At 62.4% G+C, this 114,345-nt stretch carries 107 protein-coding genes and 1 tRNA gene (1 of these 108 only partly in view); 34 read left to right on the top strand and 74 right to left on the bottom strand.

The window, feature by feature from the left end:
* From BUA36_RS19970 to BUA36_RS19985, 4 genes are all read left to right on the top strand, one after another.
* Window positions 1-606, top strand: a 606-nt coding sequence (locus BUA36_RS19970) for a sugar nucleotidyltransferase (RefSeq protein WP_072787085.1), incomplete at its 5' end; no start/stop codon positions are given.
* On the top strand, window positions 603-1,151 hold the full coding sequence (gene rfbC / locus BUA36_RS19975) for a dTDP-4-dehydrorhamnose 3,5-epimerase (RefSeq protein WP_072787086.1): 549 nt from the start codon (window positions 603-605) through the stop codon (window positions 1,149-1,151). The genes BUA36_RS19970 and rfbC, both read left to right, overlap by 4 nt.
* A gap of 138 nt (window positions 1,152-1,289) precedes the next feature.
* Complete coding sequence (locus BUA36_RS19980; RefSeq protein ID WP_072787087.1) at window positions 1,290-1,697, top strand: glutaredoxin family protein; 408 nt, start codon at window positions 1,290-1,292, stop codon at window positions 1,695-1,697.
* An 81-nt stretch (window positions 1,698-1,778) separates the two neighbouring features.
* Complete coding sequence (locus tag BUA36_RS19985; RefSeq protein ID WP_072787088.1) at window positions 1,779-1,970, top strand: hypothetical protein; 192 nt, start codon at window positions 1,779-1,781, stop codon at window positions 1,968-1,970.
* Window positions 1,971-2,009: 39 nt separating this feature from the next.
* Here the strand turns inward: BUA36_RS19985 and icd are convergent, their stop codons facing one another.
* A complete protein-coding gene (icd, locus tag BUA36_RS19990; RefSeq protein ID WP_072787089.1) occupies window positions 2,010-3,263 on the bottom strand; it encodes an NADP-dependent isocitrate dehydrogenase in 1,254 nt (417 codons plus the stop codon).
* A gap of 124 nt (window positions 3,264-3,387) precedes the next feature.
* On the opposite strand from icd, the gene BUA36_RS19995 reads away from it, so the two are divergent.
* Complete coding sequence (locus BUA36_RS19995) at window positions 3,388-3,942, top strand: pseudouridine synthase (RefSeq protein WP_072787090.1); 555 nt, start codon at window positions 3,388-3,390, stop codon at window positions 3,940-3,942.
* 66 nt (window positions 3,943-4,008) lie between these two features.
* Window positions 4,009-5,286 carry an HD-GYP domain-containing protein gene (locus tag BUA36_RS20000; protein ID WP_072787091.1) on the top strand — a complete coding sequence of 426 codons (1,278 nt, stop codon included), beginning with the start codon at window positions 4,009-4,011 and terminating at the stop codon, window positions 5,284-5,286.
* A 71-nt stretch (window positions 5,287-5,357) separates the two neighbouring features.
* On the opposite strand, the gene rpsT is transcribed toward BUA36_RS20000, so the two are convergent.
* Entirely contained in the window at window positions 5,358-5,624 is a 267-nt protein-coding gene (gene rpsT / locus BUA36_RS20005) for a 30S ribosomal protein S20 (protein ID WP_072787092.1), read from the bottom strand.
* A gap of 195 nt (window positions 5,625-5,819) precedes the next feature.
* Between rpsT and murJ the strand changes: the two genes are divergently transcribed.
* Window positions 5,820-7,358 (top strand): murein biosynthesis integral membrane protein MurJ, encoded by a 1,539-nt coding sequence (murJ, locus tag BUA36_RS20010; RefSeq protein WP_072787093.1) that lies wholly within the window; start codon window positions 5,820-5,822, stop codon window positions 7,356-7,358.
* A 59-nt stretch (window positions 7,359-7,417) separates the two neighbouring features.
* Here the strand turns inward: murJ and BUA36_RS20015 are convergent, their stop codons facing one another.
* From BUA36_RS20015 to BUA36_RS20090, 16 genes are all read right to left on the bottom strand, one after another.
* A complete protein-coding gene (locus BUA36_RS20015; protein ID WP_072787094.1) occupies window positions 7,418-7,933 on the bottom strand; it encodes an FxDxF family PEP-CTERM protein in 516 nt (171 codons plus the stop codon).
* A gap of 228 nt (window positions 7,934-8,161) precedes the next feature.
* The gene (locus BUA36_RS20020) at window positions 8,162-8,872 is read right to left on the bottom strand and encodes a type II secretion system protein (protein WP_072787095.1); all 711 of its coding nucleotides are present in this window, start codon (window positions 8,870-8,872) and stop codon (window positions 8,162-8,164) included.
* Complete coding sequence (locus BUA36_RS20025; protein WP_072787096.1) at window positions 8,872-9,252, bottom strand: type II secretion system protein; 381 nt, start codon at window positions 9,250-9,252, stop codon at window positions 8,872-8,874. Before BUA36_RS20025 ends, BUA36_RS20020 begins: the two co-directional genes overlap by 1 nt.
* Window positions 9,246-9,716 (bottom strand): type II secretion system protein, encoded by a 471-nt coding sequence (locus tag BUA36_RS20030; RefSeq protein ID WP_072787097.1) that lies wholly within the window; start codon window positions 9,714-9,716, stop codon window positions 9,246-9,248. The genes BUA36_RS20025 and BUA36_RS20030 overlap by 7 nt, the downstream gene beginning before the upstream one ends.
* A 2-nt stretch (window positions 9,717-9,718) precedes the next feature.
* Complete coding sequence (locus BUA36_RS20035) at window positions 9,719-11,704, bottom strand: secretin GspD/PilQ domain-containing protein (RefSeq protein ID WP_072787098.1); 1,986 nt, start codon at window positions 11,702-11,704, stop codon at window positions 9,719-9,721.
* Complete coding sequence (locus tag BUA36_RS20040; RefSeq protein WP_072787099.1) at window positions 11,704-12,249, bottom strand: hypothetical protein; 546 nt, start codon at window positions 12,247-12,249, stop codon at window positions 11,704-11,706. Before BUA36_RS20040 ends, BUA36_RS20035 begins: the two co-directional genes overlap by 1 nt.
* Window positions 12,246-12,809 (bottom strand): hypothetical protein, encoded by a 564-nt coding sequence (locus BUA36_RS20045; protein ID WP_229255766.1) that lies wholly within the window; start codon window positions 12,807-12,809, stop codon window positions 12,246-12,248. The genes BUA36_RS20040 and BUA36_RS20045 overlap by 4 nt, the downstream gene beginning before the upstream one ends.
* Window positions 12,794-13,339, bottom strand: coding sequence for a hypothetical protein (locus BUA36_RS20050; protein WP_072787100.1), 546 nt, complete (start codon window positions 13,337-13,339; stop codon window positions 12,794-12,796). The genes BUA36_RS20045 and BUA36_RS20050 overlap by 16 nt, the downstream gene beginning before the upstream one ends.
* A complete protein-coding gene (locus tag BUA36_RS20055; RefSeq protein WP_072787101.1) occupies window positions 13,336-14,103 on the bottom strand; it encodes a hypothetical protein in 768 nt (255 codons plus the stop codon). The genes BUA36_RS20050 and BUA36_RS20055 overlap by 4 nt, the downstream gene beginning before the upstream one ends.
* A 4-nt stretch (window positions 14,104-14,107) precedes the next feature.
* Window positions 14,108-15,796, bottom strand: coding sequence for a GspE/PulE family protein (locus BUA36_RS20060; RefSeq protein WP_072787102.1), 1,689 nt, complete (start codon window positions 15,794-15,796; stop codon window positions 14,108-14,110).
* On the bottom strand, window positions 15,793-16,983 hold the full coding sequence (locus tag BUA36_RS20065; RefSeq protein WP_072787103.1) for a type II secretion system F family protein: 1,191 nt from the start codon (window positions 16,981-16,983) through the stop codon (window positions 15,793-15,795). The genes BUA36_RS20060 and BUA36_RS20065 overlap by 4 nt, the downstream gene beginning before the upstream one ends.
* A 25-nt stretch (window positions 16,984-17,008) precedes the next feature.
* A complete protein-coding gene (gene gspG / locus BUA36_RS20070; protein WP_072787104.1) occupies window positions 17,009-17,452 on the bottom strand; it encodes a type II secretion system major pseudopilin GspG in 444 nt (147 codons plus the stop codon).
* 77 nt (window positions 17,453-17,529) lie between these two features.
* Window positions 17,530-18,330: an XrtB/PEP-CTERM-associated transcriptional regulator EpsA gene (gene epsA, locus BUA36_RS20075; protein ID WP_072787105.1), complete on the bottom strand. Its 801-nt coding sequence runs from the start codon at window positions 18,328-18,330 to the stop codon at window positions 17,530-17,532.
* Between the two features lie 2 nt (window positions 18,331-18,332).
* Window positions 18,333-19,031 (bottom strand): winged helix-turn-helix domain-containing protein, encoded by a 699-nt coding sequence (locus BUA36_RS20080; RefSeq protein WP_072787106.1) that lies wholly within the window; start codon window positions 19,029-19,031, stop codon window positions 18,333-18,335.
* A gap of 139 nt (window positions 19,032-19,170) precedes the next feature.
* Entirely contained in the window at window positions 19,171-19,803 is a 633-nt protein-coding gene (locus BUA36_RS20085) for an NF038129 family PEP-CTERM protein (RefSeq protein ID WP_072787107.1), read from the bottom strand.
* A 14-nt stretch (window positions 19,804-19,817) separates the two neighbouring features.
* Entirely contained in the window at window positions 19,818-22,841 is a 3,024-nt protein-coding gene (locus BUA36_RS20090) for an ExeM/NucH family extracellular endonuclease (protein WP_072787108.1), read from the bottom strand.
* Between the two features lie 209 nt (window positions 22,842-23,050).
* On the opposite strand from BUA36_RS20090, the gene BUA36_RS20095 reads away from it, so the two are divergent.
* Window positions 23,051-23,647, top strand: coding sequence for a PEP-CTERM sorting domain-containing protein (locus tag BUA36_RS20095; RefSeq protein WP_072787109.1), 597 nt, complete (start codon window positions 23,051-23,053; stop codon window positions 23,645-23,647).
* Here the strand turns inward: BUA36_RS20095 and BUA36_RS20100 are convergent.
* The 3 genes from BUA36_RS20100 to BUA36_RS20110 form a co-directional block, all read right to left on the bottom strand.
* Complete coding sequence (locus BUA36_RS20100; RefSeq protein WP_072787110.1) at window positions 23,610-24,620, bottom strand: TIGR03790 family protein; 1,011 nt, start codon at window positions 24,618-24,620, stop codon at window positions 23,610-23,612. The two genes, BUA36_RS20095 and BUA36_RS20100, sit on opposite strands and share 38 nt — an antisense overlap.
* A 90-nt stretch (window positions 24,621-24,710) precedes the next feature.
* Window positions 24,711-26,126: a mannose-1-phosphate guanylyltransferase/mannose-6-phosphate isomerase gene (locus BUA36_RS20105; RefSeq protein WP_072787111.1), complete on the bottom strand. Its 1,416-nt coding sequence runs from the start codon at window positions 26,124-26,126 to the stop codon at window positions 24,711-24,713.
* A gap of 4 nt (window positions 26,127-26,130) precedes the next feature.
* On the bottom strand, window positions 26,131-27,282 hold the full coding sequence (locus BUA36_RS20110) for a nucleotidyltransferase family protein (protein WP_072787112.1): 1,152 nt from the start codon (window positions 27,280-27,282) through the stop codon (window positions 26,131-26,133).
* 324 nt (window positions 27,283-27,606) lie between these two features.
* On the opposite strand from BUA36_RS20110, the gene BUA36_RS30025 reads away from it, so the two are divergent.
* Window positions 27,607-28,131 carry an acyltransferase family protein gene (locus BUA36_RS30025; protein ID WP_167544318.1) on the top strand — a complete coding sequence of 175 codons (525 nt, stop codon included), beginning with the start codon at window positions 27,607-27,609 and terminating at the stop codon, window positions 28,129-28,131.
* An 11-nt stretch (window positions 28,132-28,142) separates the two neighbouring features.
* Complete coding sequence (locus tag BUA36_RS30030) at window positions 28,143-28,697, top strand: acyltransferase family protein (RefSeq protein ID WP_084560256.1); 555 nt, start codon at window positions 28,143-28,145, stop codon at window positions 28,695-28,697.
* Window positions 28,698-28,700: 3 nt separating this feature from the next.
* Here the strand turns inward: BUA36_RS30030 and galE are convergent, their stop codons facing one another.
* On the bottom strand, window positions 28,701-29,711 hold the full coding sequence (gene galE, locus BUA36_RS20120) for a UDP-glucose 4-epimerase GalE (RefSeq protein ID WP_072787113.1): 1,011 nt from the start codon (window positions 29,709-29,711) through the stop codon (window positions 28,701-28,703).
* A 329-nt stretch (window positions 29,712-30,040) separates the two neighbouring features.
* Between galE and BUA36_RS20125 the strand changes: the two genes are divergently transcribed.
* Window positions 30,041-31,249, top strand: a complete 1,209-nt coding sequence (locus BUA36_RS20125; RefSeq protein WP_084560257.1) for a cellulase family glycosylhydrolase — start codon at window positions 30,041-30,043, stop codon at window positions 31,247-31,249.
* Window positions 31,250-31,312: 63 nt separating this feature from the next.
* Here the strand turns inward: BUA36_RS20125 and BUA36_RS20130 are convergent, their stop codons facing one another.
* The 19 genes from BUA36_RS20130 to BUA36_RS20220 all read right to left on the bottom strand — a co-directional run bounded on the left by BUA36_RS20130 (window position 31,313) and on the right by BUA36_RS20220 (window position 53,537).
* Window positions 31,313-32,425: a glycosyltransferase family 4 protein gene (locus BUA36_RS20130; protein WP_072787115.1), complete on the bottom strand. Its 1,113-nt coding sequence runs from the start codon at window positions 32,423-32,425 to the stop codon at window positions 31,313-31,315.
* The gene (locus BUA36_RS20135) at window positions 32,422-33,534 is read right to left on the bottom strand and encodes a glycosyltransferase family 4 protein (protein ID WP_072787116.1); all 1,113 of its coding nucleotides are present in this window, start codon (window positions 33,532-33,534) and stop codon (window positions 32,422-32,424) included. Before BUA36_RS20135 ends, BUA36_RS20130 begins: the two co-directional genes overlap by 4 nt.
* Complete coding sequence (locus tag BUA36_RS20140; RefSeq protein WP_072787117.1) at window positions 33,531-34,727, bottom strand: glycosyltransferase family 4 protein; 1,197 nt, start codon at window positions 34,725-34,727, stop codon at window positions 33,531-33,533. The genes BUA36_RS20135 and BUA36_RS20140 overlap by 4 nt, the downstream gene beginning before the upstream one ends.
* 44 nt (window positions 34,728-34,771) lie before the next feature.
* A complete protein-coding gene (locus tag BUA36_RS20145; RefSeq protein ID WP_072787118.1) occupies window positions 34,772-35,875 on the bottom strand; it encodes a glycosyltransferase family 4 protein in 1,104 nt (367 codons plus the stop codon).
* Window positions 35,876-35,903: 28 nt separating this feature from the next.
* A complete protein-coding gene (locus tag BUA36_RS20150) occupies window positions 35,904-36,947 on the bottom strand; it encodes a glycosyltransferase family 2 protein (protein WP_072787119.1) in 1,044 nt (347 codons plus the stop codon).
* Window positions 36,944-38,467 carry an O-antigen ligase family protein gene (locus tag BUA36_RS20155; RefSeq protein WP_072787120.1) on the bottom strand — a complete coding sequence of 508 codons (1,524 nt, stop codon included), beginning with the start codon at window positions 38,465-38,467 and terminating at the stop codon, window positions 36,944-36,946. Before BUA36_RS20155 ends, BUA36_RS20150 begins: the two co-directional genes overlap by 4 nt.
* The gene (locus BUA36_RS20160) at window positions 38,467-39,690 is read right to left on the bottom strand and encodes a Coenzyme F420 hydrogenase/dehydrogenase, beta subunit C-terminal domain (RefSeq protein WP_072787121.1); all 1,224 of its coding nucleotides are present in this window, start codon (window positions 39,688-39,690) and stop codon (window positions 38,467-38,469) included. The genes BUA36_RS20155 and BUA36_RS20160 overlap by 1 nt, the downstream gene beginning before the upstream one ends.
* Window positions 39,668-40,849 (bottom strand): polysaccharide pyruvyl transferase family protein, encoded by a 1,182-nt coding sequence (locus BUA36_RS20165; protein WP_072787122.1) that lies wholly within the window; start codon window positions 40,847-40,849, stop codon window positions 39,668-39,670. The genes BUA36_RS20160 and BUA36_RS20165 overlap by 23 nt, the downstream gene beginning before the upstream one ends.
* A gap of 4 nt (window positions 40,850-40,853) precedes the next feature.
* Window positions 40,854-42,140 carry a lipopolysaccharide biosynthesis protein gene (locus BUA36_RS20170; RefSeq protein ID WP_072787123.1) on the bottom strand — a complete coding sequence of 429 codons (1,287 nt, stop codon included), beginning with the start codon at window positions 42,138-42,140 and terminating at the stop codon, window positions 40,854-40,856.
* An 80-nt stretch (window positions 42,141-42,220) separates the two neighbouring features.
* Entirely contained in the window at window positions 42,221-42,904 is a 684-nt protein-coding gene (epsI, locus tag BUA36_RS20175; RefSeq protein WP_072787124.1) for an exosortase-associated protein EpsI, B-type, read from the bottom strand.
* A complete protein-coding gene (gene xrtB, locus BUA36_RS20180) occupies window positions 42,901-43,812 on the bottom strand; it encodes an exosortase B (protein ID WP_072787125.1) in 912 nt (303 codons plus the stop codon). Before xrtB ends, epsI begins: the two co-directional genes overlap by 4 nt.
* Window positions 43,812-44,684, bottom strand: a complete 873-nt coding sequence (gene epsG / locus BUA36_RS20185) for a chain length determinant protein tyrosine kinase EpsG (RefSeq protein WP_072787126.1) — start codon at window positions 44,682-44,684, stop codon at window positions 43,812-43,814. The genes xrtB and epsG overlap by 1 nt, the downstream gene beginning before the upstream one ends.
* A gap of 15 nt (window positions 44,685-44,699) precedes the next feature.
* Window positions 44,700-46,112: a chain length determinant protein EpsF gene (gene epsF, locus BUA36_RS20190; RefSeq protein ID WP_072787127.1), complete on the bottom strand. Its 1,413-nt coding sequence runs from the start codon at window positions 46,110-46,112 to the stop codon at window positions 44,700-44,702.
* A 60-nt stretch (window positions 46,113-46,172) separates the two neighbouring features.
* A complete protein-coding gene (gene epsE, locus BUA36_RS20195) occupies window positions 46,173-46,961 on the bottom strand; it encodes a polysaccharide export protein EpsE (RefSeq protein ID WP_072787317.1) in 789 nt (262 codons plus the stop codon).
* Window positions 46,962-47,014: 53 nt separating this feature from the next.
* Entirely contained in the window at window positions 47,015-47,977 is a 963-nt protein-coding gene (locus BUA36_RS20200) for an EpsD family peptidyl-prolyl cis-trans isomerase (protein ID WP_072787318.1), read from the bottom strand.
* A 159-nt stretch (window positions 47,978-48,136) separates the two neighbouring features.
* On the bottom strand, window positions 48,137-49,510 hold the full coding sequence (locus BUA36_RS20205) for an undecaprenyl-phosphate glucose phosphotransferase (protein ID WP_072787128.1): 1,374 nt from the start codon (window positions 49,508-49,510) through the stop codon (window positions 48,137-48,139).
* A 14-nt stretch (window positions 49,511-49,524) separates the two neighbouring features.
* The gene (gene epsL / locus BUA36_RS20210; RefSeq protein ID WP_139260643.1) at window positions 49,525-50,754 is read right to left on the bottom strand and encodes an XrtB/PEP-CTERM-associated polysaccharide biosynthesis outer membrane protein EpsL; all 1,230 of its coding nucleotides are present in this window, start codon (window positions 50,752-50,754) and stop codon (window positions 49,525-49,527) included.
* A 50-nt stretch (window positions 50,755-50,804) separates the two neighbouring features.
* Window positions 50,805-51,467: a CAAX prenyl protease-related protein gene (locus tag BUA36_RS20215; RefSeq protein WP_072787130.1), complete on the bottom strand. Its 663-nt coding sequence runs from the start codon at window positions 51,465-51,467 to the stop codon at window positions 50,805-50,807.
* 171 nt (window positions 51,468-51,638) lie between these two features.
* Window positions 51,639-53,537 carry an ATP-binding cassette domain-containing protein gene (locus tag BUA36_RS20220; protein WP_072787131.1) on the bottom strand — a complete coding sequence of 633 codons (1,899 nt, stop codon included), beginning with the start codon at window positions 53,535-53,537 and terminating at the stop codon, window positions 51,639-51,641.
* Between the two features lie 177 nt (window positions 53,538-53,714).
* On the opposite strand from BUA36_RS20220, the gene BUA36_RS20225 reads away from it, so the two are divergent.
* Entirely contained in the window at window positions 53,715-54,434 is a 720-nt protein-coding gene (locus tag BUA36_RS20225; protein ID WP_072787132.1) for a type II secretion system protein, read from the top strand.
* A gap of 5 nt (window positions 54,435-54,439) precedes the next feature.
* On the opposite strand, the gene BUA36_RS20230 is transcribed toward BUA36_RS20225, so the two are convergent.
* Complete coding sequence (locus BUA36_RS20230) at window positions 54,440-54,982, bottom strand: hypothetical protein (RefSeq protein WP_167544319.1); 543 nt, start codon at window positions 54,980-54,982, stop codon at window positions 54,440-54,442.
* Between the two features lie 181 nt (window positions 54,983-55,163).
* Here BUA36_RS20230 and BUA36_RS20235 point away from each other — a divergent pair.
* Window positions 55,164-55,238, top strand: a tRNA-Arg gene (locus BUA36_RS20235).
* On the opposite strand, the gene BUA36_RS20240 is transcribed toward BUA36_RS20235, so the two are convergent.
* The 11 genes from BUA36_RS20240 to BUA36_RS20290 form a co-directional block, all read right to left on the bottom strand.
* On the bottom strand, window positions 55,198-55,617 hold the full coding sequence (locus tag BUA36_RS20240) for a RidA family protein (RefSeq protein WP_072787319.1): 420 nt from the start codon (window positions 55,615-55,617) through the stop codon (window positions 55,198-55,200). The genes BUA36_RS20235 and BUA36_RS20240 overlap by 41 nt on opposite strands.
* Entirely contained in the window at window positions 55,617-56,753 is a 1,137-nt protein-coding gene (locus tag BUA36_RS20245; RefSeq protein WP_072787134.1) for an acyl-CoA dehydrogenase family protein, read from the bottom strand. Before BUA36_RS20245 ends, BUA36_RS20240 begins: the two co-directional genes overlap by 1 nt.
* Window positions 56,753-57,607: an enoyl-CoA hydratase family protein gene (locus tag BUA36_RS20250; protein ID WP_072787135.1), complete on the bottom strand. Its 855-nt coding sequence runs from the start codon at window positions 57,605-57,607 to the stop codon at window positions 56,753-56,755. Before BUA36_RS20250 ends, BUA36_RS20245 begins: the two co-directional genes overlap by 1 nt.
* Window positions 57,604-58,086, bottom strand: a complete 483-nt coding sequence (locus BUA36_RS20255; RefSeq protein WP_072787136.1) for a MarR family winged helix-turn-helix transcriptional regulator — start codon at window positions 58,084-58,086, stop codon at window positions 57,604-57,606. Before BUA36_RS20255 ends, BUA36_RS20250 begins: the two co-directional genes overlap by 4 nt.
* Window positions 58,086-60,392, bottom strand: a complete 2,307-nt coding sequence (locus tag BUA36_RS20260; protein WP_072787137.1) for a bifunctional salicylyl-CoA 5-hydroxylase/oxidoreductase — start codon at window positions 60,390-60,392, stop codon at window positions 58,086-58,088. The genes BUA36_RS20255 and BUA36_RS20260 overlap by 1 nt, the downstream gene beginning before the upstream one ends.
* 1 nt (window position 60,393) lies before the next feature.
* Window positions 60,394-62,010: an AMP-binding protein gene (locus tag BUA36_RS20265; protein WP_072787138.1), complete on the bottom strand. Its 1,617-nt coding sequence runs from the start codon at window positions 62,008-62,010 to the stop codon at window positions 60,394-60,396.
* A gap of 82 nt (window positions 62,011-62,092) precedes the next feature.
* A complete protein-coding gene (locus BUA36_RS20270; RefSeq protein ID WP_139260645.1) occupies window positions 62,093-67,567 on the bottom strand; it encodes a two-component regulator propeller domain-containing protein in 5,475 nt (1,824 codons plus the stop codon).
* A 3-nt stretch (window positions 67,568-67,570) separates the two neighbouring features.
* Entirely contained in the window at window positions 67,571-68,746 is a 1,176-nt protein-coding gene (locus BUA36_RS20275; protein ID WP_072787140.1) for a patatin-like phospholipase family protein, read from the bottom strand.
* A gap of 51 nt (window positions 68,747-68,797) precedes the next feature.
* On the bottom strand, window positions 68,798-70,576 hold the full coding sequence (gene ggt, locus BUA36_RS20280) for a gamma-glutamyltransferase (RefSeq protein ID WP_072787141.1): 1,779 nt from the start codon (window positions 70,574-70,576) through the stop codon (window positions 68,798-68,800).
* 92 nt (window positions 70,577-70,668) lie between these two features.
* Complete coding sequence (locus BUA36_RS20285) at window positions 70,669-71,427, bottom strand: 3-hydroxyacyl-CoA dehydrogenase (protein WP_072787142.1); 759 nt, start codon at window positions 71,425-71,427, stop codon at window positions 70,669-70,671.
* Between the two features lie 43 nt (window positions 71,428-71,470).
* Entirely contained in the window at window positions 71,471-72,157 is a 687-nt protein-coding gene (locus tag BUA36_RS20290) for a YjjG family noncanonical pyrimidine nucleotidase (protein ID WP_072787143.1), read from the bottom strand.
* Between the two features lie 135 nt (window positions 72,158-72,292).
* Between BUA36_RS20290 and BUA36_RS20295 the strand changes: the two genes are divergently transcribed.
* Entirely contained in the window at window positions 72,293-72,742 is a 450-nt protein-coding gene (locus BUA36_RS20295) for an OsmC family protein (protein ID WP_072787144.1), read from the top strand.
* Window positions 72,743-72,749: 7 nt separating this feature from the next.
* On the opposite strand, the gene BUA36_RS20300 is transcribed toward BUA36_RS20295, so the two are convergent.
* The 9 genes from BUA36_RS20300 to BUA36_RS20340 form a co-directional block, all read right to left on the bottom strand.
* Window positions 72,750-73,187, bottom strand: coding sequence for a hypothetical protein (locus BUA36_RS20300; RefSeq protein ID WP_072787145.1), 438 nt, complete (start codon window positions 73,185-73,187; stop codon window positions 72,750-72,752).
* 72 nt (window positions 73,188-73,259) lie between these two features.
* Complete coding sequence (locus BUA36_RS20305) at window positions 73,260-74,237, bottom strand: class I SAM-dependent methyltransferase (protein ID WP_208861913.1); 978 nt, start codon at window positions 74,235-74,237, stop codon at window positions 73,260-73,262.
* A 146-nt stretch (window positions 74,238-74,383) separates the two neighbouring features.
* Window positions 74,384-76,432, bottom strand: a complete 2,049-nt coding sequence (locus BUA36_RS20310) for a sodium-translocating pyrophosphatase (protein WP_084560258.1) — start codon at window positions 76,430-76,432, stop codon at window positions 74,384-74,386.
* Between the two features lie 155 nt (window positions 76,433-76,587).
* Window positions 76,588-77,244, bottom strand: coding sequence for an adenylate kinase (adk, locus tag BUA36_RS20315; RefSeq protein WP_072787146.1), 657 nt, complete (start codon window positions 77,242-77,244; stop codon window positions 76,588-76,590).
* A gap of 188 nt (window positions 77,245-77,432) precedes the next feature.
* On the bottom strand, window positions 77,433-78,179 hold the full coding sequence (gene kdsB, locus BUA36_RS20320; protein ID WP_072787147.1) for a 3-deoxy-manno-octulosonate cytidylyltransferase: 747 nt from the start codon (window positions 78,177-78,179) through the stop codon (window positions 77,433-77,435).
* Window positions 78,180-78,182: 3 nt separating this feature from the next.
* The gene (locus tag BUA36_RS20325; protein WP_008446346.1) at window positions 78,183-78,359 is read right to left on the bottom strand and encodes a Trm112 family protein; all 177 of its coding nucleotides are present in this window, start codon (window positions 78,357-78,359) and stop codon (window positions 78,183-78,185) included.
* Entirely contained in the window at window positions 78,340-79,401 is a 1,062-nt protein-coding gene (lpxK, locus tag BUA36_RS20330; protein ID WP_072787148.1) for a tetraacyldisaccharide 4'-kinase, read from the bottom strand. Before lpxK ends, BUA36_RS20325 begins: the two co-directional genes overlap by 20 nt.
* Window positions 79,388-79,822: an ExbD/TolR family protein gene (locus tag BUA36_RS20335; protein ID WP_072787149.1), complete on the bottom strand. Its 435-nt coding sequence runs from the start codon at window positions 79,820-79,822 to the stop codon at window positions 79,388-79,390. Before BUA36_RS20335 ends, lpxK begins: the two co-directional genes overlap by 14 nt.
* A 9-nt stretch (window positions 79,823-79,831) precedes the next feature.
* Complete coding sequence (locus BUA36_RS20340) at window positions 79,832-80,437, bottom strand: MotA/TolQ/ExbB proton channel family protein (protein ID WP_072787150.1); 606 nt, start codon at window positions 80,435-80,437, stop codon at window positions 79,832-79,834.
* Between the two features lie 1,098 nt (window positions 80,438-81,535).
* On the opposite strand from BUA36_RS20340, the gene xseA reads away from it, so the two are divergent.
* A complete protein-coding gene (gene xseA / locus BUA36_RS20345) occupies window positions 81,536-82,894 on the top strand; it encodes an exodeoxyribonuclease VII large subunit (RefSeq protein ID WP_072787151.1) in 1,359 nt (452 codons plus the stop codon).
* Between the two features lie 4 nt (window positions 82,895-82,898).
* Entirely contained in the window at window positions 82,899-83,798 is a 900-nt protein-coding gene (locus tag BUA36_RS20350) for a hypothetical protein (RefSeq protein WP_139260646.1), read from the top strand.
* On the opposite strand, the gene glk is transcribed toward BUA36_RS20350, so the two are convergent.
* The gene (glk, locus tag BUA36_RS20355; RefSeq protein WP_072787153.1) at window positions 83,795-84,787 is read right to left on the bottom strand and encodes a glucokinase; all 993 of its coding nucleotides are present in this window, start codon (window positions 84,785-84,787) and stop codon (window positions 83,795-83,797) included. The genes BUA36_RS20350 and glk overlap by 4 nt on opposite strands.
* Window positions 84,788-85,047: 260 nt before the next feature.
* Here glk and BUA36_RS20360 point away from each other — a divergent pair, with 260 nt between their 5' ends.
* Entirely contained in the window at window positions 85,048-86,028 is a 981-nt protein-coding gene (locus BUA36_RS20360) for a LacI family DNA-binding transcriptional regulator (protein ID WP_072787154.1), read from the top strand.
* 110 nt (window positions 86,029-86,138) lie between these two features.
* Window positions 86,139-86,717 (top strand): superoxide dismutase [Fe], encoded by a 579-nt coding sequence (sodB, locus tag BUA36_RS20365; RefSeq protein ID WP_072787155.1) that lies wholly within the window; start codon window positions 86,139-86,141, stop codon window positions 86,715-86,717.
* A 74-nt stretch (window positions 86,718-86,791) separates the two neighbouring features.
* Here sodB and BUA36_RS20370 read toward each other — a convergent pair whose 3' ends face one another.
* Entirely contained in the window at window positions 86,792-87,541 is a 750-nt protein-coding gene (locus BUA36_RS20370; RefSeq protein WP_072787156.1) for a hypothetical protein, read from the bottom strand.
* 71 nt (window positions 87,542-87,612) lie between these two features.
* Here BUA36_RS20370 and mgrA point away from each other — a divergent pair, with 71 nt between their 5' ends.
* Both mgrA and BUA36_RS20380 read left to right on the top strand, forming a co-directional pair.
* Complete coding sequence (mgrA, locus tag BUA36_RS20375) at window positions 87,613-88,653, top strand: L-glyceraldehyde 3-phosphate reductase (RefSeq protein WP_072787157.1); 1,041 nt, start codon at window positions 87,613-87,615, stop codon at window positions 88,651-88,653.
* A 31-nt stretch (window positions 88,654-88,684) separates the two neighbouring features.
* Entirely contained in the window at window positions 88,685-89,587 is a 903-nt protein-coding gene (locus BUA36_RS20380; protein WP_072787158.1) for a LysR family transcriptional regulator, read from the top strand.
* Here the strand turns inward: BUA36_RS20380 and BUA36_RS30405 are convergent.
* The gene (locus BUA36_RS30405; RefSeq protein ID WP_072787159.1) at window positions 89,584-89,940 is read right to left on the bottom strand and encodes a hypothetical protein; all 357 of its coding nucleotides are present in this window, start codon (window positions 89,938-89,940) and stop codon (window positions 89,584-89,586) included. The two genes, BUA36_RS20380 and BUA36_RS30405, sit on opposite strands and share 4 nt — an antisense overlap.
* Before the next feature lie 161 nt (window positions 89,941-90,101).
* On the opposite strand from BUA36_RS30405, the gene BUA36_RS20390 reads away from it, so the two are divergent.
* The 7 genes from BUA36_RS20390 to BUA36_RS20420 all read left to right on the top strand — a co-directional run bounded on the left by BUA36_RS20390 (window position 90,102) and on the right by BUA36_RS20420 (window position 96,534).
* Window positions 90,102-90,395, top strand: a complete 294-nt coding sequence (locus BUA36_RS20390) for a hypothetical protein (RefSeq protein WP_072787160.1) — start codon at window positions 90,102-90,104, stop codon at window positions 90,393-90,395.
* 8 nt (window positions 90,396-90,403) lie between these two features.
* Window positions 90,404-91,834 (top strand): efflux transporter outer membrane subunit, encoded by a 1,431-nt coding sequence (locus BUA36_RS20395; RefSeq protein WP_229255767.1) that lies wholly within the window; start codon window positions 90,404-90,406, stop codon window positions 91,832-91,834.
* Between the two features lie 163 nt (window positions 91,835-91,997).
* Window positions 91,998-92,381, top strand: coding sequence for a MarR family winged helix-turn-helix transcriptional regulator (locus BUA36_RS20400; RefSeq protein ID WP_371851471.1), 384 nt, complete (start codon window positions 91,998-92,000; stop codon window positions 92,379-92,381).
* 10 nt (window positions 92,382-92,391) lie between these two features.
* Window positions 92,392-94,521 carry an FUSC family protein gene (locus BUA36_RS20405; RefSeq protein ID WP_072787163.1) on the top strand — a complete coding sequence of 710 codons (2,130 nt, stop codon included), beginning with the start codon at window positions 92,392-92,394 and terminating at the stop codon, window positions 94,519-94,521.
* Window positions 94,511-94,711 carry a DUF1656 domain-containing protein gene (locus BUA36_RS20410; protein ID WP_072787164.1) on the top strand — a complete coding sequence of 67 codons (201 nt, stop codon included), beginning with the start codon at window positions 94,511-94,513 and terminating at the stop codon, window positions 94,709-94,711. Before BUA36_RS20405 ends, BUA36_RS20410 begins: the two co-directional genes overlap by 11 nt.
* Before the next feature lie 24 nt (window positions 94,712-94,735).
* Window positions 94,736-95,596, top strand: coding sequence for an efflux RND transporter periplasmic adaptor subunit (locus BUA36_RS20415; RefSeq protein WP_084560259.1), 861 nt, complete (start codon window positions 94,736-94,738; stop codon window positions 95,594-95,596).
* Between the two features lie 8 nt (window positions 95,597-95,604).
* Window positions 95,605-96,534: a LysR family transcriptional regulator gene (locus BUA36_RS20420; RefSeq protein ID WP_072787166.1), complete on the top strand. Its 930-nt coding sequence runs from the start codon at window positions 95,605-95,607 to the stop codon at window positions 96,532-96,534.
* Here the strand turns inward: BUA36_RS20420 and BUA36_RS20425 are convergent.
* From BUA36_RS20425 to BUA36_RS20450, 6 genes are all read right to left on the bottom strand, one after another.
* On the bottom strand, window positions 96,527-96,976 hold the full coding sequence (locus tag BUA36_RS20425; RefSeq protein ID WP_072787167.1) for an ester cyclase: 450 nt from the start codon (window positions 96,974-96,976) through the stop codon (window positions 96,527-96,529). The genes BUA36_RS20420 and BUA36_RS20425 overlap by 8 nt on opposite strands.
* A 100-nt stretch (window positions 96,977-97,076) precedes the next feature.
* Window positions 97,077-97,823, bottom strand: coding sequence for an SDR family oxidoreductase (locus BUA36_RS20430; RefSeq protein WP_072787168.1), 747 nt, complete (start codon window positions 97,821-97,823; stop codon window positions 97,077-97,079).
* Window positions 97,820-98,152 (bottom strand): hypothetical protein, encoded by a 333-nt coding sequence (locus BUA36_RS20435; RefSeq protein ID WP_072787169.1) that lies wholly within the window; start codon window positions 98,150-98,152, stop codon window positions 97,820-97,822. Before BUA36_RS20435 ends, BUA36_RS20430 begins: the two co-directional genes overlap by 4 nt.
* A 22-nt stretch (window positions 98,153-98,174) precedes the next feature.
* Window positions 98,175-98,831 carry a thiol:disulfide interchange protein DsbA/DsbL gene (locus BUA36_RS20440; RefSeq protein WP_072787170.1) on the bottom strand — a complete coding sequence of 219 codons (657 nt, stop codon included), beginning with the start codon at window positions 98,829-98,831 and terminating at the stop codon, window positions 98,175-98,177.
* A gap of 84 nt (window positions 98,832-98,915) precedes the next feature.
* Window positions 98,916-99,788 carry a cobalamin-binding protein gene (locus BUA36_RS20445; protein WP_072787171.1) on the bottom strand — a complete coding sequence of 291 codons (873 nt, stop codon included), beginning with the start codon at window positions 99,786-99,788 and terminating at the stop codon, window positions 98,916-98,918.
* Complete coding sequence (locus BUA36_RS20450) at window positions 99,788-101,776, bottom strand: TonB-dependent receptor (protein WP_072787172.1); 1,989 nt, start codon at window positions 101,774-101,776, stop codon at window positions 99,788-99,790. Before BUA36_RS20450 ends, BUA36_RS20445 begins: the two co-directional genes overlap by 1 nt.
* 286 nt (window positions 101,777-102,062) lie before the next feature.
* On the opposite strand from BUA36_RS20450, the gene BUA36_RS20455 reads away from it, so the two are divergent.
* The gene (locus BUA36_RS20455; RefSeq protein ID WP_072787173.1) at window positions 102,063-102,872 is read left to right on the top strand and encodes a DODA-type extradiol aromatic ring-opening family dioxygenase; all 810 of its coding nucleotides are present in this window, start codon (window positions 102,063-102,065) and stop codon (window positions 102,870-102,872) included.
* Here the strand turns inward: BUA36_RS20455 and ylqF are convergent, their stop codons facing one another.
* Window positions 102,873-103,796 (bottom strand): ribosome biogenesis GTPase YlqF, encoded by a 924-nt coding sequence (ylqF, locus tag BUA36_RS20460; protein WP_229255770.1) that lies wholly within the window; start codon window positions 103,794-103,796, stop codon window positions 102,873-102,875.
* 157 nt (window positions 103,797-103,953) lie between these two features.
* Here ylqF and BUA36_RS20465 point away from each other — a divergent pair, with 157 nt between their 5' ends.
* The 3 genes from BUA36_RS20465 (at window position 103,954) to BUA36_RS20475 (ending at window position 109,247) form a co-directional block, all read left to right on the top strand.
* Window positions 103,954-105,939, top strand: a complete 1,986-nt coding sequence (locus BUA36_RS20465; protein ID WP_072787175.1) for an OPT family oligopeptide transporter — start codon at window positions 103,954-103,956, stop codon at window positions 105,937-105,939.
* 62 nt (window positions 105,940-106,001) lie between these two features.
* A complete protein-coding gene (locus BUA36_RS20470; protein ID WP_072787176.1) occupies window positions 106,002-107,990 on the top strand; it encodes an alpha/beta hydrolase family protein in 1,989 nt (662 codons plus the stop codon).
* Window positions 107,991-108,080: 90 nt separating this feature from the next.
* Window positions 108,081-109,247 carry a zinc-dependent alcohol dehydrogenase gene (locus tag BUA36_RS20475; RefSeq protein WP_072787321.1) on the top strand — a complete coding sequence of 389 codons (1,167 nt, stop codon included), beginning with the start codon at window positions 108,081-108,083 and terminating at the stop codon, window positions 109,245-109,247.
* Here the strand turns inward: BUA36_RS20475 and BUA36_RS20480 are convergent.
* On the bottom strand, window positions 109,244-109,942 hold the full coding sequence (locus BUA36_RS20480; RefSeq protein ID WP_084560260.1) for an O-methyltransferase: 699 nt from the start codon (window positions 109,940-109,942) through the stop codon (window positions 109,244-109,246). The two genes, BUA36_RS20475 and BUA36_RS20480, sit on opposite strands and share 4 nt — an antisense overlap.
* Before the next feature lie 34 nt (window positions 109,943-109,976).
* The gene (locus BUA36_RS20485; protein ID WP_072787178.1) at window positions 109,977-110,903 is read right to left on the bottom strand and encodes a histone deacetylase family protein; all 927 of its coding nucleotides are present in this window, start codon (window positions 110,901-110,903) and stop codon (window positions 109,977-109,979) included.
* Between the two features lie 68 nt (window positions 110,904-110,971).
* Here BUA36_RS20485 and BUA36_RS20490 point away from each other — a divergent pair, with 68 nt between their 5' ends.
* The 3 genes in view from BUA36_RS20490 to BUA36_RS20500 are tightly spaced (at most 6 nt apart) and all read left to right on the top strand, a layout consistent with a single transcriptional unit that may run on beyond the window.
* Window positions 110,972-111,892, top strand: coding sequence for an AAA family ATPase (locus BUA36_RS20490; RefSeq protein WP_072787179.1), 921 nt, complete (start codon window positions 110,972-110,974; stop codon window positions 111,890-111,892).
* 6 nt (window positions 111,893-111,898) lie between these two features.
* Complete coding sequence (locus BUA36_RS20495) at window positions 111,899-112,894, top strand: DUF58 domain-containing protein (RefSeq protein WP_072787180.1); 996 nt, start codon at window positions 111,899-111,901, stop codon at window positions 112,892-112,894.
* Window positions 112,891-114,345, top strand: partial view of a transglutaminase TgpA family protein gene (locus BUA36_RS20500; RefSeq protein ID WP_072787181.1) — the 5' portion only. 564 nt of this gene lie beyond the right edge of the window; 1,455 of the gene's 2,019 nt are visible here — the first part of the coding sequence; it begins with the start codon at window positions 112,891-112,893; its stop codon lies off the right edge, out of view. Before BUA36_RS20495 ends, BUA36_RS20500 begins: the two co-directional genes overlap by 4 nt.

A 114,345-nucleotide genomic window follows, 5' to 3' on the forward strand; every position in this document is an offset into this window, starting at 1 on the left:
GGCAAGGAGTTTGTAGGCGACTCGCCATCGGCGCTGATCCTGGGTGACAACATCTATTACGGCAACGACCTCGACGCGCTGCTGCGCCACGCCACCGAACAGGCCGATGGCGCCACCGTGTTTGCCTACCATGTGCAAGACCCCGAGCGCTATGGCGTGGTGGAATTCAACGAGCAGCGCACCGCCGTGTCGATCGAGGAAAAGCCGCAGCAGCCTAAATCGAACTACGCGGTGACCGGTTTGTACTTCTACGACAACCAGGTGTGCGACATCGCCGCCAGCATCAAGCCATCCGCGCGCGGCGAGCTGGAAATCACCGACGTCAACAAGGTCTATCTTGAAAAGGGTCAGCTGAACGTGGAAGTCATGGGCCGCGGCATGGCCTGGCTCGATACCGGCACCCACGAATCGCTGCTGGAGGCGGGCCAGTTCATCGCCACCATCGAGAAGCGCCAGGGCCTGAAAGTGGCTTGTCCGGAAGAGATCGCCTACCGCAAGGGCTATATCAACGCCGAACAGCTGCGCAAGCTGGCCGAGCCGCTCAAGAAAAACCAGTATGGCCAGTATCTGTTGCAAATCCTCGAAGACAAGGTGGTTCCGCGATGAATGTGATTAAAACGCCACTGGAAGGCTTGCTGGTGCTGGAACCACGCGTGTTCGGCGACGACCGCGGTTTTTTCTTTGAAAGCTATAACGCGCGCCGCTTTGCCGAGCTGACCGGCGTGGCAGCGGACTTCGTTCAAGACAACCATTCGCGCTCGACCAAGGGCGTGCTGCGCGGTCTGCACTATCAAATCCAGCAGGCGCAGGGCAAGCTGGTGCGCGCAACTGCAGGCGCGGTGTTTGACGTGGCGGTCGACATCCGCAAGAGCTCGCCGACGTTCGGCCAATGGTTTGGCGCCGAGCTGTCGGCCGAGAACAAGCGCCAGATGTGGATACCGGCCGGCTTTGCGCATGGCTTTGTGGTGATCTCCGATTCCGCCGAGTTCCTGTACAAAACCACCGACTACTGGGCGCCTGAACACGAACGCGCGATCCTGTGGAACGACCCGGCCATCGGCATCGACTGGCCAGCGCTGGATGCCGCGCCGCTGCTGTCGGGCAAAGACCAGGCGGCGGCGCTGCTGGCCGACGCGGAGGTGTTCGCGTAAGCCGGCCAGCGGGCTTGTTGACCTTGTGACAATTGAAGAGAATGTACAACGTAGGAAAATGCATAATCTTATGCAGAAACCTACTATGCCGACGCGGCACTGGACGGCAGCTTTTCGTGTTGATCTCACAAGGACCTTATGAACAGCAAGCATGGCAAGCGCATCAAAACCATCCTCACCTATGGCGCCATCCTGGCGCTAGGCCTGGCGATTGGCCGACTGGGCATGCAGGCGCCGCAGTGGTTCAAATCTGACTATGTCGAGGGCAACTACCAGGCCTACTATCCCGACGCCACCACCAAGGTGGTGCTTTATGGCACCAAGACGTGCCCGTTCTGCCAGAAAGCCCGCGAATACCTGGCGCAGCACAACATCGCCTACGCCGACATTGACGTCAACCAGCCCGGCCAAGGTCAGGCAGACTACCGTGGTTTAGGCGAGAAGGCGGTGCCCGTGCTGCTGATCGGCAACCGCCGTATCACCGGTTTCAAACAGCCCGTCATTGAAGCGGCGCTGGCTCAGCTCAAGCCACAGCGGGCCGAATAAATCCCCGTCTTTCCCGGAAGCCGTGTAAATGGACGGCGCGGTTTCGCCTGTCGTCAACGTCCAGCCTATGGAGGAGTCACCATGTTGAACATCAATAAAAAACTGGCAGCCTTGTTGTTTGCAGTGGGCGTCGGCGCCGCATCGGTCGCCGCGCAGGCACAGGCATCGACCTGCACCCGTGGCTGCATCAATGCCTACCACGCCTGCGTTGCCGCCGGCGTATCGGAAGACTGCAGCGTCGAGCTGGACGAGTGCATGCTGAACTGCGGCTAAGCGCAGCAGAATCGGGCCGGCATGCGGCCCGATCCGGTATTACATCTGTTCGATCATGACGTCGCCAAAGCCCGAGCACGAAACCTGGGTGGCGCTTTCCATGAGGCGTGCGAAGTCGTAGGTGACGCGCTTCGAATTGATCGCCTTTTCCATCGATTTGATGATGAGGTCGGCCGCCTCGGTCCAGCCCATGTGGCGCAACATCATTTCCGCCGACAGGATCAGCGAACCCGGATTCACATAGTCCTTGCCGGCGTACTTCGGCGCGGTGCCGTGGGTCGCTTCAAACATCGCCACCGAATCCGACAGGTTGGCGCCTGGCGCAATGCCAATCCCGCCCACCTGGGCGGCCAGCGCGTCCGACACATAGTCGCCGTTCAGGTTCAGCGTTGCGATCACGCTGTACTCGGCCGGGCGCAGCAGGATCTGCTGCAGGAAGGCGTCGGCAATCGAATCCTTGATGGTGATGTCGCGGCCGGTCTTGGGATTCTTGAACTTGCACCATGGACCGCCGTCGATGAGCTCGGCGCCGAATTCTTTTTGCGCCAGCGCGTAGGCCCAGTCGCGGAAGCCGCCTTCGGTGTACTTCATGATATTGCCCTTGTGGACAATGGTGACCGATGGCTTGTCGTTGTCGATGGCGTACTGGATCGCCTTGCGCATCAGGCGCTCGGTGCCTTCAATCGATACCGGCTTGATGCCCAGGCCGGACGTCTCCGGGAAGCGGATCTTGTTCACGCCCATTTCCTTGACCAGGAAGTCGATCAGCTTTTTGGCGCCTTCGGTGCCTTGCGCATATTCGATGCCGGCATAGATGTCTTCCGAGTTTTCACGGAAGATCACCATATTGGTTTTTTCCGGCTCCTTGAGCGGCGACGGCACGCCGGTGAAGTAGCGCACGGGACGCAGGCAGACGTACAGGTCCAGCTGCTGGCGCAACGCCACGTTCAGCGAACGGATGCCGCCGCCCACCGGCGTGGTCAGCGGGCCCTTGATCGAGACCACGTAATCCTTGACCGCGCCCAGGGTTTCTTCCGGCAGCCACACGTCAGGGCCATACACCTTGGTCGATTTTTCGCCGGCGTAAATCTCCATCCAGCGGATTTTGCGCTTGTCGCCATAGCATTTTGCCACGGCCGCGTCGACCACCTTGAGCATCACCGGCGTGACGTCGAGACCGGTGCCATCACCCTCGATGTAGGGAATGATCGGGTTATCTGGTACATTCAGGGAAAAATCAGCGTTGACGGTGATTTTCTGGCCGTCCGCAGGTACTTTGATATGTTGATACATCGTGATTCTCCGAAGGGGAATGGTCCAAGTCTTCTATAAGATATAAGACGGTTGTTTCACATTATGCACGAGTATGTAGCGAGGCGCCAAAGTTTTCAAGCCCATCCCCATTTCAGTTTTCAAGATGCCCCTGATTCTATTCAATAAGCCGTTCCAGGTCCTGTGCCAGTTCTCGCCGCAGGATGACAAGGCCACGCTGGCCGATCACCTGTCGATTCCCGATATCTACCCGGCCGGCCGCCTGGACTATGACAGCGAAGGCCTGATGCTGCTGACCGACGACGGCAAGCTCCAGCACGCCATCGCCCATCCCGACCACAAGGCCGGCAAGACCTATCTGGTGCAGGTGGACGGCATCCCCGACGACGCCGCCATGGCCAGGCTGCAGGCGCCCATCGACCTGGGCGATTTCGTGACCCAGCCGTGCCAAGCCATGCACATTGCCGAGCCCGAATGGCTGTGGCCACGCAACCCGCCGATCCGCCAGCGCGCCGGCCAGCCGACCAGCTGGCTCGCCATCACGCTGCAGGAAGGAAAAAACCGCCAGGTGCGGCGCATGACGGCCGCAGTGGGCTTGCCGACGCTGCGGCTGGTGCGCAGCGCCATCGGCAATATTGCGCTGGCCACGCATCCGCTGATGCCGGGCGAGTGGATGGAAGTGTCGCCAAAAGAGCTGTAGATCTGGCAGTTTGGCAACACCTGGCCTATGCTGATGCGGTAGGCGCCGCCGCGCCTGGAGGATGCCATGCCTGCCGAATCGAGCGTCAGCTACACCGAAAGCCCCTACTACCTGCAAGCCGTGGCCGCACTGGCGCAACGCCAGACCGTCACCGCGCACGAGGACATCTATTGCGACAGCGGCATGAAGCTGGTGGCCAAGGGCACCGCGCTGGACGAAGCGCAGTTTCAGCGGCTGGCACGCCACAAGCTCAACGAACCGCTGGACAATATGCTGACCAGCGAGCGCGCGCTGGATGCCGCCAGCCTATCGATCGAAGCGGACAAGGTGCTCGAGCACGATCCCATCTACACCCGCATGGGCAACCGCAGCGGCGACGCGCTGGCTGTCAAGCACGGCCTGGCCGCGCTCAAATTGCCGCCGCCGCTGCTGATGCGCCTGACGGTGATGCGCGACCAGCGCCCTGCCATGTTCCAGCATTCGCTGCGCACCGCCATGATTGCCGACGCGCTGGCACAGCGGCTCAAGCTGGCGCCGGCAGAGCGCGCACTGCTGTTGCTGGCCGCGCTATGCCACGACCTGGGCGAACTGCACACCGACCCGCAACTGCTGGCAAGCGGCCACGCCATCACACCCGACGAGCGCCGCTACGTGCATGTGCATCCGCTGACCAGCCATGTGGTGCTCAACGCCATCGCTGGCTTCCCGGCGCCGGCCCGGCTGGCCGTGCTGCAGCACCACGAACGGCTCGTTGGCAGCGGCTATCCGCACGGGCTGCGCGCCGATAAGATCAGCCCGCTGGCCAAGCTGCTGGCGGTGGCAGACGTCGCGGAAACCGTGATCCGCCGCTTCGACCTGCCGCGCCTGGACATGCTAGCCCGCCTGCACCAGAACCGCTTCGACCGCGCTGCCGCCGACGCCCTGCGCGACCTGATCCACGCCACGCCGGAAGATGCCCACCACCTGCCCCAGGAGCAGCTGGACGCCGCCACCAAGCTGGCGCGGCTGGCCGATGTGCTGCGCGCCTGGTTCGCGCTGCGCAGCGTGTTTGCGCATCTGGTGGCGCCAGCCGAGCCGGAACGCTCGCCGCTGGCCTTCCTGTTCGAGCGCATGGGCACCATCCGCCAGCTGGTGCTGCAGGCCGGCTTTGATCCCGACCGCAGCGAAAGCATGTTGTACATCGCCCAGGACGACCCCGCCGTGCTGGTGGAACTGCGCACCATGCTGGACGAGATCGAATGGCTGCAGCTGGACCTTGCCAACGAGATCAACCGCCGCTCGGCGGAGCTGCTGGGCCTGTCACCCCAGCCGCTGCACGATTTGCTGCGGCATTTGCGGCCATAAACCGGCCGTACCAACGAAAAAAGCCGCACTGGCATGCCAGCGCGGCTTTTTGCTTTACTCCCCGAAAGGAATTAAGCGGACAGTGCTTTCAGGGCAGCTGCCAGACGGCTCTTATGACGAGCTGCCTTGTTTTTGTGGATGATCTTCTTGTCAGCGATGCTGTCGATGGTCGACACCGAGGACTGGAAGATGGTCGTCGCAGCAGCTTTGTCACCAGCTTGGATCGCCTTACGCACAGCCTTGATAGCGGTGCGCAGGGTCGAACGCTGAGCCGAGTTGTGAGCGTTTTGCTTAACTGCTTGACGAGCGCGTTTACGCGCTTGTGCGGTATTTGCCATGAAATTTCCTAAATCAGGTAAATGATGCGTTTGCAAACATTATTGTTTGCCAACACAGGTACGTTCAGGTTGCGAAAGAGCGAACCGTGTGAGTCAAACTACTGCTTGCCAAACAATAATGTCTGCGCAACAGAATTTTGTACAGCCTATGATTATAGCGATATTTTTCAGCAGGAGCAACTATAATCACGTCCCATGAACTTGCTTAAGACACTCTCCGCCATCTCCAGCATGACGATGCTGTCCCGGATAACCGGCCTCCTGCGTGAAACCCTGATCGCCCGCGCCTTTGGCGCCGGCGGCATGACTGACGCCTACATCGTCGCCTTCCGCATTCCCAACCTGCTACGCCGGCTGTTTGCCGAAGGCGCGTTCTCGCAAGCCTTTGTGCCGATCCTGGCCGAGTATAAGAACAAGCAAGGCCATGAGGCCAGCAAAAAGCTCACTGACCATGTCGCCAATACGCTGGTATGGGCCACGCTGCTCGTCACCATTATCGGTATTATAGCGTCACCCCTGTTCATCTACCTGATTGCCACCGGACTGGAAGAGTTTGACGCGGCCGTCTGGATGACGCGCGTGATGTTCCCTTACATTACCTTCATGGCCTTCGTGGCCATGGCCGGTGGCGTACTCAACACCTGGCGCGAGTTCAAGATTCCCGCCTTCACGCCGGTGCTGCTGAATATTTCCTCGATCCTGGCTTCGCTGTTCCTGCAACAGCATCTGGAACGGCCGATTTATGCCATGGCGATTGCCGTGTTCGTTGGCGGCGTGCTCCAGGTAGCGATCCAGATTCCCGCACTGATCAAGATAGGCATGCTGCCCAGGCTGTCGTGGAACCCGGCTGCGGGTCTTGGCGACCCTGGCGTACGGCGCGTGCTGAAAAAAATGGGACCGGCCATCTTTGCGGTTTCTGCCGCGCAGATCAGCTTGATGATCAATACCAGCATCGCTTCTCGCCTGCAAGAAGGCAGCATCTCCTGGCTGTCGTATGCGGACCGCCTGATGGAATTCCCGACCGCCCTGCTGGGGGTGGCACTGGGCACCATCTTGCTGCCCAGCCTGTCCAAGGCACAGGCGGATGGCGACCAGACCGAATATTCCGATTTGCTGGACTGGGGCCTGCGCCTGACCTTCCTGCTGGCCTTGCCAGCTGCGGTCGGCATGGCGGTCCTGGCCGAGCCCATGATTACCACCTTATTCCACTATGGCGCCTTTAGCGATGAAGCTGCGACCCAATCGGCCAAGCCGCTGATCGCTTATTGCGCCGGCCTGCTGGGGATTATTCTCGTCAAGACACTGGCGCCAGCCTTTTATGCGCAGCAGAACATCCGCACGCCAGTCCGTATTGCCGTTGGCGTGCTGATTGCTACGCAGCTCATGAATGCGCTGTTTGTGCCATATATCGCGGTGTCTGGCCTGGCGCTGTCGATTGGTTTGGGGGCATGCCTGAACGCCGCCCTGCTGTACACCGGCTTGCGCAAACGCGATATCTATCGTCCCCTGCCCGGCTGGCCGATGTTCTGCGCCAAGCTGGTGATCGCCTGCGGCCTCATGGCCATCATTGCATGGTTCGGCGCCCAGCAAATCGACTGGATCGCCCTGCAGCGTCATGCGTTCCTGCGCGCCGGCGCGCTGCTGCTGTTGATCGGCGTATGTGCGGTAGTATATTTTGCCGCGCTGCTGGCAATGGGCTTCCGCCTGCGCGACTTCAGGCGCATCGCGCGCTGACAGCCAACCGTTGGACGAAAAAAAACCCGCCGAGGCGGGTTTTTCATTGCAAGCAGAAATTAAGCTGCTTTTTTAGCTTTGCGACGAGCAACCACGCCCATCAGAGCCAGGCCACCCAGCAGCATGCCATAGGTTTCTGGTTCTGGTACGGCGGTCACGGTGTAGGTGCCGGTGTAGCTGGCGCCACTGAAAGCGGTGCCTTTCAGGTTCAGTACGAATGGCGCGGTGCCGCTGTACTCAACGCCGAAGAACTTCAGGCTGCCTACCGAGAAAGCAGCGCCTGGGGTGCCGTTCAGGGTCGATACCAGTGGGGTGGTCAGGCTGCCGACAACTTTGGAGTTGAAGCTCAGGTTTTGGCCGGATACCGTTACACCGATGTTGTACACGCCTGGGGTCAGGCCGGTGAAGGTGATCACGTCTTCGTAGCCGGACAGAATGCCATCACCTGGCAGCGACGCGCCGCTCCAGTTGTGGCTGACTCCATCAGCGGTGACGTTGATGATCTGATCAGCGGCAAAAGCACTTACCGATGCAGCAGCCAGAATTACGCCAGCAGCAATGTTTTTCAATTTCATTATGATTTCCTTAATCAAACGAATTGTGGCTGCGCTTGCGCCAACCACGGTGTGGGTTAATAGGAGTACTGCTGAGACAAATAGTAACATAAAAACATTTTTAGTATTACATTTTTTTTATCATTGTTGCTCTGTGGTAAATTTTTTCGCATTGCAAAAAGACGTTGCACTGCACTGCATCATTTTGATAAGTCACCCTTTCGTTTTAGGATGCAAATTCAAGTTTTGTTAATCGGTGACGGGCTCATCCGGGCGTCTTTCCGCCCCCTGATTTGGTACGTTTTCAGAGGGAGGAGCGGGTTCTTCCGGCGGAATCGGCTGTTCTTCCGGTGGTTTTTGCACGGGTGGCTGCGGCGGCGCCGGATTTTGTTGTGGTTCTACAACGGGGGCCGCACTGGAGGCTTGATTTGTCGATGCTGGCGGGGTTTGCGGCGTATTACGGCTATCGCTGGCGGCGACGAATTTCCATTCAGAAATCCGGCTTTTGCCTTCAAAACCAGCAAAACGCTGAGGGAAGTTTCCTATTTTCACCGGCCGGGCATCCGACAGGCTGTAGACAGCCAGTACGCCCGCCTTGTCCGCCAGATACACCACGCCCCACTCCGCCTTGCCCGTCATGGGATCGACAAAGATCTTGCGCAAATGACGGCGCGTCCCCGGAAAACGCGGGTCCTTGAGCAGTTCTTTCAAGGAAGGGGGTTGTGCCAGCTGACCTTGCGGCGTGGCATCAGCATAGCTTTTCAATGCATCGCTGAACGCGGCGCCGATGTCCAGCAACTCCTGCTCGGCTCTGCTGCGCTGCAAAACAGAACCCAGTTTCAGCGACGCTGCGGTGGTCAAAGCAATCACCGAAATGAAGATAATCAGGCTCAGATAGGTGAAGCCGCCGCTGGTTGCGCGCGCCCGCGGATGCCGCCGCCATGTCGGTGTAGCAGCCATTACCAGTCAGCGTAAGGCTTGCCGCTGCGGTCGTTGCCGGGCGCGCCGCTACGGATGTTGTAGACGCCACCCTTGGCGCTGTCTTCGGGCGGCACAATGGTCCAGGTCGTATCGCTTTCTGTCAGTGGATCAACAGGTAATGCACGCAGATATTTTTTCTCGACCAGCTGTTCCAGCGAATCGGGATAGCGTCCCGTGTCGCCATAGTATTGGTCCAGCACCTGCCTGACATTCCGCAAGTTATCCGCCAGCACCACCTCCTTGGACTTGTCGATGCTGGGGAAATAGCGCGGCACGGCCAGCGTCAGCAATAACGCGACGATGCCCAGCACCACCAGCAGTTCAATCAGCGTGAAGCCTTTGTGTTTCATGGTCACCATTTCTTGTACGGCACGCCGTTCAGGCCGGTCTTTTCACTGAGGCTGTAGACATCGTAGACATCCTCCCCGTCGCGCGGCTGGTCGGCCTCGCTGGCATAGCTGCGTTTGCCCCAGGTCTGCGCATCGCTGAGCGTGGCGTCGCTGTTGAACGGGTCGCGCGGCACGCGGCGCAGGAAGTAGATCTTGGCATGCTTGGGATTTTGCAGGTCGGGCACGCCTTCCACCAGCACCTCCAGCGTCTTCGGATAGCCGGTCGAGACCAGCGACTTGGTGATGTGGCCCTGGTCATACGCCAGCTTGTACGCATCCAGCGCATGGCGGATGTCGCGCAGCGATTCGCGCAGGTCCTGCTCCTGGCGCCGCTGCACCACCACCTGCGCGGTCGGGATCACCAGAGCGCTGAGCAGGCCAAGTATCGCCAGCGTCACCAGCAGCTCGATCAGGGTGAATCCACGCACGCGCATGATTACCGCTGCACCGGTGCGGCTTCGGTGGCCGGCGCCGGCGATGGTTCGGCGGCTGGCGGTTGCACGGCTTGCGGCTGGGCGCCCTGCGTCGGCGGCAGCGGCGCAGGCTGGGTGGCCGAAATCGTCGCAGCTTGCACCGGCGACGGCGCCTGCGGTGGCGGCACGGCAGGTACCGCCGGTGCGGCCACCGCGCCCGGTGGCGCCGGCATGGTGACGGCAGCGCGCGGCGTGGTGTCCGGACGGCGGCGGAAGCTCGCCTCGGTACCGGCCGAAAACTCGGACGCCGACGCTTCCGGACGCTGCACGTTGCGGATCAGGTGCGGCGTAATCGACAGCACGATTTCGGTCTTCTGATTGTCGTCGCGCTGGCTGCCGAACAGGCGGCTGACGATCGGCAGCTCGCTGAAGCCCGGCACCTTGTTGGACGAGTTGCGCTCTTCATTGTTAATCAGGCCGGCCAGCACCTGGTTCTCGCCATCCTTCAGCTGCAGCATGGTCGAGGCCTGGCGCGTGCCGAGCTGGTAGGCCGTGGTGCCGTTCTTGGTGGTGATGGTGTTGACCAGATTGCTCACCTCGAGCTGCATGCGGATCGCCACCTCGTTATTCAGGTAGATGGTCGGTTCTGCGTTCAGCGTCAGGCCCACGTCCACATAGGTCACCGAATCGCTGGCGAAGCCGCCCACGCCGGACGACACGGTCGAGGTAATCACCGGCAGCTTGTCGCCAATGACGATCTTGGCTTTTTCCTTGTTGCGCACGCGGATGCGCGGATTGGCCAGCAGGTTGGAGTCCGCCGCATTCCTGTTGGCGTTGATGGACAGGTCGGTGCCGGTAACACCGATGGTGCGCTGGTTCAGATTATTCAGGTCGCGGATGGTAATGCCGGTACCGCCCGACGTCGACAGCACCGAGAAGCCCAACTTGGTCGGCCACACCACGCCCAGGTCCATCAGCGTGGAGCGCTTCACTTCCAGGATCTCCACCTCCAGCATGACTTCAGCTTCCGGCGCATCCTGCAGGTTAATCAGGCGCTCGGCGAGGCGGATCGCTTCCGGCGTATCGCGCACGATGATGAGGTTGAGCTTTTCATCCACCACCACATCGCGCGACTTGAGAATGGTCTTGAGCGTATTGGCCACCAGCTTGGCCTCCGCATTCGCCAGGAAGAAGGTCTTGACCGTCATCTCCTGGTATTCCTTGAGTTTGGCCGCGACGTTGGGATAGATCAGGATGGTGTTGGCATCCATGACCTGCTGCTCCAGCTGATTGGTCAGCAGCAGGAAATAGATCGCCGATTCCACCGTGCTGTTCTTCAGCAGGACCGTGGTGCGCTGGTCCGTCTTCACATCCTTGTCGAACACGAAGTTCAGGCCGGAGCGGCGCGAAATCACTTCAAACACCTGCTTGAGTGGGGCATCGCGGAATTCAATCGAGATCGGCTGCTTGTAGCTCTTGGCCAGGCCGGATTCCGCCGGCGGCGGCGCGGTCTTTTCCGCCACCTCGCGCAGCATCGCGCGCGCCTTCTCGTTGCCTGGCGATTCAGTCAGCACGGCGTTGAGTTTTTGCTTCGCCAGCTCAAGTTCGCTCCGGTTCAGATGCTGGGCCGCCGCCTCCAGCAGCCTGGCCTGGCGGCTGTCGCGCTCCAGCGCGCGCAAGCCCGTCACGGCGCGTTCGTTTTGCGCATCCATGCCCAGCACGCGGCGGAAGCCCTGCTCCGCCTGCGCGGCGCGGCCATCCGCCTGGTCGCGTTCCGCAGTGTCCAGAATCCGCTGCACGGCGCGATCGCGGGCCGTCAGATACGCGGAGCGGTACTGCGCATTGCCCGGTTCGGCCTTCACCGCTTCCTGATATTTGGCGAGGCCTGCCTCGATCTGATTCTTCGCGATCAGGTCATTGCCGTCGCGGTAGGCCAGCTGCGCAGCGCAGCCGCTGAGCAGGATGGCCAGCGCAGCGCAGCGGGCGATATTCTTCAAAGGGCTAGCCATCACTCAAGGACTCCAATATTCATCTGTTGTTGCTGATTCAAAGGCAGATAGGTCACGGACATCAGCGGCGGTGCGATCCGCTCGACGCGGTAAGTGCCATCGATGACGGTCTGCACACGTACCGAGTAAGTCTTGTCGCCGCGCGCCAGATACACTTCCCACGCGCCATCCGCCACGGCTTTGCCGAGATAGGTGAACGGCATGGGCGGCGCCACCGGTGCTGGCGGCGGCGCATTCGATGGCGGTGGCGGCGGTGGCGGCGGCGGATTCCAGTTCTGCCCCATGAACACGCCCTCGCCCGAGGCAAACGTCGCCTCGCCGGACTCGCCTACCAGCTGCGCGCGCGGAATCAATGGCAGGATCGCGGCTTCCACCTGCGGCTTGCCATCCTTGCTGGTGCTGCGCGGCACGGCTGCCGGCGCCGCTGCGCCAGGCGCGCGCGCCACCGGTTCGGCGATATCGCCGGAGGACGAGTTATCGCCAAACAGCGCCAGCCCCGCTGCCCCCGCCAGCGCCACGGCCATCAGGATCTGATACGGCTTCATGGTTCGGCATCCTTCAGGTACAGGGTAAAGCGCAGACGCGCTTCGACGGTGGTATCGGCGATATTGTCGCGGCGGAAGGCCACTTCATCCAGCGAAGCAAACGGCATTTCGCGCAGGCCCTGCATGGCGAACTGCCAGATGGACTGATATGGCCCCTTCACCGGCAGGTTGATCTGGTAGGTGCTGACGCGACTGGCCTTGTCGTAGCTGGCCTTGTACTCGCCCTGGTACAGCGTGATATTGGCCTTGGCCGCCAGGTCGAACAGCACTTTGACCTGCTGCTCCGCATAGCGCTTCTCACCCAGCATCTCGTAGAACGCCGCCAGATTCTGGTTGGCCGATGGCGGTGGCGGCGCTGTCACCAGCGTCGATGGTGCGGGCAATGGCTTTGCCATCAGCTGCGCTTGCGCGGCACGCTGCGGCAGCAGCCAGGCCCAGGCTGCGATACCGGCGACGCACAGCACAATCGCCACGCAAGCCGGCACACCCAGGCGCAGCAAGGCGATACGGGCACGCAGCAACAGCGCGGAAAGGTTCACCTGGTTCATCGCGCCTGCCATGTCGCCTCCAGCTGGAATCGCAATGGCCGGTTCGGGTCTTGCTCGTTGATTTCGTGGCGGGTCAGTATCACGCCGCTAAAGCTGTCCTGCTCCTTGAGCGCGGCCACATAGTCCACCATATCGTCACTGCTTTTGGTTTCGGCGGTGATTTTCAGCACCCGCTTGCGTGGGTCGGGCTCCATGGCCACCAGCGCCACCTTGCGCGGCGTCGCGGCCAGCACGGCGTCCTGCAGCTCGCGCCATGGCAGGTTCAGTTGCAGGACGGCGCCGTTGACGAAGGCCGCCTGCGCTTCCGGAATCGCCACCTTGGCCACTTCCACCGGGCGCGCCGACAGCGCCGCCACACGCGTCTGTAAATGCTGGAGCTGATGCTGGCGTTCGCGCTTCTGCTCCACCAGCGCATACGTGCCAACCGCCGCGCCGGCGCACAGCAGCGCACCGGCGCCGGCCAGCACCAGCACTGCCGGATGGAGATGGAACAGCACGCGGCGCAGCGTACGCGGGGCAAAATCGATCTTCATCGCTTTCATGCGGCGCTCCCTTGCAGTGCCGTGCAGGGAATGTGCGACGCATTGGTGACGGCTTTGGTCCACGCCGCCGGCGCGCTGCCGCTCACCTGCAGCAGCGACGGCGCCTCCAGCTCCAGCAGCAGCGCTTCACGTTGCAGCGTCTGCGTCAGCCAGTAATGATCGGCGCCATGCGGGATCGGCAGCGGGCGGATGGCGCGCAAGCCCTTGCCATCTGCTTCGGTTGCGGCCAGCGTCAGCAGGTTGTCGTGCACCAGGCCAAACCACGCGCCCTTTTTGACGCCACCGCGACAGCGGTTCCAGGCGCTGACAAAGCGCGGCTCGACAGCGACGATGGACAGCTTGCAGTCCTGCGCCACCGCGCTCAACGCGGCCAGCAGCACGCGCGGCATGGCGGCCGCAAAGAAAGGCCGGGTTGCATCCCAGTCGGCGCAGATCTGCCATGCCGCCGCCGGCTCGCCATACAGCGACTGGAAGCGGAAGCCGGCCGCCGCCTCGATATCCGCCATGCGGGCCGCGCCCGGTGGCGGCGTCACGCGCCACATGCGGGTCAATTCATCGGCCAGCACAAAGCTGACAGGCCAGCCATCCGCCTGCACCTCGCCTAGCAGCGCGCGCAAGGCATTGGCGATGGCGTCGAATGGATGCTCGCCGGATGGCGTGATCGCTTGCTCGGCCAGCGTCTGCGGCGCGGCGTTGCGCCAGCGGTTCACGCGCTGCACGCTGACTGCGTGCGGCGCCACGTCGATGCGTAAAAACTGTCCCATCGCTCTACGCATGCAGGGTCACCCGTTTAATTTCAGTCAGCGTGGTACCGCCACGCTTGACCAGTTCCAGTGCGGCCTGGCGCAAGCTGCGCGTGCCGTTCTCATAGGCGGCCTGCTTGATCTGGCGGATCGGCTTCTTGTCCACAATCAGTTCGCGGATTTCATCGTTCAGTGTCAGGATCTCGGCGATCGAGCGGCGGCCCTTGTAGCCGGTGCCGCGGCAATCGCCGCAGCCCTTGCCCTGCATGAAGCGGAAGTCGTAGGCGTCGGCGCGCGTCATGCCGACGCTGGCCAGCTCGTGATCGTCGGGCGTGTATTCGGTGGCGCAGTGCGGGCAATTGGTGCGGATCAGGCGCTGCGCCCAGATGCCGTTGAGCGCCGACACAAACGCATACGGATCGATGCCCATGTGGGTAAAGCGGCCAAACACGTCAAACACGTTATTCGCGTGCACGGTGGTCAGCACCAGGTGGCCCGTCAGCGCCGACTGCACGGCGATTTCCGCTGTCTCGCGGTCGCGGATTTCGCCGACCATGATCTTGTCCGGGTCATGGCGCAGGATGGAGCGCAGGCCCTTGGCGAAGGTCAGGCCCTTCTTTTCGTTGACCGGGATTTGCAGGATGCCCGGCAGCTGATACTCGACCGGGTCTTCAATCGTGATGATCTTCTCGCGGCCGTTGTGGATTTCGGTCAGGGCCGCGTACAGCGTGGTGGTCTTGCCGGAACCGGTCGGTCCCGTCACCAGCAGCATGCCGTAGGCTTCCTGCGCCAGCGTGCGCAGCGACACCAGCGATGGCGCATCAAAGCCCAGCGCCTCCAGCGTCAGCGAGCCGTAGGCCTCGATCATGGCGCGCTTGTCGAGAATACGGATCACCGCATCTTCGCCATGGATGCTGGGCATGATGGAGACGCGCAGGTCGATCTCGCGTGCATTGGCTTCCACGCGGAAGCTGCCGTCCTGCGGCACGCGGCGTTCGGCGATGTCCAGCTCCGCCAGCACTTTCAGGCGCGAGATGATCTGCTCGGCCACATCGACACCGTTGACGGCGGTGGCGTGATCCAGCACGCCGTCCACGCGGTACTTGACCGCCAGGCCGCCGGCCGTGCTTTCCAGGTGAATGTCCGAGGCGCCAGCTTTGAGCGCATCGTACAGGGTCGAGTTGACCAGCCGGACCGCCGGGCTGGCGCCTTCCGAGACCGAGGCAAACGACAGCACGGCCGCCGTCTTGCCATCGCGCCGGCCTTCGCTGGCGCCGGGCAGCAGCGAGTCGGTGGCGCGCGCGGACTCCTCCTGCTTGGACAGGTAAGCCTGAATGTCGGCCTGCAGCGCCAGCCGCGTTGGCAGCGGCGCAGCGGGCGTGGCGCGCGCCTGCGTGCCCAGCCAGGTCTGCAAATCCAGGTCGAACGGATCGGCGATGACACCGATTACGGACTGGTCGTGCGCGCGCAGCAGCACGCAGTGGCGTGCCATGGCCTGCGACAGCGGCAGCAAATCCCAGGCTGGCGTGTAGGCCAGCATATCGACCGTCTCCAGCACCGCCATCCCGAAGGGCTGCGCCAGCGCCTGCACCAGCAGGCGCGGCTCGGTGCCGGTGAGCGCTTCCAGCTCTTCCACCAGCGTGCGTTTCGATTGCTGGCGCAGATGGCGCGCACGCGCCACCAGCGCCATATCGATGGCCTGTACAGCCGTCATGACATATCTCCAGCCAGATCAAAGATCGGCATATACAGCAGTACCACGATGGCGCCGACCACCAGGCCGATGGCCGCCATCAGCAGCGGTTCAAAAGTACGGGTAAAGCGTTCGATCCAGCGGCTGATTTCACCGTCGTAAAACGCTGCGGACTGGGTCAGCATCGGTCCCATGTCGCCGGTGCGCTCGCCCACGCGCAGCATGCGCAGCGAGATCGGTGTGGTCAGTTGTGCGGCGTCAAATGCGGTCGACAGCGGCAAGCCGGATTCCACGGCGGCGCGCGCCGTTTGCAGGTTGCCGCGCATCGCCGCCGACACCATGCCTTGCACCGTTTCAATCGCGTGCACGATGGTGATGCCGCCCTCGCTGAGCATGCCCAGTGTCAGGTATAGCCGCGACAGTTCGTAGATGCGGACACGCTCGCCGATGCCAGGCAGGCGGCTCAGCAGACGCACCATGCCGCCATTGGCCATGAGCTGGCGCACGCCCAGCACCAGCGTGCCCAGCACCGCGCCGATGATCGCCAGCAGCAGCGTGGTATGGGCGCCCGCGAACTGGCCCCAGTTCAGCATCTGCTGCGACAGCCACGGCAGGTTGCGGCCCGCGCCCTGGTACACCTCGGCAAAGCGCGGCACCACATAACCGATCAGGAACAGGCTGACGCCGCCGCCGACCAGCAGCAGGATGCACGGATAGATGGCGGCCGACACCAGCTTGCCGCGCACCAGGTCGATGCGCTGCTGGTAATCGATGAAACGCGACAGTGAACGCGGCAGGTCGGAGGTGCCCTCGGCCGCCTTGACGATGCCGACATACAGCGGCGGGAACAGGTCCGGCTGTTCGGCCAGCACGGCGGAAAAGCGCTGGCCTTCGCGCAGGCCGGCCAGCAGCCGTTCCAGCACGCCGCGCGTGGCCGGATTGGTTTCCTTCTCCAGCAGCGCCTCCAACCCTTCGACAATGCCCAGGCCCGCCGTCAGCAGCGCCAGCAGCTCCTGGCTGAACAGCACCAGCGACAGTGCGCGGCGCTTGCCGCCACGGCCTGGCAGGCCGCTGCGCACCGGAGCGATCGAACTCACGAACAAACCGCGCGCTTCCACCTGGCGGCGCGCGTCCGCCTCATCGCGGCCATCGATCACCAGATGGGAGATGACCATATCGGCCGACAAAGTACGGACATCAAACTGCATGGGTGCGGCTTTCTAGGGGTGTGGCTTATTGCGAGCTGATGTCGGCGTCTTCACCCGTGCCACCTGACTGGCCATCGCGGCCCAGCGAGGTAATCTCAAATTCGCTCTTGGTGCCTGGCGCCTTGTACTGGTAAGGGTGGCCCCATGGATCCGGCGGAATGCCTTTTTTCAGGTAGGGACCGTTCCATTTGGCGCCGGCCGTGGCGGGCGCGGTAATCAGCGCACCCAGGCCCTCTTCCGTGGTCGGATAGCGGCCGACGTCGAGGCGGTAGGTATCCAGCGATTTCTCAAACGCCTCGATCTGCGCCTTGGCGATGGTGACTTCCGATTTACCCAGCTGGGCAAAGTATTTCGGTCCAACATACGCTGCCAGCAAACCGATGATGACGATAACCACCAGCAGTTCCAGCAAGGTGAAGCCAGCTGCCTTGTGCGCGCTGGTCTTGCGGCCATTCTTTACAACTTCCATCCCAGGTACTCCTCAGCGTTAAGCCCGCCGGCTCAAAGCCAGAGGCTACCATGCGCTTTGCACTTCCGACAATCTTTTTATGCCGCGCGCGCCAGTGGTAGCGGTGCCCGGTCGAATAAATGCAACGCCATGCCACGCGCGATGGCCTGTGCGCGGTTGGACACGCCCAGCAAGCGGTACAAACGCTGCAGATGGTTTTTGACCGTCAGGCCGCTGATGCCGAGGATCAGGCCGATTTCTTCGTTGCTTTTGCCTTCGCGCACCCAGTGCAGGATTTCCGCCTCGCGCGCGCTGACCGGCCGCGCCAGCGTGCCGACCCGCGCCTGCGCCTGCTGGCGGTTGATGCGTTGCAAACTCATGTGCAGATACGGCAGCAGCAGTTCCAGGAAGTAGGCCTGGCGCGGCTGCGGCCGGTGCGGCAGGCCAAACAGCACAAAGAAGGTGGAACCGCCCGGCAGGCGTTCCGAGCCATGCAGCAGCAGGTTCTCCATGCCCAGCTCGCGCAGCTCGCCCTGGAACGGCGCCAGGCCCTGGCCGGCTTTGGGCGCATCGGCGCCGGGTCCCGCATCCAGCATGGCCGGCAGGCGCCCGCTGTGGCGACAGTGGCGCGCCAGACGCAGCGCCAGGCCATCGTCACGGTTGCTGAGGCGGCTGCGCAGTTCGGCATCCAGCACCGTGCTGTGCAGGCACTCGACGTGCTGCAGCTCGTCCTGCGCGCCCAGTTGCAGGCAGACCATAACCTGGTGCGGCAGCAGGCTCTGCAACTGCCCCTGGGTCCACAGGAAGAACTGGCGCGCATCCTGCACCGGCAATGCGGCCTCGATCGCGTGCAGCAGGTATTCCTGTTCCAGCTTGCTCAGTATGACCAGCTGTTCCATGCTCACGCCTGGGCCGCGACGAAGCGGTAGCCGCTGCCGCGCACGGTTTCGATGCGCTGCTGGTAGCCGCTTGGCTGCAGCGCGCTGCGCAGGCGGCCGACATGGGTATCGACGGTGCGCTCATCCAGGTAGGAACCACTGCCCCACACCTGGTCCAGCAGCTGGGCACGCGTGTGCACGCGCTCCGGATGGCTCATCAGGAAGTTCAGCAGCTTGAATTCGACGCGGCCCAGCGCCAGCTCGCGCGCGCCGGCCGTTACGCGCTGGGTACACGGATCGAGCCGCAGGCCGGCCAGCTGTACCGGCGCGTCGGCCGGCGATTGCGGCTGCCAGCGGCGCAGCAGGCAATGCACGCGCGCCACCATCTCGCGCGGGCTGAAGGGCTTGGTCATGTAGTCATCGGCGCCGCTTTCCAGCGCCATGATCTTGTCGTGCTCGCCGCAGCGCGCGGTCACCATCATCATCGGCAGGCCGCGCGTGCGCGACTGCGCGCGCAAGCGGCGCACCAGCGACAGGCCGGACTGGCCCGGCAGATTCCAGTCCAGCAGCACCATGTCGGGCAGCTGGTCTTCCAGCATCAGCAAGGCGCTTTCGGCGTCCGCCGCGCGGCTGATCTGGTGGCCCGCCATGCCGAGATTCAGGGCGATCAGCTCCTGGATTGCTGGCGTGCTTTCAACGATGAGAATGTGAGCGGCTGGCATAGCGGTTCCCTGTAAAGGAAATACTATGCAATAAGCAATGTGGCTTTACTAATATGATTTCTTTGATAGATTTAGAGTTTTTACGTATAAATACGTAAAAAAGCGCACCCGAAGGTGCGCTTTGGGGAAGAGCAATAAATTAAGCCTGTTGGCGGCGGCGCGCAAAGCCCAGCAGCGCAAGGCCGCCAGCCAGCATGGCCCACGTGGTCGGCTCTGGCACTGGCGTGGTCACCACGCCCGAACCGAATACTTCGCTGGCCACACTGCCCTGGCCGCCTGGCGTGAGCGACGGCGTCCAGTTCAGGCTCAGCAGGCTGCCATTGACGTTGCTGCTATTGCCCAGCAGCGTCTGTTTGTCGCTGCCAAACAACGATACCGACAGCGTCGAGCCAAACTGGGCGGACGGATCGGCGTCGCCGCTGAAGGCGACGTCGAAGCTGACCTTGCCTTTGCTGAAGTCCACCGCGTGGAACAGGTCGTTGTAGCCGCCCGCCACGTTCTCGATGCGGAAGCCGGTCAGCAGCGAGCCCGTCACGTTCGACAGCTCGGCGTCAGCGCTGCTACCCCAGTTGCCGAAGTTGCTCAGGTTGGCAAAGGTGCTCACCGCGCCCAGCGGCGAGCTGTTGAGCTGGATGTCGATATAGCCGTTGCTGCCATAGCTGCCGGTATTCAGTTCGACATGCAGCGTGCCGGCAGCGGAGGCCAGGCTGGCGCAGGCGGCCAGTGCCAGCGCCATCACGGCGCGGCGGAAGTTGAGTGCTTGGTTAAACATGATCGTGTGCTTTCTTAGAAGTTACCGCTGTAAATTTTGACTGCCGAGTAAGTGACGCTGCCGGTGCCGGTCTTGGTAAACGCGGTCGGCACGGTCAGGCTCGCGCCTGGGGCCAGCGTGGCTTGGTTAATGGTCAGGTAAGGCGAACCGTCATGGCTGCCGTTGCTGCCCACCAGCGTGGCGCCGGCCACCAGACCATCGAACTGCACCTGGAACGGGCCGCTCAGCGCGGTGCTGCCAGTGTTGGTCAGGGTGACGTTGCCGGTCCACTTGGCGGTGGCGCGGTTGTACACCACGGGCGCAGCCACGGTGCGGATGCTGGCGCTGACGTCGGTGTTTGGCGCTTGCAGGTTGAGGCTGATGACCACAGGGTCATGGTCCGACGCGCGGTAAGGCGCGCTGGTGTATTTGTCCTGCGGCTTGCCGTCGGTGTTGTAGTCGATCACGGTCGGTTCATCCGCATTGTTGTGCCATTCCGCTGCATCCACCACTTGCGGGCTCAGCGCCGGGCTCGCCAGCGCGTGGTCCAGGTAACCGGTTTCGCCGTTGAACACGAACGAGTACGGCATGTTGCCGCTGCCGCGCACGAAGCGCTCCAGCTGGTTGACGTAGCCGGTGGCGGTGATGGCAGCGATCGGGTCTTCAAAGCCGTAGGAGTTGAAGTCGCCAATCAGCAGCACGCGCGCATCGTTGGCCGAGGCTACCACTTGCGGCACGAAGCTGTTCACCAGACGCTTGGCCTGCTGGATACGGGTGGCGTTCCAGCAGCTCTGGCTGTCGTTCTGGTCGGCGTCCGCGCCGCCGGTCGGGCAGCTGCCCTTGGATTTCAGGTGGTTGACTACCAGCGTGAACTTGGCGCCGTTGGCGGCACGGAAGGTCTGCGCCATCGGCGGACGGTTGTTGATGGCGTCAGCGTCCGACAGCGCGCCGCCCACCAGCGTCAGTGCCGACGGTTTGTAGATCATGGCCACGCGGATGGCGTCGGTGCCGGTCGCGGCTGGCTTCGGTACCACGGCATAGGTTTTCAGGCCGGTGCCGGGCGCGATCGCATCGTTGAGCGCATCGACCAGTTTGGTGACGGTGTACTCGCCGCTGTTCTGAATTTCCATCAGGCCGTAGACGTCGGCGTTGATGGCCTTGAGTTCGCCCACGATCTTGGCGGTCTGACGGTTGAACTCGTTCAGATTGTCGGCGCCGCGGCAGTTCGATTTCGAGATGCTGCTGCCCAGCGAGCAGCCGGCATTGGTGTTGCCGGCCACATCGGTGCCGTTGGTGAAGGTGGTGAAGTAGTTCAGCACGTTGGCGCTGGCCACTTTGATGTTGCCGGCCGCCAGCGCTGGCGGCGCCGTGCGGGGATTATCCTGCGAGAACACCGGTGCTTCGGTTGGCTGCAGCTTGAAGCCCGCACCGCCGCCGCCCTTGGCGCCAAAGTCCACCACGCCGGTCAGGCCGGACACGGTGTCGCCCGCGCGCAGCGAGCCATCGTCGCCCAGGTAGGGGATGGTGGTCGGCGTGGTGAAGATGCCGTCGTCGAGGATGATCTGGTTGCGCTGGTTGGCGGCCGCTTGCGCGATCGCTTCCGGCGTGCCCGGACGATAGCGGTTGGAGGCGATTTCCAGACGGCCCGAGGACAGCGTCACTTCGCCGCGCGTGCCCAGGAACTCCAGCTGCGATACGGTCAGCGGCTGGCTGAAGCGCACCAGCATGCCTTCCACCTGGCCCAGGTTGGCGTGCGGCAGCTGGACATTGGTTGGCGTGACGCTAATGCCGCCGGCCAGCTTGGCGATGTTGGTGATGGTGGTCAGTTCGGTGTACGAACGGCTGGCGCCGGACGGGGTGTATTCGCTGACGGTGCCGGTGATGCGGATTTTGTCGCCGACCTGCACGGTGCCGATATTGCCGGCCGTGGTGAACACAAACATGCCGTCCGAGGTCAGCGGATTGCCGTCGCCGTCCGGGTCCTGGAGGAAGAAGCCGGAGCCGACCTTGGCCGTGACCACGCCTTCGGTGGTCTGCACGGTGCCGGCGTAAGGGCTGGCATCGCCCTCGCCCTGGATCTGCGGAATGGTGTGGGTGATGCCGGCCGGTGCGCTGATCGCCACGCTGATCGCGCAGCTGGCTTCCTGCGTCTGGTCGTTGCCGAACTTGACGGTGACCGGATAGGTGCCGGCCTTGACGCTGGCTGCCACGTTCAGGCTGGCGGTGGCGACGCCACCCGCTGCCGACGCCGGCTGGAAGTTGACCAGGCTGATGCCAGGCACCGCCGCCGAGGTGATGATGGCGCTGTTGACGATGCCGTCGGCATCGGTGGCGCTGAGGTCGGCAACGCCGTTGACGCCAAACGCCAGCGACAGGTTGCCCGGGCAGGTGGCCACGATCGGTGGCGCGGTCGGCGCGCCGCACACATTGAGGGCGCTGGCGCGGTTGCGCGGCGCCGGCGCGCCGCTGCTGAAGTCGGCGCCGTTGTTGTCGGTGTCGGTGCAACCGCCGGCAGCGCGCAGGGCCGCCGTGGTGTTGCTCAGGGTCGGCGCCACCGTGCCTTCAAAATAGCTGGCCGTGCCAAAGCCGATCAGGTCGGCAAAGCTGCCCACCGCCGGCGAACCGCCCGCCAGCGCTGCGGTACCGGCCACCAGCGCCACCTTGCCGGTGGTGCCGCTCAGCGCCAGGGTGCCGGTCGTATCCGGGGTCGGCAGGTCGTCGGTGCCGCCGGTGCCGACGGCTTCCTGCACCAGGAAGTACTGGCCAGGCTGCAGCACGGTATTGCCGCTCAGCTTGGTCACCTGCCAGCTGGTGCCGGCCGCGCTGGCGTATTGCACGCTCCAGCCGCTGATGTCCACGGCGGTGCTGCCGCGGTTGAACAGTTCAATAAAGTCGTTCTTGTATTTGGCGCCGGAATTGCCACCACCGCCATACACCTGGCTGATCACCACCTGGGATGACACTGGAGCAACGGCAACAGCGGCGGCGTGGGCCGACAGACCGGCCAACAGGGCGGCGGCCATCACGGTGCGCGCCGGCGGAGGGAGAATTTTTTTCATGAACTGTCCTGGAATATTAACAAATTGACTTTGAAGCTTGCAATTTGCATATTAGGACTTCGTCATGACGGCATCATGACGCAGGCTTAGTCCGTTCAGACTAAAGCTGCGCGTGTGCGGCGTCCGTGATTTGCCATAGCAATTTATGGAGAACGTGCTACACTGATTACCACAGTGAAATATTAGTTTCTAATATTTAATCGAATCCCATGAAAACCTGCCTGCCTTGTCGCCTCCTGCTTTGTGCTGCCACGCTGACGTTCAGCGGTCTTGCGTCGGCAGGTGGCGCGGTATCGGCGCCGGCCTCGCCGTCCCCTTGTCTGAGCCAGCCCGGCACCGCGCTCACGCCAGCGCAGCAGCAAGAACAGCTGCGGCAAACCTGGCGCCGGCATTGCTACCTGGCCGATGCAGAAGCGGCCGACACTGAACTGCAGATGAAGGCTGCGGACCAGCCGCAGGACGAGGCGCTCAAACTGCTCGATGACCTACCGGGCACCCACCGTTCACTGGGCGGCCCGGGCACCACGCCGGTAGACAGCTGGATGACGGTCAGGCACGGTGATGGCGACAGCAATCTGTGGCGCGCGGATGGCGGCCCTGGCAGCTGGTCCGCTTACGCCAATCCGCCCTATCAGCATGGCGAGCACTACCGTCCCATGTCGACCGAGGGCGCCGCCCTTCCCGCCGTACCCGAGCCGCAACAGTACGGCATGCTGCTGAGCGGACTACTGCTGCTTGGCGCCGCGCTATGCCGGCGGCACTGGCGCCTCAACGCCGGTAAGGCGCGGCGAGCGGCTCGCCAATAAACACCCCTTGCGCGGGCCAGGCCACACTGCGCCAATACGCCTCAATCGCGCTCACGCCACGCAGATAATGCGCCAGCAGCATGCTGGGCTGCGGGAACTTCTGCCAATAATTGCAGGGCTCACTGACAGTGCCATAACTGGCGGTCGCGCCCGCATCGAGCCAGCGCAGGCTGCTCATTTGCGCGCTCCCCAGCAAATCACCGCCAAACGATGTCAGGCTATCCGCCAGCGCACCGGGCAGGAATTGCAGCGTATCGAGCTTGGCAACGCGCGCCATCCCGGTCTGATAGACCATGACGTCTTTTTCATTTTCTATCGCATCGGCATTGAGCCGCTTGATGGTCAGCTTGCGCGTTGCAATCACGCCGGCACGGGGAAAGAATGTTGCCCGGCTGTTGCGGGCATGCTCGCTGGTGGTCAGGTAATACGCGCTGGCCGCTGGCGTACTGAAGCCGCTGGCCACACCGCGCCCGATCAGCGCCTTGGCCTGTTCGATGGAGTCGGTCGGCAGCAGCATGGCCAGCCGCATGCCATGCTCGGCATACGGATGCGCCGAGGCGCTGCCAAAATACGGATTGGGTTTGGATGGGCCGCAAGGCGTGGCGCAGATCGTCGCATCCAGCCCCATGGCGTAGGCACTCGTGATGGAGTTGCACTCCACGGCATAAGGCGCGGTCCACACCATCAGCACGGCCTCGATATGCGGCCCTAGCTTGGCGTCGATCTGTTCCTTGAGCTGGCGGAATTGCGCCGCATCGAGCTTGCGTGGCCGATCCGGAATGCGCACGTGGACGACGTTCTCGGCCGGCACATTGCGCGTCTGACGGTAATACTCGCCGATCTCGACACTGTTGGGTTCGTCATCATTGATCACCAGTGCCAGCTGTGCCGGCTTCAAGCCCGCTGGTGCTGGCGCCAGCTGTGCGTGTGCCACCCCCAGCAGGCAAAACAGCGCCGCCCAAGCCACTATCATCTTTCGCAATTACAGGTTCCAATCTCAGATGCAGTTATGAAAAACGTCGGCTGGCACTGTAACATACGGCGTGGGCGGCGGCGATATGGATCAACTCCGCTGATAGACATCCTCGAAGCGCACGATGTCGTCTTCGCCCAGATAGCTGCCCGATTGCACTTCAATCAGGTGCAGCGGCAGTTTGCCCGGGTTTTCCAGACGGTGGTTCATGCCAATCGGGATATAGGTCGACTCGTTTTCCGTCAGCAGCGTCACTTGATCGCCGCAGGTCACGCGGGCGGTACCGCTGACCACGATCCAGTGTTCGGCACGGTGATGGTGCATCTGCAGCGACAACTTGCCGCCCGGGTTGACGGTGATGCGCTTGACCTGGAAACGCTCGCCCAGATCGATGCCCTCGTAGCAGCCCCATGGACGATAGACGCGGGTATGGTGCAAGTGCTCGGTACGCTGCTGGGTTTTGAGGTGCTCGACAATATTCTTGACGCGCTGTACCTGGTCCTTGTGCGCCACCAGCACCGCGTCCGCGGTTTCCACCACCACCAGATCCTTGACGCCAACCACGGCCACGATCCGGCTTTCCGCGCGCACCAGCGAACCGCTGACATCGTCCAGATAGACGTCGCCACGGCTGACGTTGCCCTGGGCATCGGCCGGCTGCACTTCCCACAGCGCCGACCAGGAGCCCACATCGCTCCAGCCGATCGAGGCGGGCACCACCACGGCATGGCGGGTGCGCTCCATGACCGCATAGTCTATCGAGTCCGCCGGGCAGGCAGCAAATGCGGCTTCATCGAGACGGCAGAAATCGAGGTCGCGATAGCTCTGGGCGACCGCAGCGGCCGTGGCGCTGGCCATGGCCGGCTGAAACGCCTCGAGCTCGGCCAGATAGGTGGCAGCGCGGAACAAGAACATGCCGCTGTTCCAGTAGTAAGTGCCAGCGGCCAGGAATTCCTGTGCCGTGGCGCGGTCCGGTTTTTCTACAAAGCGGTCGACTGCAAACGTTCCCGCCTGCGCCAGCGCCTGGCCAGCGTGAATGTAGCCATACCCCGTCTCCGGCGCGGTCGGCACAATGCCGAACGTGGCCAGCGCGCCGTTTTGCGCCGCCTGCGCCGCCTGGTCAATCGCCGCGTGGAACGCCGGCACGTCCGTGATCACATGGTCGGCCGGCAGCACCAGCATCAGCGCCTCCGGGTCCAGCGCCTGCAGGTACAAGGCCGCCGCCGCGACCGCCGGTGCCGTATTGCGCGCCAGCGGCTCAAGCATGATGCCTTGTGGCGCCAGATTGATTTCGCGCAACTGCTCGGCCACCAGGAAACGGTGCTCGTTGCCGCAAACGATCAGCGGCGCTTCCAGCGCAGCATGGTCACGCAGCCGCAGCGCGGTTTCCTGCAACATGGTGCGGTCCGATACCAGCGGCAGCAATTGCTTCGGCAGCGCCGCGCGCGACAATGGCCACAAACGGGTGCCAGCGCCGCCGGACAGAATGACAGGATAGATTTTCATGGACTTACACTCTTTGGATTGAAACGATATTCTTGTCCAGACGGCGCTTATTGCGGCGGTCGCGCGCATTGGCCCAGGCATCTGGATCATAGTCGGAGACATGCTTCATGTCACCGGACCGGTCGACACTATAATCTTTAAACACGATCATTTCGTCGAGAGAAACATTCGGTAACACTCGGGTGTACTCAAATAGGACGCTGCGTTTGAGCTGGGCGCCGCTGCAAATATGGCTGCCGCTGCCGATCCAGGTAGGTCCGACAATGCTGACGCCGCTTTCGATGCGGGTGCCGGAACCGATGTAGACCGGGCCTTCGATCGTGGTGCCTTCCCAGTCGATGCTGGTGTTCAGGCCGACCCACAGACCATCATTGATCTGGATGCCGGGCATATCGAGGTGCGCCACTTCCCCCATCAGCACGCTCTGGCACACTTCCCAGTAATCGGTGACGGTACCAATGTCGATCCAGTTGAAGCTGCGGGTCTGCGCGTAGAACGGCATGCCTTTGGCGGCCAGCAGCGGGAACAGGTCGGAACCGATGTCAAAGGTTTCCTTGCTAGGAATCAGGTCCAGCACTTCCGGTTCAAAGATATAGATACCGGTGCTGGCAAAGTTGGACAGCGCCTCTTCCTGGCTGGGTTTTTCCTGGAACGACTTGATGCGGCCATCGGACTCGGTCACCACCACGCCATAGCTCGACACTTTATCCCACGGCACTTCCTTGGTGACCACCGAGGCCATCGCGCCCTTGCGCTTGTGTTCGAACAGGGCCGACTTGATGTCCAGATCGATGAGCGCGTCGCCGCACAGCACGATGGTGGTCTCATCGAAGAAGCCGCCGAACTCCTGGATTTTTTTCATCCCGCCAGCCGAACCCAGCGGCTGTGGCACCACTTCGCCCTGGTCATTGGTATAGCCTTCAAAGGAATACCCGATCTGCACCCCGTACTGATAGCCTTCGCCGAAATAATCTTCGATCTTTTCATGCAAATAGCTGACGTTGACCATGATTTCCTTGACCCCGTACTTGGCCAGGTGTTCGATCAGATATGCCATCACCGGTTTGCCCAGAATTGGAATCATGGGCTTGGGCAGATCATACGTCAGCGGACGCACACGCGTGCCCTTACCTGCAGCAAGTATCATTGCTTTCATTCCTAGTCACTCCTTTGTCGCAATTATCATTTGGCGCAACTGGGATGGTCAGCACCACATCGACCAGCAGCATGTTCTGGCATTGCAGATGCCGCGTTTTAAGTGGGCAATATTACAACATTTCGCGCACTCCCGCCAATTGTGACATGACAACCGTGTGTTGTGACATGCAACTTTGTATCGTGCGCGCAATAAGATGCTGCGGCGCGACATTTTAGCATATCAATGTTACAATTTTTAAGATGTGCCGTCTGGCTCGCATTTATTATTAACCAGGAGAAATCTGTGCAATCAATTCCGGGGCGCCTGTCTATTGAGGCTCGCATGACTGAAACCAACAATCGGGCGAGCGGCTTCGATTATTTACGGCTGATCTTGTCACTTGCCGTTATCCTGTGGCACTCCTACGTCCTGAGCGAAGGGCGTGACGCAGCGCATGATTTATCGCAGTTTTTCCTCGTGCCGGTGCGCTCGATTCTGATATGTTTTTTTGCCTTGAGTGGATTCCTGGTTGCAGGAAGCTTGCTGCGATGCAAAACTTTATTCATGTTCCTTGGCTTACGCGTCGTCCGCATCGTGCCTGCGCTGTTCCTCGAAGTGACGATTTCCGCACTGCTGCTCGGCCCGTTGGTCACGACCGTCCCCCTGTCGACCTACTTCTCTTCACAGGAATTCCACAGCTACTTCCTCAACATCGCTGGCATCATCCACTATACGTTGCCAGGGGTATTTGAGACGAATCCATTCCCTAAAGTCATCAATGGACAACTCTGGACAATTCCTTGGGAACTGGAGTGCTATGTGGCATTGTCGCTGCTGTCACTTGTAGGTATCGTCGGACGCCGCTAAGCTTCGTGGTTATGCTGGTGGTAATCCAGGGCTACTTTGTGGCGCGCGGTCTGATGCGCCCCGATTCGACAGGCGACTTCGTACCAGGTCAGGCACTGATCATGGCTTTTCTTTATGGCGTGGCTCTGTATATCTATCGTGACGTCATCCCGTACTCGCTCACGCTGTTTGGCATCGCAGTAGCTGCAGCCATCGCCTTGCTCATCACCCAAAAAGGCGCCTATCTAGCGCCGCTGCCGTTGACCTATATCACCACCTATATGGGTCTACTCAATCCGCAAAAAGGCAGTTTCATCAAGAGCGGCGACTACTCATATGGCCTCTATCTATATGGCTTTCCGTTACAGCAACTGGTGGCGCATTTCGGGCCTAGCTTCCACCACTGGTGGATCAACTTCGGCCTGGCAATGGCGATGGGCTTATGCATCGCCTACTTCTCATGGAATTTCGTCGAATTGCCGGCCAGCCGCCTCCGCCCTTATCTACTGAGTCTGGAGCAGCGCTATATCTTGGGCCGCAACCGGCTGCTGAGAATGTTTCGCAGGCAGCAGGCCGGTCTGGAGTAACGGTTAAGCGAGGTTGGCGGCTGCGTGCGCTTGCCAGCGCCAAGTATCAGCACACATCTGCTCGATACCGCGCTCAGCGCGCCAACCTAATTCCTGCTCAGCAAGGCTTGGATCAGCATAGCACTGCGCAATATCACCGGCACGGCGCGGCGCGAACTGATAGGGAATACGGCGGCCGCTCGCTTGCTCAAAGGCTTGCACCATCTGCAGCACGCTGCTGCCGTTGCCTGTACCAAGGTTGTAGGTCAGCACGCCGCTGGCAGCCGCCAGCTTCTGCAGGGTTTTCACATGCCCCACCGCCAGGTCAACCACGTGGATGTAGTCACGCACACCCGTACCGTCCGGGGTTGCATAGTCATTGCCAAAGATCGACAACTGCTCACGCCGGCCATCCGCTACCTGGGCAATATACGGCATCAGATTGTTTGGTATGCCGTTCGGATCTTCACCGATCAGGCCACTTTCATGGGCGCCAACCGGGTTGAAGTAGCGCAGCAGCGCAATTTTCCATGTGCTATCGGAAACGGCTACATCGCGCAGGATTTCTTCAATCATCAGTTTGCTGCGGCCGTAAGGATTGGTGGCCTGCAGCGGGAAGCTTTCAAGAATCGGCACGGCGTGCGGATCACCATAGACCGTTGCCGACGAGCTGAACACGATGGTCTTGACATTGGCCTCGGCCATAACTTCCAGCAATACCTGGGTACCGTGCACATTGTAGTCGTAGTAGCGCAGCGGCTGCTGCACCGACTCGCCAACCGCTTTCAGGCCCGCAAAATGCACCACTGCATCAATCTGTTCGCGCGCGAACAGCGTGCGTAAGGCAACGCCATCACGCACATCGATTTCATGAAACTGACAGGGTTGGCCGCTAATCGCAGCAATTCGCTGCGCCACGCCGGCTTTGCTATTGACCAGGTTGTCGATGGCCACTACCTCATGTCCGGCCGCCAGCAATTCTATGCATGTATGCGAACCGATGTAGCCGAGTCCCCCAGTAACCAATATTTTCATGTACTTTCTCCGTTAATGCGCACCAACGGCCGCTTGCCGTCGCGTGGTATTTTACAATGAATTGTTGTGATAATATCTATCAAATAGCTATCAGACAAAGTTTTTGGCAAGCTTGCCGCGGTGCCAAAAAAAGATATCAATTACATTACACTTGCATCATGGAGGCAACAAATTTGCGTAAATTCGGTTGCCGTGCATTTGTTTGCGCGTAAAATAAGCGTTGCGCAAGTTGCTGTCTATTTAGCGATCTTGCTCCAAACTTTCCCGACGCGTGAACCATGCCCTGATGCCGGTTGCGTGCGTCCTCAACTTAACGCGGCGGATCTCCTATGAAAACTATTAAGAAACTTTTGCTGAGCGCCCTGCTCGGTATGGCCCTCACCGCTTCCGCAGCCGATTTCAAAGCTGGCACTGGCGTGTTCCTCCTGAATGGTAAAACCTTCTACGGCGTTGGCGTTAACTACCAGGACGCATTCCTGCGCCATGTCGAATCGGGCGGGAAAGACGTGAGCTGGAAAGCGGGCCTTGCGACCTTAAAGACCTACAATATCCCATTCATCCGCATCAATGCGATTGGTTTCTGGCCGGAGAACATTCAAAAGAATTACATGGCCAATCCGACGCAGTTCTATGCGCGCCTGGATGAATTCATGAAGGAATGTGCCGCGCAGAATATCGGCGTGATTATGGATATCTTCTGGAACTTCCCTGCATTCTCCGACATGTTGGGCGAACGCGTGCCAGCCTGGGGGGATACCAACAGCAAAACCCGCGTGCTGATGCGTAAGATCACGACTGAAATGGTTACCCGCTACAAAGACAATCCCGCGCTATGGGGCTGGGAATTTGCCAATGAAGCGACTGCGCTGATGGACCTTCCAGCCAGCCTCAACAACTATCAATGGATTCCCCGCTCGTCGACGGCGCCAGCCCGGACTGCCGCCGATAACTTCACCGTGGCCACCATCATGGATTCGCTGGCTGACTTTACCCGCACCGTGCGCGCCATCGACAAAACGCACCCTATCTTCAGCGGCAATGACCGTCCGCGTAACAATGCCTACCACCTGCCGACCAAGTGGGATCTTGACTCGCCGACGCAGTTCTCCAGCATTCTGTCACGCGACAACAATGTGGCCGACACCGTGTCGTTGCACTTGTATCCATATGGCGAGTTTGCTGGCTTCGGCGTTGACACAGTCAATCCAAGTGTTGTTCCCGGCAACTTTAATAACATCATTGTGGCCGCATTGGCGCGTAGCCGTCAGGTCGACTCGACCGGCAAGCTGATCGATCCACGTCCGCTGTTCATTGGTGAGTTTGGCACCAGCGACAAAGATCTGGGCGCTGCCGTCGCCAAGTCCAAGTTCTACGAAATGACCAGCACCATCATCGCCAGCCGTGTACCACTGTCAGCGGCATGGGTATTTGACTGGACAGCCCAGGAAGGCACTTACAATATTACCGCCACCAACAGCCGTAAATACCAGCTGGAACGCCTGAGCGAAATGAATCTGGTGATGAAGACTTGGAAGTAAGCCCGCAGGCTGCTTCGATACAAAAAAGGCCCGGTTAATAATAACCGGGCCTTTTTTCTTGGTTCACGCTGTTCCGCAAGCGCGGCGATACAGCGCATACGTCTGGCGCGCAATCTGCGGCCAGCTGTAGCGCTCGCCAACAAAGGCGCGCAGCCGGTCGCGGTAATCCGGCGCCAGCGGCTGTGCCGCCACCTGCTCCAGCGCGGCTGCCAGCGCCTCAATCTCACCCAGCGGGTAGTAGCGGATATCGGCACAGTCCACCGCCAGGTTGGCAGGGATGTCACTGGCCACCACTGGCAGTCCATAGCTCAACGCTTCCAGCAAGGCAATCGGCAACCCCTCATGCGACGACGGCAGCACAAACGCCCCGGCATTGGCATACAGCTCGGCCAGCGCCGCGCCGGTTTGGAAGCCGGTGCAGACCACGCCAGGCTGAGCGGCCGCAGCATCCAGCACCGACTGGGTGTAAGTATCTGGATGGTCCGACGCCCCTACCAGGACCAGCTTCCAGCCTGGCAGCCTGGCTTGCGCATAAGCCTGGATCAGATCCAGGTGGCGCTTTTCCGGCACAATGCGGCTCACCAGCAAGACATAACGGCCGGCGTCAAGGCCGAAGCGCGCCAGCGTGTCCCCGGCCGGCAGCAGCGCCGGCAGTTTGACGCCGTTCGGTATCAGCGCCGCATCCACCGCGTGCTTGCGCTGCACCAGCTCTTTGATCACGCTGGAAATCACGATCGCCTGCTGCGAATAACGCATCGACCAGCGTTCGCCCAGCTGCAGTACGGCGCGCGCAAAGCGCCCCCATTTCTGGCGGTCGTAATCCGGACCATGGTGGGTTGCCACCACGTTCAACCCCAGCAGACGTGCCAGCGGCGTGACGATGCCGGGGCCGATCGCCTGGATATGCAGCACGTCCGGCCGGCGCCAGCCGGCATACAGCACCGCCAGCGTGGTATGGATGATGGCTTCCAGGCCGCGCGAGCGCGGGCTCCACAGCGACTTGAAGCGTATGCCATTCCAATGGTCGCCCACGGCTGCAGGCTGGTAGGGCGAGCGCACCACGGCTTCGACCTCGCAGCCCAGCTGCACCAGTTCCGTTCCCAGCTGCTCGGCGTGGGTTTCCACGCCGCCCTGCACATTGGGAAAGCCGCGGATGCCGATGATCATCACCTTCATGGCGCAGGCGCCATGTCAAAGCGGGCGCTGACCTGGCGGGCCAGGCTGGCCCAGCTGAAATCAGTGGCCAGCCGCGCGCGTGCCGCCTGCCCCATCGCGTGCGCACGGGCCGGATCGGCGAGCGCGGCCTGAATTTGCTGCGCCATGGCGGCCAGGTCGTTCGGCGCCACCAGCCAGCCGGTCTCGCCCTGGATCACCAGTTCGCGGTAAAACAGGAAATCAAACACCACCGCCGGCAAGCCCATGGCCATCGCCTCCAGGCACGTGCCCGGCAAGCCCTCGTAGTAAGAGGTCGACACATACACCTTGCTGCGGCGGTAGTAGCCGGCCATCTCGGCAAACGCCACCTTGCCGGTCAGCGTGACGTTGGGCAGCGGGCCCAGTTCCGCCTTGACGTGCTCATCGTCATCACCGTAGCCCACGATGCAGATGCGGATCTGCGGCTGCTCGCGCACCAGTCGCTGGCACAGTTCGACCATTGGCCGGCTGCCCTTGCGGCGCTCGATACGGCCACAGAACAGCACGTCGATATCCTGGGTGACGCCCGGCGCAGGCACAAAGCGCTCCAGGTCGACGCCATTCGGGATGATGGCCATCGGCCCCTTGTAGCCGTAGCGCAGCACTTCCTGGCGGCCCTGTTCGGACAGCGTAATCACGCTACGCACGCGACGGAAAATGAAGTGCTCCATGCGCATCTTGATCCACAACGACAGCGCCCCCCACTGGCTCTGGAACAGCGGCTGCTCATAGTAGCGGCCCGACATGCCCAGATACGTGGTGTGCGCGGTCAGCAATACTGGCACCTCGCGCGGCAAGAACAGCCCGGGTATCAGCGGCGGGAAATGGAAGTTGATGCCGGTGATGGTACCGTCCGCGTACAGCTGGCGCAGCAGGCGGCGCACCTTGAGGCTCCATTCGATCAGACTGAAGCGGCTGGAAGTGATCGGAATGTGCATCATCTCAACACCCGGATAGCTCAACTCTTTGCGGTGCTCGTCGCCAGTCACCAGCAAGATCCGCTGGCCCGGCGGTAGATTAGACAAGTACGAATCCAAGTAGCGGGCAATGCCGCCCACGCCGTAAAACTGCGGATAAACAATGGCGATCATGCGCGACTCCCGAAAATGTGATGCAGGTCCGCCACCAGGCGTTCCCAGGTAAATACTTCCAGCACCCGTTCGCGGGCGCGCCGCGCGATATGATGCCGGTACTCCGGCTGGTCCAACAGCTTATCGACGGCCTCCACAATGGCAGCCGGGCTGTCCGGGGCCACCAGCACCCCCGTCTCGCCATCCAGCACCAGCTCCGGTATACCGCCCACCGCGCTGGCCACCATGCACGTGCCGGCGGCCATGGCTTCCAGCACCACCAAGCCGCTAGGCTCCTGCCACACCGAGGGCACCACGGCGATATCCGCTGCAGAGTACAAGTATTTGAGCTGGTCGTGCGGCAGATAGCCGGTAAAAATAATGGCATCCTTGACCGGCGCGGCCAATGCGATCAAGCTTTCCACGTAAGGCGTGGACGCTGCGCCGGCAAAGAACGACGACCCGGCAATCACCAGCCTGGTCTCGGGGCGGCGCGCATGCAGTTGGCGAAATGCCTCGATCAGCACGTGTACGCCCTTGATCTCAACGAGCCGTCCGACATATAGCAAATGGCACAGACCTGGATTACGTGGCAGCACAGCCGCCAAGCGTTGGCCGGCCTCATCGCCATAAGGCCTGAACACATCGGGATCGGTGGCATTGAGCACCACGGCAAATTTGCCTGCATGTTCAGGGAAGTGGCGCGCGGCCTGTCGCAGCAAATACTCGCTAATGAAAACCACGCAATCGGCCTTGCTCAATGCGCGCCGGTAGAACGGCCGGAACAGGCGGATCGACAAATGGTCGTTATGCATGTGCAGAACCAGTTTCTGACTTGGCTGCTTGCTGATGAAGAAGAGCAGATTGGGCTCATTGTGGATATTGATGATATCCACCTTCAGCGCCCGTACGGCAGCGCCCGCGCGGCGTCCATACGACCACACGTTCTGCAGCTTGGCGACATAGCGCAACGGATTTTTCCAGGTCACTCGGTCCTTCAGGCGTGCCCACCAGCGTTCAGCGGCGGTCCAGGGAATACCGATGTGATTAAGCGGACTGGCCACGCCGTCGCCGGCCGGCCGCGAAATGACCGTCACCTCGGTCTGCCCATCATGCATGCGCTCGAACGCTTCCTGCACCCAATGCTCCACAGCCCCGCCCTGCACCGCTGGCACAGGCAAAAGCTCTGGAACGACTACCGCGATAGACGCCAAGACTCACTCCCTCTTCAATTGATCAAACCAGTTGGGCCACCGACTCAGGCCAGCGACAGGTATTGTGCATGAGCCCGCGCGATGGTGGGCCACTGGTACTTGGCGCTCTTGTCGGCCAACTCGGCCGCATAGCGTGCATAGTCGGCGCGCATGCGCGCGATGGCATCGGCAAATTCCGCTGCTGGCTGCTTGCCTGCGGTAAGCAGTCCGGACCAGTCACGCAAGGTCTCGGCAAAATCGCCGATGTCAGTGGCGATGAAGGGACGGTCAAACGCCATGGCCAGCTTGATCACGCCGCTCGTGGTCCCCTCCAGATAAGGCAAGGCCACTGCATGCGCTGCCGTGAAGTAGTACTGGACGCGTTCAAACGGAATCATGTGATCGTGCAGGATGACGTTGGGTGCATCCTTGTAGCGGTCCAGCTCCGCCGCCGCAGCGGCTGGCAGGGTACTGCCCCGACCGCCTGCGACAACGAATTTGATGTGAGGCTGGTCGCGCATGAGCTCACTGGTATGCAGGAATTCCAGAATGCCCTTGCGCACATCGATATGGCCAAAGAACAGCACCACGAAGTCGTCCGGGCCAATGCCCGGCAACTCGGCCCGGGCCTGCTCGCGCGTCAGGGGCGCCAGGCGGAAAATGTCGTAGATACCATGCGGCACCAGCAGCGGTTCTGTATGCACGCCCATGGCGCGCAAGCCCTCGACGCTGCGCTCGGAATGCACAATCAGCTTATCGAAGCGGCGATAGAACCAGGCACACACCATGCGGCTCCATGGTTTGGGTTCGTGCGGCAGCAAGTCATGAATGGTGAGCGCCATGCGGATACCGAACAGACGCAGCAGCATGACGATCCAGCCTTCCAGCAACGGATATTTGAGCCAGGACTGCCACAGCACCAGTTCCGGCCGGGTTTTGAGGGTGTAGGCAATATAGCGCAAAATATCTACCGGATACTGGCGCGTGCGACGGAACAGGCTCGCATAGGGGAAGTTCACCTGGTAGCGGGCCGGGTCATAGCTGGCGGCAGTCACCAGGGTAACATCGGCCAGCTTGTCGAGCTCGCGGCACAGCGAAACTGCGTAATCGGTGAGGCCGCTGTTACCGGTAAAAGACACCACATGGATGCGGCGGGAAGAGGTCGTCATGGGAATATCCGGACTAAAAAAGACAGGCTCAGGTCTGGCGCTTGCGGGTGTTGAGGCCGCGCGGAGGCAAGCCCAGCAGTGCCACCAGCGACCATTTCATTTCAAAGAAATCGCGGCGCAAGGCTGCGCGGCCGAGTTCCAGCAGCATGCTGGCATACAGCAGCGGCAGGCGCGCCGGGAAAAAGCGGCGCGTGAACTTGACCCGGTTGTGCTGCAGATAATACAGCGCAGTGGCCGACAGCTTGCCGCGCGCACCGGTACCGATCGAGCCGCCTTCCTTGTGATACACCAGGCTATCCGGCGCGTAGACCAGCCGGTAGCGGCCCGCCGCACGGCGCGCCCAGTCAAATTCTTCGTAGTAGAGGAAGTAGTCCTCGGCCATCAGCCCCACATCGCGCAAGAAGGCATCGCTGACCATCATCGAGGCGCCAGCCACATAGGCCATGCGCTGTTCAATGGCAGCCGCATCCAGCGGTGCGGCCGCCGGCTGATTGGCAGCCAGCGGCGTGGAACGGCAGCGCCATGGATTGTAGGCGCTGCCGCCGGCCACCTGCACTACCTGCGCCGCATAATAGTGGCGCAGCGTCGAGCCGCCGATGCCGGCCTGCCGGTCCGCCGCCATGCGTGCCACCAGCTGGCCCAGCGAATCCGGTTCGACCACGGTATCGTTATTGAGCAGCCAGTAGTATGCAAACCGGCCGCTGGCCAGCGCATGGCGCAGGCCAACGTTGTTACCACCGGCAAAGCCAAAATTGCCGCCCGTGTCGATCAGCGTCAGCGGCACGTCGTGCGCCGGCGGCTGCAGCGCCTGCTCGGCATTCAGCCGGACATAGGGAACCGGCTTGGCCAGCGGTGTCGCGCGCAGGCGCTGGAAGCCTTCGGCGCCGCCCGCCTCCAGACGGCCTTCGGCCCAGGCCTGGATGTGTTCCAGCGAGCCGTCAGTAGACGCATTGTCGCAAACGATGACGCGGAAATCCGGGTAGTCGCTACGCAGCAGCGTCTCGAGGCACTCGATGGTGTCGACCCAACCGTTCCAGTTGAGCAGCACCACGGCTACCGGCTGCACACTCATCGCTGTCCCCGGTCTTCGCTGGCGCGCTGTTCCTTGAGCACCAGCAGCAAGGCGCACACCACCGCCACATAGAACAGATTGAACTCAATCGACAGCACCGCACGCGTGGCCAGCACGCCGATCAGCGACACTGCCAGCACACGGGCCATCAGGCGCGGTCCCGGATCGGTTTCAACAAAGGACAGTCGCAAGCCCATCGCGATAAAACCGATGAACACGCCAAGGAACAGCAGCAGTCCCGGTACACCGGAGTCCAGCGCCATGGTCAGATAATAGCTGTCGACCGACACGCGGCCCTTACTGGCCTTGAAACCAACCTGGTAGTTGCCCATGCCAGCGCCGTACCCCAGCACCGGTTGCTTCTCCAGCTTGGGCAACCCCATTTTGTACTGCATCACGCGGGCCGTACTGCTGCCGCGCTCATACACGTCACGTCCCTGCACCAGTCCGGCCACAACCGGTACTGCCGCCATCGCCAGCGTCACAATGCCAATCAGGCCGATCAGCGAAAGCAGGCCGCGCGCTGTAAAACCACCACGACCACGCATGTTTTCGATGAAATATAACACCAGCGTCAGTCCTAGCACCGCTGCACCAGTCAGAATCGCAGAGCGTGTCCCTGACAGCAAAACGCCGCCCATAATCAGCGCCAGTGCAGCCGAGCCAGCCACCTTGTAACGCTGCTGAGCACTGGAAAACAGCAGATACACTGCCATCGGCAATGTCATCATGAGGAACTCCGCCATGACCATCGGGTGCTCAAACGTCGATTGCACGCGATTGCCGCCGTCACGCAGCTTGTCCGCCAGCGCGGCCGCCACCACATCATTATCTGCGGGTACCAGCTTGGCAAACAGGTTGTGGCCAACCACACGTTCCAGACCACCGAGCAGCGCCACCACCATGGCGCCAGCCACCATCAGCTTCATGATCCAGGCCACATCGCGGCGGTCACGCAGGCTCGACATGGCGACAAAGAACACCACGTGGAAGTTGAACACGCTCCAGCCGAACTGGACGAATGAGTAGACCGGCAGCTCGGAGGCCAACGCACTGGCCAGGCGCCACAGCAGGAAGGCCAGCAGCAGATACAATGGCCAACCGCCGGCACGCCAGCGGCGGAAGAAGCGCTGCGACAGCACCGGCGAGGTAAACATCTTGTATACCCAGTAGCCCAGCAGTGTCAGCGTCAGCAGACGCTTGGGCTCGATGCCCGGCAAGCCGCCGGTACTGAACACCACGTACGACGGCCACAGCATCGAGGCCAGCAGCACGCCCACCACCAGCGCATTCAGGCGACTGGCCGGATCGTCGGTGCTCTTGGGCGCAGCCCACACCAGCACCAGCACCAGCGGCATCGACAGCACCGCCATCAACCGCACGGCCGTGCCCGGATCCAGGCCGATCAGCGCGCCGACCACGAACGCGGCCAGCACCACGCCCAGCACCACCATGGTGCCGACCAGCACCGAGGCCAGCTTGCCGCGCTTGCGCGAGGCGGAGAAAGTATAGGTACTCATTACATCCCCGACGGTTGACGGTTAAGGGCCAGACGTTTCACCATGCCCAGGAAGTTCTTGGCATTGGCTTTCAAGCCGCCCATCCAGGCGGTGCGCTGCAAGCGCAGGCGATGGTAGGCTGGCGCCGGCCGGCCCATCAGGCGCAGCGCCAGCACGCGCGCCAACACCATCTGCTTGCGGTTTTCCTGATACGGCTGCATCTTGCGGATTTCATCCACATCCAGCGGCGCGACCGACAGATAGCCTGCCGCCGTGGCCTCGGCCAGCAGCTGCTCGCCCTGGCCGGTGCGCGAGATCACCAGGCTGCGGCCCTCCTGTTCGGCAAAGTCGGGATAACCGTCCTTGCCATACCAGGCGTCCGCGCACACCACATCGGCGAACTCGCCGATGCCGTCCGGGCAGATCTTGCAGCGCGCCTGCAGGTGGCGGTTGAGCACCGTGCCCCAGGAGGTCGCATAATCGGTTTCGTGCACGGCGCCTGCGTGGGTTTCCACGCGCGTCATGCCGGGCCAGCCATTGCCGCGGTAGGCAAAGCTGCGCACCTCGTCCGGCTGCACGTCAAAGCGTTTCAAAATCGCTACCGTGCCCTTCATGCTGGGCACGCCCGCACACATGAACGACAGCATGTACGGCACTTTTTCATTGACCTGCGGATTGTGCTGGGCATATTTGCGCAGCGCTGCCACATCGCACGGCTTGCCGACAAACGCAAAGCGGCCCGGGCGCGCCAGCAACGCGTCGATGCCGGTCAGCGGCGCCGACGGCGCATAGCGCGAGCCGGCGTTCGCCAGCACTTCCGCGCGGTTGTGGCTGAGCTTGATTTCATTGATCAGCGGCTCGCTCAGCGAGGCGCCGATATGCAGCACGTAGTCGACCTTGCCGCTTTCCAGCAGGTAGCTCAGCAGCCCGGAAATGGCGCCGCCCGACGAGCCGCCATGGCGCAGCGCCGGGTCCAGCGCATAGCCGGTACGCACCGCCACCAGCGGCCCCCACAACGGATGGTAGCTGGCCGTCTCGCGCGCATGGGTCAGCCCCAGGCCCGGGCAGACGGCGCGCACCAGCGTGTCATCGGCCGGCGTCAGCGGCTGCAGCAGCACCGGCCGCAAAAAGCCGTGCTGGTTGAACGCCATCTTGGCCTTGCCGCCCGTGACCGACTGGCACAGGCCGCAGCCCGTGCACAGGCCGCCAGCGCTTATGGTCTCAAGCAACGGTAGTTTTGCCACGTAAATTCCTCAGCGTTTGTTCGACAAAGTCTTCGTAACGGCGCAGCTTGATATCGGCAATCGCATTGCCGCGGTCCACCGCCTGCTTGAGCTCGGCGCGCTGTTCCAGCCCCTTGAATACCAGGTCCAGAATCTGCTCGGTGGTGGCGGCTTTGCAATCGCCGTAATGGGGATATTCTAGCGCGGTAAACAAGCCGTTGAACTTGCGGCTGTAGGCCAGCGGCACTACTGGCACACCGCTCGAGAACGCCGCGATGCACGCATGCATGCGGGCGCCGGTAAAGAAGTCCATGCCGGAAATGAAGGACTTGGCTTCGCTTGGCGAACCGAAGCGCGGCGCCAGGCGCAATGCCGGATAGTCCTGCTGCAGGCGCTGCGACACCAGGTAGTCGTCTTCCACCGGCAGATCATGCGCCAGCACGTGCGGCACCAGCCAGACGTCGCAGTCGCCGCGCGCCAGCAGGCGTTCAATCATCTGGCGCGTCATGGCGGTGTAGTCGAGGCTCAGGCCCAGTTCGTTGGCGCCGGTATAGCCGCCGTTGTACAGCAGGCCGGAGACGTTGATGCCGACCTGCAGGCGCTCGCCGGCGCTGCGCTGCGGGCGCTGGAACGGCAGGCGGAACGCCACGTCCACCACCTCGTCGGCGTGCGCGGTCAGACCATGCTCGCGCAGATAGCCAAACGACAGGCCGTCACGCGCAAACACGCGGCGGCAGCGGCGTATCACCGCATGCGCCATCAGGCGGCTGACCGGACGCTCGAACGGGCCGATGGTTTGCGGGCTCAGTACCAGCGGACGGCCCTTGAGCAGCGCCACCGATTTGGCAAACACCTGCATGCGCAGGCGCGCCATGCCGTAGATATCGGTAAAGCTGTCGCCTTCGCCGATATCAAACACCACGTCGCACTGGCCGATCTGCGACGGGAACGGCGAGATGCCGGCCAGCGTGCGCTTGATCGAAATCGGCACACCGGTTTCCAGCTGCAGGTCGCCGGCAAAGTAGTTCATGCCGCCGGTGGTGCCGAACACGCGGAATTTCACCTCCACGCCGGCGCGCACGGCCGCCTGGCGAATAATCGCGATTTGCGATTCGGTCAGTGCGCCCACCCCGAGGTTGTCCGAGGAGGTCGAGTGCCATAACAGTCCGATAAGTAGCATAGTTTTATATTCGCAGTAAAAAGAGCGCGACGCCCAGCACGCCGCAAGTCATACCCAAAGTCACCGTGTTGAAACCGGAAGGAACGCGCCGGCGCCACAGCGCCGCCCCGTAAATCACCAGCAGTGCCGCCGCCGCCAGCGACAGCGACATCAGCATGCCGGCCAGCCCGTAGCGGCCGATCAGCAGCGGCGCACTGCCCGCCAGCAACGCCAGCGCGGTCATCTGCGCCCACACGCGCACCTTCTGCGCCCCGCTCGCCGTCAGCAGCACCCCTTGCGAGGCGGCCACATAGCGCAGCAGCATGAGCAGGCCGATGTAAGGCCACAGCGGGACCAGGTCAGCGTAGCGGTTGCCATAGACCAGCGACGACAACGTGCCGCCCAGCACCCCAAAGCCGATCCAGCCTGCCACGCCCATGCCCAGCATTTGCAGATTGAGCTTGGCCGACAGACGCTTGAGCTCGTCCGGCTGGTCCAGCTTGTTGGCCAGCGCCGGCAGGAACACATTCCCCAGCACCGGTGCAAACTGCATGGCGCCTTGCAAGAAACGCATGCCGGCCTGATAGATGCCGACTCCCGCCGGCCCCAGATAGTGATTGACGATCAGCGTGTCGACCTGCTGGAAGAAACTGGTAAACCCCAGATCCACCGCGTAAGCGAAGCTGTCGCGCAAGGTGGCCAGCGCGCTGCCCAATCCCAGCCCGCGCCACGCCATGGCGCCGAGGATACGGCGGTAGCTGTACCACGACCACAGCAATCCTACCAGCCGCGAGGCAACAAAGCCCACACCGATGAGCATCAGGCTGGCGCCGGCCATGGCCAGCGCACAAATCAGCACGAAGTGCACCAGCGAACTGAACAGTGCAACCTTGGTCTCTTCATGGAATTTCCCAACGCCGCGGAACGCCACCAGGAAGAAATCGGCAAACGAACCCAGCATCGAGGCCGCCAGCAGCAAGCTGAAAAACAGCGCATCGCCGCGGCGCGCCGGCAGCAGCGCAAAATACAGCAGCACCAGCACCACCACCACCACGCTCAGCAACAGCTTGGCAACAAAGATGCGCCCCATGATATGCGGCAGGTCGGACGGCGCGCGGCCGATCTCGCGCAGCATCTGCGGCCCGAAGCCGTACTCCAGTGGCAGCAGGAACACCGACGCCAAGGTGAAATTGTAAAACAGCCGGCCGAAGTCTTCGGGGCCAAACAGCCGTGCCAGTGCAATGAACAGCACCAGCGACGACAGCAGGCGCACCAACGTCGACGCGGCCATGAAACCGGTATTTTTTAACATCTACTTTCGCCTATTCCAGGATATTTCCAACGCCGGCCCCCCTCAGTCGGCGGCGGCGGGGCCAGCAGGCCCCTCTCCCCTCAAGGCGCGCCGGAGCCGATCAGGCGCTTGCGGCCATTGTCGCTGACATTGGCCAGCATGTCTGTCACGAAACGCTGCTGAAGCGCGTAGGCGTGCTGGCGGTCGGTGTCAATGCTGGACACGCGCACCAGCATGCCGTCCGGCACCTGGCCCGCCAGGCCGTAGCGCAACTGCTGCAACTTCTGGCTCAGGCCAGGATCAATCGCATGCTCGCCGATCGTGATCCAGTAGGTAATCGGCTCAATCCGGTTCCCCTGGCTGGCCACCAGGTGGCGTACCGGCAGCGTGCCGTATGCGGTCGGCAGCTGGCCCAGCTGATTGTGGTCCATATTGAAGCCCTGGGCCACGTAACATACTTCCGGCCGGTGCACCGCCATGGTGTTGCTCTGGTCGCCGCCATAGGCGATCGACAGCATCACGCGCTCGCCGCCGCGGTTGATATACGTACGCGACAGGGTCTGGTTGTAAATCAGGTTCAGCTGGGCCTGGGTTGCCGGGTCCACCTGCAACGGCACCACCGTGGTATCGACTTCCCAGTCGGCAAACTGGTTCGGCACCAGGGCGTCCAGATTGAAGCGGCCCTTCTGGTCCGCCATATTCACGGTCGGTGTCAGGGCCCGGGTGGCCACCGCAGTGGCCAGCATCGCCAGCCCCAGGATCACACTGGTAATGGTCTTGTTCATGCAGTCCCCTTGGCGCGACGCGCATCCCATGACTTGGCCAGCCACATCAGCAGCGTATCCAGGCTGACAATCAGCATCAGGGCACTGATGAACAGCACCATGCCGGCAAAGCCGTGCAGGAAGCCCTGGCCGGCGGCGTCACCGAAGTAATAGGTGATCAGCACCAGCACCATCACGCGGATCACGTTGGCGATAAATGAAATCGGAATAATCAGCAGCGCCAGCGTCACATTGCGGAAGCCCACCGTGGTGCGCGCGACGTTCAGGTACAGCAGCCCCAGCGCTTCCAGCGTGAGCAGCGTCTGCAAGCCGGCGCAGGCGTCCGCCACCAGCAGCTGGTACTGGCCAATCTGCAGGATCACGCCGGTGCGGGCAATCGGGTAGCCCACGGCATACAGCAGGGTTTCCGTGACAAACGACACCGCCAGCTTCATCGGCAGCGTCAGCATGCTGACGATCTCGCCAGGCAAGGGGATCAGGAACAGCATGAAAAAGAACGGGAACCACAGCACGCGCAACGCCGTCCAGCCACGCATCACCAGCAAAATGGCCGCGCTGATCAGGATGAAGGACGCCATGGCAAACGACATGATCTGCTGCGAGCGGCCAAAGATGTACAGCAGCGCGCCCAGCGCAAACAGCGGCCAGCCCCAGGCGGTGCCGGGCCTGCCGTCGGTCAGTTCGCGCAGCTTGGGCCAGCCGCGGTACACCAGCCACAGCGACAAGGCCAGGATGATCGGACCGTGGGCCTGTTCTTCGGTTGCCCACATGCCGTGCACCAGGTCATACAGCAGCGGCAGGAACAGCAGCAGCAGGCCGGCCAGGGCACCGCCCCACTCCAGCAGCAGCGGGCGCAGATTACGCTTGGCTGGCGCCGGTACCGGCTTCAGTTGGGCGTCTGGCATCATCAGAAATCAACCATGACAGCGCCGACCACTTTGGCGCCACTATGCGACAGCTGTTCGGTCATGGCATTGATGTCGGCCACCAGCGTATGGTTTTTACGCGCCACCAGCAGCACGCCGCCCACGCGCGCGGCAATCGCCAGCGCGTCGGCGCCGACCGAGAACGGCGGCACATCGTACAGCACGATGTCGTGCTGGGCTTCAAGCTCGGTGCTCATATTGCGGAACGAGGCGCGGCTCAGCAGCTCCTGCGGGTTCGGCGGCAAGGTGCCGGCCGACAGCAGCGACAGCGACAGGAAGGCGGGAATGCGCGAAATCGCATCCAGGCCGGCACGGCCGGCCAGTGCATCGGACAAGCCCTGGCGCGCACCGGTGTTAAACGTGGTGTGCTGCGACGGCGTGCGCAGGTTGGCATCCACCAGCAGCGTGTTTTCGCCAAGCTGGGAGAACACAATGGCCAGGTTGGCGGCAAAGGTGCTGACGCCATCGCCGCCATTGATGCCGGCAATCGCCAGCGATTTATGGCTGGCGAACCAGCGCAGCATCAGCTGGCTACGCACGGCGCGCAGGGTTTCCACCTGGGCGCTGAACGGCTCATAGGCCGCCACCAGCAGCGGCGAGAAGCTCGATTCGCCTTTTTGCAAATAGGGATAATCAAACTGGCGCGCCAGCACTTGCTGGATGTCGGCCTCGGTAATCAGTCCCAGGCGCTGGGCCGCTTCGCCGAAGCGGATCCCCAGTTCCTTTTGCATGCGCAGCACGCGTTCGGCGTTTTCGGGCGAGATCTTGCCCGATTCCAGCAGCAGGCCGCCAATGCTGGAGTCGCTGCGGCCGCCGGCTTTGGCTACAGGAGTGGAAAGAACGCTAGAGTTCATAGGAGTGTCCATCATTTAGTTCAGGCGCAAGCGGGAATTGGAAGAAAACAGTTTTTTGATACCGCCGGTACGGCGCGCGCTGGCGTTCCAGTCGATCACGCCCAGCACCGGCGCCTGCAGCGCTTCGGCCAGGTCGCCTTCGGAGCGTACGCGGCGGTCCAGCATTTCGGCCAGCAGGCCAAAGCCCAGGCCCAGGAAGCCGCCCAGGAACACCGACAGAATGGTGTTGAGCACCAGGCGCGGCGAGGCTGGCTCGATCGGCGGCGTGGCCGGATTCAGCACAGCGATGTCGGACTGGTCGGCCTGGCCTTCGATTTTGGTCTGGGCAAAGCGCTGCGAGGTGGCGTCAAACGCGTGCTGGGCACTTTCCACATCTTTCTGCAGCACATTCATTTCATCGCGGGTGCGGTTCAGTTCCAGTACCTTGGCTTTTTGCTCGGCCAGGGCACTGCGCAGCGACGCTTCGCGCTGTTGCAGAATCTGGGCATTGTTACGCACGCTGTTCGAGGTGGCTTTCATCTGCGTGGCCAGCTCGACCTTCATCTTGTCCACTTCCGCTTTGGCGCTCAGATACTGCGGGTGGTTGCGGTCCAGGCGCTCGCCCACTTCAGCCAGCTTGGCTTCCGCGGCGGCCAGCGCGGCGCGCAGGTTCTGGATCAGCGGATTGCTCAGCACGTCCGGCGATTCCAGCGCGTCGCTGCCCACGGCCATGCGCTGGCGCGAATTGGCTTCCATGAGCTGGCCCTGGGCCAGCACCAGCTGGCCGGACAGGTCGTTAAGACGGTTCGACTCCACGTCCAGACGGTTGTCCAGGCTGACGATGCCGTGTTCCTGCTGGTATTTCGACAGGCGGCTTTGCGCCACTTCCACCGCATCACGCAGCAGCTTGGTCTGTTCATCGAAGTACACCGAGGCTTTCTTCAGTGGCTCGACGCGCAGCTGGATCGATACTTTCTGGTATTGCTCGGCAAACGCATTGGCAATCGCCGCCACGAATTGCGGGTCGCTGCCCTTGAAGCTGATTTCCACCACGCTACTTTCGCGCGACGGCACGATGTCCAGTTTTTTCAGCAGCAGGTCGGCCAGCCAGTCACGCACGGTGCCCTTGCCGTCAGCCGCCTCGTTGAACTGCGCAATCACGGCCGGGCTTTGCGCCAGCTGCAGCGAATCGACCACGCGCAGCGCCACGTTCTTGCTGGTGATGATGTCAATCTGGGTCGCCATATAGCCTGGCAGCAGCTGGCCCGGCATGGTCAGGCCCGTCAGCGGGTCGACGCCCTTGTAGTTGAGCAGCACCGACGAGGTGGCCTTGTAGGTTTTCGGCAGCAGCAGGCTGACCACGACGGTGGTCAGCACGGTGATCACCAGGGTCAGCAGGATAACCCGCTTGCGCGCGCGAAGGATGAGTAAAAACTGGGCAAAGTTCATGGTGGACTTTCGGATTTCAGTGTTCAGCAACGGCCGGCGGAGCCACGCCCGCCGACGGGATTAAAACAGGCTTTCCTGCACGTATACGACGTCGTCAGGGCGCAGCAGGTCATCATGTTTGGCACTGATGACTTCGATTTTGCCCTGGGCATCGGCACGCTTGATGCGGATGCCGCGCTCGGTACCGCGCGGGGTCAGGCCGCCGCCCGCCGACAGCGCTTGCAGCACGGTCATCGCACGTTCCAGGCGTACCGGACCGGGACGCTGGACTTCACCATAAATATAGAAGCGCGGTGCGCGCTCGACATACAGCACGTCGCCCGACTGCAGGTCGACGTCCCGCGCCATATCGCCCTTGCGCGCGATGTCGACAATATCGATCTGCTCGCGCAACGACTTGCCGTCGCGCTTGCGCAGCAGCGTAACCACATCGCCGCCATCGGCGGCCACACCGCCGGCCTGGGCCAGGATATCCAGCAGGGTGCGCTTGCCATCCACCGGATAGCGGCCAGGACGGTTCACCTGGCCCAGCACCGACACTTGCTGGCTTTGCAGCGAGGTCACCACGATGTTGACTTGCGGCTGTTTGACATAGCCGCCGCTTTGCAGCAGCTGCGCCAGTTTCTTTTCTGCGGCCGCGGTCGGCAGGCCGCCAACACTGACCACGCCGATCAGCGGATAGCTGATCGTGCCCGATTCGCTGACCCGGGTCTCCAGCGACAGGTCCGGATTGTTATACACCTGGACCTTGATCACATCGCCCGGCCCCAGTTCCACATCGGCAGCCTGAGCGCCACTGACCGCCAACATCAGCCCCAGCGCTGCCAACCACATTCCCATTCGTTTCATCATATGATCCATTCTCCACAGTTGCGCTTGATTCAATATGCACCAGGCATGACTTATTTCAGGCCGGCCACGCCGCGTGCCGTGGCATCGCTGGCGGCCGAGGCATCGCTGGCCGCGCCTGCGGCGGCTGGCGCCGGCGCAGCGGCTGGCGCGGCTGCCGGGGCGCTTTCTGGCGCCCCCGTGGTCTTATTGAAATATTCAATTTTGGCCGCGCTCCGCAGACGCGCCATTTCCGCTGCGGCGGCGGCTTTGTTGCGCTGTCCCAGCAGGAACTGTTCAATCTGCGGCGCTGCTGCCGCTTCGCTCATGGGTGCATCCTTCACATCGGACACGGCAATGATCACGCTGCGCGGACCTTCGCGCACGATGAACAGCTGGCCTTTCGGCATCGCCAGCACTTTCGAGCTCATCTCGGCAGGCAAATCGGACGTGGAACGCACCAGCTGGCTGCGCGAGAACTCCACCTTGTGGGCGTCCATCCAGGCCGCCACTTCATCGAGCGACTTGCTGGCATCGAGCACGGCTTTCAGCTCGTCGCTCAAATCCTTGCTGGCCAACACCAGCTGGCGCATTTCCAGCACTTTGCGGCCGGCAAAGAACAGCGGGTTCTTGCTGTAGTACTCGTTGATTTCAGCCGGCGTCGGCTTGGTCGGCGCCGCCACATGCTTTTGCAGATAGGCCTGGGCGATGATGAGTGCCTTGGCGCGCTCGATCGACTGCACCACTTTCGGATCACGGTCGAGTTTTTCCTTGGCCGCCTCGCTTTGCAGCAACTGGCGGTCGATCAGGCTTTCCAGCAGCTGCTTGCTGGCAGCTTCCTGTTGCTGGGCCGGCACGTTGGCGCGCTGCAGTTCTTCATTGAGCTGCAACACCGTGACCTCGTCGCCATTCACGCTCGCCAGCGCCTGGCCCGGCTTGTGCGATTTCCCGCAACCAGCCAGCGCCAGCAACATCAGCAGCAGGCCAGCGGCCTGCCGCGGCGCGCGCGCGCGGTTGACGGAGAAATTTGCACCCATAAATTTGTTCAACATTTTGTCCTCAAAGTGACCTGTTGCAGCGATGTTGCACTGCACAGGAACGAGCCGATATGGCGTTTAGTATGGAGGCCGTTTAGCCGCTTGTCAATCTTGCAAACACCTTTGTCACCTTAACATGTCCTTAAAGCAGCGCCGGCTTTAATGGGCATTCTCACGCTTCAATACCACCTGCACCGTCCGCAGGATAATCCAGACGTCCAGCAGCAAGGACCAGCGCCGCAAATAGTCGAGATCGTAGTTGATGCGCGCCTCCATCTTATCCAGCGTTTCCGTTTCGCCGCGCAGACCGTTGACCTGCGCCCAGCCGGTAATCCCGGGCTTGACCTTGTGGCGCAGCATATAGCCCTTGATCAGCTTGCGGTACTGCTCGTTGTGCGCGACCGCATGGGGACGCGGACCGACGATGCTCATGCGCCCTTGCAGCACATTGATGAACTGTGGCAGCTCGTCCAGCGAGGTCTTGCGCAGGAACGCGCCGACCCGGGTGATGCGGCTGTCGTTCTTGGTGGCCTGCACCACTTTGGCGCCATCTTCCGCCACCGTCATCGAGCGGAATTTATAGACGATGATCTCTTCGCCGTACAAGCCGTAGCGGCGCTGGCGGAAAATCACGGGGCCCGGCGAGGTACTCATGATGGCGATCGCAATGACCAGCATAATCGGCAGCAGCAGCACCTGGATGATCAGCGCCAGCACGATGTCGCTGGTCCGCTTGACCATGCTGTTCAAGCCGGTGAACGGCGATTCGCAGATGGCGATGACCGGCATCCCGCCCACCGTATCAAAGCGCGCCTGCATCAAATCGAACACATAGATATCCGGCAGGAAGTACACCGACGCGGTGGTGTCCTGCAATTCATCGAGCAACTTGCGGATGCGCGGCTGCGCCGAAAGCGGCTGGCTGATCACGATCATTTTGATATTGTGCTGGCGCACATACTCGGCCACGTCCGCCATCCTGCCCAGCATCGGATGCTGCATGCCGGCCGGCCGGCGGTCTTCGGTGCGGTCATCAAAAAAGCCGGTCACGCTCATGCACAGATTGGGATTGCTATCGACCACCTTGGCAAACTTGAGCCCGACATCGTTGGCGCCGATCACCACCACCGAACGCATCTCGCTGGCACGGCTGGAGCGTCCCGACATCGGCAGGCGGCTCAGCAGCAGCACCACCGGCGTCAGCACAAACCAGCACAGGATCACGCGCTCATCAAAGCGTTTCGACAGGCCGCTGGCGGCGCCAAGCACGCACAGCAGCGCCACCGTCCCGGCCCAGCCGACGACGATGTCGCGCGCAAACGCGCCCATGCGGCCGCCGCGCCAGGCGCGGTAAGGGTCGACATGCTCATACACTGCCGAGGAGACGAAAAATGCCAGCACCATCAGCACCAGCGCATCGCCATTGAAGGTCGCGCCCAGCAACGCCGACACCAGATACAGCATGCCCATGATGATCATGGGGTCAAGCACGCGCTGAAACAGGGAAATCAGTGGAATATCATTAACGGTCATGCTATTTCCACTTGTCAGAACTGCAGATTGAGGTACACCGAAGCGCCGCGCGAGCTATACGAGGTACCAAAACGGCGGTCGATGCTGCGCGTATCGCGCGTCAGCGAGGCCCCGGCAGCGATGTTGTCGCGGAAGGTGTAGTTCACGCCCAGCGAGGCCGTATGCGAGTTGTCGCTGAATGGCGGCAAGGCGATGTTGCCCAGCTTGGGCTCGTCAAAGCCGCGGCGCAAGGTCTGCACCTGGGCGTCGAACCGCACACGGTCGAGCGGGCTCCAGCTGCCGCGCAGGCTGGCGCCGCGGTCCAGGCTATACGCCGACAAGCCGCCCTCATACGGCGAGAATTCCCGCCATCCGGCGCCGATAAAGGTCAGCGAAGCCAGCGGCGACCAGGTGGCCGTCAGCCGGCCGTTGGCGCCACTGGCATCGCGGTTGCTTGAATCGGTATGGCGGCGGGATACGTGGCCGCCCTCAAACTCCACCCGCGACTGCACCGACACCAGCCACAGCACTTTGACTTTGTAGGCGTCCTGGGTGTAGTTTTCATTGCTGAAAAAACCAGTGATTCCCTGCGGATACTCACCGCGCTGGCGCCGCGCCAGCACGCCGATGGTACTGCCGGTGGGCGACAGATAATCCACGCCCGCCTCGCCATTGCGCTCGGTGCGGTCCAGATACTTCTGCGACGACAGGTCAAACCGGTATTCATCCTGCCAGTAGCGGCTGCGCAGCTGCCAGCGCGGAAACACGCGCCAGGCCACGTCGGCGAAACCGTTGCGCTGCACGCGCAGATTGCGCTCGGCGCTGTGAAAATCATTGAACGGCGCCAGGGTCTGCGAATAGCGGCCGCCCACCGTGCCATTGAGTTCGTCGCCCAGGCGCCAGTGTAGCGTGGCGTCGGCATCCTCGCCGCTATAGTCGAGCTGATCATACTTGCTGAAGTGCACCTTGCTGAGCTTGACATTGGCCTCGATGCGCTGGCGGCCGATCGGACGGTCGAGCTGCACCCCAAACATCATCTGCCGCATGGTGTCGGAACGCCCTTCCGGGCCGGGCGATACGTCATCGGGCAGGCGGAACAAGTTATTGTCGGTGGAATAGCTGACGCCTAAAAACGGATGGAGCGTATCGCTGAGCGCGGCGCTGGCCGGCAGACTCAGGGCGCAACCACACAGCGCCATCAGGGCCGCCTGCCAGCCAAGGGAAGAATAGAGTGCCGGCTGGCGGCGTTGCTGGGTCAGTCGCAAGTTGCTTCGCATGGTTTTATGTGAGTAGTATCAATGATTTTTTGCCAATCTTACCAGAAAGCCCATTGCCCGGTAAGCAACACCCATATAGCGAGCGTCCCGTTCGTGACTGCGTGGGCAAGAATCGGCGACCACAGGCTTTTGCTCCTCATATAGAGCCCCGTGTAAGCAGCCCCAGCCACCATGCCTGCCAGCCACAATTGGTGCTCAATCCCGAATAATATCACCGTAACAATAATCGCTGTAATTTTTACATGGGCCGGATTCACCTGCAAAAAATCCTGGCGCTGCAGCCAGCGCAGCAAAAAAGAGCGCCAAAACAGCTCCTCCATGACTGGCACCACCAGCGCTGCGCCAGCGGCGCGGATCAGCGCCAACGGCCAGTCGATGGCGCCATTCACGCGCGGATCATAGCCCGTCGACGTGCCGATCGTCATCCACGAGACGGTGAGCGTAATCCACAGCACAAACACCAGCAGGCCCACCAGCACCGCCAGCGCGGCCTGCCGTGCCGGCAAATGCACGGGCAGCAGTTCCGTATAGTGGCGGCGGTAGCCGTACAAGGCGGCCAGCACCACGCCGGTCTTGATCACATATAAATAACGCAGCTGGTCCGCGCTCCAGCCGGCGCTGGCCAGGGCGTCGCCGATGGCCAAGAAGGCAAGATACAGTACAAAGGGAACGATGCGGGGCAAAGACAGCCGGTTAAACACGCCGCCTCCCGCCGGCCTTTTGGGGCGGGCCCGGCTTCCGCCGGCGACGGGTGCTTAAGCAAGCTTTCATAGGCGCATCAGGAGTGTAAGATGAAAGCGATTATAAATGACGCAACGCAGCACGTGCGTCCTGTTGCGCAATCGTGTGCAACAATTACAACAGTTGCCGTATCAACCCTTGTTGCCCGCCTCAATCTGCTCCCAGCGCTCCAGCGCTGTCAGCAATTCCGCCTCAATTTCCTCGACGCGTGCCGTAACGCGGCGCGCTTCAGCCGCGTTCTTTTTGTACAGGTCCGGATCGGACAGCTGCAGCGTCAATGCGCTCTGCTCATCTTCCAGCGCGGCGATGCGCAGCGGCAGTTCGTCCAGTTCACGCTGCTCCTTGAAGCTGAGCTTGCGCGCTTTGGGCGCCGCCGGGGCCGGGGCCGGCGCAGCCTTGGCAGCGGACTTGGCCGCCCCCTTGGCCGGCGCCACCGTGTCCCGCACGCGCTCCCAGTCGCTATAGCCACCGACGAACTCACGCCACTGCCCCTCCCCTTCGGCCACAATAACCTGCGTCACCACATTGTCCAGGAAAGTACGGTCGTGGCTGACCAGGAAGACTGTGCCCGCATAGTCTTCGAGCAATTCCTCCAGCAGTTCCAGCGTATCGATATCGAGGTCGTTGGTGGGCTCGTCGAGCACCAGGCAGTTGGCCGGCTTGGCAAACAGGCGCGCCAGCAGCAATCGGTTGCGTTCGCCACCGGACAGGGACTTGACCGGCGAACGCGCGCGTTCCGGCGAGAACAGGAAGTCATTCAAGTAGCTCATCGAATGCTTGCGTTGGCCATTCACCTCCACCCAGTCGCTGCCCGGTGAAATGGTGTCCACCAGACTGGCTTCCTCGTTGAGCTGGGTACGCATCTGGTCAAAATACGCCACCTGCAGCTTGGTGCCCAGCTTGGCCACGCCGCTGTCGGGCGCCAGTTCGCCCAAGATCATCTTGAGCATGGTGGTCTTGCCGGCGCCGTTAGGGCCGATCAGGCCCACCTTGTCACCGCGCAGAATGGTGCCGGTGAAGTCGCTGACGATGGCACGTCCGCCGTACGCTTTGCTGATACCCTCGAGTTCCGCAACGATTTTGCCGGAACGTTCGCCCGACGACACTTCCAGCTTGACCTGGCCTTGCAGGTCACGGCGCGCGGCGCGCTGCAGGCGCAAGGCCTCCAGGCGGCGCACCCGGCCCTCGTCACGCACCCGGCGCGCCTTGACGCCTTTGCGTATCCAGACTTCCTCCTGCGCCAGGAACTTGTCGAACTTGGCGTTTTCCACCTCTTCGTTTTCCAGCAGTTCCGCCTTGCGCGCCTGGTAAGTGCTGAAATTGCCCGGGAAGGACAGCAGGCGACCGCGGTCCAGCTCAATAATGCGGGTGGCGACGTTATCGAGGAAGGAGCGGTCGTGGGTGATGAACAGCACGCTGCCTTTGAAATCGCGCAGCAATCCCTCCAGCCACATAATCGACGTGAAATCCAGGTGGTTGGTTGGTTCATCCAGCAGCAGCACGTCCGGCGCCGACACCAGCGCTCGCGCCAGCGCCACGCGCTTCTGCATGCCGCCAGACAGCTCCTGCATCAGCAGCGAACCAGGCAGGTTCAGCTTATCCAGCACGGTTTCCACCTTGTGCGACAAATTCCAGGCATCGGCCGCATCGAGCAGCAGCTGGACGTCGTGCATGCGCGCCATCACGGCATCGTCGTCGCCCTGGCCGAACTGGCCGGTCAGCGCATCGTATTCCTTGAGCAAGGCAGGCAGGTCGCCCAGGCCGCTGGCCACCGCGTCATGCACCGACATCGCCGGCTCAAACACTGGCTCCTGCTCGACATACACGATCTTCAGGTTTTGCTGCATCACCAGCAGGCCGTCGTCCAGCTTGAATCGGCCCGAGATGATTTTCAGCAGTGAGGACTTGCCGGTACCGTTGCGGCCGATGAGGCCGACGCGCTCGCCAAGCTCCAGAGAAAATTCAGCGTGGTCGAGTAGCGCAACGTGGCCAAACGCGAGCTGCGCGGAAGAAAGCGAAATAACTGCCATAGTGATGAGTAGCGCCCGCCCGACTGGACCGCGCCGTAGGAAAATTAGAAGAAGGCAGTATTGTACCGATAAGCTGCGACGCCAGGTCAGTTTCCCGCACCGCGCGCCAATATTGCTGGCAATGGCTTCCACGCCAGTATTGCGCTACACTGTTTTTTTCATCTTGCTGCGATGCCAATGCCTGCCCATCCTCCTGTACGCCGCCAGCGCGGCGCCGCTCTGCTCATGCTGCTGGCAGTGGTCGGGATTGGTGCTGCCGCACTGCTGATGAGCGCATTCAAGCAAGATGGCGATGGGCGCAACCAGCAACAACAGACCCTGCGCCAGCTCGGCGAGGCCCGCGATGCCCTACTGGGCTACGCCGCCACCCATGGCCGGCTGCCGCGTCCAGCCACCTCGGCGCTGGATGGCACCGAAACCCCGCGCCCATGCGATACCACGGACAGCTGCAACGGCTTCATCCCGTGGGTAACACTGGGCATCAACGGCGCCGACAGCTGGGGCAAATTATTGCGCTATAGCGTCACGCCGGCGTTTACACGGGCGCCGGTGGGCCCGCTGACCAGCGGCGACAAAGTGGTTATCGGCCGTGCCAGCAACGGCTTGCCGATCTACCTGGCAGGACTGGCGCGCTGCGAACTGTATGCCCAATGCCCGCCGGCAGTCATCTACTCCAGCGGCAAATACAATCTGGGCACCAGCACGCTGGGAATCCATCAAGGCAGCGCCACCGACAGCAACGTCGACGAGCGCCAGAATGACACCACGGCAAGCTACTTCATCAGCCGGCCACAAAGCACCGACAAGCAAGTGCCCGGTGGCGAATTTGACGACCTGGTGACGTGGGTGCCCATCGGGCAGTTCAACGCGCGTCTGCGTGCGACCTACACGCGCTGAGCCTGTCAGCGCTGTTTGCGGCGCAGGGCAGCCAGTACCGACAGACCTGCCAGCAGCATGGCATAGGCTTCCGCCTCCGGCACCATTGACACGCTGGCCACGCGCACAAAGAACTGGCTGGCCGGAGCACTGAACTCAATCGAATGCACGCCCTGCACTTCGCTGGCGAACTCGATGAACCGGTCATCGTCAGCCAAATGCAAGGACTTGGTCGACAGCACATTGCCGCCGATCCCTTTGAAGGTCAGGGTCAGATTAGGCGTTTCGACCGGGAATGGGAACGTGTCGTTATAGCCATTCCATGGGCGGCCATTCAGACTCAGACCTTTCAGATTCATCGTTCCTGAATCATAAGTCAGCACACTGACTTGACCTTCATAAAAGCTGACAAAAGGCGAGTCAAAGATCGCCGTCCAGCTACCGCTGTAGGTAAAATCACCGTAGGTGCCACCCGTAAAGCCTGGCGGCGGGGTCAGCTGGATGGTGTCAGCATAAGCACCTGCCGACACGCCAGCAGCCAAGAGAAACATTGCGAGAATTTTTTTCATACTATATCGGCTCTCTCTGCGAAAGAGCTCCTCCCTGAAGACCTTAAAAACAAATTTTGCCAAGCCAATATACGTCGTTAGTGGTTTACTGTAAATATTTTTTTGCAATAGTAAACGACTATTAAACTATTCAACATGGTTTCCCCGTCAGCATCAGAACCTATATAATGGCGCCCGCGTCCTCCCCGTAGCACAATGGATAGTGCACATGCCTCCTAAGCGTGGGATACTGGTTCGATTCCAGTCGGGGGGACCACTGCTGTCACTTCAATCTCCACTTGGGCGCGGTCTTCCACCAGCGCCATCACCTGCACTGCCGTCATGGCCGGATAGTGCGCGCCGATGATCTCCCGGTAGGCCTTGCCGATGTCTTTGTAAGCGGCGACGTAGGCGTGTTTATCGGTCACATACCATGTCATGCGGACGATGTGCTCGGGCCTGGCCCCGGCTTCGGCCAGCACGGCGACGACATTGAGCAGCGCCTGCCGCACCTGGCCGGCAAAATCGTCGGTGTTGAACACGCCATCGCCATCCCAGCCTATCATGCCGCTGACGAACACCATGCGGCCGCTGGCGGCGATGCCGTTCGAGTAGCCGCGCGGACGCGCCCAGCCTGGCGGTTGTAACATCTCCATCATGCCTCCTTCAGCAGTTCACGCGCGATAATCAGTTGCTGCACTTCGGTCGCGCCCTCGTAAATGCGCAGCGCGCGGATTTCGCGGTACAGGCTCTCCACCGGCTGGCCGCTGACCACACCAAGGCCGCCAAACATCTGCAATGCCGCGTCGATCACCTGCTGCGCCGTTTCGGTGGCGTGCATCTTGGCCATGGCCGCTTCCTTGGTGACCTTGCGGCCCTGGTCGCGCTGCCAGGCCGCGCGGTAGGTCAGCAGCGCCGAGGTGTCGATGCCGGTCGCCATCTCGGCCAGCTTGGCCTGCGTGAGCTGGAAGTCGGCCAGCACCTGGCCAAACATCTGGCGCTGCGTGGCGCGCTGCATGGCTTCGTCCAGCGCACGGCGCGCGAACCCCAGCGCCGCTGCGGCTACCGAGGTGCGGAACACGTCCAGCGTGGCCATCGCCACCTTGAAGCCCTGCCCTGCCTCGCCCAGCCGCTTGCTGGCCGGGATGCGGCAGCTGTTGAACGTCAGCCGCGCCAGTGGATGCGGGGCGATGACGTTGATGCGTTCCGCAATCCCGAACCCCGGCGTGCCAGCGTCCACGATGAAAGCGCTGATGCCGCGCGCGCCCGGCTGCTCGCCAGTGCGCGCGAACACCACGTAGAAGTCGGCGATGCCGCCGTTGGAGATCCAGGTCTTCTCGCCGTTGAGCACATAGTCGTCGCCATCGCGCACGGCGGCGCACTGCATGGCGGCGACGTCGGAACCGGCCTGCGGCTCGGACAACGCAAACGCGGCAATCGCATCGCCACGCGCCACACGCGGCAGATACGTGTGGCGGTTTTCGGCACTGCCGAACAGGCTGATGGCGCCGGAACCCAGGCCCTGCATGGCAAACGCAAAATCCGCCAGGCCGTTGTGGCGCGCCAGCGTTTCGCGGATCAGGCAAATCGCGCGCGTGTCGATGGTATCGCCGACCGCATGCCTGAGCCAACCGCCCTCGCCCAGCTGGTGCACCAGCTGGCGGCAAGCTGCATCGACGTCATCGCCATGCGCGTGCGCGACATGCTGCGCAGCCCAGACATCGAGCTCCTTTTCCAGCGTGGCGTGACGCGCTTCAAAGAACGGCCACTCCAGATAATGTTTGTCGCTCATCAGTCGCCCTCGAATTCCGGTTTTTGTTTGGCCACGAAAGCGTGATAAGCACGGTGAAAATCATTGGTCATCATGCAGATGGCCTGTGCCTGCGCCTCCGCCTCGATGGCTTCATCCACGCCCATATTCCACTCCTGCTGCAGCATCTTCTTGGTCATGCCGTGAGCGAAGCTCGGACCGTTCGCCAGGTTTTGCGCGAAGCTGCGCGCAGCGGCCAGCAAGGCTTCCGGCTCCTGCACGCTGTTGAAGAAGCCCCAGCGCTCCGCCTCCGTGCCGGACATCGAACGCCCTGTGTACAGCAGTTCTGCAGCACGCCCCTGCCCGATCATGCGCGGCAGCAGCGAGCAAGCGCCCATGTCGGCGCCAGCCAGGCCAACCCGCGTGAACAGGAAAGCGGTCTTGCTGCGCGCCGTGCCGAGGCGGATGTCCGACGCCAGCGCCAGGATCGCGCCCGCGCCAGCGCACACCCCATCCACCGCCGCGATGATCGGCTGCGGGCATGCACGCATGGCCTTCACCAGGTCACCCGTCATGCGCGTGAAGGCCAGCAGGCCGGGCATATCCAGCTTGGTCAGCGGGCCGATGATGTCGTGCACATCGCCGCCCGAGCAGAAATTCTCGCCCGCGCCGATGATGACCACCGCCTTCACATCATCCGCATACACCAGCTCCCGGAACAGGTCGCGCAGCTCGGCATAGGATTCAAACGTCAGCGGGTTCTTGCGCTCCGGGCGGTCCAGCGTCAGCGTGGCGACACCGTCCTGCACCTCAAACAAAAAGTGATTGGCCTGATAGCCGGCCAGCGAGGTGCGGTTGCCTGGCAGTTGCTGCGCCTGGCCTGGTAGGTATTTCATGGGGTAGTCCTTAATGTCTGCTTCATGTTCGACAGCATGTCGATCAGTTGCGTCTTGTCGTTGCCGGAGACGCCTTGCAGCAGCTCCTCGATCCAGCCTTCGTGCACCGCCGCCATGCTGGCAAAGGCCTTGCGGCCGGCCGGGGTGAGTTTGACGCTGTAGGCGCGGCCGTCCTTGGGATCGGGCACGCGCACCACCAGCTTTTCCTGCTCCAGCTGATCGGTGATGCCGGTGATATTCCCGCCCGTGACCATCATGCGCTTCGACAGCTCTCCCATGCGCAGCCCTTGCGGGTGCCGCTCCAGCTGCGCCATCAGGTCAAAGCGCGGCAGCGTGATGCCAAAGGTGGTGCGCAGACGGCTGCGGATTTCGTTCTCGATCATCACCGTGCAGGACAACATGCGCAGCCACAGTTTCAGCGACTGGTGGTGATCCTGCGTCAGGCGGCTGGCCAGGTCCAGTTGTTCTTCATCTTCCATTACATTCCTCGTACCAGATTGCGTTCCATTTGCTGTTTGCCAGGCAGGTATTGTTTAGGCCACGGCATGGCCTTGTAGCCGATGCGCGCCGCCTCCGTGAGCGTCCACGCCGGATTGGCTAGGTGCGGGCGCCCCACCGCGCACAGGTCCGCGCGGCCAGCGGCAATGATGCTGTTGGCGTGGTCCGCTTCGTAAATCGAACCGACCGCGATGGCGCCGATGCCAGCCTCGTTGCGGATACGGTCCGCAAACGGCGTCTGGAACATGCGGCCATACACCGGCTTCTCAAGCTTGCTCACCTGCCCCGACGAGCAATCGATCATGTCGGCGCCCACGGCCTTGAACAGCCTGGCGATATGCACCGCATCGTCGGGCGTGATGCCGCCTTCCACCCAGTCGTGCGCGGAGATGCGGACGCTCATCGGCTTGGGCGACGGCCACGCCGCGCGCATGGCTGTGAACACGCGCAGCGGATAGCGGCAGCGGTTTTCAAGACTGCCGCCGTAGTCGTCGGTACGCTGATTGGTCAGCGGCGAGATGAACGACGACAGCAGGTAGCCGTGCGCGCAATGCAGTTCCAGCCAGTCGAATCCCGCGTCGTTTGCCGCCAGCGTGGCGCGCACAAAATCAGCTTGCACGCGGTCCATGTCCGCTGCCGTCATCTCGCGCGCGGTTTGCGATATGCCTTGCAGATACTGCTGCGGCGAGGCGGATACCAGCGGCCAGTTGTCCTTGTCCAGCGGCTTGTCGATGCCGTCCCACATGGCGCGCGTGGAGCCTTTGGCGCCAGCATGCCCCAGCTGCAGCGCAATCGCCGCATCGGTGTGCTGATGAACGAAATCGACAATGCGCTTCCATGCCTGCGTGTGTTCCGGCGTGTACATGCCAGGGCAATGCGGCGTGATGCGGGCATCGGCGGAGACGCAGGTCATTTCGGCGAACACCAGCGCGGCGCCGCCCAGCGCCCGCGCACCCAGGTGGGCCAGGTGGTAGTCGCCCGCCACGCCGTCCACCGCGCTGTACTGCGCCATCGGCGACACCAGGATGCGGTTCTTCAACGTCAGACCACGCACCTTGAATGGCGTGAACATCGGCGGCGTAAGGGCTGTCGGTGCAGGCAGGCCTGCCTGCATTGCGCCGCGCTGGGCAAACCAGCGCTCATAGCCACCCACGTAAGAAGAATCACGCAGGCGCAGGTTCTCATGCGACAGGCGCTGGCTGCGCGTCAGCATGGAGTAGGCAAACTGCGGCGCCTCCATCGCGGTATAGCGTTCGACGTTTTCGAACCATTCCATCGAATTGCGCGCTGCATTTTGCAGCTTGAGGACTTCCACCGAACGTACCGCCTCATATCTGGCCAGCGCAGCGGCGGCGGTATCGTGGGCGCCAAAGCAGCGCGCCAGCTCGATCGCATCTTCCAGCGCCAGCTTGGTGCCGGAACCGATCGAGTAATGCGCGCTGTGTGCCGCATCGCCCATCAGCACCACCGGCACGGCGCCGTTCCAGTGCACCCACTTATCACATACGATGCGCGGGAACTTGATCCACATGGCCGAGCCACGCAGATGCGACGCATTGGACATCAGCTTGTGCCCATCCAGCTGTTCCGCAAACAGGCGCTCGCAGAACGCGATCGACTGTTCCTGGCTCATGTCCTCCAGCCCGGAGTCACGCCATACCGATTCCGGCGTTTCAACGATGAAGGTCGAGGTGCCGGCATCGTACTGGTAGATGTGGGCCTGGAACCAGCCGTGTTCCGTCTGTTTAAAAGCGAACGTGAACGCATCGAATTTCTTGTGCGTCCCCAGCCAGACAAAGCGGCAATGGCGCGGCTCAATCTGCGGCTGATAGCTGTCCGCATAGCGCGTGCGGATACGGCTGTTCAGGCCATCGGACGCAATCACCAGGTCAGCGGCATAACGTGCCGCCAGTTCCTGGTCATCCGTTACGTCGGTTTCAAACACCAGCGATACGCCCAGCGCCTCGCAGCGGTGCTGCAGAATGTTCAGCAGGTGCTTGCGCCCGATGCCGCAGAAGCCATGCCCGCCCGACGTCACCTTCTCGCCCTTGAAGAACACATCGATATCGTCCCAGTGGTTGAAGGACGATTCGATCGCCTGCGCGGTCGGTGCATCCGCTTCCGCCAGATTGCCCAGCGTCTGGTCGGAGAACACCACGCCCCAGCCGAAGGTATCGTAAGGGCGATTGCGCTCTACCACCGTAATCTGGTGCGCCGGGTTCTGCTTTTTCATGAGCAGCGCGAAATACAAGCCTGCGGGGCCACCGCCTATACAGAGAATATTCATATCATTCGTCACGCAATTTGAAGCGTTGCAGCTTGCCGGTTTCGGTGCGCGGCAAGGCCTTGAGGAATTTCACCGCACGGGGATATTTGTACGGCGCGATCTGTTCTTTCACGAAGTCCTGTAACTGCACCACCAGTTCCGGCGATGCCGCAAACCCGGCGCGCAGCACCACATGCGCCTCCACGATCTGCCCGCGTTCTTCATCCGGCCGGCCAATCACACCGCACTCCGCCACTGCGGGATGACGCAGCAGCACGTCCTCCACTTCAGGCCCGGCGATGTTGTAGCCCGCCGAGATAATCATGTCGTCGGTGCGCGAGCGATAGTAGAAATAGCCATCGGCATCCATCTCGTACGCATCACCGGTCAGGTTCCAGCCGTTGAGCACATAGTCGCGCTGACGGTCGTCGGCCAGATAGCGGCAGCCGGTCGGGCCTTTCACCGCCAGCCGTCCGATAACGCCTGGCCCCACCGGGTTGCCGTCGAAATCCAGGATGCAGGCCTGGTAGCCCGGCACTGGCTTGCCCGTGGCGCCGGGCCGTATCTGCTCGCCCGAAGCCGAAATAAAGATGTGCAGCAGTTCGGTCGCGCCAATGCCGTCTATCATGCGTAGCCCGGTGGCCTGGCGCCAGCTCTCGCGCGTCGCCAGCGGCAGCGCCTCGCCTGCGGACACGCTCTTCTGCAAACTGGCAAGGTCAAACTGGGGCGCCAGCACCGCCATCTGGCGATAAAAGGTGGGCGCCGTAAAGCACACGGTCGCGCGATAGGTTTCAATCGCTTTCAGCAGCGTCTCCGGCGTCAGTTTTTCCAGCAGCACCGCAGTGCCGCCTACCCGCAGCGGAAACAGCAGCAAGCCGCCAAGGCCGAAGGTAAAGGCCAACGGCGGCGTGCCAATGAAAATATCGCCAGGCCGGGATTGCAGGATCGAACGCGGGAAGCAATCGCAAATCACCATCACATCGCGATGGAAATGCATGGTGCCCTTGGGGATGCCGGTGGTGCCGGAGGTGAAGCTGATCAGGCATACATCGTCCGCCGCCGTGTCCACCGCTTCGAATGCCGGCGGCTGCGTGGCCATCAGCGCTTCCAGCGCATCCTCGCCGTCGGTGCCGAAAAAGAGCGTTCTGGCGCGCGCCGCTTCCGGCAGCGTTGCGGCTTCCAGCTCGGCGCGCAGGCTATCGGCGCACAGTACGGCGTTGATCTGCGCCTTGTCGGCAATTTTCCCCAGCTCGCGCGCACGCAGCAGCGGCATGGTCGGCACGGCGATCAGCCCTGCTTTCATCACCGCCAGAATGCAGGCCGCCATCATGGGCGTGTTCGCGCCGCGCAGCAGTACGCGGTTGCCGGCTTCCAGCTGCAGCGGCCCGCGCAGCACATGGGCGATGCGATCGACCCGCTCTCGCAACTGCGCGTACGTCCAGTCGCCCTGCGCGCCACACAGCGCGGTGCGGCCGCCATCCGTCGCAGCAGAAGACAGCAGCTCGGTCACGCAATTCAGGCGCGGTGGATACTGTAATTCAGGCAGGTCGAAATGGAGTTCCGGCCACAATTCCGGCGGCGGCAGATGCTCGCGCGCGAAATGGTCGGTATAGGCGCTGGCTACGAGAGATGGATTCATGTTCGCCCTGAAGTTGGAAGTCAAAAGATATCCGCTGCATTGCGCAGATACTTTAAACTTAAACTATCTCGACATCAAGCGTTTAAACAGATTCCTGGCGTACCAGTCCCGATTGGTGGATCACTGCGCGCACCACGTCCGACAGCACGGCTTGCACCACGTCGTTGGACAGCTGGCCAGGGCCGATGCCTTTCAGCGCCGCCGCCGCGCCGTGCAGGCCGAGCGTGACGCAGCCCGCGTGCAGACGGTCGATACGCACTTGCGCTTCCGGCTGCTCGCCGTTGGCCAGCATGGTTTGCAGATCGCCGGCAGCGGCGGTCAGCTGATTCTGGAAACCGCTCAGGTAGACCAGCAGGCGCTCGGCATTGATGCCCAGGCGGCGCAGCGTATCGGTGGGGGTTTCAGCGTGATGGTCGTAGCCGTTCGCGGCCTGATCGAGGAAGTTCACCAGGTGCACGCGCACCTGCTCGGCCTGGAATGGTTTGACGATGTAACCGGCAGCGCCGGACTTGGTGGCTTCCAGCACCGTGTCCTTGTCATTGGCCGAGGTGACCAGCACAAATGGCATGGTGTTGATTTCCGGGTGCCCCTTTACGCGCTGCAGCAGCTCCATGCCGGACAGGCGTGGCATGCGCAGATCGCAAAAGCAAATGGCGGGACGTAGGCCGTCTAAATGCGGCATCGCCGATTCCACCTGCGGCCAGTTGCCGTGGTCCGCTTCCATCTCCAGATCACCGCACAGCGCCTGCAATTCCTGCTCTTCCAGATAACCCGCGCTGCCCTTCAGGCCATGCAGCAGACGGCCCGCCGCCTCGCGGTCGCGCTGCGCCAGCGCGTGCTCCAGGTCCGCCAGCCGCAATGGCGCATCCTGGTTGAACGCCTGCCGCAAGCGGGCTTTCAGATCGCTAGGGCCGCCGCTGTGCTGCGCCAGGCGCGAGGTCTCCAGCGATGCGGGCGCCACGCCAAACATCGAATCCAGCTCCGGCGTGCCGATGGCCGGATTGCGGCGCGGCTGCATGCGCGGCAGCTGGAAGCCGCGTTGCAACTGACGCTCAATTGCGCGGCTTAACTGGAAGTGTAGTTTGTCTTCGTCGATCGGCTTGGTCAGGAAGTCGTCCATGCCGGACGCCAGATAGCGGCTGCGGTCTTCCTCGCTGGCGTTGGCGGTCAGCGCGATAATCATGAGTTCCTGGTCACGCACAGGCGCGACATCCGGGCCGCCGGAACGGATCAGGCGCGTGGCGCTGGCGCCGTCCATCTCCGGCATGCGGCCATCCATCAGGATCAGGTCATAACGCGTCAGCGAACACGCCTTGACGGCCAGCGCGCCATTGGCGGCAATGTCCACCTTGTGGCCCAGGTCTTCCAGCATCATGCGAATGATGATCTGGTTGGTCGGGAAGTCCTCCGCGCACAGCACCTTCAATTGATGGCTGTGCGGTTCACGCGGCACGTGCGGCACCACCGGCGGCGCCACGCCATTTGGCAGCGGCAACTCGAACATGAAGGTGCTGCCCTCGCCCGGCGTGCTCACGGCATTGATGCTGCCGCCCATCAGTTCCACCAGCTGGCGGCAGATCGCCAGACCCAGGCCCGTGCCGCCGTAACGGCGCGTGGTCGATGCGTCAGCCTGTTCGAACTGCTGGAACAGGCGCGGGATGGCGTCCGCCTCAATGCCGATGCCGGTATCGGAGACGCTGAAGCGGATGCGGTTCTCGGTACCGTCGTCCGGCGCGCGCTCCACGCGCATCCGCACCGAACCATGCAGGGTAAACTTGAACGCATTGCCGACCAGGTTGACCAGCACCTGACGCAAGCGCGTAGGATCGCCGACCACAAACTGCGGCAGGTCGTCGCTGAACTCCAGGCTGAAACCGACGCTGTGCGCCGCAGCCTGCTCTTCAAACAGGCCAACCACGTTCTCCACCGCGCCGGACAGCGAGAAGTCGATATTCTCGATGGTCAGCTTGCCGGCCTCGATCTTGGAGAAGTCCAGCAGGTCGTTGATGATGGACAGCAGCGACTGCGCATTGGCCTGGCCGCGCATGATCTGCTCGCGCGTGCTGGCCGCCAGCTGCGGATCGCGCAACGCAAAGCCCAGCATGCCGATCACGCCGGCCAGCGGCGTCCGCATCTCGTGACTCATGTTCGCCAAGAACTCGGATTTCTGGCGCGTCGCATCCTCCGCCTTCTGCTTGGCGTAGCGCAGGCGTTCCTCGTTGTCCTGCAAGGCGCGGTTGGTGCGCGCCAGTTCCTCGGTGTGGTGCCGCACCTGGCGTTCCTGCGCCATCAACTGGTCGCGCGTCTGGCGCAGCGTCTGCAGCGTCTCTTCCAGCTCCTGGTAGGCGCGCGCGTTCTCCAGGCCTGCGGCGGCATGGGCCGCCAGCGTTTGCAGCATGTCCATGTGGATGCGCTGATAGGCATTGCGCTCCGTGCTCTGTACGCACAGCAGCCCCACCACCTTGTCGCCGATGATGAGCGGCGTGTACATCATCGAATGCGCGGTGGCGACCGGCATGCCGTCTTCGCGCTCGCAAGGCACCAGCGACTCCAGGCCGGACTCGCTCATGTAGTCGCGGTATTCCTTGAGGAAGTCGTTGATGAAGATAGGCTTGCGATGCGTGAGGCACCACACCGCCAGCTGGTCCGGCTGATCCAGCCGGCGCTGGTACGGATAGGTACGCACCCCGCCTTCAATCGCAAACGGGAAATCGATCACGCCCTCTTCTTCCAGCACGAAGCCGATACCGAAGATCTGCGCATTCATCAGGTGATTCACGTGGCGGTACAGCGTCTGCATGGTGGTTTCCATGTCCAGCGACGCGCTCATCTCGCGGCCCAGCTCACTCAGCACGGAGATGTTGCGGTGGGCCTGCTCCACTTCTTCCTTCTGGCGTTCGGTGTCGATGCGGCGCTGCTCGGCTTCCGCGCGCTGCGCTTCCGCTTCCAGGCGGCGGCGTTCCAGCTCATGCTTCTGATGCTGCAGCTGCTGGTTCTTGTACTCGACTTCCGCCGTGCGCGAGCCGACCAGGTGCTCGAGGCGCAGCTGCTGATGGCGCAAGGCGCGCACGCGTGCGTGATAAACGGCGTAGGCGCCGCCCGCGGCAATCAGCGCCAGCATGGAGCGGAACCACCAGGTCTTCCAGAACGGCGGCTTGATGGTGATTTCCAGCGTGGCCGCGTTATCGTTCCAGATGCCGTCCTTGTTGGCGGCCTTCACGCGGAACACATACTTGCCCGGGTCCAGATTGGTGTAGGTGGCAAAGCGCTTGGTGGAGTCGGTGACCACCCAGTCCTCATCGAAGCCTTGCAACTGGTAGGCGAAGCGGTTGCGCTGCGGCGCCGCGTAGTGCAGGGCCGCGAACTCCAGCGAGAATACCGAGTCGCCTTCCAGCAGCGTCAGGGCAGCGGTATGTTCAATCGCCGTCCTGAGCACATCGCCATGCTCGCCCTGCCCGGGCTTGAGCGACTTGTTGAAGATCTGGAAGTCGGTAATCGCCACGGTCGGCGCGACGCTGTTCTCGCGCACCTCGGACGGCGCAAAGGCCGTGATGCCATTGAAGCCGCCAAAGTACAAGATGCCGTCCGGCGTGCGCAATGCCGCGCCGTCGAAGTAAGCGCCCTCGATGGTGCCGTCGGCGCCGCTGTAGTTGCGCACCAGGCCCGTCTCGATATTCAGGCGCGACAGGCCGCTGTTGGTGCTCAGCCAAAGATTGCCCGCGTCGTCTGGCAAGATGGACGCAATCGCATCATCGGCAATGCCGTCCTTGCGCAGATAGCGGCGGAACTTCACGCTGCCATCGGCTGCCACTTCCATCTTGTTCAGGCCCGCCGCCGTGCCGACCCAGATGGTGCCGAGTGCATCTTCGTACAGGCAGTGCACCTCGTCGTGACTGAGGCTGTTCTGGTTCACAGCGTCGCGGCGGAAGTGGCGGAACTTGCCGGTCTTGCGGTCCAGCAGATCGAGGCCGTTGAAGGTGCCGATCCACAGCTGGCCGCGGCGGTCTTCCAGGATCGGCCGCACCACGTTGTCGGACAGGCTGCCGGAATCCGAAGGATCGTGACGGAAGGTGCGTGTCTCCATCGTGACCGGGTCGAGGCGATGCAGGCCGCCGCGCGACGCCACCCACAGCACGCCGTTACGGTCGCCGACGATATTGCGGATGGTGTCGCTGGCCGGGTCGCCGCGCACAAACGAAATCGAACGGATGGCGCCCGAATTCAGGTTGAGATGATTGATGCCAGCCTGTCCGCCGATCCAGAGATTGCCATTCTTCTCGCGCCACAGCGTGGTGATCTGGTCATCGCTGATGCTGTTGGGGTTTTGCGGATTGTGGCGCCATACCTTGCTTTCACCGGTGACGGCGTCGTACAGATTCAGGCCGCCGCTGCTGCCCAGCCACAGCTTGCCGTGACCGTCCGGCAGGATGGAGCGTATCTTGTTATCGGATAGCGAATTGGGCTGGTCGGCCTGGCGCACGATGCGCGCAAAGCCGCCGCTGCCCATATCGACACGGCTGGCGCCATCGTTCCAGGTGCCGACCCAGAAGGTGCCCACACGGTCGCGGAACAGTGCGGAGATCTGGTTGTCCGCCACGCTGTGCGTATCGCTGACCTGATGGCGGTACTGCACCAGGCGTCCTTCCGACGGCAGCCAGCGGAACAGGCCATCCGCCAGCGAACCGGCCCACACATTATTTTCCGCGTCCTCGTACAGGGCGGTGATGCTGGTGCCGGGTTTGAGTCCCTCGCGCGCGCCGAGACGGCGGCGCTGCGGCTCCGCGCCCAGCAAACGCCATTGTTCCAGCCCGCCCTGCGTGCCCACCCACAGCGTCTGTGCCTCATCCACCTGCAGCGCGTTGACGGAATTGAATTTGCTGTCGCCGCTGGCGTCAATGGTGTAATGCTGGAAGCGCGTGCCGCCGGCCGGCAGCATGTCCAGCCCGGACGCGGTGCCGACCCACAAGCGCCCCGCCGCATCGCGTGCCAGCGACGTCACGTGGTCGCTGGCCAGGCTGCCGGCATCGGCCGGATCGTGGTGCCAGCTGTTGAAGCGTTTGCTGTTGGGGTCAAAGTGATGCAGACCATCGGCCGTGGCGACCCACAGGCCGCCCAGGCCATCATCCGCAATCGCGCGCACGTGGCGGTTGCCGTTGCCGCGCTGCGCTGATTCATGCGGCAGAAAATGCGTGAAGGTTTTGGTGGCGGCGTCGTAGCGGTCCAGTCCACCGTCCGTGCCCACCCACAGCTGGCCGGAGCGGTCCAGGTGCAGCACGCGCACCCAGTTGTCGGCCAGGCTGCGTGGCTCGGAGATTGCGCTCTTGTACGTGACGGTGCGATAGCCGTCAAACCGCGTCAGGCCGGCCTGCGTGCCGAGCCAGATGAAGCCCTGCTTGTCCTGCGCGATGGCCAGCACGGTTTCCTGCGCCAGCCCATGCTCGACGCTGAGCTGCTCGAAGCGCAAGGTGCGCGGCGGCGCGCCAGCCAGCGCAGTGGATTCCCACAGCAGCATGGCCGGCAACAGCAGTCGGCGGCAAAGACGGTTCAAACAAGACATCAATCAGGATTCAAAGAAGGCCAGGACATCGCTCTTGCGCGCATGCGTATCACGCTGGCCGAGGCGAATTAACTCGCAAGTATACGTGGATTCGAACAACAGGTAGGACGCCAGCGCGGCGCCGCGTGTTTCAGTCGCGCCGATACCGGACAGCATGGCGCGTATCGGCGCCGGCAGGCTGGCGATGTGGCGGGTGGCGATATCGTCCAGCCGCTCGGACGGCGCAATTACCAGCAGCTGCACTGGCTTGAGCGGGGTTTTTTCCAGATACTCGGGCGGCAGCATGGACAAGGTCTTGTTGACGCGCTCCAGCCGTTCGATGTCCACCGCCAGGCTGTCGAGGAAGATCGACGACATCGCATGGCCGGCAATCTGCGCCAGGCTGGGATAGCGCGCGGCGTTTTTCTCGGCGGCACTGCGCGGCGGTTCGGTCAGGCGGCCGGCGCCGACCACCAGCACCTTGCTGGCGCCCAGGTGAATGGCCGGCGAGATCGGCGCCAGCTGGCGCATCGAGCCATCGCCGCAGTATTCGCGGTGGCCGCCCATGTACAGCGGCGTGGCAGGGAAAATAAACGGAATCGCCGACGACGCCAGCAAGTGCTCGACGCCGATCTGGTCCTGCAGTGCCACGCGCTGCGTGCGTATCCACGGCGCGATGTCGGCGGCGGTCTGGTAGAACGTCAGGTGGTTGCCGGCGGTGTAGGACGACGCCGTCACGGCCAGCGCATGCAGCAGGCCTTCGGACAACACCGCATCGAGGCGTGGCAGATCCAGCATGCGGTGCAGCAGGCCGACCAGCGGCGTATTGTCGAGCAGGGAGCGCGGCGGCGCGGCACGCCATTTGCGCAGCAGCCAGCCAAACGACAGCAGCGACAGCCAGCGCGCGCCGGAGCGGATCACGCCCAGCGAATCGGCGCGGTAGACTTGCTCCACTTCGATGTGCTCCCACACATCCAGCAGCTTCTGTACACCTTCGCCAAAATTGTCGGCGCGACAAGCCAGCGCCACGGCGTTGATCGCACCCGCCGAGGTACCGCAGATGATGTCAAACGGATTGCGGGCCGGCGGCCAGCCCTCCTCCCATAAAATCTCCGATATCGCCTGTAGCACACCAACCTGGTAGGCCGCGCGCGCGCCGCCCCCGGTCAGGATCAAGCCTGTTTTCTTTTGTGTTCCCATCTTGCAAGATTAGCAGGGTCTATGCCGTTTGGGGAGACATAAGGCCTCTAATTAGTCGCCCAAAACGACACCTTCCCGGCGCGGATCGGCGCCGCCGAACCATTCTTCCTTGCCGTTGACGGTGCGGCGCTGGATGCCCTGCAGGCCGGAATTCTGGTCATATTCGCGGATATCGTGGCCACGCGCCTTGAGCTGCTCGACCACGGCGCGGCTGACGCGCCCTGCTTCCAGCTCGGTCGGACCATTGCGGCTACCGATGTTCGGCAGGCTGATGGCCTGCTGTACGTCCAGGCCCCAGTCCAGCGTACCGACCAGCACCTTTGCCACGTAGTTGATGATGGCCGAGCCGCCCGGCGAACCGGTCGCCATCACCAGCTTGTGCGTGCCCTTGTCGAACACCAGCGTCGGCGACATGGCGCTGCGCGGACGCTTGCCCGGCTGGACGCGGTTGGCGATCGGACCATTTTCGTCCTGCGAATCAAAGGAGAAATCGGTTAGTTGATTATTCAGCATGAAGCCATCCACCATCTGGCGCGCGCCAAACGCGTCTTCCACCGAGGTGGTCATCGACAGGCCGCCGCCAAACGCATCCACCGCCACCAGGTGCGAGGTGGATGGCTTGTCGATGGCGGTGTCGGCGCCCCAGGCGACCTGCATCGTATCCGGCGTGCCGTATTTGGCGCGGCCCATGGATTTGTCGCCGATCAACGCTGCACGCTGTTTCAGGTAGCCCTTGTCCAGCATGGCGGCAACGCCCTTGCCTGGCAGTGGCACAAAGTCGGTATCGGCCACGTAGCGGTTGCGGTCCGCATACGCCAGGCGGCCCGCTTCGGTGAACAGGTGGATGCCATCCGCCGTCAGCTGGCCGTTGACCGGCTTGTACGGACTGATGTCCTTGTTCTCCAAAATGCCCAGCATCTGCGCGATGGCGATACCGCCGGACGAAGGCGGCGGCGCGCCGCACACGGTCCACTTCTTGTAGTCGCTGCAAATTGGATCGCGTTCCTTGGCCTGGTAGCCGGCGATGTCGGCCGCCGTGAGCTTGCCCGGATTGGTCGGATGCGACGCCACTTTCGCGGCGATATCCCTGGCGATGCGGCCTTTGTAGAACGCATCTGCGCCACCGTCGGCAATTTCATGCAGGGTGCGCGCCAGCTCCGGGTTCTTGAGGAGGTAGCCGACCGGACGTGGCTTGCCGTCCGCATCGAAGAAGTAGGCACGCGCCACCGGATCGCGCGCCAGGAATTTATCGTAAGAGATCAGCGCGTTCAAACGTGGGCTGACGGCAAAGCCGTTTTCGGCCAGCTTGATCGCCGGCTGGAACAGGTTTTTCCACGGCAGCTTGCCGTGCTGCTTGTGCGCCAGCTCCAGCATGCGCAGCACGCCGGGTGCGCCGGTCGAGCGGCCGCCGACCACGCCCGCTTCACGCGAAACCGGTTTGCCGTCCTTGTCCTGGAACAGGTGTTCGTCAGCAGCGGCGGGCGCGGTTTCACGGCCGTCGTAGGACTGCACACGTTTGCCGTCGGCATACATCAGGAAGGAACCGCCGCCGATGCCGGACGATTGCGGCTCCACCAGCGTCAGCACCATCTGCACGGCGATGGCGGCATCCACCGCGCTGCCGCCCTGCTTGAGCATCTGATAACCAGCCTGCGTGGCCAGCGGATTGGCGGCGGCCACCATGAATTTTTGCGAGGACTTGCCAGCTTTCTCGGCGTAACCAGTGGCGATTTCCGGCGCCATATCTGGCGTGGCGCGTTGTGCGTAGGATGGCGCGTGGAGTGCGCCCAGCAGCGCGATGCTCAGCGCAAGGGTCTTCAAACGATACATGAACTCTCCAAATAAAAAGGCGCGCGGCCTGCGCCGCGCGCCCGATCACTCTGGCATCCTACACGAAATCGTTTATCCCGTTTTACGTGTGATTACTTAGGCTGCATGCGGATCGCGCCATCCAGACGGATGGTTTCGCCATTCAGCATGGCATTTTCGATAATGGCTTTGGCCAGTTGCGCGTATTCGTCCGGCTTGCCCAGGCGCGGCGGGAACGGCACCATGGCGCCCAGCGCGTCCTGCACTTCCTGCGGCATGCCCATCAGCATAGGGGTTTCAAAGATGCCCGGCGCGATGGTCATGACGCGGATGGCATTGCGCGACAGGTCGCGCGCCATCGGCAGCGTCAGGCCGGCCACGCCAGCCTTGGAAGCGGCATATGCCGCCTGGCCGATCTGGCCATCAAACGCTGCCACCGAAGCGGTGTTGATGATGACGCCGCGCTCGCCGGTTTCCAGCGGCGCGTTCTTGCCCATAGCGTCCGCCGCCAGGCGGCACATATTGAAGGTGCCGACCAGGTTGATGCCGACCACGCGCTGGAACAGGTCCAGTGCATGCGGGCCTTCCTTGCCGACGGTCTTGGCGGCGGGCGCCACGCCGGCGCAGTTGATGATGCCGCGCAGCGTACCTTGCGCCAGCGCCGCATCGACCACGGCTTTGCCATCGGCTTCAGTGGTGACGTCGCATTTGACGAAGACGCCTTTCAATTCGGCCGCCAGCGCCTGGCCGGCTTCCGCCTGCACGTCGGCCAGCACAACCTTGCCGCCCTGCGCGACGATCATGCGCGCGGTGGCCGCGCCCAGGCCGGAAGCGCCGCCGGTAACGATGAATACGTGATCCTTGATCTGCATATTGTCTCCTGTTTTCTATTTGACGTTTACGTAAACGTCAGCATTATAACAAGGTAGGCAGAATCGCATCCAGATGGGCGACTTCGTACGTCGGCCGGGCTTCGGATTCATTCAGCAAGCGGCCGGGATTGAACCAGCAGCTGTCGATGCCGAAGCGGTTGGCGCCAAGGATGTCGGCATCCAGGCGGTCGCCGACGATGATCGTTTCGTGCCTGGAGAAGGCGCGCGCCATGCGCGTGGTGTAGTCGAAGAAGCGGCTGTCCGGCTTGGCGTAGCCGCACGCTTCCGAGGTGGCGATGAAGGAAATGTAGCTGCCCAGCCCCGAGCTGGCGATGCGGCGGTGCTGGATCGCTTCCACGCCATTGGTGATGATGCCCACCTCGCCCACCGCCGCCAGCTGCGCGCATAGCTGCGCGGCGCCGTCGATCAGCACCACGGTCTCGGACAGCGATTCCAGATACAGCTGACTGGCCGCTTCCGCATCCAGCGCCAGCGCGCTGGCAGCAAAGGTCTTGCGGAAGCGCTCGACCTTGAGGAAATCCTTGCTGACCGTGCCCAGTTCAAACTCCCGCCACAAACCGAGGTTGATGGCCTGGTACTGCGGGAACAGCGCTTCCGTGCTGCCGGTGTGGCCCAGCTGCTGCATGGTGCGGACGAATGACAGCTGCTCAGAGGCTTTGAAGTCCAGCAGCGTGTCGTCGAGATCGAAAAGAAAGAGTGTATGTTTCATAGCCCGACAGTTTAACGGATCGCCAGCAACACGATGCGGCGCGCCGATGGATGGCATCGCGCATGGGAATCCGGCTGACGGCAAAACGCTCGGCCAGTTCGCGCTACACTTTGCGTCCCAACCAAGGAGAACGCCATGGCATCGCACCAGTATCAGCTCACAGTGGAATGGACCGGCAACAGCGGCAGCGGCACGTCCGGCTACCGGGAATATGAACGCGCGCACACGATCAGCGCAGCAGGCAAGCCGTCGATTCCCGGCTCGTCCGATCCCGCATTTCGCGGCGACGCTGCGCGCTGGAATCCGGAAGAGTTACTGGTGGCCTCCGCTGCCGCCTGCCACAAGCTGTGGTATCTGCATCTGTGTGCGGATGCCGGGATTGTCGTCACCGCCTACGAAGACCATGCGCAAGGCACGATGAAGGACGACCGCTTCGAGTCCATCGTGCTGCGCCCGCGCGTGACGATTTCGGCAGGCAGCGCCGATACGGCGGCGCAACTGCACCACGCCGCACATGAGAACTGCTATATCGCCAATTCAGTGAATTTTCCGATTCGCTGCGAACCTGTGATCCTGACGGCCTGATCCGGCGTCAGCACTGGATCATTGCGCCGGAGCGGTTGCACACCTTGCCCGACGGCGCCACCACGCCGCCGCCAGCATTGTTATAGCGCACGCCGTTGGCGCCGATGCAGCCGGCGGCATCGCAACCGGTCACGGGCACCGGCGCGTGCGGCCGGTCCAGCAGGCTTTGGATGGAAGTAGAAGGTGGCGCAGCCGGCATTGCCACTGGCGGTGCGCGCTTGAGGTCGGGCATGCGCTGCACGATTTGCGGCACCGGGCGGCGCGGCATCGGCGATTTGGCCGGCGCCGTGCGGCAGGGCTCGACCGCGAGGCCGGTACCTTCCGCGTTCAGCTGACACAACGGCAATTTGGCGTAATCCGCCGCCGGATCTGCCCAGGCAAACTCGCACACCAGCATTCCGAATAGAAACACGACAGTGAAAGCAGCGGATTTGGCGATGTTCATGGCGTTCCCTCCCTGTCTGTATTATTAGCAGACGCACGATAGCAGGGAAGCCACGGAAACAATTCGTAACGCTTAACGTCCCCGCTGCACGATGATGCCCACCGAGGTGCAAGCATAGCCGAACAGTTCCAGCTTCAGGTGGGCCGGGCCGTTTTGCGGCGTGGTGCTGGCAAAGGGCACGGTATCCACGTAGCCGTCGAGGAAGTGGGCGTCCGGCGCGATGGCAAACGCATCGACGTGGTGGCCACGTGCGCGCAGTTCGGTGATCAGTGCTTCCCAGTCCTTGCGGCGGTACAGCACCGTCGGACCGTCTTCCACCGTGGCGTCGTTGGAGCTGAGGTTGAATTCCGTCGTGTGGCAGGCGATGCCGCCCACTTTCAGCGTTTTTTCCACGCTGTTGATGACGAAATCCAGGCCCAGTTGCAGGCTGCCCAGATGCTCCAGCGCGCACGACGACCAGCAGAAATCGTAATCGCGGAATTGCTCGCCAATCGCGTTCATGTCGCACTCTTCAAAGTGGACACGCTCATGGAAGGTTTCACGGTCGAGGATGCCGCCGTAAGGAATGCTGTCGATCGCGCTGCTGTACTGGCCGTTGCTGCTCCAGCCCTGCGCCTGGTCCACGCTTTGCGGTGCATCGGTGGCGGTCACATGCATGCCGCCCTTGGCAAACAGCGCCGGCATACGCTCGGTGCCGACGCCAAAACCCAGCGCGCGCTTGCCTGGCGCTACCACACCACGGCTCTGCGCCGCGTGCACGATGTATGCCCACTCCCAGAACTTGCGGTGCAACATCGGCGGAATCGCCATTGAGCGTGCAATGGCGGTAAAGCTTGGATGGTAAAAGTCAGCTGCCGAGCAGGTCGAATACGGCATGAAAGGCTGCTGGGGATCGGACTGGTAGACGTCGATGGGCGGCAGAAAGATGCTGGCCGATGGTTTGCCCCTCTCCGCCAGCAACAATTCCTTTACACGCTCTTGCACCACAGATTCGGTAACACGCGAAATGATGCGGCGCAATGCAGCACGCGGGGACAGGCTGATATTCATAAGACAATCTTTGCTAAAGTTTACTACGGGATAGTATCCTCCTTCTCAGCAAAAGATTCTCACCAATTCCCACACAACTGCAATTTCCTTGTAACAAGGAGTAACGGCAGTCGTGTGGGCGGCATCCGCGCGATATTGGCTGGCCATCAGCCGACCGCCAGCCAGCCCGAGGCCGGCAGCAACGGCACCAGTAACAGCGCGACGATATTGATAATTTTAATCAGCGGATTGACCGCCGGACCGGCCGTATCCTTGTACGGGTCACCCACAGTATCGCCGGTGACGGCCGCCTTATGGGCGTCCGAGCCCTTGCCGCCATAGTGGCCATCTTCGATGTATTTCTTGGCATTGTCCCATGCGCCGCCGCCCGTGGTCATCGAGATTGCCACGAACAGACCAGTGACGATGGTGCCCATCAGCATGCCGCCCAGCGCGGCCGAACCGAGCAGCATGCCGACCAGGATCGGCACCACCACCGGCAGCAGCGACGGCACGATCATTTCCTTGATTGCCGACGCGGTCAGCATATCGACCGCCTTGTCGTACTCCGGCTTGCCCGTGCCTTCCATGATGCCCTTGATGTCGCGGAACTGGCGGCGCACTTCCACCACCACCGCACCGGCCGCGCGGCCCACCGCTTCCATCGCCATCGCGCCAAACAGATAAGGAATCAGGCCGCCGATAATCAGGCCGACAATCACCATCGGATTGGACAAATCAAACGCAATGCTGCGGCCAGCCGATTCCAGCGCGTGCGTGTAGTCGGCAAACAGCACCAGCGCCGCCAGGCCGGCCGAACCGATCGCATAGCCTTTGGTGACAGCCTTGGTGGTATTACCGACCGCATCCAGCGGGTCGGTAATCGCGCGCACCGAGTCCGGCATGCCCGACATCTCGGCGATGCCGCCGGCGTTGTCTGTGATCGGACCGTAGGCGTCCAGCGCCACTACGATGCCCGCCATCGACAGCATCGAGGTCGCAGCAATTGCCACGCCGTACAACTGGCCCAGCTGGTAGGAAACCAGGATCGCCGCGCACACGGCCAGCACCGGCCATGCGGTGGACTTCATCGAGACGCCCAGGCCGGCAATGATGTTGGTGCCGTGGCCGGTGGTCGAGGCTTCGGCGATGTGCTTCACGGGGGGGAAGTCAGTGCCGGTATAGTATTCGGTGATGTAGACCATCAGCCCGGTCAGCACGATGCCCACCACGGTGCAGCCCATCATCTTGATCCGCATGGCGTCGTCGCTCCACAGCTGCCAGGTGACGATGGCAAAGCCGATCAGCGACAGCCCGGCCGCCCACCACAGGCCGGTGTACAGCGCCGACATGATCTTCTTGCCCGGCTTGGCCTTGACCATCGAGCAGCCGATGATCGACGCGATGATCGAAACTGCGCCCAGCAACAGCGGATACACCACCGCCGTCGTGCCCATCGCGCCCATCAGCAGCGCGCCCAGCAGCATGGTGGCGATCAAGGTCACCACATAGGTTTCAAACAGGTCGGCCGCCATGCCGGCGCAGTCACCGACGTTGTCGCCGACGTTATCGGCGATCACGGCCGGGTTGCGCGGATCATCTTCCGGAATGCCCGCCTCCACCTTGCCGACCAGGTCCGCGCCGACGTCCGCACCTTTGGTAAAGATGCCGCCGCCCAGCCGCGCAAAAATCGAGATCAGCGATGCGCCAAACGCCAGGCCGATCAAAGGCTCGATCACCTTGTGCAAATTCACGCCCGGACCGACGCCGGCCACCAGGAACATATAGAACAGCACCACGCCCAGCAGGCCCAGGCCGACCACCAGCATGCCGGTGATGGCGCCGCCCTTGAAGGCGACGTCGAGCGCCTCGTTCATGCCTTTGCTGGCCGCCTGCGCGGTGCGTACATTGGCGCGCACCGAGACATTCATGCCGATAAAGCCGCACGCGCCCGACAGCACCGCGCCAATCAGGAAGCCGATCGCGGTACTCAGGTCAAGCAACACACCAATCAGGATGAGCAGCACCACGCCGACAATCGCGATGGTACGGTACTGGCGCGCGAGGTAGGCTGCGGCGCCCTGTTGAATCGCCAGTGCGATTTCCTGCATCCGCGGATTGCCCGCGTCCTGTCGCAAAATCCAGCTGCGCGACCAGAGTCCGTAAATCACGGCGATGACGCCGCATGCAACTGCCAACCATAAGCTGTCTGCCATAGTGTCCCCTTATTATGTTGATCGAGCCTACAAACCACACTTCAGCGCACCGCCGCTTGTGACAGCGGGCCGCTAACTGCGAACTGCAAAACTGAAAAACTGGGATGGCATCCGGCGAAAAAAAAGCGGACCATCGGTCCGCTCTACTTTAACGCTTATTTGCTCAATGCGGCAAACGCTGCGTCGCGAATTTCGTCAACAGGACCGACGCCTTCGATGCGGCGGTACTTGGGTGCGCCAGGCTGGCCCGATTGTGCCCAGGTGTTGTAGTAGCCCAGCAGCACTTCAGTTTGGTTGTGGTACACGTCCAGACGCTTCTTCACGACCTCTGCCTTGTCGTCGTCGCGCTGCACCAGCGGTTCGCCGGTGACGTCGTCCTTGCCTTCTTCTTTTGGCGGATTGAACTTGACGTGGTACACGCGGCCCGATGCCGGGTGGCAGCGGCGGCCATCGATACGTTCAATGATCGATTCATCCGGTACGGCGATTTCCAGCACGTAGTCCACGGCGACGCCGCTGTCTTTCATGGCGTCAGCTTGCGCGATGGTGCGTGGGAAGCCGTCGAACAGGTAGCCGTGGGCGCAGTCAGGCTGGGTCAGGCGGTCCTTGACCAGACCGATGATGATGTCATCCGATACCAAACCACCTTCATCCATGACCTTCTTGGCGGCCAGGCCCAGTTCCGTGCCAGCCTTGATGGCGGCGCGCAGCATATCACCAGTGGAAATTTGCGGGATGTTATATTTTTCTTTGATGAAATTAGCCTGGGTGCCCTTGCCGGCCCCTGGTGCTCCTAAAAGAATGAGACGCATGAAGTTTCCTAAAAACAGATATGGGTATGGTTGGTTAGTGTCAGATCGTACGAAACTTACCACAAAACTTAGTCTTTACGCCAATTTGCCAGCGATATTCCGTATGAATATCGCACAGTTACAGGCTTTATATCAGTGGTAACTGACGGAGAACTGACGATTCGCGGCGCGAATCGGTATAAATTATTTTAATAATGCTGGCGTACGCGCTCCAGGTCGTCCGGCGTATCCACGCCAGCGGCCGGGGCCGAATCGGTCACATGCACGGCAATCGGGTAGCCATGCCACAGCACGCGCAGCTGCTCCAGCGCTTCGATCGCTTCCAGCGGCGAGACTTCCAGCGCCGGATAGGCTTGCAGGAAGTCGTTGCGGTAAGCGTACAGTCCGATGTGACGCAGCGGTACATGGCCAGCAGGCAGATGCTCTTTGGACTGCGCAAACGCGTCGCGGTTCCACGGGATGGTGGCGCGCGAGAAGTACAGGGCGCGGCCAGCCTTGTCCAATACCACTTTCACCACGTTGGGGTTGAACGCATCGGCCGCCGTGTGCAGCGGATGGGCGCAAGTGGACATCGGCACATCCTTGCCAATCCGCGCGGCGGCTGCTTGCAGCAGGGCCGGATCGATGAGCGGTTCGTCACCTTGCAGGTTGACGATGACGGCGTCCGCCGGCAGGTTCAGCGTGCGTACCACTTCAGCGATGCGGTCGGTGCCGGACGGGTGGTCCGCACGGGTCATGCACACTTCCACGCCATGCTGCTCGCAGGCGGCGCGGATGTCTTCGTGATCGGTGGCGACGATGATGCGGGCAGCGCCCGACTGCTGCGCGCGTTCGGCCACGCGCACCACCATCGGTTTGCCGCCCAGGTCGGCCAGCGGTTTGTTCGGCAGCCGGGTCGAGGCCAGGCGGGCCGGAATGACGACGATGAAGGACACTGCTTATTCCGCCTTGTCCTGCAGCGTGCGCGCCTCGTCGGCCCACATGATCGGGATGCCGTCGCGGATAGGATAGGCCAGGCGGTCGCCTTTGCAAATCATCTCCTGCGCCTTTTTATCGTACTCCAGAGGGCCTTTGCAGACCGGGCATACCAGGATATCAAGCAATCGAGCGTCCACGACATTTCTCCACAATTTGGTCGGCCAGCGCGCGGTCGATGCACGCTGTTACCGGGACGACCCATAGTCGCGGGTCGTCGCTGAGTTCTTCAATTTGCGCACATTTTACTGCATCCTTCTCCGTCATCAAGATTAGGTCGGCCTCCAGGGCAGCAAATGGCCGGTCCTGAAAGTCGTGATGATCGGGCAAAGGCAGCTCAATAATGCGCAGGCCCGCGGCTTTCAGCATGCCAAAGAAACGCGCCGGATTGCCGATGCCGGCGGCGGCGGCGATGCGCAGCGCGGGTTGGGCGGCCAGTTCCGCCAGCGCCTTGCGCCGGGTTCGGTCGCGGAGCTGCTCGGCGTACTCCCCCACCAGCGTCATCTGGACCGCCACCGTCCGCAGCTCTGGAGTAACGGCGCGCACCAGCTCAGGCGTCAGCTGCGGCGCATTAATAACCGTAAAATCACGCCGGCGCGACACCGGCTCGCGCAGCGGCCCGGCCGGCAGCAGCCAGCCATTGCCCGCGCCACGACCGTCGAACAGGATGATCTCCACATCGCGCTGCAGCCTGTAGTGCTGCAGGCCATCGTCGGTGATCAGGATATCCACCTCGGGATGCGCGGCCAGCAGCGCGCGGCCGGTGGCTGCTCGGTCACGCCCCACCATCACCGGAGCACCGGTGCGCTGCCTGATGAGCAATGGCTCATCGCCCACCTGGGCCGGCGTGGAGGTCGCCGTCACTGCACGCGCGCCCTCCTCCGAACTGCCAAACCCACGCGAAATCACGCCCGGCCGCATGCCCGCGGCCTGCAGCGCCTGCACCAGCCAGATGGTCAGCGGCGTCTTGCCCGTGCCGCCGATGTAGATATTCCCCACCACCACCACCGGCACCGGCAGGCGCGACGACTTGAGTACGCCCGCGCGGAACAGGGCCGCACGCACGCCACTCAACAAGCGGAACAACAGGGAGACGGGCCACAGGGCGCACGCCAGCGGGCCGCGGCGCAGCCAGTTGCGTGTCAGCGTGGATTCCAGCGCCGACGAATTATTTTGTGCCACCTGTCTGCGCCGCGAAAGTAAGTTTCTCGTAGCCGGCGATGCGCGCGGCCTCCATCACATTGATGACCATTTGATGCATCGCGAACTGGTCCGCGTTGACGATCACCACCGGCGACTTGCCAGCCTCGCCGCCCTTGCCGGCCGCCTCGCGCATGGCCTGCGCAAAGCCGTTCACATCGCGGAACGATACCGGCTCGCCGTTGATGGTGTAGTTGCCCTTGGCGTCCACCGTCACATTCAGCTCGAACGGTTTCTCCGTGGCCTTCTGCGCATCGGCAGTCGGCAGCGTGATCTGCAATTCGGTGAACTTGCTGTAGGTGGTGCTGACCATCAGGAAAATCAGGATCACCAGCAGCACGTCGATGAACGGGATCAGGTTGATCTCCGGGTCCTCGCGGCGCTGGCCTTTGCGGAAATTCATGGCGCGTCCTTACTTGCGCTTGCTGTGGACGATGTCCACAAACTTCACCGCCTGCTGCTCCATGTCGATGATGAAGCTGTCCACCAGCGCGCGGAAGTGGCGGTAAAAGACCAGCGTCGGCATCGCGATCGCCAGGCCAAAGCCGGTGTTATACAAGGCCACCGAAATACCGTGCGCCAGCGCGGCCGGATTGGAACCCGCTGCATTCTGCGAACCGAAAATCTCGATCATGCCGACCACCGTGCCAAACAGGCCCATCAGCGGCGCCAGCGTGGCGATGGTGCCCAGCGTGGTCAGGAAGCGCTCCAGCGTATGCGCCACGCCGCTGCCCGCTTCTTCAATCGACTCTTTCATCACATCGCGCGGCGCATCCACATTGCGTAGCGCGGCCGACAGCACGATGCCCAGCGGCGAACTCTTTTCCAGCTTGTCGATGATGTCAGGCGTGATGTGGTTGTTGCGGTAGACCTGCACCACTTCGTCCAGCAGCTTTTTCGGGATGATCTTGCTGCGGCGCAGATACATGAGGCGTTCGACAATCAGGGCCGTTGCGACGATGGAAGCAATCAACAACAGCCAGATAGGCCAACCTGCAGCTTGGAATATGGCGAGCAAAACGAACTCCTAGTGATAAACAACCGAATGGCGCAATGTATCGTGTTGGACGGCCGTCGGCAAGTGTCTGGTGGAGTTCTCAACATTTTCTGTGGACAATAATGTGAGCAAGGCCAGTGCTTTATACCTAAGTCCTTGATCTACAACAGAATACTTTATCAGCTCAAAATTTGCGCAAGCGCATTTCCCCCATCCCCAGTTATGCCCATATTCTGTGGACAACGTTGTTAGCAAGGAACACCGCTTCCGGTAAAGCCGTTGATTTATAAGGAGATTTTTTTTCTGCGTAAAAAAAGCGCACCTGTCGCAGGCCAAAACACCGGGCTTCTGCCACTGGTATGAATGTGGACTTCTACACATTTAATGTGGATAAGCGTGTTAGCAAGCGCTTCCACAACATGCAAGCATATTGATTTATAAGGATTTTTTTGCCTTGAGTAAAAATCTGGCACCACCGTATTTTTCGCCCCTTTTGCGTGCAGAACCCCGCTTATCCACCGTCCAGTGCAGGAATGCGACCGATAAGCTCCAGCTATCGCCCACTTCTGCACATTTTGTGTGGATAAGATTGTTAGCAAGGCGCAAGTTACAAACCCAAGTCATTGATTTGTAATATTTTAATTGCCATGCGTAAAAATAAAGCAGCTGATTTCAGGTCATGCGTCCGGTGGAAAAATGTCACTGGATCAGCCGGCCCGGATATTCACCACCCAGGGCGACAAACAGCCCAGCGCAGAGTTTTGCACAAATTCTGTGGATAAAAGTGTGTGAAACAATGCCCCACCCGACTTAAGTCATTGATTTGTCACAATATACTTTCTCTGCGTAAATTTTAGGCATGGCGAAAATACCAATAAGAAAACAGCTATCGCTCACCAAAGTTCCACACATCTTTTGTGGATAACTTTGTGCGTAACCGGAGCTGGTGCGGGCAAAGTGCTTGATCCATAAGGACTTTTCGTCTTTGCACGCAAATACAGCAGAAATGTTTACCTTTTAAAATCATAGATTTACCTATAATACTTACCGCTTTAGCTGCTCTGTTACCGCTGTGTGACCAAACGCACATAGTGTGGATAGTTTCCATTTTTGAAATCTATGAACTTCGACGACCCTCACGACACCGCTCCCGCCGCCGCCCCGGTGATTACCGTCAGCGCCCTCAATCAGGCGGTCGCGCGGCTGCTGGAGCGCACCTTCCCCTTGCAGTGGATATCTGGCGAGGTGTCCAACTTCACGCGGGCGGCATCCGGCCACTGGTACTTCACGCTCAAGGACGACGGCGCCCAGGTGCGCGCCGTGATGTTCCGCGGCCGTGCGCAGTACGCAGGCTTCGTGCCACGCGAGGGCGACAAGGTCGAGGTGCGCGCGCTGGTCACGCTGTATGGCGCACGCGGCGACTACCAGATCAATGTGGAAGCGATCCGCCGCGCCGGCGTAGGCTCGCTGTTTGAAGCCTTCCAGCGGCTCAAGGAAAAGCTGGACGCGGCAGGCCTGTTCCATCCGGACCGCAAGCGCGCCCTGCCGATGTTTGCGCGCACCGTGGGCATCGTCACCAGTCCGCAAGCCGCCGCACTGCGCGACGTGCTGACCGCCTTGCAGCGCCGCGCGCCGCACGTGCAGGTGATCCTCTACCCGACGCCGGTCCAGGGCCAGCTGGCGGCGCAGAAAATTGCGGCGGCCATCGACACGGCATCGCTGCGCGGCGAGTGCGATGTGCTGATCGTTTGCCGTGGCGGCGGCAGCATCGAGGACCTGTGGTCGTTCAATGACGAGGAAGTCGCGTATGCCGTAGCCAACTGCCGCATGCCGGTGATTTCAGGCGTCGGCCACGAGACCGACTTCACGATCTGCGATTTTGCGTCCGACCTGCGCGCGGCCACACCAACGGCGGCGGCCGAACTGGCCGTCACGCCACGCGCCGACTGGATGGCATCGCTGCGCGCCGACGTCATCGACCTGCGCCGCGCCATGCGCCGCGCACTCAACGATGCCGAGCAAACGCTGGACATGCATACGCGCCGCCTGCTGAATCCCTCGGCGCAAATCGGGCAGCAGCGGCACAAGCTGCGCGCCTTCGCCACCACCATGACGCACGCCAACCGCGCGCCATTGGCGCAAGCGCGCCATCAGCTGGACCGTTTGAGCGGCCGCCTGAGCGCACGCAAGCCGGACGTCAGCGCGGCGCGCTCGGTGCTGGCCAGCTTGCAGCACCGCGCCACCACTAGCATGGCACGCCAGCTGCATCAGAAACGCGACGCCCTGGCCGCACTGTCTTCGCAGCTGGAACTGCTCAATCCCCAGCGCACGCTGGAGCGCGGCTACGCCATCGTCACCGACAGCAAGGGCGCGATTTTGCGCACGCCAGCCCAGCTGCAACCACGCAGCAGCATCCACGTGCGCCTGGCCGAAGGCAGCGCCGAAGTGGGCATCGACAGCGTACAACCGACGTTATAAGAAAATGATGAAAGCCTTGGTACTGACACTGACACTTGCTCTTGCTGCGGCCAATGCTGCGGCGTACAGCATGCCGGACGAGCAGGTCAAAACGCCCTACGGCGTGCTGACAGCCTCGCCATCGCAAGGCGCGTCGCTGGATGCCTACACGCTGACATTGGGCGGCAAAACGCTGGGCAAGGTCGAAGCCGATGCCGTCAACCTGTACCGCGTCGCCTCGTCTGATAGCGGCCCCGCTTATGTCATCGTCGACAAGAATGTGCCGGGCCTGCACTGCCGCCATGAATTTGCTCTAGTCCAGATCAGCTCCGAGACCAACGCCAGCTTGTCCGAGGGCTTCGGCGAGTGCATGGACTTCCTGGATGCGAAGCTCACCCAGGACGGCGTCTCGATCATGCTGGAGAGCCCTGCTATCGAGGGCCAGAAATCGCACACCGAAGAGTGGCAGTGGAAGCATGGCGTCATGAGCAAGGCGCAGGCTGCGGCGCCATCCGGCCTGCTCCGCTACGACAACAGCAAATACGGCTACGCGGTCAGCTATCCAGCGTCCTTTGTGGGACAAGGCGTCTCCGATGCGGGCGATGGCCAGATCTTCACCGCGCCCGGAAACGACGCCAGCTTCACTGCATCCGGCAGCTATTGCGAAGATGGCGCCCGTGCGCTCGCCAGCTTTGTTGACGGCTATAAGCAGAATGAGAAAAAAGGCAGCCTGACCATCACCTACAGCCGGATGACCAAATCGTTCGCGGTGGTATCCGGCATCAGGGGCAGCCGGATTTTCTATGCCAAACAGACGTTCAACAACACCAGCTGCGCCAAATTCAGCCTGGAATATGAACCGGCAGCGAAGAGCGTGTACGCCCCGCTGATCGGCCGTATCGCCAACTCCTTGAAGCTGAACTAAGCGGCAGCAAGCATGGCGGACATACCGCTCAGGACCAGATTTTTTTCAGTGATGACGTAAGTCGGAATGTGGGCCAGGTAGTCGGAGAAGCGGCCCTTCTGTTCAAAGCGCGCGCGGAAGCCGGAGCGTTCGAAAAAGTCGCTCATCTTCAGCACGATGCGGCCGCCGATGTAGATGCCGCCTTTGGCGCCCAGCGTCAGCGCCACATTGCCGGCCACGGTGCCCAGCATTTCGCAGAAAGCCAGCAGCGTCTCTTCGCACACGGGATCGAGACGGTGCAGGCCACGGTCCATGATGTCGCCGGTACTCAGATTTTGCGGCTCGACGCGCGCGCGTTCGCACAGCGCCCGGTACACCAGCGACAAGCCGATGCCCGACACCAGCCGCTCGCTCGACACATGCTCGTGGTAGCGGCGCGCATAGCGCAGGATGTCGATTTCGCGCTCGTTCATCGGCGCGAACGTGGCGTGACCGCCTTCGCTGTCAATGGCGATCCAGCGGTCGCCGGCCGGCACCAGGCCGGATACGCCCAGCCCGGCATCCGCGCCCACCAGGCCAATGGTCGCGCCAGCGCGCGCCACACCTGCGCCGATCTGGTGTTTTTGTTCGGGCGCCAGATACGGCAAGGCGCTCGCCAGCGCGGTGAAGTCGTTCACCACCACCAGCGATTTGAGACTGAACTGCGAGCACACGGCTTCAATCGAAAACGACCAGTGATGGTTGGTCATGGTCACCCAGTCGCCATCAATCGGGTTGGCGATGGCAATGCCGGCAAAGCGTGCCTGGTAGCCGCCCGCCGCCACCGTCTCCGCCTGCGACAAATAGGCCACCATGGCCGCACCCAGCGTGGGATAGGCAGCGCACTCGGTCAGCCAGATGGCTTCGATTTGATTGGGCGCGGTCTCCAGGCCAAAACTGGCACTGCTGCCGCCGATGTCAGCCAGGATGCGCGGGCCGTTGGCGAGGTGCGAAAAAGAATCGCGTTTCATGTCTCTTTCCGTTCTGTCTCTTGTGTTTGGACGTTCTGATTTGGCGTCTTGATTATATGTCACAGCATTTCTTGAAAACGTTTTCAAATGCCTTTTTCATTAAATACTGCCGCCCGCAGAAAGTCAATCTGCTGTCACTCTCCAAATTGGCGGAGAGGGACAAAAAATATGGTAACCTTCCGGCGAAAAGGTTTTCATAACTACACCGATAAGGAAATACGTTGGCAGACACTCCCCACTCCTCCGGCCCATCGACGCTGATGGATGTTGCACGCCAGGCGGGAGTGTCCCCGAGTACGGTATCGCGTATCCTGAACGGCACAGCCAAGGTGTCGGACGACAAGCGCCAAGCGGTGCTGGCGGCCATCGAAAAAATGAATTTCGCGCCCAACCAGATGGCGCAGGGCCTGAAAAAAGGCCGCTCCATGACCATCGGCATCGTGGTGCAGGATATCTCTTCCCCTTTCTTTGACGAAACGCTGCGCGGCGTGGACGATGGCCTCAAAGGCACGGGCTATGCGTCGGTCATCGTCAGCGGCCACTGGAACGCGGAAGAGGAAGCCGACCGTATCCGCCTGCTGCTGGCGCGCAAGGTCGATGGCATCATCCTGCTGTCGGGCCGCATGTCGGATGAGACGGTGCTGAGTTTTTCCGGCCAGCGTCCCATCGTGTCCACCGGCCGCGCGCTGCAAACCCGCAGCGCGCTGGGCTTCAAGATGGACAATGAACATGGCGCCTATCTGGCCGTGCACCACCTGATTGAGCTGGGCCACAAGCAGATCGCCTTTATCTCCGGCCCCGCCAACAACAGCGATGCGGCCGAACGCCTGGCCGGCTACCAGCGCGCCTTGCAGGAAGCAGGCATCCCAATTGACGATCACCTGATCGTTGAGGGTAACTATCACGAGTCGAGCGGCATGCTGGCCATGAACCGCTTGTTCGATACGCACCAGCAGTTCACGGCGGTGTTTGCGGCCAATGACCTCAGTGCGTATGGCGCGCGGCTGGCCTTGTACCGCAAGGGCATCCGTGTGCCGGATGATATTTCGCTGGTCGGTTTCGACGATCTGCCGGGCTCCTCGTACACAACGCCGCCGCTGACCACGATACGCCAGCCGCTGTACGACATCGGCCGCATCGCCACCCAGGCCTTGCTGCGCATCATCAACGGTGAGGAAGCGCGCGGCGCCGTACCGCCGCTGGAACTCATCGTCCGCGAAACCACGCGCAGGGTGCGCTAATCCACACGAAACCCGGGTGTTTTCTGCGAGGACGGCCTAACCGCTTTACAATGGTGGTCGTTTCGATAAAATCACCCGGTTGAAACAACCACTAAACCTAAGGAAGAACAATGGAACATACTCTGCCACCTCTGCCATATGCAATCGACGCCCTGGCGCCGGCCATCTCGCAAGAAACGCTGGAATACCACTACGGTAAGCACCACCAAACGTATGTCACCAACCTGAACAACCTGATCAAAGGTACCGAGTTCGAAAACCTGTCGCTGGAAGAAATCATCAAGAAATCGTCGGGCGGCATCTTCAACAACTCGGCACAAATCTGGAACCACACCTTCTTCTGGAACAGCCTGACCCCGAACGGCAAAGGCGCACCAGACGGCGCACTGGCTGATGCCATCAACGCCAAGTGGGGTTCGTTCGACAAGTTCAAAGAAGAATTCACCAAATCGGCCGTCGGCAACTTCGGTTCGAGCTGGACCTGGCTGGTGAAAAAGGCTGACGGTTCGCTGGACATCGTCAACACCTCCAACGCCGCCACCCCGCTGACCACCGACGCCAAAGCGCTGATCACCATCGACCTGTGGGAACACGCTTACTACATCGACTACCGCAACGCGCGTCCTAAGTTCGTCGAGACTTTCTTCAAGCTCGCCAACTGGGACTTCGCTGCTGCCAACTTCGCCTGAGCGATCCCGGCAGCCTAAGTCAAAAGCCCGCTTCGGCGGGTTTTTTTTCGCCATCGTAGACTGGTGGGCCGACCTCAAGGCATCAGCTGTAGCGTTTTGGTGGTTTTGAACTCCCCTTTCTCGCCAGCGCCAGTGCTGCTGCCACGGCTTTCGAAGCGGCTGGTAACCAGACGTTTTCCGGCAACCGTGTAGCTACTGTTTTCTTCGTTTTTGCCGTTGAAGCTGACCACCAGAAAGGCGCGTCCAGAGTAGCTCTGTACGATGCGGCTGCCCAGCGGCGTACCGTCCGGGCCGATCCAGACGTAGATATTGCCCTCAAAATCCTTGACGTATTTACGCTGACGGTCACTGATGACGTCCATACCCTGCGCATAGGTCAGCATGCGCGCGGCCTTGCCCTGGTAGCTGTCCTGCTTCTCCGATTTGAACGCCGCCTTTTCCAGACGCTGCGCCAGCATTGCCGCCGCTGAGATCATCGGCCGCAGCTCGGTCGGCGCAAAGTCTTTGGCCGCGCTCATGGTGGGTGTTTTGGCATTTGGATTGCGCGCTTGCGCGACGGCTTCCGCATCCAGCCTGGCCAGCATCTCGCGGCTGTAGGTCAGCTGCATGCCACGTGCGCTATCGTCGATGCTGACGCTGGCCTGGCCGTTGATTTCTTCCACATCCTTGCCCTCGCCTTCGCGCCGCCATACACTCGCCTCCAGCGTGGCCTTCAATGGCCCTGGCTCCTGCAAACGTTCAAGCGCCGCCTTCAGATCGGCCGCGCCATCCGCGCGGGCTGCAGCACTGATGGCGATCGCCACCAACAGCAATACCAAACGCATACCGTCTCCTGTGGATTTATGATTGGACGATTATAATGAGCCGGCCCGATTCCACCATGGAGACTTTTACAATGAGTTACCTCGCGTCCCCGCATCGCTATGACGAGATGCAGTACCGTACCTGCGGCCGTAGTGGCCTGAAGCTGCCGTTGATGTCACTGGGGATGTGGCATAACTTCGGCGACACCAACAACCTCGCTTCGCAGCGCGAGATGCTGCGCACCGCGTTCGACCTGGGCATCACCCACTTCGACCTGGCCAACAACTACGGCCCGCCATACGGCTCGGCAGAATCCAACTTCGGCCACCACTTCAGGCAGGACTTCAAGCCTTACCGCGATGAGCTCATCATCTCCACCAAAGCCGGCTGGGATATGTGGCCCGGCCCATACGGCCAGGGCGGCGGCTCCCGCAAATATGTGCTGGCCAGCCTGGATCAATCGCTGCAGCGCATGGGCCTTGACTACGTCGATATCTTCTACTCGCACCGCTTCGATCCGGACACGCCGCTGGAAGAAACCATGGGCGCCCTGGCGCACGCGGTCCAGCAAGGCAAGGCCTTGTACGTGGGCGTGTCGTCCTATTCGGCAGAGAAAACCGCGGAAGCCGCGCGCCTGCTGAAAGAGTGGAAGGTGCCGTGCCTGATCCATCAGCCTTCCTACAATATGCTGAACCGCTGGATCGAAACCGACGGCCTGCTCGACACGCTCGGCCAGGAAGGCATCGGCTGCATCACCTTCACCGCGCTGGCACAGGGCATCCTGAGCGACAAGTACCTGAACGGCGTGCCTGCCGACGCCCGCATCAATCGCCCTGGCGGCGGCTCGCTCCAGCAATCGCATCTGAGCGAGGCCAATCTGGAGCGCGTGCGCGGCCTGAATGAAATCGCCAAACGCCGTGGCCAGACGCTGGCGCAAATGGCGCTGGCCTGGGTGCTGCGCGATGAACGCATCACGTCCACGCTGATCGGCGCCAGCAACGCCGCGCAGATCCGCGAGAACGTCGCCGCGTTGAAGAACCTCTCCTTCACCGCAGAGGAACTGGCGCACATTGACGCGCAGGCACAGGAGGGCGCGATCAATCTGTGGGCCGGCTCCTCGGAGCACCGCTGATATGGCCAACACCATGCGATAAGTCTTCCTGATGGATCGATTCAACGCCATGCGTGTCTTCACCCGCATTGTTGAGCTGCAGAGCTTCAGCAAGGCGGCGGAAGACATGCAAATCCCCGCCGCCACGGCGACCTACACCATCAAGCAGCTGGAAGCGCGGCTTGGCGTGCGCCTGCTGCAGCGGACCACGCGCCATGTCAGCCCCACGCTTGATGGGCAGGCCTACTATCAGCGCTGCGTGCGGATTCTGGCGGACGTGGAGGAAACCGAGGCGGGCTTCGGCAACAGCGGCGCCGCACCGCGCGGCAAGCTGCGCGTGGATTTGCAAGGCACGCTGGCCCAGCATTATGTGCTGCCGCGGTTGAAGGAGTTCTTCGCCCGCTACCCCGACATCGAACTGGAAATCGGCGTGGGCGACCGCTACGTGGATCTGGTACGCGATGGCGTTGATTGCGTGCTGCGCGCGGGCGAGCTGCGTGACTCCAGCATGGTGGGCCGGCGCGTCGCGACGCTACAGCAGGTGACGTGCGCCACCGCCGTCTATCTCGACCGGCAAGGTACGCCGCAGACTGTGGAAGACCTGCACACGCAGCAGCACCGCGCGGTGAACTTCTTCTCGTCCAGCACCGGCAAGTTCTTCCCGCTGGAGTTTACCGTCAACGGCGAACAGCGCAGCATTACGCTGCCGGGCAGCGTGTCGGTCAGCAGCGCCGAAGCTTATGCGGCCTGCTGCGCCAATGATCTGGGGCTGGTGCAGCTGCCCCGCTATCATGTCGAACACCTGCTGCGCAGCGGCGTGTTCCGCGAAGTGCTCAGCGCCTACCGGCCGAAACCGATGGCGGTATCGGTGGTCTACCCGCATCAGCGCCAGCTGTCGCCGCGCGTGCGCGTGTTCGTCGACTGGCTCAGCGACGTGATGACGGCCGCCAGTTAGCTGGTCCGCGACCAGTCGCGCCGTTCCTGGCTGCGCAGCTGCGGCGGCACATCATGTTCGGCGGTTTCATCGTCGGCGGGTACCTGCTCGCGGAATTCGCCATCCACCACCGGTATGGTTTCGACGTGGTCGAAGCCGATATCGCTTTCAATGTTCTCCATGCCGACGCTGGCGCGCTCGCCGGTGCCCTGGGCATCGGTATCGCTATCCAGTTCGCTATCGGGCTCACCGGTGACATCGCTGCCACTGTCCGAGTTATCGCTGGGTCCCAGTGCGCGCGTGCCGTGACCTTTACCCAGGATGCGGTCGGTGCCTGCCGGGATGTTGTCCGGGTCCAGAGTGCTGTCAGCCATGGTGCTCTCCTTATCAAAACTTATTAAAAGTTCATTCAATCATTGCACCGCCACAGCGTCGGTGCGGCATTTCGCATATGGCTATCGTGCTCATAGGAATTTTTTACTTTACAAATGTAATATTCACTCATATAGTTACTCCATCAACCAAGGAGATCATCATGAGCACCACTACCAAGCACCTGCTGACCGCTGCCGCTACCGTGGCGTTTGCGATCGCCGCTACCGCCACCACCGTGACCAACGCTTTCGCGCAGACCGCGCCAGCCACCACCAGCGCCGCCCAGACTGCGGTCGCCAACAGCGCACTGGTTTCCGCCAAAGCGGAGAAACCCGCCGGCAAAACCCGCGCTGAAGTGCAGGCGGAATTCTTCGAAGCCCGCAAGAACGGCACGCTGATCGAAACCGAAGCGGACATGGACGTCGCCCAGACCCGCAAGCACGTCGCCAAGTAAGCATCGCTGTGAAGCTGTCTCACCTCGTCATTCCCGCACTGGCATTGGCCGTACTGGCCGGCTGCGCGGACATGGGCAACGTCAAGCCCCAGGCCGTGCAACTCAAGCCTGCCGGACTGAATCCGGGCCAGGCCATCGCCGCCGCCAGCGCCAATATCGCCTGGCCCGACGAACGCTGGTGGGAAGCGTTGCACGATGAGCAGCTGAATCAGCTGGTCAGTTCCGCGTTGCGCGACAACCCGTCGCTGCGCGCGACGCTGGCCCGCGTACGTCAGGCCGAAGCACTGGCTGGCGTGGCGCAAGCCGCGACGCAGCCGCGCGTGGATGCTTCGGCCAGCGCCGACCGTGAGCTGTATTCGGCGCACAGCACGATCCCCGCACCACTCGCCGGGAACTACGCGTGGAAGAACACCGCCACGCTATCCGGTTCCTACGATCTGGATTTGTGGGGTCGCAACCGCGATGCGCTGGCGGCAGCGCTGGATGAAATGCACATGGCGGCGGCCGAATCGCAGATGGCGCGCCTGACGCTGGCGACGTCCATCGTGCGCACCTACATCCAGCTGTCGCTGGAGTACACGCTGCAGGACAGCGTGGCCGAAAACCTGGCGCAGCGCCAGCGCATCCTCGACATCACGCGCCGCCGCAAGGCCGCTGGCCTGGCGACGGATCTGGAGGTCACGAATATCGAAACAACGCTGCCGGCCGGACGGCGCGAGCATGAGCAGATCGGCGAATCGATCGCCCTGCTGCGCAACCAGCTGGCAGCCCTGATTGGCAAAGGACCGGGTGACGGCGACACGATCACCCGGCCGATGCTAACCCTTGCGGCCGGCCGCGGTGACGCGGTGCCGGCCAACCTGCCGGCGGAACTGGTCGGCCGCCGGCCCGACATCGCGGCGCAGCGCTGGCGTGTGGAAGCGGCAGGTTCACGCATCGCCGGGGCCAAAAAGGACTTCTACCCGAATCTCAACCTGGCGGCCTTCGTGGGCGTGCAGTCGCTGGGCTTCGGGCATTTCCTGGAATCCGGCTCGCAGATGCGCGGCATCACCCCGGCCATCAGCCTGCCCGTGTTTGAAGGCGGGCGACTGCGCAGTCAACTGGGCAACCAGACGGCCATCTACGATGGCGCGGTGGAGCAGTACAACGCCGCAGTGATACAGGCGATGTCCGAGGTTGCAAACGCAGTCGTGAAAATCGCCTCAGTCAGGCAGCAGGACCAGCTGGCGCAGCGCGCGCTGGCCTCGGCGCAACGCCAGCAGCAACTGGCGGAACGCGCCTATCAATCGGGGCTGACCGACACGCTGAACGTCATCAACGCCCAGCTGACCTTATTGAACGAACAGCAGCAGATGGCGCAAGTGGCGAGCAAACAACTGGATAACTACGCATTATTGATGTCAGCGCTTGGTGGGGGCATAAAACTGGATTTACATTGATACTTAGATAGTACAATCAATCCTTTCCAAAAATATCAGAGGAGTGGCAATGAGTAGTTTTGAAGCGACTAAAAAACGCCTAAAAAACATCCATGGCCGAATACCGGAATTCCCAGAGGAGTTGATGCGCCTGGTGCGTATGACTTATCACATCCAGAAACGGATGAAAGATTTAACCAACTCCGCGCTGCGCAAGTATGAACTGGTGGATGCCAGCTACATGGTGCTGGCGGTGCTGTACGGCTCGGACAATGAGACTTCGACCGCGTCCACGCTGGGCGAGGCCTGCATGGAAAAACCGGCCAACCTGACGCGCGTGTGCAATGACCTGGAATCGCAGGGCCTCATCACGCGCGGCAACCGCCCCGGCGACCGTCGCTGCGTGATGATCTCGCTGACGGACGAAGGCCGCGCGCTGGCCGAGAAGGTGCTGCCGGAAGTCTGGAACAAGACCACCCGCGCCTACGACGGTTACACCGCCGAAGAAGTAAAACTATTGGAATCACTGCTGAAACGGCAGCTTGATAATTTAGAAGCCATCACTTAGACCTGAGCACATGAACGCAACTCCCGCCGCCTCTCCTTCCCCGGACCACAGCGCGGCGCGGAGAGCATTCAGCTGGATCAAGGCGCAGAGCGCCGACTGGCTGCATACCGAAGGCGAACGCTGGATCTTTGTCGCCAAGGCCATGCTGGCCTCCTTCTCCGCCCTGTGGCTGGCTTTCCGCCTCGGCCTCGACGCTCCCTACACCGCTTTAGCCACCACCATCATCCTGGCGATGCCCAGCAGCGGCATGGTGCTGGAAAAGGCGTTCTACCGTTTTCTGGGCACGCTGGTCGGCTGTTCCGCCGCGCTGGCGCTGGTGGGCCTGTTCCCGCAAACGCCGGCCGTGCTGTTTCTTGGCCTGGCGCTGTGGGTGGCCTTATGCACGGGCGGTGCGGCCATGCACCGCAACCAGCAGTCGTACAGCTTCGTGCTGGCCGGGTACACGGCGGTGATGATTGCCGTGCCAGCAGTGGACACGCCGTCGTCCGTGTTCACGCTGGCGGTCACGCGGGTGACGGAGGTGGGCCTGGGCATCATCTGCTCCGCCGTCGTGCACGATGTATTCTTCCCGCGCCGCCATTCGCGCGCCGTGATGCGTACCGTGCAGGCGCGCTATGCCGGCTTCATCGGCTTCTGCCGTGGCGTGCTGGAACACCGCATTACGCCGGCGGAAGCGGAACTGAACCACCTGAAGTTCGCGGCCGATATCGCGGCGCTGGAGTCCGGCCGCGCCGCCGCCTTCTTTGAAGCAGGCCATTCACGCTCGCACACGCGCCAGCTGCATGCCTTCAATGCGGCGTTCATGACCGCGCTGACTACCTTCTACACGCTGCACCGGCTCAGCCACCGCTTGCGCTCAGCGGGCGAAGGCCCGGTGCTGGCGCTGGTGGAACCGATGTATGCCCACATGGCGCAAGCGCTGGGCGAAGAACTGACGGCGGCGCGTCTGGCGCAGATGCGCAACGCGCTGGCAGGCGACATCGCCGCCGCACGCACGCAGCTTGCGCAAGGCCCGGCCGTGGAGCGCGCGCAGCAAATCGATTTTGATACAGCGGTTGAACTGCTGCAGCGCTTCGCCGGCAACCTCGCCGATTTCGCCACCTTGTATCACGGCCTGGCGCAGCAGAAACGCCAGCAGGTCAGCGATCCCGGCGCGTATTCACCCAAGACCCCGCCCGCCATCATCTTCGCCAGCGGCTTTCGCGCCGCACTGACGTTGCTGCTGACGGCCGGCATGTGGTACTGGCTGGCGTGGCCCGCCACCATCAATGCCATCCTGATGGCGACGATTTTCTGCGCGCTGGCCTCCTCCTCGCCGCGTCCGACGGCGCTGGTGCAGCAGGTGCTGCAAGGCTTTTTGCTGGCCATGCCGCTGGCTTTCATCACCGAATTCTTCATGGTGGCCAAAGCCGACAACTTCTATCCGCTAGTGCTGGCCGCGCTGCCGCTGTTCGCGTTTGGCGCCTACCTGAGCAGCGGCCCGCGCTGGGGCGGTGTCGGCATCGGTATCGGCATGTTCTCGGCCACACTGGTGGTGCCGACCAATCTGATGCGCTACGACGTCGAGGCCTTCATCAGCAGCGAGCTGTCGCTGACCATGGGGGTGGTGGTGGCTTACCTGATGTTCAAGGTGGTGCTGCCGGAGCACACGATGGGCCATCGCGGCCACGTCGCTGCCGCGCTGTGGCGCGAAGCGCAGCAGGCATGCAGCGCGCGCCTGCATCGCCTGAAACGCCGCTTTGACAACCGCGTGCGCGACTTGCTGAGTCAACTCAATGCAGCGGCGGGGCCGGCGCCCAATGCCGAAACGCGCGTGGTGGTGCGCCAGGGCTTGACCTTGCTGGAGCTGGGACACGCCGTCATCGAGCTGCGCCAGCTGATCGCCGCTTCGCACGCGGGCGCGGCGCGCGATAGCCTGCAAGCGGTGCTGCGCGAACTGTCCGCCTACCTGCACGCGCCCTCCCGCACCGGTGGCGAGACAGCGCTGCACGCCATCCTCGACGCCGGTACCGCCGTGCGTGCCGCCCTGCCCGATGCACAGCCCGAACGCCGCGCGCGCCTGCATACCGCGCTGACCGATCTACATTCCATTTACACGTCCTTGCTGGACCAGCAATCAGGAGAACTTTATGCCGCGTGAGCTTGATTTTTTTGGCGTGCTGCTGCCCGGCGTACTGCCGGTGTTTCTGGTCGCCGTGCTGCTGCAGCTGGTGCTGGATGCAGCACTGAGCTACATCGGCGTGTACCGCCGCAGCTGGCACCCGGCGCTGGTGCGGCTTTGCATGTTCGTCTGTATCTTCAGCGCCCTGCTGGTCACGCTGTACAAATAATTCCAACTTTCTGTGAGAGCTTCTGTGAGCGCATCTAAAATTTTCCGCTTTTGCCTGACCATGTTGTTGCTGGCGGCTGCCCTGTGGATGGGCCGCTCCGCCTGGGACCACTACATGGAATCCGCCTGGACCCGCGATGGCCGGGTCAAGGCAGACGTTGTCACGATCAGCGCCGACGTCGCAGGCACAGTGACCGAAGTCATGGTGCACGATAACCAGCTGGTGCAAAAAGGCGACGTGCTGTTCGTGGTCGACAAGGCGCGCTACGAAAACGCCCTCGCGCAGTCCAGGGCCATGCTGGCGTCGCAGCAGGTGGAGAAAGGCCGCCGTACGCAGGAGGCCAGGCGCCGCTCGGGTCTGGACAACGCCATCGTCTCGGCCGAGAGCAAGGAAACGGCGGAAGCCGCAGCCGGTACCGCATCGGCGCAGTACCAGGCCGCGCTGGCAGCGCGCAACCTGGCGGAGCTGAATCTGGAGCGTACCGTAGTGCGGGCACCTGTCACCGGCTACGTCACCAATCTGAACGTGCATGCGGGTGATTTTGCGGCAGTCGGCGCTGCCAAGCTGGCGATGATCAACAGCGAGTCGTTCTACGTGGTCGGCTACTTTGAAGAGACCAAGCTGCCGCTGCTGAAAGTGAACGACAAAGTGGAGGTCCACATGATGAGCGGCCAGGCGCAGCTGCAGGGCCACATCGAAAGTATCGCACGTGGCATCACCGACCGCGATGCCAACCTGGGGCGTGAATTGCTGGCCGACGTCAACCCCACCTTCAACTGGGTACGCCTGGCGCAGCGCGTGCCGGTACGCATTCACATTGACCAAAAACCCGGCAATCTGGAGCTGGTGGCGGGAACCACCTGCACCGTCGTCATTCATGGATAATGGCGCTTATGAGCACACCTGACCTGCAAAACGGCTCTGACCGATTCTCGGTGATCCGTCTGTTCCTCGACGCCGCCCAGCTGGGCAGCTTTTCGGCCGCCGGCCGCAAGCAGGGCATGTCGCCAGCGGCGGCCAGCGCCAGCATGCAGCGACTCGAAGCATCCTTGCAGGTCAAGCTGTTTGAGCGCACCACGCGCCAGTTGCGGCTGACCGAGGAAGGCCGTCTGTATCGCCACTTCAGCGAGCAGGCAATGGCGCTGATGGCGGAAGCGGAAGCCAGCCTGCACGCGGGCACGGACAGTGTTCGCGGCGTGGTGAAAGTCTCCGCGCCATCGGACCTGGGGCGCAATGTGCTGATGCCGATGCTGGATGACTTCCGCGCGCGCCATCCGGAAATCCAGTACGCGCTGACGCTGAGCGACAACACCTCGAATATGGTGCAGGATGATATCGACATCGCGCTGCGCTATGGCCAGCTGGCGGACAGCGAGATGATCGCGCGCGTGCTGGCGCCCAGCCGCCGCGTGGTGTGCGCCGCGCCTGCACTGATCGCGCAGACTGGCGGACCGGCCACGCCCGAAGACCTGACCTGCTTGCCGACCCTGGTGCTGGTGACGGCGCTGGGGCCGATGCAGGAATGGCGCTACTGCAGCAACGATGAAGCGGATGAACGCCGCACGGTACGCGTACGGCGCACGCAACAGAGCAATGACGGTGAGATCATCCGCAAGTGGGCCATCGCCGGCCAGGGCTACGCTTATAAATCCATTCTCGATATTTCCGAGGACCTGCGCTGCGGACGGCTGGTGACGGTACTCGATGAATACTTCACCGACAGCGCGCCACTCAATCTTCTCTATCACCGCAACCGCTATCAGCCGCCGCGCATCTCGGCCCTGATCGCGTTTTTGCTGGAGCGTTTCGCCGACCTTACTTAATGCCCATTTGCTGCAGCAGCGTGAGGTTGTCTTCCAGGTGCCAGTTATCGGCGATGCGGCCATCCACCACGTGATACAGGTCGAACGCCTGGAAGTCGATGGCCTGGCCAGCGCCTTGCACATCGCCGAACTTGCCGGTGAAGTGACCGGTGAAATGCAGGCGCACGGACACCTGGTCGCCGTTCGGCACGATATGGGTGGCTTCCGCTTTCAGGTCCGGCACGGCGGTGCGGAAGAATCGGGACGCCTGCAGAGGGCCGTTGACGCCCTGCTCGCGGCCCGCTGGCAAGGTACGGTCGATGAAGTCCGGGGCCAGCGCTTTTTGCGCCAATGCCGGGTCGCCGGTATTCCAGAAGGCGGCGTAGGTACGGGCGGCGTCAACCACCGGGTCGGCGTGGGCGACGCTTGCGGACAACAGACCAGCAACGATAAGGGCTTTCATGGCGCTTCCTTTCAAAGAGTGGATGCAGCCATTGTGCGCGCCGGCCCGCCGCATGAGAATGCGGCCAGCCCTTGAAGCAGTTTCAACGGAGGATTGAAGATCAGCGCGCGCCGGCGGCGTCGATGATGGCGCCGCTGACGTAGGACGCCTGCTCGCTCAGCAGCCAGAGGATGGTTTCAGCGATTTCTTCCGGCTGGCCACCACGGCCCAGCGGCACGGTGGACGCCAGCTTGTCGACACGGTCGGGATCACCGCCGCTGGCATGAATCTCGGTATAGATAATCCCCGGCCGCACGCAATTCACGCGTATCCCTTCGGGGCCCACCTCTTTCGACAGCCCCAGCGTCATCACGTCCACCGCGCCCTTGGAGGCCGCGTAGTCGATATACACGTTGCCGCCGCCATGGCGCGCAGCGCCCGACGACACGTTGACGATGCCGCCGCCCTGCCCGCCGCGCGCCTTGGACATGCGGCGCACCGCCTCGCGGCTGCACAGGAAGTAGCTCAGGATATTGGTATTGAAGACCCGCTGCAGCCGCTCAGCCGACATATCCGCCAGCTTGCCCTGCTGTTCCAGCACCCCGACATTATTCACCAGCGCCGTCAGCGGCCCCAGTTCCTCGTCGATGGTGCTGAACAGGCGCAGCACGTCGGCCTCGACGCCGACATCGGCCTGTACCGCAATCGCCTCGCCGCCTTCCGCCACGATCTGCGCGCGCAGGCGTTCCGCCGCCGCAGCGTTGCTGTGGTAGTTGATGCAGACTGCATAACCGCGCCGGCTGGCCAGCAGCGCGGTGGCAGCGCCTATGCCCCGGCCGCTGCCGGTCACCAGGATGACCTGTTTCATTTCTCGGGACTGATGTGGCTCATCGCATACGTCAGGTGCTGCCACCAGTGCTCACGCGACTGCACCGAGCGCAAACACTTTTTATCCAGCTCGGTCTTGAACACCTGATCCACACACTGCTTGGTCATCAGCGCATTACGCTGGTTTTCAGCATTCACCAGCGCCACGCACAGCCAGAAAATCAGGCCCATGAACACAATCACCAGGCTCCACGCCACGTGATTAACATAGGCCCATTCAAACAGGGTCTCCAGTGCAGGCGACGATTCCTTGTAAATCTTCATCACCTGGCCTTCGGCCTCTTCCCGTTCATTTCGTGGGAATTTCATTAGCTTACCCGTCCTTCCTTGATTACTTTTTGCCGGCGCGTTCCTGCAGCGACTTCGCCACCAGGCTATCGACCACTTTGAACATGGCGACATGCGCAGCGTCCGGGTCGGTCAGGCCATGGCCTGCCACCGCCGGTGACGTCGTGTAGTGACCATCGATCACCAGAGCAGGCACACTATCCAGTTTATACTGCGCGGCCACTTGCTGCGCGCGTTTCAGCTTGGTCTGCACGCCAAACGAGTTGAACGCCTCCAGGTACTTGGCCTTGTCCACGCCATTCTTCACCAGGAAGTCCAGCAAGGCCTGGTCGGTATTCAGGCGGTTGCGTTCCTTGTGAATCGCATGGAAGATTTTTTCATGCATGGCGTTGTTCATCAAGTTCATCGCTTCCAGCGTGTAGAACGCCTTGGCCTGCGGGTCGTCGCCCATGTGCATGCGCTTGAAGACGATCTTGTCGCTATTCTTTTTCACCCAATCGGACAGCGACGGGTCCAGCGCATTGCAGTGCGGACAGTGGTACATGAAGAATTCCAGCACCTCGACCTTTTTGCCGGTGTCCGGACGCGGCGCGTTGACGGTGTTGTAGTCCAGGCCATCCTTGAAGTCGGCGGCGCCAGCAGCGGCAGCCATAAAGGCAACGGTGGCAATCAGTGGGCGCAGGAAGCTCAGGAGACGCATATCTATCCTTCAAGTGAGGTGAAAGTGGCAAACGCGGGGAGATTACCACTATTTTCACCTTACGGCCTAGGTGTTAAGCCCAACTTAAGGCCGATGCCGCCGGGCTGTCTCCAGTTTTTCACACAGCATGGCGATGCCGTCGGCGATGCGCGGCGTGGCGCGCACCAGCTGTTCGCTGTCCAGCATGAACAGATTGTTGCGCTGCACCGCGAGCAGGCCTTTGTACGGCTTCCAGATATTGATGCCGGCCTGGTTGTCGTGCTGCTCGCCGCCCAGGATGACTTCCGGGTTTTCCTGCAACACGGCCTCGGTGCTGACCGAGGGCGCTGTCACTTTCAGGCTGGCGAAGACGTTGCGGCCGCCGCACACGCGCAGCGCATCACTGACGATGTGTTCACCGTTGAGCGTGAACAGCGGCTTTTCCCAGATCTGATAGAACACCTTGACCGGCGAACGCTGGGCATAGGTTGCGGTCAGCTTGCCGATCTTCTGGCGGTAGTCGCTTGCCGCCGCTTGCGCCGTGGCGTCGGTGCCCAGCAGCTGGCCCAGGCGGGTCAGGCTGGTGGCCACGTCCTCCAGCTTTTTTGGCTCGCTGTAAAAGATGGGGATGCCCAGGCTTTTCAACTGCTCCAGCTGGCGCGCAGTATTCCCGGTCTGCCACACCACCAGCAGATCCGGGCGCAGTGCCAGCAGGCGCTCCATGTCGATGGTCGCGTTGCTGCCGATGACGGGGATGCGCTTGGCCGCTTCCGGATAGTCGCTGAAGTTCATGGCGCCGACCACGCGCTCGCCACCGCCCGCTGCGAACAGCAGTTCGGTGATGTGAGGCGCGGTCGAGACTACGCGCTGCGCCGGCCTGGCCAGAGTGACGCTGTTGCCGGCGTCGTCCTGTACCGTGATAGCCGCGTGAGCGGCGCCGAAGCCGCCCAGCGCCAGCAGGAAAGCGGCGCGGCGCATCAGAAGTCGTAGCGCGCCGAGACTTTCAGCTGGCGGCCGTCCGATGGGTAGATGCCCTGGTTGACGCCCGTGGCGCAGGAGAACGCCTGCGAGTAGTAGTGTTTGTCCGTCAGGTTCTGTCCCGACACTGCCCACTCCCACTGGCCGAACTTACGTGCATAGCGTGCGTCCAGCGTGGTGAAGGCTGGCATCTCGGCCTTGCACTGGTTGGTGAAGTCATCGCCATAACGCTGCTTGTCGCTCCACTGCACGCCCACATCGGCATTCTGGCCCTGGCCAGTCCAGCTCACGCGCGCGCTCAGCGTGTTCTTCGGCACCAGCACCATCTCCTTGCCGTTGTTGACACCTTCACGGAACTTGGCCTGCACGTGCTGGTAGTGCGCGTTGACGCTCCACGCCGCGTTGATCTTCTGCTCCGCATCCAGCTCAACGCCCTGACGGCGGGTGGGGTCCAGATTGGTGTTGACGCCATAGTTCAACGTTGGATCGTAGAAGATCTCGTTGGTCAGGTTGTGGCGGAACACACGCGCAGTGACCTTTTGCATGGCGTTGGCGTAGCTCACGCCCACTTCCGCATCGTGCGACTGCTGGGCTGCCAGCGGCTTATTAGTGCTCGGCGTCAGCGCGTTTTCATCCGCGTTCGCCACACGGTAGCTCTGGCCCAGCTTTCCAAACACGGTCAGATCGGCGACCGGCATGTAGCTGGCTTGCAGCTCCCACGCATTCAGGCCTTGTACCAGGTTGTAGGTTTTGGTGCTGAAGCCGAGTGGATCGGAAAAGTCCTTGTCGAAGATCTCACGGCGCACGCCAACGGAGATACGGCCCTCATGCGCAGCATCGAAGCGCAGTTCGTCGCGCAGGTAAAGGGCTTTGGATTTCTGGTTGGCGTCTGCGGCAGAGAAACCGGAAGCCGTGGTGCGTTCCCATTTGATGAAGTCCATACCGGCAACCAGCTCGTTAATCATGCCATTGACAGCGCCCAGCTTGCGCACGCGCGGCGAGAATTGCCACTGCTTGCTTTCGTAGCTGGCAGGCGACGCGCTGTTACCAAAGTAGTAGGTCGATTCGACAGTCTTCTTGCGATACGACAGATCAGCTGCGATGTCGTGACCATACAGGCGATAGGCGCCGAATACGGTCAGGCGGTCGCTGTCCAGCGAGCCATTGTCATCCGGCGTCTTGGTCTGACGTGGATTGGCGTTGAACTCGGTCTCTTTAAGCGAGCCGGCAAAGCGCATATCCTGGCGTGCGCCTTCGTAGCGGAAGCCAACGCGGTCGAACTGGTTGGCGAACCACTGCGCGCCGCCGCTGAAGTTGGTTTGCTTAAAGTCGTTGTTGTCGCGGTAGTTATCGGTGCGCTGCGTACCCAGCGTCGCATCGGCCGCAAAATTGTCCCAGGCCTGGGCGCCGGAAACGCGCACTTCGCCTGCGTGGAACTGGCCGCCCTGCACGAACATGCTGCCACGGCGGGTATTGGCCAGCGGGCGCTTGGTGACGATGTTGATGATGCCACCGGTGGCGCCGTCGCCATACAGCACGCTGGCGCCGCCGCGCGTGATTTCAATGTGGTCCACGGTGTCGATCGGGATGGTCGACAGGATGGCGTTGCTCAATTCATTTTCCGACAGGCGCACGCCGTCCAGCACAATCACCAGATTCTGGCTGCTGTTGGTGCCGAAGCCGCGCAGGTCCAGGCCGAAGTCCGGGCTGCCGTCCAGCGACTGGCGGCCGTACACGCCGCCTACCTTGCGGATCGCCGCGTTGACATCGCTGGCGCCCGAACGGCGGATTTCTTCCGCCGTGATGACGGTGGCGCCGATCGGCGCCAGCGCCGGATCAGCGTCAAAGCGCGAACCGGTGACCACGATGGTGCCCAGGGCCTGGCCGGCTTGTGCGGCGGTGTCTTCGGCCAGCGCGGTGGCCGGGGCGATAAAGCAAAGGGAAACAGCAGCGGCCATCAGGCGCGGACGGAATGCGGAGCTAATCATGGTGGTATATTTTTTAGTAGAAGCCATCCGCCTGCGTCCCCGCAGGCTGGAATCGTACGGAGGCCGCTGAGCAGTCTCCCCCTTGTCTGGCCGGTATCCGGGCTGATGACGGTTGCGGGGGCAGCACACTTTGGATTCGTGTTTCCCAGGCACCAGACCCGCGCATTATACGCCTGACAAGCACGCCAGTCCGATCATTCATATTTTCGATACGACCCATCTATATTTACAGCATTGATTGCAGAGTTGTGCGTGTCTATAGTGAAGGCTGAAAGGAACTCCCCCAATGAAGCTACCTACTTATTTTCTGTCCCACGGCGGCGGCCCCTGGCCATTCATGATGGACCAGGTCGGCCACCTGTACGGCAAGCTGGACGCCTCGCTGCGCGACATTCCGCGCCAGATCGGCGTCACGCCCAAGGCGGTGCTGGTAATTACGGCGCACTGGGAAGGCCGCGATTTCATGTTGTCGTCCTCGGCCACGCCGCCGATGATTTACGACTACGGCGGCTTCCCGCCGCACACCTACGAGGTGCAGTACCGCGCGCCGGGGTCGCCGGAGCTGGCGGCGCAGGTGAAGGCTTTGCTGGAGGCTGGCGGCCACAAGGCGCTGCTCGATCCGCAGCGCGGCTTTGACCATGGCACGTTCAGTGCGATGTATCCCGTGTATCCAAATGCGGACGTGCCGATCGTGCAGCTGTCGCTGAAAGCCGGCCTCGATCCGCAGACGCACCTGGAAGTCGGCCGCCTGCTGGCGCCCTTGCGCGAACAGGGCGTGCTGATTATCGGCAGCGGACTGAGTTATCACAACCTGCGCGCGTTCAATGCGCAGGGCGCGTCGGCATCGCATGCGTTTGACCAGTGGCTGCAGCAGACCATGGCGCTGCCACCGGCCGAACGCAGCGCACAGCTGATGCAGTGGGAACAGGCACCAGCAGCACGCGTGGCGCATCCGCGCGAAGAGCATCTGCTGCCATTGATGGTGGTGCTGGGCGCGGCGGAGCAGGAAGCCGCCGCCGTGCCCTATCACGAGGACGCCTTCATGGGCGCCCTCGCCGTCAGCAGCTTCCGCTTCGGCGAGCCGGCTGCGCCGTAATCAGGTACCGCGCTTGCCGTTGGCGGCGGCGCGGGCCTTCTCTTCGGCGATGGCGGCTTTTTCAGCGGCTTTCTTCGCCATCTCGGCTGCATGTTCTTCCAGGCGCGCCTTGCGCGTGTCCGGCGTCTCCAGCGAGATACGTCCCAGCACGCCGCTGCGGTAGTCGCCCAGGAAGGTGTGCGAGGCCTTCTCGTAATCCAGGTCGCCGCCCTTCTGGCGGAAGCCGCGCTTGATGCCCACACCTTCCACCACGCCGATCGCGTCCATCTGGTCGATTTCCTTGAAGCCGTAGCGCGCCACCAGCAGCTCCGGATAGCGCACCAGCAGCTCGCCGGCCAGGAACTCGGCCACTTCCTCTTCGATCAGCGCGTTCGAGCCGATCGCGTGGCTGGCGGCCAGCATCAGGCCATCGCTTGGCAGCGCGATCTTCGGCCACAGCATGCCTGGCGTATCGACCAGCACGGTGTTCTTGTCGAGGTAGAGCTTCTGCTGCTGCTTGGTCACGGCCGGCTCATCGCCCACCTTGGCCACGCGCTTTTTCAGCAGCGCGTTCATCAGCGTGGATTTGCCGACGTTAGGGATACCCATAATCATGATGCGCAGCGGCTTGGTCGGCACCCCACGGTGCGGCGCCAGCTGCTTGGCCAGGTCCGGAATGCGCGCCACGTCGGCCGGCTTCTTGGTGGTCATGGCATACGCAGTCACGCCTTCCTGGGCGTTGTAGTACGCGGTCCAGGCGGCGGTGGCGGCAGGATCGGCCAGGTCGATCTTGTTGAGGATCTTCAGGCAGGGACGCTGGCGGAACTTGCGCAGCTCTTCCACCATCGGGTTGGTGCTGGCTTCGGGCAGGCGCGCGTCGACCACTTCGATCACCAGATCGGTGTTCTCCATCTGTTCCGCCGCCTTCTTCTTGGCGGCGTTCATATGCCCTGGGTACCATTGTATCGACATGCTCTGACCTTCAAAATCGTTCTGACAACCCGCTATTTTACCTGCTAACCCGGCCGGGATTCGTTTATCATGAGGCGCTTTTACCCTTTTCTGATTATATAAACAATATTTTTCAACCGGAGTGCTGAAGATGAGCATAGCTGCACCGTCCACCCCGAAGGAAATCACCCTTCGCGGCATTATTCTGGGCATTCTGATTACGCTGGTGTTTACCGCCGCGCAGGTCTATCTGGGCCTGAAAGTCGGCCTGACCTTTGCCACCTCGATCCCGGCCGCCGTGATCTCGATGGCCCTGCTGAGTGCTTTCAAGGATGCCACCATCCAGGAAAACAACATCGTCCAGACCATTGCCTCCGCAGCGGGGACGCTGGCTTCGGTGATTTTCGTCCTGCCTGGTCTGCTGATGATCGGCTGGTGGGCGCACGTGCCGTTCTGGCCGACCTTTGGCGCCTGCGCCGTCGGCGGCGTGCTGGGGGTGATGTACACGGTGCCGCTGCGCCGCGCGCTGGTGTCGCAATCCGACCTGCCGTACCCGGAAGGCGTGGCCGCCGCCGAAGTGCTCAAGGTCGGCATGGCGTCGCGTGCTGGCGCGGCTGAAGGTAAAGCCGGCCTGCGCGCCGTGATCTGGGGCAGCCTGACCTCGGCGCTGTTTGCCGCGGGCGCCGCCGCCAAGCTGCTGGCCGGCGAGGTGGCGATCTACTTCCGCACCGGCGCCGGCGCCACCGGCATTGGCGCCTCCAGCTCGCTGGCGCTGATCGGCGCCGGCCACCTGATGGGCATTACCGTCGGTGTCGCCATGCTGGTCGGCACCGTGATCGCCTGGGGCGTCCTGGTGCCGATCATGACCACGCTGTCGCCCGCCGCAGCGGGCATGGCCGCCGCCGACCATGCGCTCAGCATCTGGTCCAAGGAAGTCCGCATGATGGGCGCGGGCGTGATCGGCATTGCCGCGATCATCACGCTGGCCGGCCTGGCCAAGCCGATCCTGGGCGGCCTCAAGTCGGCCATGGAAACCGCGCGCAAAGCCAAGCTGGCCGGCGCGGTGCTGGACCGCACCGAGCTGGACATGCCGATCTTCTTTGTCGGCCTGGTGACGCTGATTTCGCTGGTGCCGGCCGGCTGGCTGCTGGCCAGCTTCCTGCAAGGCGGCCCGCTGATGTCGCTGGCCGTGCCGCTGGTGGCGGTGGGCGTGGGCTACATCCTGATCGCCGGCATTTTCGCCGCTGCCGTCTGCGGCTACATGGCCGGCCTGATCGGTTCATCCAACTCGCCGGTGTCCGGCATCGCCATCCTGACCATTCTGGGCGCTGCGCTCAGCGTCGGCATGGTCGGCCGCACCGTCATGGGTCCGGAAGTCGCCCAGGCGCTGATTGCCTTCGCGCTGTTTGTCACCACCGTGGTGCTGGCCGTGGCCGTGATCGGTAACGACAACCTGCAAGACTTGAAAACCGGCCAGCTGGTCAACGCCACCCCGTGGAAGCAGCAGGTCGGCCTGCTGATCGGTGTGGCCGCCGGTTCGTGCGTGGTGCCGCCGGTGCTGGAACTGCTGAACCATGCGAACGGCTTTGTCGGCGCACCGAATCTGGATTCGATCTCGGACCAGCCGCTGGCCGCGCCACAGGCGCTGCTGATCTCGACGCTGGCCAAGGGCGTCATCGGCGGCAATCTGCAATGGAATCTGCTCGGCTACGGCGTGCTGATTGGCCTGGCGCTAGTGCTGATCAACTTCGTACTCAAGCAGTCCAGCAACGGCAAGTACAGCCTGCCGCCGCTGGGCGTGGGCCTGGCGATCTACCTGCCTAGCGCGGTGATCACGCCGGTGGTGATCGGCGCCGTGACGGGCTGGCTGTTCGACCGCGCGGTCGAGAAGAAGGCTGGCGGCGAAGCGGCCAAGCGGATTGGCGTGCTGGTGATGTCCGGCTTCATCGTCGGCGAAAGCCTGTTCAACGTCGCGCTGGCCGGCATGATCGTCCTGTCGGGCAAAGGCGAGCCGCTGGCGATTGCCAACACCATGAGCGAAGGCCAGACCATGTCCATCGCCCTCATCGTCGGCACCGCCATCGTCTGGAGCCTGTACCGCTGGTCGGCCAAGAATGGCCAGGCCGTACATGGCTGATCTGTAATAGACAAAAAAACAACCGACCTCTATGATTGCTTAATTGCAATTGTAGAGGTTTTATGAAGACATCCCTGCTGTCCTTATTTTTGTCCCTGTCCCTGTCGGTGGGCTTGGCGCAAGCCACCGCCCCCGGCGCCGAACATTTTTTCCAGACACCCCAGCTCAGTCACGTCGCGCTCTCGCCCAAAGGCGGCTATGTCGCCTCCGTGACGGCGACACCGAACGGCGTGAGTCTGCTCTCGGTGCGCAACACCAGCGACCTGTCGCAATACAAAATCATCATCCGTACCACGGACCAGGAAGTCATCACCGCAGTCCACTGGATCAATGAAAACCGCATCGGCTTCACCATCAAGAATCTGCGCGTCGAATTCAACGGCAATCTGGACGAGATCGCGGCCGACCGTGATGGCAGCAACGTGGTCCACCTCATCAGCGGCAACTGGACCCATCAGCGCGAGAATACCGGCAGCTCGATCAAGGCCCACACGCTGACGGCCGACTACGAATTCTACGGCGTCACCCATGACGGCTCGGACGATATTCTGGTGCAGAAATTCAGCTGGAACAATATCGACCGCACGCCCGACCATTCCCGCATCTATCGCCTCAACACGCGCAACCGCCAGCTGCGCGGCGCGCTGGAAGGCGCACAGCCAGGCGCGGTGCAATGGTGGATGACTGACACCTACGACGTTCCGCGCGTGGTCATGTCGCAGAAAAACGGCCGCTGCATCAGCTCCTACCGTCGCGCCAATGACACCGAATGGCGCGAGCTGGAAAACGGCGGATGCTATCTCGACAGCCGCTTCTCGCCAGCCTTTTTCGACGGCGACGACACGCTGTACGTCAACGCCGGCCACAAGGGCTACATCGCGCTGTTCCGCTATGACCTGCAAGCGATGAAGATGGACAAGCAGCCGTTTATCTCCGTGCCTGGCTTCGACTTCAACGGCGTGCCGGAAATCGACTACACCAGTCACCGCCTGCTGGGCATCCACCTGCAAACCGACGCCGGCACCACCTACTGGCTGAATCCGGCGATGAAAGCCGAGCAGGCCAAGGTCGATGCCATGCTGCCCAGCACCACCAATACCATCCATTGCGCCGACGACTGCCTGCAAGCGCCCGTGGCGCTGGTGGTGACATCGTCCGACCGTCAGCCGCCGCAGTACATCATCTACCACCGCGCCAGCGGCAAACTGGAAGGACTGGGCGCCGAACATCCGGATATCCAGGTCGCACAAATGGGCTTGCGCGACTTCCACCACTACAAGGCGCGCGATGGCCGCAGCATTCCCGCCTATGTGACGCTGCCGCCCGGCAAAGCCAGCGGTCCCCTGCCGACCGTGGTGCTGGTGCACGGCGGACCGACGGTCCGTGGCGCCTACTGGGCCTGGGACAGCGAGGCGCAGTTCCTGGCGTCGCGCGGCTATGTCGTGATCCAGCCGGAATTCCGCGGCGGTACCGGCTTCGGTTCCGACCACTTCAAGGCGGGCCTGAAGCAATGGGGCCTGACCATGCAGGACGACCTGGCCGACGCCGCCCGGTGGGCAGTCCAGCAGGGCTGGGCTGATCCCAAACGCATCGGCATCATGGGCGCCAGCTACGGCGGTTATGCCACGCTGATGGGCCTCATCAAGCATCCCGAGATATTCCGCTGCGGCGTGGAATGGGCGGGCGTTACCGACATCGGCCTGCGCTTTGACACGCCCTATTCGGACGCCTCGCAAGAGACCCTCAACTACAGCCTGCGCACGCTGATCGGCGATCCAGACAAGGATGCGGAACTGTGGCGCAAATCATCGCCGCTGGCGCGCGCCGCTGAGCTCAAACAGCCGCTGCTGATCGCCCACGGCGTGGAAGATATTCGCGTGCCCATCGTTCACGCCAACCGCTTCTACGATGCGGTCAAGCGCGGCAACAGCAACGTCGAGATGATTACGTATCCGAATGAGGGCCACGGCTGGCGCCACGAAGACAACCGCATCGCGTTCTGGCAGCGCGTCGATGCCTTCCTGGAGAAAAACCTCAAACAGGCGCCCTAGGCCTGCTCCTACGCGCACATGGCGGGTGCGCCGACTGCGCCCAGCCGCCATGCGCGCATGATGGGCTTCCACCACCAGAGGAGGTTCACCATGCGCGCGCTTGTCTATCACTCAGCCCATGACGTCAAAGTCGATACGGTTCCCGATCCCACGCTACAGGAAGCCGACGACATCATCCTCCGCATCACCGCCACCGCCATCTGCGGTTCCGACCTGCACCTCTACCGTGGCAAGGTGCCGCGCCTGCACGCGGGCGACATCCTCGGCCACGAATTCATGGGCGAAGTGGTGGAGACGGGAGCTGGCGTCACCGCACTGGCCAGGGGCGACCGCGTGGTGGTGCCGTTTGTGATTGCCTGCGGCAGCTGCCACTTCTGCGACATGCAGCTGTATTCGGCCTGCGAGACCACCAATCCCGATAGCGGGACCATCCTCAACAAAAAGTCGCTGCGCCCCGGCGCGGCCTTGTTTGGTTTTACCCACAACTATGGCGGCATCCCGGGTGGCCAGGCCGAATATGCGCGCGTGCCCAAGGCCAATGTCGGGCCGATCAAGATTCCCGATGCGCTCACCGATGAGCAAGTGCTGTTCCTCAGCGATATCCTGCCGACCGGCTACCAGGCGGTGCTCAACGCCAACGTCGGACCGGGCAGCAGCCTGGCGATCTTCGGCGCCGGGCCGGTCGGCCAGATGGCTGCCGCGTGCGCGCGCATGCTGGGCGTGGAGCATCTCTTCATGGTCGATCACCATGCCTACCGGCTGGAGTTCGCGCGCGCCACCTACGGCGCGATTCCAATTAATTTCGACAACGTCGATGCGGCCGAAGTCATCATCGCGCACACCAGCAACCGCGGCGTCGATGCGGTGATTGATGCGGTGGGGTTTGAGGCCAAAGGCAGCGCGCTGGAGACGGCGCTCACCGCCATCAAGCTGGAAGGCAGCAGCGGCGCGGCGCTACGCCAGTGCATCGCGGCCGTGCGGCGCGGCGGCGTGGTCAGCGTGCCGGGCGTGTACGCGGGCTTTATCCACGGCTTCCTGTTTGGCGACGCGTTCGAGAAAGGCATCAGCTTCCGCAGCGGCCAGACCCATGTACAGCGCTATATGCCGGAGCTGCTGGAGCATATCCGCGCCGGCCGCCTGCAGCCCGAAACCATCATTACCCACCGCCTGCCGCTGGAACAGGCGGCAGAGGGCTACCGCATCTTCGACAAGAAGGAGGACAACTGCCGCAAGGTGATCCTGCGGCCGGGCGCCTAGCGGGTCTTCTTGTACGGCAGCGACTGGCGCTCGACGCGCTGGCGCACGCCGTTTTCATCGCGGCCAATGGTGACGTCGTGACGACGCAGCATGCGGCCCTTTTCAAATACCAGCACGCTGTCGTAGAAGTGCATCGAGGTGGTCGAGTTGGTGAATTCCGTCACCGGGATGGCTTCGCGCGCGTGGTAGGCGTTGAGGGTGTCGATGAGGTCTTTCGCGTGCTCGATGAAGGTGCCCGGACGCTTGACGCCGCCCCACTCCGGCCAGTAGCTCGTATGCAGGTCTTCCACCAGGTAGACGCCGTTTTCCTTGGTGTGCGGGTAGAGGAATTCGAAGCTGACGATCTGGTGCGGGCTGAAATGGCTGCCGTCATCGATGACGATGTCGAACGGGCCGAATTCATCGACCACGCTTTGCAGGAAGGCGGTATCTGACTGGTCGCCGATGCGAATGTGGATCTGGTCTTCCTCGTGCTGCTTGACGTCGGGGTTGATATCGATCGACACCACCGTGGCCTGCGGGCCGAAGTAGCTCTTCCACATCTGCAGCGAGCCGCCGCTCAGGCAGCCGATTTCCAGGATGGTGAGCGGGCGGTTAACAAAGCGCTGGAAGTGCTGCTCGTAGATCGGGAAGTAATGCGTCCACTTGAAAATCTTCTTGCCTTCATTGAAGTAAAACTGGGTCCACAAACTCACAGCGCACTCCTTGTGTTAAGAAAAATCAGTCGAACTACAGGTCAGCCAGCGCCTTCACGTGTGCCACCACGCTGCGGCCCAGCGCGGATAAATTGTAGCCACCTTCGAGGCAGCTGACGATACGTCCCTGCGCGTACAGGCGCGCAATCTCCATCACCTGTTGCGTCATCCACGCATAATCGGCTTCCACCAGGCCCATGCCGCCGATATCGTCTTCGCGGTGGGCGTCAAAGCCGGCCGAGATGAACAGCATCTCGGGCTTGAATGCGTGCAGCGCCGGCAGCCATTGCTCCGTGACGATCTTGCGCACCGCATCGCCCTTGGTGTGGGCCGGCACCGGCACGTTGACCAGATGGTCGGTGATCGGCAGCGGCTCGGTGTAGGGATACAGCGGGTGCTGGAAGAAGCTGACCATCAGCACGCGCGGTTCATTGAGGATGGCTTCCTCGGTGCCGTTGCCATGGTGGACGTCAAAATCGACAATCGCCACGCGCTGCAAGCCGCGCACCTCCAGCGCATGCTTGGCGGCGACGGCGACGTTGTTGAACAGGCAGAAGCCCATCGGCTCTTTGGGCCGCGCGTGGTGGCCGGGCGGGCGGATGGAACAGAAGGCGTTGTCGATTTCGCCGTCGATCACGGCATCGGTCGCGGCCACGGCGGCGCCAGCGGCGCGCTGCGCGGCACGCCAGCTCCAGGCGTTGAGCGAGGTGTCGCCATCGATCGGGTAGGTATCGCCCTCTTCCGGGACGTTGTCGCGCACGATGCCGATGGCGTTCCTGCTGTGGTTACGCTCGAGGTCGGTGATATCGACCAGCGGCGCTTCACGATGCTCCAGCAGGTCGTTGATGTGGGAGCCGATAAGCTGGTCGGCAATCGCCTGCAGGCGCGCCGGCGATTCGGGATGCCAGTCTCCCATGTCGTGACGCTGGCAATCGGGATGGCTGTAGATGGCTGTGGTCATGTTATTTTTACTGCTGCGAGCTGTTTCTCGCATAGAATCCCCTCAGGCGCTAATCTACCATAGATATCATGTACACAAAATTGCATGCCGTGGCCCGGCAGGTGGGCGACATCATTGTCGGGAAGGAGGTGCAGATACGGCAGGCGCTCACTTGCCTGCTGGCGGGCGGCCATCTGCTGGTGGAGGACGTGCCGGGCGTGGGCAAGACCACGCTGGCCCACGCGCTGTCGATTTCGCTGGGCTTGCGCTTCAACCGCATCCAGTTCACCAGTGATTTGCTGCCGGCCGATGTCAACGGCATTTCGATTTATGAACGCGAGCAGAACGGCTTTGTGTTCCATCCGGGGCCGATCTTCACGCAGGTGCTGCTGGCCGATGAAATCAACCGCGCCACGCCGAAGACGCAATCCGGCCTGCTGGAGGCGATGGAAGAACGCCAGGTCAGCGCGGATGGCGTGACGCGCGCGCTGCCGGCGCCGTTCTTTGTGATCGCCACGCAGAATCCCATGCATCAAATCGGCACCTTCCCGCTGCCAGAATCGCAGCTCGACCGTTTTCTCATGTGCCTGTCGCTGGGCTATCCCGACCCGGCCGCCGAACGCGCGCTGCTGATGGGCGAGGACCGCCGCGTGCTGCTCAAGTCCCTGCCAGCGGCGATGCTGCCCGATGAACTGGCCCAGGCGCAGCAAGGGCTGCGGCAAATCCACGCATCGGCGGCGCTGATCGATTATGTGCAGGCGCTGGCGGCGGCCTCGCGGCACAACGGCATGTTTGCGGAAGGATTGAGTCCGCGCGCGGCCATCGCGTTGTTGCAGGCGGCGCGCGCGTGGGCGGCGCTGGAAGGCCGCAACCACGTGCTGCCGGAAGACGTGCAGGCGGTGCTGGTGCCGGTATGCGCGCACCGGCTGCGGCCCGTCAGGTCGGCCAACGGCGTGGCGCTGGCCAGCCGCGATCTGGTCTTGCAGCTGCAAGAGTCGGTGCCGGTCTGACCCATCATGATGGCGGCGCTGCACTCGCTGTATCGCAAGGGCCGCGACCAGTGGCTGTTCCAGTTGCGCGACAGTGAGCCGGGTGTGGTGACGCTGACCATGCGCCGCGTGTTCATCCTGCCGACGCGCGCCGGGCTGGCGTTTACCGTGCTGCTGCTGGTCATGCTGATCGGCGCCATCAACTACAACCTGGGCCTGGGTTTTGCGCTGACGTTTTTCACCGGCGCCTGCGCGGTTGCGGACATGGTGATGACGGCCAGGAACCTGGCGCTGCTGCAGCTGGCATGCGGCCGCGCGCAGCCGGTGTTTGCCGGCGAGGAGGCGCAGTTTGAGCTGCATGTGCTGAACCGCAGCCGGCGCGACCGCTTTGCCGTGTGGATGGGTTTTCAGGCCGATGGCGAGCCGCGCCAGGTGCTCGATGTGCCGGCCGGCGGCAGCAGTGCGCTGCAGTTGTCGGCAGCGGCCCGCCGGCGCGGCTGGCTGCCGGCGCCCCGCGTGCGGCTGGTGACGCGCTTTCCGCTCGGGCTGTTCCGCGCATGGGCCTACTGGCAGCCGGACGCGCGGGTGCTGGTATATCCGGCGCCGGAACTGCCGCCGCAGCCCCTGCCCTCGACCGGCGCGGCCAGCGAGGATGGGCATGGCACAGTGGGACTGGATAACTTCGCCGGCATCCGCAGCTACCAGCCCGGCGACCCGCTGCGGCATCTGGCCTGGCGCCAGATCGCGCGCCATGATCCGGCGCTGGGCGGACAGCTGGTGACCAAGCATTTCGAAGGCGGCGCGGTGGCCGAGCTATGCCTGGACTTCGCGGCGCTGCCCCTGCAACTGGATCTGGAACTGAAGCTGGCGCGCATGGCGCGCTGGGTGCTGGAGGCCGAACAGCGCGCGCTGCCTTACCGCTTCAAGCTGGCAGAGCATGATTACGGCCCGGCGCTCGGCGACGCCCACCGCGCCAGCTGCCTGCGCGCGCTGGCCCTGTTCGGCCAGGAGGGCGGAGCATGAATGCGGTCCCGCCACGCACACCGCTGGCGCTGCGCCTCACACGCGACAAGGCAGACACGCTGCTGCTGATTGCCGCCGCGCTCATGGTGCTGGCGCCGCATTTCGCGCACCTGCCGCTGTGGATCAGCGCCCTCGCCTGCGTCACGCTGCTGTGGCGCGCGGCGATCACGTGGACGGGCCGCCGCATGCCGCCCATCTGGCTGCTGGTGCCGGTGGCGGTAGCGGCCATGGCCGGCGTCTACGCCACCTATCGCACGCTGCTGGGCCGCGACGCCGGCGTGGCCATGCTGGTGCTGCTGCTGGCCTTCAAGCTGCTGGAGATGCACGCCAAACGCGATCTGTTCGTGGTGGTGTTCCTGAGCTTTTTCGTCCTGCTGACCAACTTCCTGTATTCGCAGTCCATGCCGACCGCGCTGTTCATGGCGCTGACGCTGGTGGTGCTGCTGACGGCGCAGCAATCCTTCCAGTACACCGGCGTGGTGCCGCCGCTGGCGCGGCGCCTGCGCACTTCGGCCAAGGTGTGCGCGATTGCGGCGCCGATCGCGCTGCTGCTGTTCATCGGCTTCCCGCGCCTGCAAGGCCCGCTGTGGGGCTTGCCCGGCGATGCGCTGGGGGGCAAGACGGGGCTCAGCGACACCATGGCGCCCGGCACGCTGTCGTCGCTGGCGCAGTCCGACGAACCGGCCTTCCGCGTGCGCTTCCTGGACGGCGTACCAGCCCAGCAGCAGCTGTACTGGCGCAGCATTGTGCTGGGCGACTATGATGGCCGCACCTGGAGCCGCGTGCCGCGCAAGCGCGGCCTGCAACGGCTGGACATCGCCATCCAGACGCGCGGCCGGCCACTACGCTACGAAACCACCATGGAAGCCACCAACACGCGCTGGCTGGCGCTGCTGGAGCTCACCGGTCCCGACCTGCAGGTGCCGGGCTACCGCCTGCGCGATACGGATGAGATGGAAGTGTTCACCACCGACGCCATCAGCCGCCGCGTGCGTTACCAGGCCATGGCCTGGACCAGCTACGCGCTGCAGGCCAATGAACGCCCCGAGCGCATGGCGCGCTGGCTGGAGCTGCCGGCCGGCTACAACCCGCGCACGCTGGCGCTGGCGCAGCAGTTGCGCGCCACCATGCCGCAGGCGGACGCTGCGCTGCTCAGCAGCGCGCTGCTGGCGCGCTTCCGCAGCGGCGGCTACAACTACACGCTGGAACCGCCGCTGCTGGGGCGCGACGCCGTGGACGAATTCCTGTTCCAGAGCAAATCCGGCTTCTGCGAACACTATGCGGGCGCCTACGTGGTGCTGATGCGCGCCATGGGCATCCCGGCGCGCGTGGTGACCGGCTACCAGGGCGGCGAAATGAATCCGGTCGATGGCTATTTGACCGTACGCCAGTCCGACGCCCACGCCTGGGCCGAGATCTGGACCCCGCAAGCCGGCTGGCAGCGCGTCGAT

The organism is Duganella sacchari, assembly GCF_900143065.1.
Lineage (GTDB): Bacteria > Pseudomonadota > Gammaproteobacteria > Burkholderiales > Burkholderiaceae_D > Rugamonas > Rugamonas sacchari.

Bases quoted from the DNA above. Each gene is read 5' to 3' on its own strand.
- BUA36_RS20060 (WP_072787102.1), bottom strand. From the start codon at position 15,796: ATGACGGCTGTACAGGCCATCGATATGGCGCTGGTGGCGCGTGCGCGC.
- BUA36_RS20100 (WP_072787110.1), bottom strand. From the start codon at position 24,620: ATGATAGTGGCTTGGGCGGCGCTGTTTTGCCTGCTGGGGGTGGCACAC.
- galE (WP_072787113.1), bottom strand. From the start codon at position 29,711: ATGAAAATATTGGTTACTGGGGGACTCGGCTACATCGGTTCGCATACA.
- BUA36_RS20030 (WP_072787097.1), bottom strand. From the start codon at position 9,716: ATGCGCGTGCGTGGATTCACCCTGATCGAGCTGCTGGTGACGCTGGCG.
- BUA36_RS30025 (WP_167544318.1), top strand. From the start codon at position 27,607: ATGACTGAAACCAACAATCGGGCGAGCGGCTTCGATTATTTACGGCTG.
- BUA36_RS30405 (WP_072787159.1), bottom strand. From the start codon at position 89,940: ATGGCTGACAGCACTCTGGACCCGGACAACATCCCGGCAGGCACCGAC.
- BUA36_RS20080 (WP_072787106.1), bottom strand. From the start codon at position 19,031: ATGCCAGCCGCTCACATTCTCATCGTTGAAAGCACGCCAGCAATCCAG.
- BUA36_RS20400 (WP_371851471.1), top strand. From the start codon at position 91,998: ATGAAAGATTTAACCAACTCCGCGCTGCGCAAGTATGAACTGGTGGAT.
- BUA36_RS20155 (WP_072787120.1), bottom strand. From the start codon at position 38,467: ATGAGTACCTATACTTTCTCCGCCTCGCGCAAGCGCGGCAAGCTGGCC.
- BUA36_RS20360 (WP_072787154.1), top strand. From the start codon at position 85,048: ATGGATGTTGCACGCCAGGCGGGAGTGTCCCCGAGTACGGTATCGCGT.
- BUA36_RS20240 (WP_072787319.1), bottom strand. From the start codon at position 55,617: ATGGAGATGTTACAACCGCCAGGCTGGGCGCGTCCGCGCGGCTACTCG.
- BUA36_RS20485 (WP_072787178.1), bottom strand. From the start codon at position 110,903: ATGACCACAGCCATCTACAGCCATCCCGATTGCCAGCGTCACGACATG.
- BUA36_RS20275 (WP_072787140.1), bottom strand. From the start codon at position 68,746: ATGGGAACACAAAAGAAAACAGGCTTGATCCTGACCGGGGGCGGCGCG.
- BUA36_RS20450 (WP_072787172.1), bottom strand. From the start codon at position 101,776: ATGATTAGCTCCGCATTCCGTCCGCGCCTGATGGCCGCTGCTGTTTCC.
- BUA36_RS20380 (WP_072787158.1), top strand. From the start codon at position 88,685: ATGGATCGATTCAACGCCATGCGTGTCTTCACCCGCATTGTTGAGCTG.
- epsI (WP_072787124.1), bottom strand. From the start codon at position 42,904: ATGAACAAGACCATTACCAGTGTGATCCTGGGGCTGGCGATGCTGGCC.
- BUA36_RS20205 (WP_072787128.1), bottom strand. From the start codon at position 49,510: ATGACCGTTAATGATATTCCACTGATTTCCCTGTTTCAGCGCGTGCTT.
- BUA36_RS20090 (WP_072787108.1), bottom strand. From the start codon at position 22,841: ATGAAAAAAATTCTCCCTCCGCCGGCGCGCACCGTGATGGCCGCCGCC.
- BUA36_RS20220 (WP_072787131.1), bottom strand. From the start codon at position 53,537: ATGGCAGTTATTTCGCTTTCTTCCGCGCAGCTCGCGTTTGGCCACGTT.
- BUA36_RS20305 (WP_208861913.1), bottom strand. From the start codon at position 74,237: ATGAATATCAGCCTGTCCCCGCGTGCTGCATTGCGCCGCATCATTTCG.
- BUA36_RS20110 (WP_072787112.1), bottom strand. From the start codon at position 27,282: ATGAAAGCAATGATACTTGCTGCAGGTAAGGGCACGCGTGTGCGTCCG.
- BUA36_RS19995 (WP_072787090.1), top strand. From the start codon at position 3,388: ATGCCCCTGATTCTATTCAATAAGCCGTTCCAGGTCCTGTGCCAGTTC.
- BUA36_RS20230 (WP_167544319.1), bottom strand. From the start codon at position 54,982: ATGAAAAAAATTCTCGCAATGTTTCTCTTGGCTGCTGGCGTGTCGGCA.
- BUA36_RS20000 (WP_072787091.1), top strand. From the start codon at position 4,009: ATGCCTGCCGAATCGAGCGTCAGCTACACCGAAAGCCCCTACTACCTG.
- rpsT (WP_072787092.1), bottom strand. From the start codon at position 5,624: ATGGCAAATACCGCACAAGCGCGTAAACGCGCTCGTCAAGCAGTTAAG.
- epsF (WP_072787127.1), bottom strand. From the start codon at position 46,112: ATGAACTTTGCCCAGTTTTTACTCATCCTTCGCGCGCGCAAGCGGGTT.
- BUA36_RS20295 (WP_072787144.1), top strand. From the start codon at position 72,293: ATGGCATCGCACCAGTATCAGCTCACAGTGGAATGGACCGGCAACAGC.
- ggt (WP_072787141.1), bottom strand. From the start codon at position 70,576: ATGTATCGTTTGAAGACCCTTGCGCTGAGCATCGCGCTGCTGGGCGCA.
- BUA36_RS20410 (WP_072787164.1), top strand. From the start codon at position 94,511: ATGCCGCGTGAGCTTGATTTTTTTGGCGTGCTGCTGCCCGGCGTACTG.
- xrtB (WP_072787125.1), bottom strand. From the start codon at position 43,812: ATGATGCCAGACGCCCAACTGAAGCCGGTACCGGCGCCAGCCAAGCGT.
- BUA36_RS20045 (WP_229255766.1), bottom strand. From the start codon at position 12,809: ATGGCAGGCGCGATGAACCAGGTGAACCTTTCCGCGCTGTTGCTGCGT.
- BUA36_RS20125 (WP_084560257.1), top strand. From the start codon at position 30,041: ATGAAAACTATTAAGAAACTTTTGCTGAGCGCCCTGCTCGGTATGGCC.
- BUA36_RS20445 (WP_072787171.1), bottom strand. From the start codon at position 99,788: ATGCGCCGCGCCGCTTTCCTGCTGGCGCTGGGCGGCTTCGGCGCCGCT.
- BUA36_RS20255 (WP_072787136.1), bottom strand. From the start codon at position 58,086: ATGGAAGATGAAGAACAACTGGACCTGGCCAGCCGCCTGACGCAGGAT.
- BUA36_RS20440 (WP_072787170.1), bottom strand. From the start codon at position 98,831: ATGCGTCTCCTGAGCTTCCTGCGCCCACTGATTGCCACCGTTGCCTTT.
- BUA36_RS19985 (WP_072787088.1), top strand. From the start codon at position 1,779: ATGTTGAACATCAATAAAAAACTGGCAGCCTTGTTGTTTGCAGTGGGC.
- BUA36_RS20430 (WP_072787168.1), bottom strand. From the start codon at position 97,823: ATGAAACAGGTCATCCTGGTGACCGGCAGCGGCCGGGGCATAGGCGCT.
- BUA36_RS20470 (WP_072787176.1), top strand. From the start codon at position 106,002: ATGAAGACATCCCTGCTGTCCTTATTTTTGTCCCTGTCCCTGTCGGTG.
- BUA36_RS20245 (WP_072787134.1), bottom strand. From the start codon at position 56,753: ATGAGCGACAAACATTATCTGGAGTGGCCGTTCTTTGAAGCGCGTCAC.
- BUA36_RS20475 (WP_072787321.1), top strand. From the start codon at position 108,081: ATGCGCGCGCTTGTCTATCACTCAGCCCATGACGTCAAAGTCGATACG.
- BUA36_RS20145 (WP_072787118.1), bottom strand. From the start codon at position 35,875: ATGACGACCTCTTCCCGCCGCATCCATGTGGTGTCTTTTACCGGTAAC.
- BUA36_RS20165 (WP_072787122.1), bottom strand. From the start codon at position 40,849: ATGCTACTTATCGGACTGTTATGGCACTCGACCTCCTCGGACAACCTC.
- BUA36_RS20130 (WP_072787115.1), bottom strand. From the start codon at position 32,425: ATGAAGGTGATGATCATCGGCATCCGCGGCTTTCCCAATGTGCAGGGC.
- BUA36_RS20270 (WP_139260645.1), bottom strand. From the start codon at position 67,567: ATGTCTTGTTTGAACCGTCTTTGCCGCCGACTGCTGTTGCCGGCCATG.
- ylqF (WP_229255770.1), bottom strand. From the start codon at position 103,796: ATGAACGCCGCCAAGAAGAAGGCGGCGGAACAGATGGAGAACACCGAT.
- BUA36_RS20015 (WP_072787094.1), bottom strand. From the start codon at position 7,933: ATGAAATTGAAAAACATTGCTGCTGGCGTAATTCTGGCTGCTGCATCG.
- rfbC (WP_072787086.1), top strand. From the start codon at position 603: ATGAATGTGATTAAAACGCCACTGGAAGGCTTGCTGGTGCTGGAACCA.
- BUA36_RS30030 (WP_084560256.1), top strand. From the start codon at position 28,143: ATGCTGGTGGTAATCCAGGGCTACTTTGTGGCGCGCGGTCTGATGCGC.
- BUA36_RS20265 (WP_072787138.1), bottom strand. From the start codon at position 62,010: ATGAATCCATCTCTCGTAGCCAGCGCCTATACCGACCATTTCGCGCGC.
- BUA36_RS19980 (WP_072787087.1), top strand. From the start codon at position 1,290: ATGAACAGCAAGCATGGCAAGCGCATCAAAACCATCCTCACCTATGGC.
- BUA36_RS20490 (WP_072787179.1), top strand. From the start codon at position 110,972: ATGTACACAAAATTGCATGCCGTGGCCCGGCAGGTGGGCGACATCATT.
- BUA36_RS20420 (WP_072787166.1), top strand. From the start codon at position 95,605: ATGAGCACACCTGACCTGCAAAACGGCTCTGACCGATTCTCGGTGATC.
- murJ (WP_072787093.1), top strand. From the start codon at position 5,820: ATGAACTTGCTTAAGACACTCTCCGCCATCTCCAGCATGACGATGCTG.
- BUA36_RS20170 (WP_072787123.1), bottom strand. From the start codon at position 42,140: ATGTTAAAAAATACCGGTTTCATGGCCGCGTCGACGTTGGTGCGCCTG.
- adk (WP_072787146.1), bottom strand. From the start codon at position 77,244: ATGCGTCTCATTCTTTTAGGAGCACCAGGGGCCGGCAAGGGCACCCAG.
- BUA36_RS20035 (WP_072787098.1), bottom strand. From the start codon at position 11,704: ATGGCTAGCCCTTTGAAGAATATCGCCCGCTGCGCTGCGCTGGCCATC.
- BUA36_RS20040 (WP_072787099.1), bottom strand. From the start codon at position 12,249: ATGAAGCCGTATCAGATCCTGATGGCCGTGGCGCTGGCGGGGGCAGCG.
- epsA (WP_072787105.1), bottom strand. From the start codon at position 18,330: ATGGAACAGCTGGTCATACTGAGCAAGCTGGAACAGGAATACCTGCTG.
- BUA36_RS20085 (WP_072787107.1), bottom strand. From the start codon at position 19,803: ATGTTTAACCAAGCACTCAACTTCCGCCGCGCCGTGATGGCGCTGGCA.
- gspG (WP_072787104.1), bottom strand. From the start codon at position 17,452: ATGGAAGTTGTAAAGAATGGCCGCAAGACCAGCGCGCACAAGGCAGCT.
- BUA36_RS20055 (WP_072787101.1), bottom strand. From the start codon at position 14,103: ATGGGACAGTTTTTACGCATCGACGTGGCGCCGCACGCAGTCAGCGTG.
- sodB (WP_072787155.1), top strand. From the start codon at position 86,139: ATGGAACATACTCTGCCACCTCTGCCATATGCAATCGACGCCCTGGCG.
- BUA36_RS20025 (WP_072787096.1), bottom strand. From the start codon at position 9,252: ATGGTGACCATGAAACACAAAGGCTTCACGCTGATTGAACTGCTGGTG.
- BUA36_RS20105 (WP_072787111.1), bottom strand. From the start codon at position 26,126: ATGAAAATCTATCCTGTCATTCTGTCCGGCGGCGCTGGCACCCGTTTG.
- BUA36_RS20290 (WP_072787143.1), bottom strand. From the start codon at position 72,157: ATGAAACATACACTCTTTCTTTTCGATCTCGACGACACGCTGCTGGAC.
- epsE (WP_072787317.1), bottom strand. From the start codon at position 46,961: ATGAAACGAATGGGAATGTGGTTGGCAGCGCTGGGGCTGATGTTGGCG.
- BUA36_RS20435 (WP_072787169.1), bottom strand. From the start codon at position 98,152: ATGAAATTCCCACGAAATGAACGGGAAGAGGCCGAAGGCCAGGTGATG.
- mgrA (WP_072787157.1), top strand. From the start codon at position 87,613: ATGAGTTACCTCGCGTCCCCGCATCGCTATGACGAGATGCAGTACCGT.
- BUA36_RS20310 (WP_084560258.1), bottom strand. From the start codon at position 76,432: ATGGCAGACAGCTTATGGTTGGCAGTTGCATGCGGCGTCATCGCCGTG.
- BUA36_RS20250 (WP_072787135.1), bottom strand. From the start codon at position 57,607: ATGAAATACCTACCAGGCCAGGCGCAGCAACTGCCAGGCAACCGCACC.
- BUA36_RS20495 (WP_072787180.1), top strand. From the start codon at position 111,899: ATGATGGCGGCGCTGCACTCGCTGTATCGCAAGGGCCGCGACCAGTGG.
- BUA36_RS20370 (WP_072787156.1), bottom strand. From the start codon at position 87,541: ATGCGTTTGGTATTGCTGTTGGTGGCGATCGCCATCAGTGCTGCAGCC.
- BUA36_RS20225 (WP_072787132.1), top strand. From the start codon at position 53,715: ATGCCTGCCCATCCTCCTGTACGCCGCCAGCGCGGCGCCGCTCTGCTC.
- epsG (WP_072787126.1), bottom strand. From the start codon at position 44,684: ATGAACTCTAGCGTTCTTTCCACTCCTGTAGCCAAAGCCGGCGGCCGC.
- BUA36_RS20350 (WP_139260646.1), top strand. From the start codon at position 82,899: ATGATGAAAGCCTTGGTACTGACACTGACACTTGCTCTTGCTGCGGCC.
- BUA36_RS20285 (WP_072787142.1), bottom strand. From the start codon at position 71,427: ATGCAGATCAAGGATCACGTATTCATCGTTACCGGCGGCGCTTCCGGC.
- BUA36_RS20335 (WP_072787149.1), bottom strand. From the start codon at position 79,822: ATGAATTTCCGCAAAGGCCAGCGCCGCGAGGACCCGGAGATCAACCTG.
- BUA36_RS20065 (WP_072787103.1), bottom strand. From the start codon at position 16,983: ATGCAGTTTGATGTCCGTACTTTGTCGGCCGATATGGTCATCTCCCAT.
- BUA36_RS20390 (WP_072787160.1), top strand. From the start codon at position 90,102: ATGAGCACCACTACCAAGCACCTGCTGACCGCTGCCGCTACCGTGGCG.
- icd (WP_072787089.1), bottom strand. From the start codon at position 3,263: ATGTATCAACATATCAAAGTACCTGCGGACGGCCAGAAAATCACCGTC.
- glk (WP_072787153.1), bottom strand. From the start codon at position 84,787: ATGAAACGCGATTCTTTTTCGCACCTCGCCAACGGCCCGCGCATCCTG.
- BUA36_RS20405 (WP_072787163.1), top strand. From the start codon at position 92,392: ATGAACGCAACTCCCGCCGCCTCTCCTTCCCCGGACCACAGCGCGGCG.
- BUA36_RS20455 (WP_072787173.1), top strand. From the start codon at position 102,063: ATGAAGCTACCTACTTATTTTCTGTCCCACGGCGGCGGCCCCTGGCCA.
- BUA36_RS20150 (WP_072787119.1), bottom strand. From the start codon at position 36,947: ATGAGTGTGCAGCCGGTAGCCGTGGTGCTGCTCAACTGGAACGGTTGG.
- BUA36_RS20135 (WP_072787116.1), bottom strand. From the start codon at position 33,534: ATGATCGCCATTGTTTATCCGCAGTTTTACGGCGTGGGCGGCATTGCC.
- BUA36_RS20050 (WP_072787100.1), bottom strand. From the start codon at position 13,339: ATGAAAGCGATGAAGATCGATTTTGCCCCGCGTACGCTGCGCCGCGTG.
- BUA36_RS20095 (WP_072787109.1), top strand. From the start codon at position 23,051: ATGAAAACCTGCCTGCCTTGTCGCCTCCTGCTTTGTGCTGCCACGCTG.
- BUA36_RS20465 (WP_072787175.1), top strand. From the start codon at position 103,954: ATGAGCATAGCTGCACCGTCCACCCCGAAGGAAATCACCCTTCGCGGC.
- BUA36_RS20300 (WP_072787145.1), bottom strand. From the start codon at position 73,187: ATGAACATCGCCAAATCCGCTGCTTTCACTGTCGTGTTTCTATTCGGA.
- BUA36_RS20200 (WP_072787318.1), bottom strand. From the start codon at position 47,977: ATGGGTGCAAATTTCTCCGTCAACCGCGCGCGCGCGCCGCGGCAGGCC.
- xseA (WP_072787151.1), top strand. From the start codon at position 81,536: ATGAACTTCGACGACCCTCACGACACCGCTCCCGCCGCCGCCCCGGTG.
- BUA36_RS20425 (WP_072787167.1), bottom strand. From the start codon at position 96,976: ATGAAAGCCCTTATCGTTGCTGGTCTGTTGTCCGCAAGCGTCGCCCAC.
- BUA36_RS20020 (WP_072787095.1), bottom strand. From the start codon at position 8,872: ATGGCTGCTACACCGACATGGCGGCGGCATCCGCGGGCGCGCGCAACC.
- BUA36_RS20260 (WP_072787137.1), bottom strand. From the start codon at position 60,392: ATGAATATTCTCTGTATAGGCGGTGGCCCCGCAGGCTTGTATTTCGCG.